Consider the following 109732-nt stretch of genomic DNA (forward strand, 5'->3'; position numbering starts at 1 on the left):
GGTGGTCGAGCCACCGGTGGACCACGTCGGCGTGGAACCACAGCCGGGCGTGCCCGAGGTGCGCGTCGTCCGAGACCGTCAGCCCACAGACGTACAGCAGGACCTCGTCGTCGCTGGCCGGCTCGAACGCCTCCCGTTCGCCCGTCAGGGTGTTGGTCACGGACAGACCCATATCAGGCGCGGCTACGCGGTCCTCCGTGTTAAACGGTCGAAGATCGAATCGAGTCGACGGCCGGGTCAGGTCGAACATCGAGTCGACGGGCGGCGACGCGAAGCGTCGGCGGGAGACCGGCCGCCGTCGAGGCCGCGTGCCGGCGGCCTCAGCCGTCCAGCGCGGCCTCGACGGCACGCAACGCGTCGGCGCCGGCGCGGCCGCCCACCACCACGGCCAGCCCGGTCGGCGTCACCCCGGCGGCGTCGACGGCGACGCCCGCGACGCGGAGTCGCCCGAGCACGCGTTCGAGCGCGCGCGGGTCGACGTCGCCGGCGGCGACGACCGCGGTCGCGTCGCCCGCGCCGGCGGCGTACGCGCTTGAGCCGACCGCGAGCACTGGCTCCGCGGTTTCGTCGTCGCCGGCGGCGTCGACGGGATCGACGGCGCCGACGCCGCGTTCCATCCGGACGCGTGCGCCGGCGTCGGCCGGGGCGTCGGCGTCCGAACCCGCGCGTTCGTCCAGTTCGTTCGCGAACCGACGCAGCGCCGTCGCCACCGCGTCGCGGTCGGCGTCGATGTCGAGCGTCGCCGCGGCGGCCGCGTAGTTCACGACGCCGGCGCGGAGGGCGTCGTACAGGAACGGTCGCTCGCGAACGGCGGCTCGGGTCTCCTCGGCGACGGTCATCGACGGAAGGGCGGCGCGGGCGGACATAATCGCGACGGTTCGGACGCCCGAGGATCGGGCGGTCCCCACTGAAGGACGTTTCAGTAACACGCCGGACAGAAACATCATTCAGATTACTGTTTAGTGGGGCCGGGCCGATCGATCACCCGCATGAGACGGCCCACCCACGGCGGACGCGGTGTCCCCGAGACGGACGTATCGGTCGGCCCGACGGCGGCGGCCGCGGCGCTCGCGCTCGCCACGTTCCTCGCGTACGCGTTTCCCCCGGTCGCGACGGCGGCGGTCGGCGCGGCGGTCGCGCTCGCGGGGCGGCGGCTCGTGCGCGCGATTCGGGCACGGGCGGCCGGCGATCGCCGCCGGCGACGGCTCTGTCTGCCCGGCACCCGCGCCTGCGTCGAGGTCTGATCCGGTCCCGCTCCGGTTCCCGCTGACGCCCCTCCCCCGCATTCGCTCCCGGTCCCCCTGACCCCCCTCCCGCGTTCGATCGCCGCGCTGCCTCCCCTGCCGAAGGCGTAAAGGTCGCTCCGGCCCTCGATTCGGCCATGAGTCAGGCGCTGGTCATCGTCGCCCACGGGTCGCACCTGAACCCCGGGTCGAGCGCGCCAACCTACGACCACGCGGACACCATCCGCGCGGCCGGCGCGTTCGACGAGGTTCGCACCGGCTTCTGGAAGGAGGAACCGAGCCTCCGCGAGGTGCTTCGCACCTGCGAGGCCGACGAGGTGTACGTCGTCCCGATGTTCATCTCGGAGGGATACTTCACCGAACAGGTGATCCCCCGCGAGCTCCGCCTGGACGGCTGGGACGTGGCCGACTGGGACTCCGACGGCCTCTCGGCGGACGTGGCGACCTATACCGCCGAGGACACCGGCCAGACGGTCCACTACTGTGGGCCGGTCGGCACCCACGAGTCGATGACGGACGTGCTCGTGCGCCGCGCCGAGAGCGTGACGAACGACCCCGACGTGGGCGAGGGGTTCGGCTTCGCCGTCGTCGGCCACGGCACCGAGCGCAACGAGAACTCCGCGAAGGCGATCGAGTACCACGCCGAGCGCGTCCGCGACACGGGGCGCTTCGAGGAGGTCCAGGCGCTGTACATGGACGAGGAGCCGGAGGTCGACGATGTGACCGACTACTTCGAAAGCGAGGACGTGGTCGTCGTCCCGCTGTTCGTCTCCGACGGCTTCCACACGCAGGAGGACATCCCCGAGGACATGGGCCTCACCGACGACTACCGCGACGGCTACGACGTGCCCGCCGCGGTCGACGGCCACCGGATCTGGTACGCCGGCGCCGTCGGCACGGAGTCGCTGATGGCCGACGTGGTGCTGGAGCGGGCGGCCGACGCCGGCGCCGACGTGCGCGCCGCCATCGAGTCGGTCCGCGAGACGACCCGCGTCGCCCCGGGGGCGGACGACTGAATGCTCGCGCGACAGTTCGACGCGCTGCTGGCAGCCGCCGACGCCGACGACGGGGTCGACTTCGACGACCTCCGCGTCGCCCGCGACGACGACGGCGGCTACACCTTCGCCACGCCCGAACACGAGGCGACGAACCTCTCGGAGTCGGAACTCCACGCGCACGCCGACGGAAGCCCGTACGTCACCGACTGGTACTTCTGGGAGCGCGAGGTGCAGCGCCACGACTCCCCCCGTCGAGCGTTCCTCCGACACGCCGAGGCCACGGACGACCACGACGCGGCCGCGCGCTACGATGCGCTCGCCGACGGGATGGTCACCGAATGGGGGCAACTCCGCATCGAGGCGACCCTCGCCGACGCGGGCGACGGGGTCGGCAGCGCCGACGGCTCCCGTCGCTACGACGTGCGCCACGTCGACGACGCCGACCGCGCGGTCGAGGAACTGGAGACATACGACGACCCCCTCGACGCCCGCGAGCTGGCGAAACACGACGACGACGGGATGTACCGCCCGTTGAAGACCGGGACGAACATGCCGACCGGCTGGGCGTTCCACGATCTGGACTGGCGTGACGCCGTCGAAACGGTCGAGACGCTGTACCCCGCGACGGTCGCGAACTGGTACCGCGAGCGGCAGGGGCGGCTCGACATCGACCACTGGACGGACACGACCGACCGACAGACGGGCATCTACGGGGTCGTCTCCGAGTTGCCCCGCGAGGCCGTCGAGTGGGTCGCCGAGGCCGCCTGCGACGACTCCCAGTGCGTGAAGCGCCGCGAGTGGCAGTACGACGAGGGCGACGAACTCGCGGCCGACGGCGGGACCGGCGCGTTCCCGTGCCGGGAGCCGTGCTCGCTGGTGATCGCCGCCGCGCGCAAGTGGACGAAGCTGGAGGAGGAGGAGCCGCGCGAGTACACCGTCCGCCTCACCCCCAGCGAGAAGGAACAGATCGAGGGGGTCATCGACGCCGTCGCCGACGGCCGCGTCGACGAGATCCGCGAGGCCGACGTGTACGAGGACGCCAACCGCTACCGGACGCGATACCTGCGCGCGAAGCTGTTCGACGACCGCGGCAACCTCGGCGGCGTCGCGACCGAGCCCGAGGAGGGACACGGCGACCACGAGGACTAACTCGGGCGACCCGACCACTCCCGCTTCTCGCGGACCGCCTACCCGAGCAGCAGGAACCCCGCGGCCAACACGGCGACGAACACCGCGACCACGCCGAGCGTGACCGCGAGCCCGTCGAGCGTCACGGCGACGATCCCCGCCCCGACGAGCGCCGCGGCCGCCAGCGCCGCGACCGCGAGCGTCCCGGGCTCCGGCGAGGGGACCCCCGCCTCGCCGTCGACCGCCGTGTCCGCGGCGTCGCGGGCGCGGTCGACCCACTCGTCGAGCCGCCGGCGAGCGGCCGCCGACGGTTCCGACCCGCCGTCGTTGTCCGGCTCCCCGGCCGGCGCTGACTCGGCGGCCGGCGGGTCGGCGTCGCTCGGCGCCGGCGCCTCCGAGGATTCCTCACTCGCGGGGTCGTCACCGGGTGCGGGTTCGTCGCCGGCGGCGGGGTCGTCGCCACTCGCGGTCGCCGACGGGGAGACCCGAACCGGCACGGTCGTCGCCTCGGCGCCGTGGCCGACGACGACCTCCAGGGTTCCCGTGACCGCCTCGTCCACGGGCGCGACCGTCACCCGAACCGTCCGGGTCGCCTCCTCGTCGACGTAGTGGTTGGGCGGCGCGACGGACGCGACCGCCGCCAGCGGCCCGTCGAAGCGCAGATGGACGTGGACCGGCTCCCCCTCGTTGCGTAGCGCGACGGCGAACTCCCCGTCGGCGGCGAACGACTCCGGCGCTGTCACCTCGTTGAGTCGATCGCGGTTCAGCGTCACCCCCAGGATTGCTGCCTCTGACGACACAGGTTCCCCTCCCGCGGAGACGGGAAAAAAGTTCGTCGCCGCGGCGGCGACGTGGCGGCGACGTGGCGGCGACGTGGCGGCGACGTGACAGCGACGACACGATCTCGACGACGGGTGGTTCGTGGCTGCGCGTCCGAGTCCTACTCGCGCATGTCCGGCGGCAGCAGGTTCGGGATCCCGTCCTCGATGGGGTACGTCTCGCCGCAGTCCGTGCAGGTGAGCGTGCCCGCGATGATCTCGCCCTCCTCGCCCTCCTCGCGCTCGGTCACCTCGAGCTCGAGGTCGTGCTTGTCGAGCGGACAGCAGACGATGTCCAACAGGGACTCCTTCATTGGCCGATTCGTGGCGCGGGGCGGTCAAAAGCGTGCGGGTTCCCCGCGAGGGGCGGCGCCGATCGCACGAGTGCGCGTCCCGGCGGACGACCGCGAGGCGGAGCTGTCGGCGGTCGAGGCGGCGAAGCCGGCGATCGTCGAGAGCGAGCCGCGCCGTGTGCGTCCGTGCGGTCGCCGGCGACGACGCTTACTCCCAGGGGTTCGTCCGCACGACCGTCTGCTCGCGGTCGGGACCGACGCCGACGGCGTAGACGGGCGTGTCGAGTTGCACTTCCAGGTACTCCAGGTATTCGCGGGCCGCCCCCGGGAGCGCCTCGTATCCCGCCTCGGCGACGGCGTCGGCGTCGAACTCCGCCCACGTGTCGAACTCCCTGAGGACCGGCTCGCACTCGGCCCAGCGCTCGGTCGTCGCCGGCAGCGAGGGTCGCTCCTCCCCGTCGAGCTCGTAGGCGTGGCCGACGTACAGCTCGTCCAGCCCGGCGAGCACGTCGAGGTGGTTGACGGCGAGCCCGGTGTAGCCGTTGACGCGGGCGGCGTGGCGCAGCATCGGCACGTCGAGCCAGCCGATGCGGCGCGGGCGGCCGGTGACGGTGCCGAACTCGCCGCCCTTCTCGCGGATGTCGGCGGCCAGCGTCTCCTCGCGCTCGTCGCCGTCCAGTTCGGTCGGCATCGGCCCCGCGCCGACGCGAGAGAGGTACGCCTTCACGACGCCGACGACCTCGCCGCGGCCGGTGACGGTCGGCCCCATCCCGGTGCCGGTGGCGGCGCCGCCGGCGGTCGGGTTCGAGGAGGTGACGTACGGGTAGCTCCCGTGGTCGATGTCGATGAGGGTGCCCTGCGCGCCCTCGAACATGACGTTGTCGCCGCCCTCGTGGCGCTCGTACAGGAAGTCCGAGCAGTTGACCGTCATTTCCTCCTCGCGGAGGCGGCGGCCGAAGTCGCTGTACTCCTCGTGGAGCGCGTCGATGTCGAGCTCCTCGCCCGCCTCGAGCCCGTACACGTCCTCGACGAGCGCGCGCTTGTGCGGGACGACGTACTCCAGGCGCTCGCGCAACACGTCGGGATCGAGCAGGTCGCCGACGCGGACACCGCGGCGACCCGCCTTGTCCTCGTAGGTGGGACCGATGCCGCGGCCGGTGGTGCCGACCTCGGCGCCGGAGTCCGAGTCGGCCTTCGCCTCCTCCTCGATGCCGTCGAGGCGCCGGTGGTACGGCATGATGACGTGCGCGCGCTCGGCGACGCGCACGTCGGGGTCGAGCCCGCGCTCGCGCAGCGTTTCGATCTCCTCGAACAGCGTCCGTGGGTTCACGACGCAGCCGTTGCCGAGCACGCCGACCTTGTCGCGGACGGCGCCGGAGGGCACCAACGAGAGGGCGTACTCCTCGCCGCCCTCGACGACCGTGTGGCCGGCGTTGTCGCCGCCCTGATACCGCACGACGACGTCGGCGTCCCCGCCCCACAGGTCGACGAGGGCGCCCTTGCCCTCGTCCCCGAGCTGGGATCCGACGATGGTGACAGTCATACCGACCGCTGGTTCCGCGCGGCACGGTAAACCGATTACGGTCCGTTCGCGGAGACGATCCACGGGGATGCGTATCGGTTGTCCCTGTCACGCGGTACTATTCGTGTCTGCGCATTACCGCGACGCGGCGTCGGCGTAACCGTTAACCACACCCACATCGGAGATGAAGCCGAGAACCGCCGGACATCGTGACGGCCGGGCGACCCGATCCCGGCCGGGAGGAGAACTTTTAAAGGGAGGACGGACGAGTTAACACGTGCCATGATAGACAGACTGGAGAAGGAGGTCGATATGCTGGAGCGACACCTCCAAGTCCTCCGTATGGTCATCGAGAACGAGCCGATCGGGATCGTGAAGATGTCCAACGAGACGGGGTACCCCCACCACAAGGTCCGCTACTCGCTGCGCGTCCTCGAGGAGGAGAACCTCATCGAGCCGTCCAGCCAGGGCGCGATCACGACCGAGCGGACCGCGGAGTTCGTCGAGGAACTCGACGGCAAGATCGACGAGATCGTCGACAAGATCGGCGGCATGCGGATCGAGGACGCGCCGGAGCTCGAGGGCTGACCGGACTTCGACGACGTTCTACTGATCCATCGCTGCGGCCGCGATAGCGCCGCGGCCGCTCTCCTTCCTACCGGGTCGAGAACACACGTAGAACGAGCGGACGGACAAACGGACGGAGGAACGACCCGTAGCGTCGGCAACGGCGTCGGACGGGCCGGCTACAGCTCGGGGACGTTCACGTGGAACTCGCCCTCGCGCGACTCGACCAGACAGAGGTGAAAGCCCTGCTTGCGCGAGAGCTTCACGAAGCTCTTGCGCTTGCCCCGCGAGAGCAGCCCGCCGCCGGTCGCGTCGGCTGCCGCCTCCAGCGCGCCGGGCTCGAAGAACGACGCGGTGACGTAGAAGCCGGCCGCGAGGTGGTCGTCGGCGTCCGCGACGGCGCCGGCGTCGCCGACGAGCCCGTCGAGCATCGACTCGGTCGTCGCGTCGCGCCCCTCCGTCACGTCGGCCACCAACAGCGGGTTGCCCATGCGGTCGCGGAGCACGACGTCGAAAGTGTGCTCGGTCGCGCCGCCGTCGGCGTCGTCGACCGCGACGGTTCCGTCGAGCTCCGCGCGGTCGATCTCGGGGATGGCGTCGAACAGGTCCCGCAGCGCCGACTCGTTGCCGGTGCTTTGGATCTCGTACAGCAGCTCGCGGACCGCCCACTCGACGAAGCCGTACTCGATGGTGTCGGTGAGGAACTCCCGGAACGGCCGTCCGTCGACGGCGGCGTCCGCCGCCTCGAAGTCGGTGTGCAGCTCCAGCCGGAGGTTGTCGTTCACGTCCGAGCGGCTCGCGCCGCCGGCGTGGGCCTTCTCCAGCGTCGCCCCGCCCTTCGAGTCGTAGCGGACGAACAGGTTCGTCCCGGCCAGCGCCCGGTCGGCCGGGACGGTCCGGGCGGGGGCGTCGCCGTCGTCCCCGTCGCCGACCGCCGCCCGCTCGCGGGCCGCCTCCACCTCCTCGCGGGCCTCGGCCAGCTCGGCCTCCAGCTCCTCGACGCGCTCGGAGAGTCGCTCGTTCTCCTCGCGGAGCCCGTCGAGTTCCTCCTCGGTCGACTCGAGCTGCTCGCGCGCCTCGCGGGCGCCCTCGATGGCGCGGTCGCGCTCGGCGCGCGCCGTCGCGAGCGCCTCCCGGGCGGCCGCGAGCTCCTCGCTCGCGTCGGCCGGTCCCTCGACTCGAGCTCCCGAGCCGTCGTCGCGGTCGGACGACCGCCGGCCGTCAGCGTCGCCGCCGGCGGCCTCGCGCCGACCGGCGTCTCCCGCCGCCGACTGGGTCTCCCCTGCCGACCGGTCCCGGCGGCGGCGACGCTCGGCGGCGGCAGCCGAGCCGTTCGTCCCCGCGTCCTCCGCCGCCGGCGTCGCCGTTCGCGACGGGTCGAGCGACGGGATCGACCGGGTCTCGCGCCACTGCTCCTCCGCCGAGAACGGGTCGCCCTCGCCGGCGGATCCGCTCCCCTCCGGCGTCCCACGCTCGGCCGCCTCGCGGTCGGCGCCGCCCGGGGGACGGTTCGCCGGCCGCGACGCCGCGGATCTGTCGGTTCCGGTCGACTTCCGTCGGGTCGCCGCGCCGTCTCCGCTGGACGGGTCGTCCGTCGACTCGGGCTCGTCCGGCGCCTCGGCGTCGGTCGTCTCGGGTGCGTCGGCCGTCGTGGTCGCGTCGGCCGCCGTCGACGCGTCGGGGGCGGGGTCGTCGTCCCCGGCCGTGGCGACGGTCGACGGCGACGCGTCGGCGTCGTCCGGCTTCCCGGGGTCGTCCGGCTTCCCGGGGTCGTCCGGTCCCCCGGCGTCGTTCGATCCGTCGGCGTCGCCCGATCCGCCGGCGCCGCCGAAGGTGATGCTCGTCGACGAGTCGGCCTCGGACCGGCCGTCCCCGTCGGCGGGCGAGCCGTCCCCGACCGCGGGCGAGTCGCCGCTCGCGGCGGCGTCCGGGTCCGCGGCGGCGGCCGTCGCCGAGGCTGCCGCCGAGTCCGGAGCCGGGTCCGAGCCCGTGCCGGAGTCCGGCTCGGGCTCCGGTTCGTGATCCGGGATGTCGACCACGTCGACGTCGACGTCGACGACCTCGTAGATGCCGACCTCGTCGTCGGCGGCCTCGAACGCCTCGTCGCCGGTGAGCACCTGCTTCTGCTCGCCGGTGCCGACGAACGCGCACGCGAGGCGACGACCGCCGTAGTAGACCGCGTAGTAGTCCCCCGAGAGGACGTTCTCCGACAGCTCGATGTAGCCGGTGAACTTCCCCGAGGAGAGCTTCGCGTCGGCGGCCGACAGGGCCGTGTCGTTCGTGTAGTAGCGCGCCTTCGTCTCGCCGCCGCGTTCCCGCATCGCATACAGCAGCGGCAGCGACGGGTCGGGCGCGACGTACGCGGTGCCGTCGGCGTCCGCGAACGAGTCCAGCGACCCGTCGAACACGCCGACCACGCGACCGTTCAACATGAACAGCCACGCGTGTCCCTCGGTGACCGCCCCGGTGAAGTCGCGGGACTGCAAGGTGCGGAGCCCGTCGATCCCCCCCGAGAGCGGCTCGGACTCCCATCCGGTCACCGTTTCGACTGTTTCGCCGTCCATCGCCGGTACATCGCTGCGTCCGACGCAAATACCTTCCGCCTGGTCGGACGGGTGTCGGACAGTGATTCCCGCCGATTGACAGCTTCGGACTCGCGAGCCGATCGCGGCCGTCAGCCCGCGATCGCGTACAGGAACAGGAACCCGAAGTACAGGACGACGAGCATCCCCAGCGACACGATCCGGAACCGACGGAGGTCGTCGGTCTCCTCGTCGCGGGCGACCTCGTAGGCGGTCCGCTCCTCGTCGTCGAGGTCGGCGTGGGCCTGCCCGAGGTGGAGGTCGCGGTGGCGCTCGCGGGCGAACGGCCGGCCGCACCGCGGACACGCGAACGCCGTCTCCCCCGGCGGCACCTCGTAGCGGTCGGCGGCCGGATCGCGCGCCTCCGGGGTGTCCGTCGCGTCGCCGGCGTCCTCCACGTCGGGGACGGCGGCTCCGTCGCCGGTGGTCGTCCCGTCGCCGCGGCGGGCCCCGTCCGTGCCGGCGTCGTCGCCGGCGGCGTGATCGCGGCTCATACGAACGGGGGCGCACCCCCGGGGCGCGAGACGATCCACAGGCTCGCCATGGTGTAGGCCACCATCGCGACGGTGACGCCGTACTGGCTCCGGATCGCCTGGAGTCGGTCGGGGAACAGGTCGTACGCCGTCGCGTGGGCCACCCAGACGGCCAGCAGGTGCCCGCCCAGCACCGCGGCGACGCCGACGGCGCCGACCCATCCCGGCACGATCAGCACCGGGAGCGCCTCCGGGGGCGACAGCGGCGACGTGAGCACCGCAGCGAGCGTCGGCGACAGCGACAGCGCCGTCGCGAGGTTGTGCGCGAGGTGGTAGCCGGCGGCGATCGCCAGCAGCGACGGCGCGAACCGCCGGGCGAGCTCGCCGGGCGCGAGGAACGTGTCGGCCGTCCGGCGGGCCGCGCGCGCCGACGCGAGATACAGCCCGAGGAACAGTCCGTACCCGATCAGCATGGCGAGCAGATACACGAGCAGCGCGGGGACGCCGGCCTCCACGAACGGCCGGGCGATGTCGGTCCACAGTCCGGTGCCGACGAAGCCGTCGTAGGTCGTGACGAAGACGATGGCGACGACGAAACCGACGTCGTCGTGGCCGTCGATCCACGCGGCGTCGGTGAGGCCCATCCCGGGGACGCGAAGCCGCGGGCCGTCGTCCGTGCGCGTGATCGGGGCGGCCCGACCGTAGGCGTCGAGCAGCCGCGACACCGGGTCGGCGGTGTCGAACCAGTCGTCGGCGCCGAAGACGACGCTCCCCGTGACGGAGACGGCGAGGTAGCCGAGCACGAGGCCGGTGAGCAGCCGCGGGTCGTCCGCCATCGGCGTCACGACCTCCAGGTACACGAGCGCGAGCAGGCCGGCGACCGCCGGCCACGATCCGAGCCGCTCGGGGTAGGGCCGATCGAGCGAGGGGAACACCCCGGCGATCGCCCGGAACGGGTCGACCGCCGGCCAGGCGTTGCCGAGGAGGTACGCCGAGAGGACGAACACGGCCCACCAGCCGACCCACACGACCAGGACGGCCGCGCTGTCGGCGGCCGTGCGGGGGCCGAACAGGCCGGCCGCGATCGTGACCGCGAGCGCGGCGAGCCCGACGGTCCTCGCGAGGACCCGGGCGACGCGACCGGCGTCGGGGAGCGCGCGCGTCCACCCGTCGATCCGGCGGATGTAGCTCCGGTCGGTGACCGCCGACGCGAGGAGGAAGGAGGCGCCGACGACGGCGCCGCCGGTGGCGAGAAACAGCCACGTCGGCACCGTCACCGTCTCGCGGGTCGCGGCGCGAACGCCGCCGGCGTGGGCGGCGACGCGCGACGCGCTCGCGAGCACCGCGAGCGCCGCGAGCGCGATCGGCGTCGCGCGTCGCGCGAGACGAGCGCTTCGTGAGTAGCGATCCATCACCGACGGTTGGGAGAGGGCGGCCGAGTAGCTTGCGAAACCGCGACGGGGGATGCGGGGAACCGTCCGCGACGGTCCCCGGCGGCGAACCGAACGCGACGCGGGCGCGCCACGATCAGCAGATCCCGTCGACGCGGTCGGCGTCGTCGACACGGTCGGCGTCGTCTGGGCCCTCCGTCCGTTCGGCGAGCACCTCGCGGAGCACCGTCCGGTGGCTCCGCAGCTCGCCGGAGCGCTCGGGCCCCACGAGCGCCAGGTCCGCGCCGTCGGCCAGGGCCGCACACAGCGAGTCGATCGCGGTACTGGCGTCGGGGTCCGACGCGAGGTGCTCGCGGTAGCGGTCGGCGAAGTCGACGCGGTCCCACGCCGCGTTGTGCGCGCCCGACTCACACAGCCCGTCGATACGGAACGACTCGGCGGCGTCCGCATGGTCGTCCAGGAGCGCCGGCGGCGGGGCCAGCGCCGGACGCGTCTCGTCGACGAGCGCGCGGAGGCGTCCCGGGGGCGACGCCGCGACGCCGATCAGGCGGGCCTCGGGCGGGAAGTCGCCGCCGTCGCGGTCGAGCTCGCCGACGTAGGTGTCGTACAGCGCCACGGGTGGGGGATGACCTCGGCCGGCAAAAAGCGCACCGCCGAGGCCGGGACCGACGACTCGGAGAGAGAAGGCGGGTCAGACGCGTTTCGACCGGGCCTCCCGCACGCTGGCCCCCTCGCGGACCATGTCTTCACAGGAAGGGCACACGCGGACGTCGTTCATCCCTTCCGGAGCGAACACTCGAACGTATCGTTCGGTGACGAACGAACTACAGTTCCTGCACTCCGGCATACGTCAGATAGTTATCGGCTACCGTAGTATGTGTATCGGCCGTCCACGCAAACTACCGCGAACCGAGCCGTCGGGCGCGGCGATGCCGCGCCGTCGTGCCGTCGGGCGCCGACGCAGGTGGGAGGATTTTTGTCTCCGCGTCGGCTACCGGCGCGCATGGCTACAGAAACGGACAACGCCCACGACGACGGGCATCACCTGCCCGCGGTCGAGGACTGGCCGCGCGGCTTCGGGGAGGCCTCCTGGTGGCCGTTCGTCACGGCGCTCGGGGGCGCCGGCATCTACGTCGGCGCGGCGCTGTACCTCATGGCGATCGGCGACCGGAACATCGTCGGTCCGATGGTCGGGCCCGGCGTGCTGGTCGGGAGCATCGGGCTGTTCCTGGTCGGTATCTACGGGTGGATGTACCACGCGTTCGTCACGCACTTCTGGGAGCGCGGCGCCGACGAACACAGCGCGAGCAAGCTCAGGTGGGGGATGATCGCGTTCCTCGGCTCGGAGATCGGCACCTTCAGCGCCGGCTTCACGTACTTCTTCTTCATCCGCTCGCAGGACGCGTGGGCGGAGATCGCGGGCGACCTCCCGCACCTGCTCGGGTCGCTGGTCATCATCAACACGACGATCCTGATCGTCTCGTCGGTGACGCTGCACTTCGCACACGGCGCCATCCGCCGGAATGACCGCGGGAAGTTCCTCGGGTGGCTCGCCGTCACGCTGCTGCTCGGGATCGTGTTCATCGGCGGCCAGGTGTACGAGTACTACGAGTTCATCGTCCACGAGGGCTTCACCCTCACCTCCGGGCTGTTCGGCTCGGCGTTCTACGGCCTCACCGGGCTCCACGGACTGCACGTCTCGATGGGGGCGGTGTTGCTCGCCATCGTGTTCGTCCGCGCCCTGCAGGGACAGTACTCCGCCGACCGCCACGTCTCCGTGACGACCGCCTCGATGTACTGGCACTTCGTCGACGCCGTCTGGATCTTCCTCGTCGTCGCGCTGTACGCCGGCGCCGAGGTCGGCGCGTAATCGACCGCGACCGCTACGCCGATCCCGATTCGCTCGGGTCGTCCTCGTCCTCCGCCGCGAGTCGGATCTCCTCGACCACGCGCCGCTCGCCGTCGACGTACTTGTAGCGGACGCCCGGCTCCTCGTCCTCGGTCGCCCTGTGCGAGCCGTCACAGAACGGGAAGCCGTCGCTGAGCCCGCAGCGACACACCGCGATGTCCCCCTTCTCCTCGTCGATGTCGTCCTCGTCTACTCGGATCGGACCGGTCGCATCGAGCGTGACTTCGCGCACGGCCGGGCTTCGAGTCCGAGGCCCATCACTTCACGGGGGCGGCGGCCGGCGGGACGGACGGGTACGCCCGCCGGGACACGGTCGACGTATCGACGCTTCCGTACCGGTTAACACGGTGCCGCCGCAGGGGGTGGTATGGGAAAGTGGCGACGGCGGACGGCGGCGTACCTCGGTGCGCTCGTCGTCGTCATCCTGGTGTACACGGTCGCGTACCACGAGGCGATGGCGACGTTCGAGGGGCGCGAGCAGACGTACGCTCACTCGCTGCAGGTCGTCGTCGAGACGTTCACCACCACCGGGTTCGGCTCGGACGCCCCGTGGGAGACGACCGAGATGAACCTCCTCGTGGTGGCGATGGACCTGACGGGCGTGCTCCTCATCTTCATGGCGCTGCCGGCGTTCGTGTTCCCGCTGTTCGAGGAGACGCTGTCGACGACGGCCCCCAGGACCGTCGACGACCGCTCCGACCACGTCGTCATCTGCGGACACACGCCCAGGGGGCGCGTGCTCCGCGACGAGCTCGTCGCCCGCGACGTGCCGTACCTGTTCGTCGTCGCCGACGAGGACGAGGCGACCGCCGTCTACGACGGCGGCGAGGAGCACGTGATCCACGGCAACCCCGAGGAGATCGACGCGCTGCGGCGCGCGAACGTCGGGGCGGCGCGGGCGCTCGTCGCCGACGCCGACGACGAGACGAACGCGAGCGTCGTCCTCTCGGCGCGCGAGTGCGTCGACGACGGCGACCTGCGCGTCGTGAGCCTCATCGAGGACGAGGAGGTCGCCGACTACCACCGCTACGCCGGCGCCGACAGCGTCGTCTCCCCGCGGCGCCTGCTCGGGGAGAGCCTCGGGTCGAAGGCGACCGCGAGCGTCGCCGACGAGCTCGGTGACGGCGTCGAGATCGGCGAGGACTTCCAGATCGCGGAGCTGCTGGTTCACCACGGCAGCCCGCTCGTCGGGGAGACGGTCGCCGAGTCGCGGATCGGCGAACGCACCGGCGCGAACGTGCTCGGCGCCTGGGACGACGGCGAGTTCGAGTCGCCGCCCCGACCCGCCCGCGTCATCGACGAGCACACCGTCCTGCTCGTCGTCGGCACCGAACCGGAGTTGGAGTCGCTCAAGGAGCTTACCCTCTCGGAGACCCGCACCCGGCGCCGCGGCTCGGTCGTCGTCGCCGGGTACGGGATGGTCGGCCACAGCGCCGCCGCGGAGATCCGACCGACCGACGAGGTGACCGTCGTCGACCTGGAGGACGCCCCCGGCGTCGACGTGGTGGGCGACGCGACCGACCGCGAGACGCTGGAGACCGCCGGCGTCGACGAGGCTCGGGCGGTCGTGATCGCGCTCGACTCCGACACGACGACCATCTTCGCGACGCTCGCGGTGAAGCAGGTCGCCCCGCAGGTGGAGGTGATCGCCCGCGCGAACGACGTCGAGTCGGTGCCGAAGCTCTACCGCGCGGGCGCCGAGTACGTCCTCTCGCTGTCGACGGTGTCGGGACGCCTGCTCGCCTCCCAGTTGCTCGACGAGGAGGTGCTCCGGCCCGAGACGCAGGTGGACCTCGTCCGGACCCGGGCGCCCCGGCTGGAGGGACGGACGCTCGCGGAGGCGGACGTGCGCGCCGAGACCGGCGTCACCGTCGTCGCCGTCGAGCGCGACGGCGACCTGCTCACCGACATCGGTCCGGACACGAAGCTTATCGCCGGCGACAGGCTCGTCGTCGCGGGGACCGACGACGCCGTCAACCGCTTCAACGAACGGTTCTGCTGAACGGTCACGCGTGGGACGGTCGAATCCGATCCTGCGTACCGACGCCCGTGGGCCGGATACCACCGGTCGCGAGCGTCCCGCCCGCCGGCACCGACGCCTTCCGCCTCCCGAACGCTTTCCCCGCGGACGCACCCACCTCCGCCGATGACCGAACTCGACCTCCCGGCGCTGGGCCTCGGAACCTCCGCGAACGACGACTTCGAGGAGTGTGCCGAGACGGTGAAAGCGGCGCTGGAACTCGGCTACCGCCACGTCGACACCGCGCAGATGTACGACAACGAGGCGGCGGTCGGCGAGGGGATCCGCCGCGCGGACGTGGCCCGCGAGGACGTGGTCGTCGCGACGAAGGTCCACCCCGACAACCTTGCGTACGACGACGCGAAGCGCACCGCCCGCGAGTCGCTGGAGCGGCTCGGCCTCGATTCGGTCGACCTGCTGTACGTCCACTGGCCCACCTCGGCGTACGACCCCGAGGGGACGCTGCGCGCGATGGACGAACTCCGCGAGGCGGGGCTGTGCGACCACGTCGGCCTCTCGAACTTCACGCCCGACCTGCTCGATGAGGCACGGGGGATCCTCGACTCGCCGGTCGTCGCCCACCAGGTCGAGTGCCACCCGCTGTTCCCGCAAGAGGAGTTGCGGGCGTACGCCGTCGAGCACGGTCACTCCCTCGTCGGCTACTCGCCGCTCGGGCGCGGCGAGGCGCTGGACGACCCGCTGCTGACCGAGATCGCCGAGAAGCACGAGACCAGCACCGCCGCGGTCTGTCTCGCGTGGGCGTTCGCCCAGGAGGCGCTCGTGCCCATCCCGAAGGCAACCGGCGACCACGTCCGCGCGAACTTCGATGCACAGGAGCTGGAACTGGACGAGGAGGACCTGGAGCGCATCGCCGAGTACGACGTTCGCGAACGCGTCATCGACCCCGACAGTGCGGCCTGGAACCGGTAGTCGCGCCCGCGGGGGTCAACGATCGGATTCGCCGTCGGAGGCCGGATCGACGGTGCCGCCGGCTGGCGAATCGACGGCGCCGGCGGCGCCGTCGCCGACGCGGTCGTCCCCGCCGGCCGCGGTCGGCGGCGCGGGCGTGGCCGCCGCCGAGGCGGGTCCGGTGACGGACACGTCGCGCTTGGGGTACGGGATCTCGATCCCGGCCTCGGCGAATTCGTCGTGGATCGCGCGGTTGAGCCGGTGGACCGCCTTCGCCCGCCGCGTCGGCGACGACACCCAGCACAGCAGTTCGTACTCCAGCGCCGAGTCGCCGAAGCGCCGGAGGCGACACCGCGGCTTGGGTGAGTCCAACACCAGCTTCTCGGCGACCGCGATGTCGACCAGCAGCCCCTCCAGCGCGTCGAGGTCGGTGCCGTAGGCGACGCCGACGGGCACCCGGACGCGGCGGCGACGCGACGGCGCCGACTGGTTGATCACCTTCGTCGCGTTGAGCACGGAGTTGGGGACCGTGACGAGCACCTCGTCGCGCGTCAGGAGGGTGGTCGAGCGCACGCCGACCTTCACGACGGTGCCGGTCTCGCCGGAGTCCAACTCGACGAAGTCGCCGACGCGGTAGGTGTCGTCGAAGTACAGCGCCACCCCGCCGAAGAAGTTGGCGACGGTGTCCTTGGCGGCGAAGCCTACGGCGATGCCGGCGATGCCCGCGCCCGCCAAAAGCGGCGTCACGTCGATCTCCCAGACGTACAGCACCGTGCCGACCGTGCCGACGGCGACGACGAGCGTCCACACGTTCGAGAGGACGGGCGCGAAGTCGTATCGGGCGCCCTGCTCCTGGAGGTAGTCGACGCCGCGGTTGACCGTCTCGTTGAGTCCCCACGCCCACAGGAGGACGACGATCGTGAGCGCGGGGTCGCCGAAGAACGCCTCCAGCGCCGCCGCCGAGACGGGGACCGCGGCGACGACGCCCTCGATCCGGGTGAGGACGAACACGCCCGCGAGCGCCAGCGAGGCGACCAGCGGGAGGCGAAGCTCCGCGAGCGCGATCTCGTCGAGGCCGGTCTCCGTCCGGGTGACGAGCCGACGGGCAGTCCGGATCACGACGAACTCGGCGACGAACGCGGCGCCCAGCGAGACGACGAGCACCGCCGCGGCCGCCTGCCACGGCGGGAGGGCGTCCAACGAGGCGAGGATATCCATGCGGCCCGAGGGCGACGCCCCGATATATAGCTTCGCTGCGGCCCGAACGTTTGTATCCGAGCGGGCGGGAGTGGGGTGCGTGTACAAACGCGGTCACCTCGGCGTGGCGATGCTGACGCTGGCGCCGATCACCTTCTGGCTGCTGGTCGGCGGCTACCCGGCGTTCGCCGTCCTCGTCGCCGGCACCGTCCTCTATCTCGCGATGCTGCCGGATATGGACCACCGGGTCCCGGGGATCTCCCACCGCGGGCCGACCCACTCGCTGCTGTTCGCGGGCGTCGTGGGCGCGGTCTTCGCGGGCGCCGCCTCGCTCGTCGAGCCGGTGTTCTCGATCGCGGTGCCCGCGGGACTGTCGATGGTCGCGTTCGGCTTCCTGCTGGGGTTCGGCTCGGTCGTCGCGCACCTGCTCGGGGACGTGATCACCCCCGCCGGCGTCAACTTCCTGTGGCCGTACCCGAAGGAGTGGTCGCTGTACCTGACGAACGCCGACTCGACGCTGTGGAACTGGGGGCTGTTCGCCCTCGGCGTGTGCGCCATGGCCGGCGCGGTCGCGCTGGCGGTGCGTGGCGTCCCCGTGTAGGCCCAACACTTTACCCCGGGTCGTCGAACCCTCCTCCATGAGCGAGGAGTCACCCCGACCCGAGCTGCTCGACGACGCCCAGCGACGCTTCCCGGTCCCCGACTACGACGAGGTGCCCGAAGACATCCGCGAGCGCCTCGACGAGGAGACCGAGCGCGCGGGCTTCACGCCGAACGTCATGTCGGCGCTGGCGTACAAACCGAGTCACTTCCGGGCGTTCATGGCGTTCCACGACGCCCTCGTCGACGACACGACCCTCGACCGCGAGGAGGTCGAGATGATCGTCGTCGCCGTCTCCGGGCGGAACAACTGCCTGTACTGCAACGTCGCCCACGGCGCGCTCGTGCGCATCTACGCGGAGGACCCGCACCTCGCGGACCAGCTCGTGTCCAACCACCGCACCGCCGACGTGAGCGACGAGCGCATGGCGATGCTGGAGGTGGCGGTGAAGCTGACCGAGGAGCCGGACGCCGTGACGACCGACGACCTGGACCTGCTGTACGAGGCCGGCTACACGCAGGAGGAGGTGTGGGACATCGGGATGGTCGCCGCCTTCTTCAACCTCTCCAACCGGATGGCGACGTTCGCCGACTGGCGGCCCAACGAGGAGTTCTACGGGATGGGGCGGTAGGGAGGCGGACGGCGAGCGGCGGGCGAACGCCCGTACCGACCGCGGCGGCGTTACGCGGTCGACTCGACCTCGTACTGGTCGGGGACGGCCGCGATCAGGTCCAGCGGGTCGGCGTCGCCCTCGACGACCGCCTCGTCGGCCTCGTGGTCCGCGGTCGCATCCTCGACGCCGTCGACGCCCGAAAGCGCCTCGATCACGTTCGCCTCGCAGCCGCCGCAGGTCATGCCGGTGATCCGCATCGTCGTCGTCATGGGCGGTCGTAGCGGACGGACCGTGATCCCTGTTTCGGTCGAGGAACGAGCGGGCCGGGTTCCGGAACGCGTGTCGGGTTTTGCTTTGGAATGGAAAGTTTTTGCCCCCTGATAGCGGCGGGTTGGAAGGCACAAACCGCATGAGTATGGCCCCCGTAGTACCACGTAATGAGTGAACGACGAACCGTCCGGATAGACGTCGGCGGTATGACCTGCGCCAACTGCGCCGCCACCATCGAGGACGCCGTGGCGGACCTCGACGGCGTCGGCGAGATCAGCGCCAACTACGCCACCGACGAGGCGACCGTGGAGTACGACCCCGAGCGGGTCTCGCTGGCCGAGGTGTTCGAGGCGGTCGAGTCGGCCGGCTACGACCCGATCGCCGAGACGGCGACGGTCGGGATCACCGGGATGACGTGCGCGAACTGCTCGGCCACCATCGAGGACGCCGTCGGCGACCTCCCGGGGGTCGTGCGCGTCGACGCGAACTACGCGACCGACGAGGCGACCGTGCGGTACGCGCCGTCGGCGACGACGCGCGAGGACGTCTACGACGCGATCGAGGCGGCGGGCTACGAGCCGATCCGCGAGGACGGGGCCGGGGGCGCGGACGGCACGGACGACGGCGACGGGCAGTCCGCGGCGGACGCAGCCCGGGACGCCGAACTCGCCCGCCAGCGTCGGCTGACGCTGTTCGGCGCGGCGCTGTCGGCGCCGCTGCTCGCGATGCTCGCGTTCGAGCTGTTCGCGCCCGGCACGCTCCCCGAGGAGATCCCCGGGACCGGGCTGCACATCGGCTGGGTCGCGTTCGCGCTGGCGACGCCCGTGCAGGTGCTGCTTGGCCGGGAGTTCTACGAGAACTCCTACACGGCGCTCGTGGTGAACCGGCGGGCCAACATGGACGTGCTCATCGCGCTGGGGTCGACGACGGCGTACGGCTACTCCGTGATCGCCCTGCTGGGCGTGCTCCCGCAGGCGGGGCTGTACTTCGACACGGCCGCGCTCATCCTCGTGTTCATCACGCTCGGCAACTATCTGGAGGCGCGCTCGAAGTCGCAGGCGGGCGAGGCGATCCGCTCGCTGCTGGAGCTGGAGGCCGACACCGCGACGCTCGTCGAGGACGACGGCACCGAGCGGGAGGTCCCGATCGACGAGGTCGCCGTCGGCGACCGGCTGAAGGTGCGCCCCGGCGAGCGCGTCCCGACCGACGGCGTCGTCCGCGAGGGCGAGTCCGCCGTCGACGAGTCGATGGTGACCGGCGAGTCCGTCCCCGTCGGCAAGGGGCCCGGCGACGAGGTGATCGGCTCGACGGTCAACGAGAACGGCGTGCTCGTGATCGAGGCGACGAAGGTCGGCGAGGAGACGGCGATCCAGCAGATCGTCGAGCGCGTGAAGGAGGCGCAGTCGCGCCAGCCCGACATCCAGCGCGTCGCCGACCGCATCTCGGCGTACTTCGTGCCCGCGGTGATCGTCAACGCCCTCCTGTGGGGGACCGTCTGGTTCTTCGCGCCCGAGACGCTGGCCGGCGTCGTCTCCGCGCTCCCGCTGTGGGGACTCGCGGCCGGCGGGCCCGCCGCCGTCGGCGTGACGGAGTTCGCGGTGCTGGTGTTCGCCTCCGCCGTCCTCATCGCCTGTCCCTGCGCGCTCGGGCTGGCGACGCCGGCGGCGACGATGGTGGGCACGAGCATCGGCGCCCAGCACGGCGTCCTCTTCGAGGGCGGCGACGTGCTCGAACGCGTCCGCGACACCGACGCCGTCGTCTTCGACAAGACGGGTACGCTCACGCGCGGCGAGATGACCCTCACCGACGCCGTCCCCGTCTCCCCGGCGGCGGACGGCGCGGTGTCCGCGGCGGAGGAGGAGGAGGCCGATCGGGGCGACGAAGCGGACGAGGGCGGCGACGCGACCGAGAGCCTGCTCGCGGCCGCGGCGACCGCGGAGAACGGCAGCGAGCACCCGATCGCCGAGGCCGTCGTCGCCGGCGCCCGCGAGCGCGGCGTCGAGCCGGGCGACCTCGACGTGCTCCAGAACGTCTCCGGGAAGGGGATCCGGGCGCGCACCGAGCACGGCACCGTCGTCGTCGGCAAGCCCGCGCTGCTCCGCGAGGAGGACGTCGACCCCGAGCCCGCGATGGAGACGATGCGGGAACTGGAATCGGCGGGGAAGACGGCGATGCTCGTCGCCGTCGACGGCGAGCTGCTCGGGGTGCTGGCGGTCGCCGACGAGGTGCGCGAGTCGGCCGTCGCCGCGGTGGAGGCGCTCCGCGAGCGCGGGATCGCCGTCCACATGATCACCGGCGACAACGAGCGCACCGCCCGCGCGGTCGCCGAGCGCGTCGGCATCGACCCCGAGCGCGTCCGCGCGGGGGTCCTGCCGGAGGACAAGGCCGACGCCGTCGAGTCGATCCAGGCGGACGGCTCGCGGGCGATGATGGTCGGCGACGGCGTCAACGACGCGCCCGCGCTCGCCTCGGCGTTCGTCGGCGTCGCCATCGGCTCGGGCACCGACGTTGCCATCGAGGCCGCCGACGTGACGCTGATGCGCTCGGATCCGGCGGACGTGGTGAAGGCGATCAACGTCTCGGAGGGGACGCTCGCGAAGGTCAAGCAGAACCTCTTCTGGGCGCTCGGCTACAACACCGCGATGATCCCGCTGGCCTCGCTGGGGCTGCTCCAACCGGTCCTCGCTGCCGCCGCGATGGCGTTCTCCAGCGTCTCGGTGCTCGCCAACAGCATGGCGTTCCGGTCGTACGACCCCGACGAGCGCTACCGGCTGCTGGGTCGGTTCCGCTGAGGCCGGTCGGGTCGGTCGTTCCCGCGCCGGCGCCCCCCGTCCCGCCGCGCTACAACACCCCGAGCAGGAAGCCGAGCCCCAGCGTGACGAGCACTATCGCCGACACCGTCGGGAAGTGCTCGGCGTACCGCTCCATGCGGTCCTCGAAGCGTTCGTACCCCGCGACCAGCGCGAGCGTCAGCGCCGTGATCACGACGACGACGGTGCCCGCGTACGCGAGCATCAGTTCGAGACAGTGGTCCGAGCCCGCGCAGATGGCGATGATCTCGAACTCCTCCTCGTGGGCGAACCCGAGCACGAACGCGGAGACGGCGATGCCGTACAGGCCGTCGTCGGCCGAGAGGTCGTGATCGTGGGCGTGGCCGTCGCCGTCGCCGTGGTCGGCGTCATGGGTCCGATCGCCGCCGGCTCCCCCGTCTCCGACGATCGGCAGGGCGGTACGGAGCCGGGCGAGAACGCCACCCCCGTTGTCGTCGCCGGCGGCGTGATCGTGACCGACGCCGCGCCCCGTCGACGCGAGGTCGACCGCCGCGTGGAGCCGACCCGGGCCGTCGTCGACGGCGGCGTGGTCGACCGCCGCGTGGCCGTCGTCCTCGCCGTGGTGACGGTGGTCGTGGTCGGCGGCGTGACCGTGATCGTCGGCGTGTGAGTGACCGTGTTCGGTCCCGTGCGAGTGGCCGTGCCCGCCGCCGCGGTACTCGCGGATCCCGAGCAGTATCAGGAGGACGCCGGCGACGACGCCGATGGGCGAGCCGATCGCGACGCCGGCGACGGTCATCGGCTCGGAGAGCCCGTCGAGCGGGACCTGCGTCTTCACGAGAAAGAACACGCCGACGACCGCGAGACTGGAGATCAGGTGGCCGATACCGATGATCAGGCCGGCGGCGAGGCCCGCGAGCCACGCGTTCGCGCGGTCGAACGCGTACGCGGCGGCGATAGGCCAGCCGTGACCCGGCTCGGCCCCGTGGAGCGCCCCGAGCGCGAGCGATCCCACGAGCAGGCCGGGAGCGACATCGTGAAGCACGACCGAGGGTCGGCGACGCCGACCGAAAACGCCTGTTATGACCCGATCGGGGCGGCCGTAATACCGAAACGCCGAACCGCCGGGGGCGACGAGGGACGGCCATGCGAACGAGCCTGAACGTCCCCGACGACGCCCTCGCGGAGTTCGACGCCGTCGCCGAGGCCGAGGGGTTCGACTCCCGGTCGCGGGCGCTCCGCGAGGCGATGGCCGAGTACGTCGAGCGCCACACGCGGCTTGAGGACGCCGCCGGCGAGGTCGCCGCCGTCGTCGCGTTCGACTACGTCCACGACGAGGTGATCCGCGACCTCCACGGCGTCCAGCACGACTACCAGGACGTGATCACGACCACCTCCCACGTCCATCAGGGCGAGTGGTGTCTGGAGACGGTGTTCTGCCGCGGCGACGCCGACCGCGTGCGCGAACTCGTCTACCGCCTCCGCGACTTCGACGCGGTCCGGCGGGTCCGGGTGCTCTCGCTGGTCGGCGGGGACCGGTAAGCCTCGGAACCGCCCGTCGGTCCGCCCGACTCAGCGCTCGCGGGTGTCGCGGCGGGCTGCCCGCTCGGCCGACTCGCGGTCGGCGACCGTCTCGGCGTCGCGCTCGCGTTCGCGCCTGACCAGCAGGTACAGCACGAACGGCGCCGCGAGCGCGAGCAGCAGGAACGCCGCGAAGGCGATTCCGACGCCGGCCATCTACCCGAGGAACACGTCCACGAGGTCGCTGCCGGCGGAGCCGGTGTCGCGGTACAGCTCCGAGTAGCCGCAGTTCGTGCAGGAGACCACCCGGAAGGAGTTCGTCTGGATGTCGAACATCTTGCTCAGGCCGCCGCCGGTGGTCGATATCGTTCCGACCTCGGCGTCGCCGTGGCCGCACTTGGGACAGCCGTCGTCGCTGTCGATGGAGGGCTCGGATGCCATGCGACGGCGTTCTCCGGGACGCAGAATAAGTCTTGGGCGGGCGGTTCTCGCCGGCGGGGACGGGCTGACCGGCCGTCACCCGTCCCGACGGCGTCGCCGCGTTACTCGCCGAACTTCTCCTTCTCGCGCTCGCGCAGCTCGATCCGGCGGGTCTTGCCCGAGGAGGTCTTGGGCAGCTCGTCGACGTACTCGACCCGGCGGGGGTACTTGTACGGCGCCGTCTCCTCCTTCATGTAGTCCTGCAGCTCGTCGGTCAGCTCGTCGCTCCCCTCGTAGCCGTCGGCGAGGACGACGTACGCCTTTACCACGTCGCCGCGCTCCTCGTGGGGGGAGCCGACCGCGGCCGCCTCCGCGACCGCCTCGTGGGAGACGAGCGCGTCCTCGACCTCGAACGGGCCGATGCGGTAGCCCGCCGAGAGGATGATGTCGTCGGCGCGGCCCTCGAAGAAGAAGTACCCGTCCTCGTCCTCGCGGGCCAGGTCGCCCGTGCGGTAGTACTCGCCCGAGAACGTCTTGTCGTCCAACTCGGGCTTCTCGTAGTACTGCTCGAAGATGCCCGAATTGCCCACGGGCACCGCGATCTCGCCGATCTCGCCGGGCTCGACTTCCTCCTCCTCCTGGGTGCCGATGATGGTGGTGCCGAGGCCGGGCGTCGGCTTGCCCATCGACCCCTCCTTCACGTCGATGCCGGGGTAGTTGGAGACGAGACACACCGTCTCGGTCTGCCCGTAGCCGTCGCGCGGGGTGATGCCGTAGGCGTCCTGCAGCGCCTCGATCGGCTCGCGGTTGAGCGGCTCGCCCGCCGACAGCGCCTCCGTCAGCGGCAGGTCGTACTGGCTCAGGTCGGTCTGCGTGAACATCCGGTACTGCGTCGGCACGGCACACAGGCGGGTGACGCCCTCGTCCTCCATCACCGAAAGGAACTCGTCGGCGTCGAACTCGCCCTCGTACAGCAGCTGGCTCGCGCCCGTGGTGATGCCGACGCCGACGGGCGACCAGAACCACTTCGCCCAGCCGGTGCCGGTCGTCGCCCACAGCAGCTCCTCGTCCAGGTCGAGGTCGTCGTCGACCACGCCCGGCGCCTCCGTCCCCTCGGCGGTGACGCCCCACCAGTAGGGGGCGTTCACGAGCTCGAACGCGCGCATCCAGCGGTGCTTGTGGAGGACGGGCTTGGGCTGGCCGGTGGTGCCGGAGGTGTAGTTGATGCTCATCGGGTCCTGTGCGCCCACGTCGGGGGCGTCGTGTTCCGTCTCCCGGCCCGCGAGCAGGTCGTCGAACGCGTGCCAGCCGTCGGGGCTCCCGTCCACCGCGATCAGGGTGTCGACGGGCGTCTCCTCGACGATCGGCTCGACCATGTCCACGAGCGACTCGTGGGCGACGACGGTCGTCGCCTCGCAGTCGTTCGCGCGGAACTGGAGGTCCTTCGGCTTGAGCATCTCCGAACAGGGGACGACCAGCGCGCCACGCTTGAGCACGCCCAGCTGGATCGCGAACACGTCCGGGTGCCGCGGGAGCAGGTGCATCACGCGGTCGCCCTCGCCGACGCCCAGCTCCTCGAGGGCGTTGGCGAAGCGGTTCATGTCGCCGTGGATGTCCGAGTACGTCCGCTCGGCCCTCGTTCCCTCGTCGTCGAGGAACGTGACGGCGACGCGGTCGCCGAACGCCTCCGCGTGGCCCTCGATCACCGACGGGAGGGTGTAGTCGTCGGGGATGTCCCACTCGAAGTCGTCGACGGCGGTGTCGTAGTCGACCGGCATACGCGGACCGTGGACAGTATAGGGAATAATCGTTTGGGTACCGTTGGCAGTCCCCGGCATCGGCGTCCCGTCGGCAGGAACGACGGGAGGCCATCGACGGATCGCGACCCGCCTCGCCACCCGGGTTTTTGTCGCCGCCCGACGACCCGACGAGCATGGAGTACACCACCCTCGGCGACACGGGGATGACCGTCTCGCGGATCTGTCTGGGCTGTATGAGCTTCGGCGACCCCGACTGGCGCGACTGGGTGCTCGACGAGGAGGCGGGAACCGAGCTCGTCGAGCGCGCGATCGAGCTGGGGGTGAACTTCTTCGACACCGCCAACATGTACTCCGACGGCGCCTCAGAGCGCGTGCTCGGCGACGCGCTCGCGGAGTACGACCGCGACGAGTTCGTCGTCGCGACGAAGGGCTACTTCCGAATGCGCGAGGACGACCCGAACTCCGGCGGCCTCTCCCGGAAGGCGATCCAACAGGAGCTGGACAACTCGCTGGACCGCCTCGGCATGGAGACGGTCGACCTGTACCAGACGCACCGATACGACGACGACACGCCGATCGAGGCGACGGTGCGGGCGCTCGACGAGGCCGTCCGCGACCGCAAGGCGCGCTACGTCGGCGCCTCCTCGATGTGGGCCCACCAGTTCGCCGACGCCCTCCACACGGCCGACCGGCTCGGGCTGGAGCGGTACGCCACCATGCAGAACCACTACAACCTGCTGTACCGCGAGGAGGAGCGCGAGATGCTCCCGCTGTGTGAGCGCGAGGGGATCGGCGTGATCCCGTGGTCGCCGCTGGCGCGCGGGTGGCTCGCCCGCCCGGTCGACGAGCTCGACGCGACGACTCGCGGCGAAAGCGAGGAACACGCACGGCGGCACCCATACCTGGAGGGCGGCGGCGAGGAGATCAACGCCCGCGTCGAGAAGCTGGCCGACGAGAAGGGCGTGAAGATGGCCCAGATCGCCCTCGCGTGGCTGTTCGAGCAGGACGCCGTCGACGCGCCCATCGTCGGGACGACGAGCGTCGAGCACCTGGAGGACGCCGTCGAGGCGCTCGACATCTCGCTGTCCGCCTCGGACATGGCGTACCTGGAGGAGCCGTACGAACCCGTCCGCGTCTCCGGCCACGAGTAGGACCCGGACGGAGAGACGGATTCGGAGGCGAAGACGGATCCGGGAGGGAAACCGATCACCGCGAACGGTCCGACGGGGGCCGACCGATATTTATTCACTTCGATATTCGATAAACATTCCGTTGGTTCATAATAGTTCACAAATACTTATTGTGTATTAATCCAGGGTCCATGGTATGCCACGACACGGACGGCGGACCTTCCTGAAGGTGAGCGGCGGCGTACTCGGCGGCCTCCTGGCGGGCTCGACGGTCACCGCGGCCGAGCGGACCGACCGGTACGTCGTGAAGACGAAGGGGAAGAAGACACCGACGGACCTGGAGGTCGTCCACGACCTCTCGGAGATCGGCTACGCGGTCGTCCGCGCCAGCGAGTCGGACGTGAAGCGGTCGAAGGCGGTGAAGTCGTTCGCGCCCGACGTGGAACTCGACGTGTCCGACCCGACGGTACGGACGCGGGCGTACGAGGGCGACGCCGAGGACGACGACCTGTACCCGTACCAGTGGGACAAGCAGGCGCTGGACGTGCCGACGGCCCACGAGACGACGAAGGGGGAGGGGACCCGCGTCGCGATCATCGACTCCGGCGTCGACGCGAGCCACCCGGACCTCGTCGTCAACGAGGAGCTGTCGCGCGATTTCACCGGCGACGGTCTCGGCGCGGGCGTCCCCGGCGGCGGCGACCACGGGACCCACGTCGCCGGGATCGCAGCCGCACAGACCGCCGGCACGACCGGCGTGGCGGGCACCGCGCCGGCGACGGACCTCGTCGACTACCGGGTGTTCTCCGAGTTCGGGGGCACCAACGGGTCGTTCGCGACCATCGTCGCTGCGGTCCTCCGGGCGGTCGAGGACGGCTGTGACGTGGCGAACCTCTCGCTGGGCGCGTATCCGATCCCGAGACAGGGGCTCGGGAGCTTCTACGGCGGCGTCCTCAACAAGGCGATGACGTACGCCAACAAGGAGGGAACGCTGCTGGTGGTCGCCGCCGGGAACGACTCGGCTGACCTCCAGCACGACAAGAACCTCATCAGCCTCCCGAACGAGGGTGCGCAGGCGCTGTCGGTCGCCGCGACCGGGCCGATCGGCTTCGCGGACGCCCTGGTCGCCGGGGAGGAGCTCGAATCGCCCCCCGAGAGCCCCGCGTTCTACACGAACTACGGGACCAACGCGGTCGATCTCGGCGCCCCCGGCGGCGACGCGGACACCTCGCTGACCGACCCGGTCGGCGGCGTCCCCGCGTACGCCTACGACCTGGTGTTCAACACGGTCACGACCGTGCTGACCGACGACGACGGCAACTACGCCGGCTCCGTTCCCGGGTACGGCTGGAAGGCCGGCACGTCGATGGCGGCGCCGAACGTCGCGGGCGCGGCCGCGCTCGTCAAGAGCGCGAACCCCGAATACGACGCCAACCAGGTCGAGAGCGCGCTCCGCCGGGCCGCCGCGGTCCCCGACGGCTACGACAAGACGTACTACGGGGCCGGCTTCTTGAACGTCGTCGACGCGCTGTGAGCGTCGAGAGGGCGGGAGCGACGGGGCGATCCGAGAACTGACCGGCGCCGATGTTTCTCCGTTGCCGGGGGCATGCTTCGTGGCGATCTGCATCCCATGGGCGACCGGCATACCGCGGGCGACCGGCATACCGCGGGCGACCGGCATCGAGTGGGAGATCCGCCGCACGGTCGACGGGTCAGCGGAACCGGTGCCACAGGCCGGAACGGGCCGGTTATGCGCCCTACAACTAACTGGTATCCACTGTGACACCATCGCCATGGCGCTCGTGGAGACGGCGACGTTCGAGTGCGGCGGCTGCGGCACCTGCGCACCGTCGACGCGGATCGACTACGACCGACTCGGGTATCCGATCTGCCCCGAGTGCGGTCGGGCCACCGGCCCGCTCGCCCGACACGTTCGGTCCCGGTCGCGTCGGCGTCGGCGTGTCACCCACTGAACCGGGCCACGCAGCCGACGCCGAACCGGATCCGTCGCGTCGGCGTGAGCGAACGCGCCGGACACGCCCCGCCCCGAGGGTCGGCCGCTGCGTTGACGATGCGGGGTCCCCAAGACGGACCTATGCCCTGGAGCGATGTCGAGACGCCCGAACGGTACGACGAGTGGGAGCGCGCGGACGGGTACGCGACGCTGCGCGTGCGCGAACACCCGGACGGCAGCTACGTCGTCCGGCTCGACCGGCTCGAACAGGCGCCGGACGGCCGCGGCTACCGGCGCGAACGTGTCGACGACCGCGAGCGCGCCGACGACCTCGTCGCCGAGTGGAAGGCGGCGTTCGACCTTCAGGAGGCGTGAGCGGCCCGGCCGGGGAGGCGGTCACTCCTCGTCGCTTTGGAACCGGCGCGTCGTCTCGACCAGCGGATGGCGCGCGTAGTCCATCACCTCGATGTCCGTGATCGACCGGAGCCCCTCCTTGCGGGCCGTCCGCTCCATGCCGAGCTCGACGTGGTCGGCGATCACGATGACGTACGCGTCCATCTCCTCGATCCCGAGGCGGTGGGCGGCCATCACGCGGTGGTGGCCGTCCGCGAGCACGAGCGTGCCGTCGTCCTCGAGTTCGCCGCTCGCGCTCGGGTTGTCGATGACGACCAGCGGCTCGGCGAGGCCGCGCTCCAGCTCGTAGCGCCGCCCCTCCAGCTCGTCGGCGTACACCCGCGCCTGCGTCGGGAGGAGCTCCGAAAGCGGGATCTCCCGACGCTCCTCGGTGGTGGAGACCCCGTGGATCTCCTCGAGCGTGCGCATCAGCTTCCCAACCTTCTCGGGGGTCGCGCGCTCGATCTGCGAGCGGATCACGTCGGTGTTTGAGATGATGCCGACGAGGTTGCCCGCGTCGTCGACGACCGGCAGCTTCTGGATGCCCGACCGGAGGATGACCCGGGCGGCGTCGTTGATGTCCATCTCCGGGTGCGCGACGATGATGTCGTCGCTCATCACGGTGAAGATCGGCGCGTCGCGGTCGGCCGAAAGCAGGTCGCGCGCGGAGATGAACCCCACCACGGTCCGCCCGTCGGTGACGGGGAAGCCGTTGTGGTTGCTGTCGAGGATCCGCTCGACGGCCTCGCCGACCGTGTCGTCGGGCGACACCGTCGCCACGTCCCGGGTCATGTACCCCTTGACCGCGGGGGTCGACAGCTCGCTCGTGGCGTCGCTCATCGGTACGTCGTGCGGTTCGACCGGGCGCGGGGTAAGCGTTCGCGTTCCTCCCGCCGCGTGCGTCCCCGGCGCGTCAGTCCTCGTCGGGGAACGAGAGGACGCGGTCGGTCGCGTGCCGTGGCGCTTTCGGCGCGTCCTCGAGCGTCTCGAAGAACCGCTCGGCGACCATGTCGCGGACGATCTCGGTCAGCGACTCCGTCGAGTCGTCGCTCACGTCCGCGAGGATCCCGAGCGGGAGCTGCGCGCCCGCCATGTCGGCGTGGCCGCCGGCCGACCCCATCTGATCGAGGGCGTCGCGCAGCGTCTCGCCCAGGTCCAGGTCCGCGCCGCGGGTCCGCCCCGACGCGTAGACGACGCCGTCGCGGTAGCCGTACACGAGGGTGGTGTTGACGCCCTCCATGTCCAGCAAGCGTTCGGCCGCCTGCGCGAGCGCGTCGCGGTCGGCGATCTCCCCGACGCAGGAGGCGACGACCGACCCGCGCCGCTCGCGCGCCTCGATGGCGCGCGCGAGCACGTCCAACACCTCGGGCGTGATGCTCGGCGACTCCACCCGGTCGAGGATCCCCGAGTCCGCGTGCGCCAGCAGCGACGCCGCGGCGTCGAAGTCCGCCTCGCTCACCTCGCGGGTGAAGTCCTTCGTGTCGATCCGAATGCCGTACAGCAGCGCGGTCGCCACCTGCGTGTCCGGCGTCACCCCGAACCGGTCGAGGTACTCGGCCATGAGCGTGGAGGTCGCGCCCACGTCGTCGCGCAGGTCGACGAACGCGGCGTCGATCGGCTCGCGCGGCGGGTGGTGGTCGACGACGACGACGGGCTCGATCCCCGTCGGCAACGAGTCGTTGACGCCCGGGCGCGAGTGGTCGACGAGCGCGAACCCGGCGAACTCCTCGCGGGGGTCCACCTCGGGATCGAGTTGCCGCATGTCGATCTCGAGGAGGTTGACGAGCGCGCGGTTCTCCTGATGGGAGATGTCGCCGTAGTAGCACGCCTCGGCGTCGACGCCGGCGAAGCGCGCGATCCGCACCAGCGCGACCGCCGAGGCGATGGCGTCGGGGTCGGGGTTGTCGTGGGCGACGACCGCGAGCGTCCCGTCGACGGAACGGAGCGTGCGAACCAGCCCGCGGAGCCGGTCGGCGGTCGTCCCCGTCGCCACGTCGAGCACGCGGTCGGCGACGACGCCGATCGGGTCGATGACGCGGTCGGCCAGCCCCCGCAACGCCTTGAGGTCCGCCTCCGTCGCGTCGTCGCCGGCGTACGCGACGACGATCGCGTCGGGGAACCGCTCGCGTGCGTGGTCGGCGGCGGTGAGATTGGCCGTCGCGGACGCGCCGGCGACGACCACGAGGTCGGCGTGGTCCGGATAGTTATCCGGGTCGCACGGGTCGGCCTCCAGCGCGGCGACGTGTTCGTCGCGCAACGCGGAGGCCCGCCCGCTGTCGTCGGTGATCACGTGGAGGTCGCCGGACCTGCCGGTCAACGAGTCGACGATATCGTTGCCGACGGTCCCGCAGCCGAGCACCAGCCGACGCATTACAGGGGACGGTCGGCCCGGACCGGCAAAACCCTGCCGTCCTCCGACTCCGCGACCCGTGGTCGTCCCCGTCGCCGGCCACAGTGAACCGTATTGTCGTCCTCGTCCCCGTCGCCGGCGGCGGCGACCGTCGGGACCGTCGACGGTGTGGCCGTCGCTCGACGGGACCCGAACTCGACCTATCGAAAAACCGATCCGACCTCGGCGGCCGGGCCGTTACGGGATAATCGTCGTCGCGACCGACTGGGCCGTCTCGATGACCGGCGCGAAGCCGGGCAGCAGCAGCAGTGTCGCGACGGCGGCGAACACGACCGCGGCGTACAGCGCCGTCGGCGTCGAGCCGAGCTCGAACTCGCCGACCGCGTCGTCGAGCCACAGCGCCTTCACGACGCGGCTGTAGTAGAACAGCGACAGCGCGCTGTTGACGGCCCCGACGGCCGCGAGCCACCAGAAGCCGGCGTCGATCGCGCCCATGAACAGGAAGTACTTCGAGAAGAACCCGCCGAACGGGGGCAGCCCCGCCAGCGAGAACATGAACACGGACATGGCGACCGACGCCATCGGCGCCCGGCTCGCCAGCCCCGCGTAGTCGTCGAATGTCCGGCCGATCTCCCAGTGTTCCGCGAGCGCGACGAACAGGAACGCGCCGGTGTTCATGAAGCCGTACACGAGCAGGTGCGCCATCGACGCGCCGATCACGTCGCCGCCGGCGCCGCCGGTGAAGGCGGCCAGGCCGATGAGCGCGTAGCCCGCGTGCCCGATCGAGGAGTACGCGAGCATGCGCTTGACCTCCTCCTGGGTCGCGGCGGCGAAGTTCCCGAGCGTCATCGTGACGACCGCGAGCACCTGGAACAGGAGCACCCAGTCGATGCCGGCGTCCAGCGGGAAGCCGACGACGAACACGCGGAACGCGAGCGCGAAACCGGCCGCCTTCGAGGCCGACGAGAGGAACGCCGAGACGGGCGCGGGCGCGCCCTCGTACGCCTCCGGCGCCCAGAAGTGGAACGGGACGGAGGCGGTCTTGAACGCGAACCCGCCGGCGACCATCAGGATGCCGACGGCCGCGACGCCGGTGAGCCCCTCGACGCCGCCCGCGAGCGCGTCGTACACGTCCGGCAGCAGGAGGCTCCCGGTCGCGGCGTACACCAGCGAGATGCCGAACGCGAACACCGACGACGACAGCGCGCCGATGAGGAAGTACTTCAGCCCCGCCTCGACGCTGCCGGCGTTCCGCTTGAGGAACGCCACCAGCGCGTAGGACGGCAGCGAGGCGAGTTCCAGCGCGATGAACGCCACGGCCAGGGAGTTGGCCGCCGCCATCAGCGCCATCCCGGTCGCCGCGAACAGCACCAGCGAGTAGAACTCCGCCCGGTACGGGTGGTCGCTGAGGTAGTCGTAGCTCGCGACCACGACGAGCGCGGTCACGGAGGCGAACACGGCCTGGAAGAACAGCGCCATGCCGTCGACGACGAGCGCGTCGCCGAACAGCGCGATGGCGCCGCCGGTGCCCGCCTGCCCGGTTCCGGCCGAGAGGAACCAGCCGGCGAACCCGAGCGACGCGAGCGACCCGACGGTCGCGATGCCGGCCAACAGCGCCGGCCGGGAGTCGTCGGGGTCGATACTGTCGACGGCGATCAGCACGAGGCCGGTCGCCGCGAGCGCCAGCGCCGGCGCGAGCGCGGTCCAGGAGGGGAGCTGGTCGGCCTGCAGGAGCACGGGATCCATCAGGCACCACCCCCGACGACCGCGACCACCGGCTCGATCGCGTCAGTGATCATCTCGAAGAAGATGTTCGGCGCGACGCCGAGCGCGATGGTGCAAAGCAGCAGCACCGCCAGCGGCGCCACGTCGTGGAAGTGCGCGCGGCGCACCTCGTAGTCCGTCTCCAGGGAGAACTCCCCGAACAGCGTGCGCTGCATCGCGAACAGGAGGTAGCCGGCCACGATGACGATGCCGAACATCGACGCCGCCGTGAACAGCGGCGCCGACGGGATCACCGTCGAGGCGAACGCCCCCTGGAAGATGAAGTACTCGGCCGCGAAGCCGGCCATGAGCGGCAGGCCCATGTAGCCGAACGCGCCGGCGACGAGGATGCCCACCGTCACGGGCATCCGGTCGGCCATCCCGGACATGTCGCCCACCATGCGCGTGTGGGTGACGTTGTAGATGACGCCGACCGCCATGAACATCAGCCCGGAGATGAGCCCGTGGGCGACCATCTGGAACGTCGCGCCGCCGATCCCGAGGCCCGTGTACGCGATGAGCCCGAGGATGACGTACCCCATCGACGAGACGGAGGAGTACGCGACGATGCGCTTGAGATCCTGCTGTGCCAGCGCGAGCATCGCGCCGTAGATGACCGAGACGACGGCGACCGCGGCGATGACCGTTGCGACGAGCGGCCGCGTCGCCACGTCCGGCAGCATGGTGAAGTTGAACCGAAGCAGGGCGTACGTCCCCATCTTCAGGAGGACGCCCGCCAGCATCACCGACACCGGCGTCGGCGCCTCGACGTGGGCGTCAGGCAGCCAGGTGTGGAACGGGACGACGGGCACCTTCACCGCGAAGCCCGCGAACATGGCCGCGAAGGCGGCCAGCTTCAGCGTCGCCGGATCGAGCCCGACGAAGCTACTCAACTCCCCGGCCTGCAACGACTGCGTGATCTCCGGCAGCCCGAAGGAGCCGACGGGGAGGTTGAACACCAGCGCCATGAACGCGATGAACATCGCGAGGCTGGCGATGTTCGTGTAGACGAAGAACTTGATCGCGGCGTACTTCCGGCGCGGGCCGCCCCACACGCCGATGAGGAAGTACATCGGGACCAGCACGGCCTCCCAGAAGACGAACCACAGGAAGAAGTCGAGCGCGGTGAACACGCCCAGCAGGTTCGCCTCCATGAACAGCATCAGGCCGTAGAACTGCGACTGGCGCGTGTCGATGGGCGTCCACGCCGACACGATCGCCAGCGAGGACAGCACCGTCGAGAGGACGACCAGCGGGAGGCTGATACCGTCGACGCCGACGAACCACTGGAGGTCGTAGCCGGCGACCGTCAGCCAGTCGAGCTGCGTTTCGTAGGCGATGCTCCCGGCCATGAGCGCGTTCCCGCCGGCGTCGAAGCCGGCCCACATGTACAGGCTCCCGACGACCGGCAGGAGGCTCAGCGCGAACGCGAGCTTCCCCGCGTACCTGTCGGGCGCCAGCATGACGACCAGCGCGGCGAGGAACGTGACTCCGATGAGTGCTTCGATTATCACAGTAACCACCCCCCGAGAACCCCGAAGACGACGAGCAGCGCCGTCAGCCCCAGCGTCACCAGCGCGGCGTAGTTACTCACGACGCCGGTCTGGATGCGCCGGATGCGCGAGCCGGAGAACAGGCTCACGCTGGAGACGGCGTTCACGGCGCCGTCGACGACGCCCTGGTCGAAGGTGTCCGCGGCGCGGGCGAGGGGGAGCACGACCCGGTTCGCGAGGTACACCTGATACTCGTCCTGGTAGTAGTTGTCGTACAGCAGGTCCTTCACGGAGCCGAGCTTGTCGGTGTGCTCGACGGGCTCGGGAACCGCGTACAGGCGGTAGGCGAGCCCCAGGCCCAGCAGCGCCAGCCCGAGCGACACCGCCGCGCCCAGCAGAACCGTCGTCACCTCGCTGCCCGCGAGATACACCGAGGAGTACGGGTCGATCTCGCCGTAGTGGTGGACCGTCAGGTCGGTAAAGCCGCCGTCGAGCCACGCATGTAGGAAGTCCACATGCGCGCCCGTGAGGGTGCGGACCGGCGCGAGGTTGACCGCGCCCGCGACCGTCGCGAGCACGCCGAGCACCGCGAGCGGCCCCTTCACGTTCCAGCGGACCGACTCGGGCGACTCCGCCTCCTCGGTGCGGGCGTCGCCGTGGAAGGTGAGGAACACCATCCGGAAGGTGTAGAACGCGGTGACGGGTACCGCCAGCAGGCCGAAGACGTAGCCGAGCAGCAGGAGCGGCTGCCCGGCCAGCCCGTGGACCAGCGAGTAGTAGAGGACCTCGTCCTTCGACCAGAAGCCGGCGAACGGGAAGATTCCCGCCAGCGCCAGCGACCCGGCGAGGAACGAGTAGTACGTCACGGGCATCTCGTCCTTGAGCCCGCCCATGTCCCACATGTTCTCGTTGTGGTGCATCGCGAGGATGACCGAGCCGGCGCCGAGGAACAGCAGCGCCTTGAAGAACGCGTGGGTGAGCAGGTGGAACGTCGCGGCCACGTAGCCGCCCGCGCCCAGCGCGAGCATCATGTAGCCGTACTGCGAGATAGTGGAGTACGCGAGCACCTGCTTCAGCTCGCGCTTCACGATGCCCATCGTCCCGGCGAACAGCGCCGTGAAGCCGCCGACGAGGGCGATGACGCCCAGCGCCGTCGGCGAGACGGCGTAGAAGCCGTACATCCGGGCGACGAGGTAGACGCCGGCGGCTACCATCGTCGCCGCGTGGATGAGCGCCGAGACCGGCGTCGGGCCCTCCATCGCGTCGGGGAGCCACGTGTGCAGCGGGAACTGCGCGGACTTGCCGATCACGCCGCCGAGCACGAGCAGGCCGACGACGGTGAACCACGCCTCGGTGCCGAGCCCGAGGAACGTGTTCGCCGCGAACTCGCCCGCGAGCGCCTGTTCGGCCAGCACCGGGAAGGCGTTCTCCCCGGCGAACTGCGCGGTGCCGAACGTCGCGAACACGGCGACGACGCCGATCAGGAAGAAGTAGTCGCCGAACCGGGTGACGAGGAACGCCTTCTTCGCGGCCGACGGTGGGCCGGGCTCGCGGAAGTGGAAGCCGATGAGGAGGTACGAACACAGCCCCACCAGCTCGAAGAACATGAACGCCATCAGGAGGTTGTCGGCCACGACGAACCCGAGCATGGACGCCGTGAACAGGCCGAGCCCGGCGTAGTAGCGCGGGAGGCCGGTCTGGCCGTCGTCGTTCATGTAGCCGAGCGAGAACACGTGCACCAGCAGGGCGATGAGCGTCACGATGACGAGCATCATCGACGACAGCGGGTCGATGAGCAGGCCGAACGTCAGCTCGATCCCCTCCGTGCCCGGCACCGCGCCGGCGGCCCACGTGTAGATCGTTTCGTCGTACACCTCGCCCCCCGCCACGGCGGCGGCCATCGCGACCGACAGCACCAGCGACCCCGCGGTCGCCGCGATGCCGGGGATGGCGCCGCCCTTCGGGAGCAGGTCACGCCCCGAGAGGGCCGTCCCGAGCGCGATCAGGAACGAGAGGAACGGGAGCAGTACGATGGCCGGCCCGAAGTCGAAGATTCCTGCCATATGTTACCACCTCATCGTCGTCGCTTCGGTCACGTCGATCTCCTTGAAGTTGCGGTACAGCACGAGGATGATCCCGATACCGATGGCGACCTCGGCGGCCGCCAGCGCCATCGTGAACAGGCCGAACGTCTGGCCCGTCACGTTCCCCCAGTAGTAGGAGAACGCGACGAGGTTGATGTTGGCCGCGTTGAGCATCAGCTCGACCGACATCAGGAACAACAGCGCGTTCCGGCGCGTCAACAGCCCGAACACGCCGATACAGAAGACGGCGGCCGCCAGGAGCAGGTAGTACTGCGGCGGCACCATCAGTCCTCACCCCCCCGGAGCTTGTCGCGGATCTCCCGTCCGCCGTCGGTGAGCACCCCCCCGATGCCGCCGTCCTCGTCGCGCTTCGCGAGGAACACCGCCCCGTCGATCGCGACGTCGAGCACGATCGCGATGAGGACGAACGCCACGACGAAGCCCTCGCCCGAGACGACCGTCCCGGAGATGGCTCCCGTGTCGACGTTGAACATCGCGTAGCCGATGCTCGCGGTGATCGAGGCACCCTCGGGGAACCCGGCGGGCTCCCCGAAGGAGGCCTGCAGGAACACGACCGCGAGGACGGCGAACAGCGCGACGGCCGCCAGGCCGGGAAGCAGGTGCCCCCCGAGCTTCAGCCGCGGTCGCGAGCCGGCGTCGCTCACGCGTCGCTCACCCCGAGTTGCTCCGGTTCAGCCTCCCTGCGCACCAGCATCACGGCGAACGTGATGAGGATCAGGACCCCGCCCACGTAGACGAGGATCTGCATGGCGGCCAGCAGCTCCGCCTGCAACATCACGTAGTGCACCGCGACGCTGAGCAGCGCGGCCCCGAGGAGGAGTGCGGAGTGCCACACGTCCTCGACGAGCACCACGCCCAAACTGCTCCCCACGGTGACGAGGGCGAACAGCGCGAACGCGATAGTCTCTACAACCATTACGGGACACTCCCGCCGGAGTCCGTTTGAAGGTTTCGAGAACGTTTGCGCGTGTGGGTGCGCGTGTGCGAGTTCCGTCGGGTCTCGGCCGGATCGCTTTTATATGCGATCACGGGCGGCACCGATCCCCGGATCCGTCCTGGGTGCCCTCGCCCGACGAGGAGTCCGCGCGCCCCGATCGGCTCTCGGATCGGTACACGCCGGACCGCCGAGGGGGCGGGATCCGGCCGCGCGCGCAACGTGGGAGTCGCGGCCGAGCGGAACGGGACGAGACGAACGCCCCGGTCACACCGGCAGCTACCGAGTCAGCGAACGAACGGGTGGAGAACCCGAGAACGTCGAACCGCGGCGGTCCGACGGTTACTGGTAGTCGATCTCGCCGTCGCCCTCGCCGATCCAGGCGCCCCGGTCGGGCTCGCGCGACGCGAGCGGGTCGATCCCCTTGTACCAGGGGACGTTCTTCAGCTGCTCCTTGTTGTAGACGAACTCGTCTTTCGTGTCGGCGGTGAACTCGAAGTTCTGCGTCAGCAGGATCGCGTCCACCGGACACACCTCCTCACACAGCCGGCAGTAGATGCACTGGCCGATGTGGAGGTTGTACTGTTCGCCGTTGCGCTGGTCGTCCTGCACGATCTGGATCGTGTCGTTCGGACAGACGTTCTCACACTGGCGGCACCAGATGCACCGCTCCTGGGAGAACTTGTGTACCCCGCGGAACCTGGGGCTCACTTCGGGCGCGACGTCCGGGTACTCGACCGTGAACGTCTTGCCGTCCAGCGCGTGCTTCATCGTCGTCGCCATTCCTTTGAGTAGTCCGATCATGGTTACGCGAGCACCCCCACGATGACCGCGGTGAGGACGAGGTTCGCAAACGCGAGCACGAGCATACCCTTCCAGCCGATCTCGATGAACTGGTCCACACGAAGGCGCGGGACCGCCGAGCGCAGCCACTGGGTGAACAGGAAGAACGCCCAGATCTTCGCGGTGAACCAGACGATCCCCAGCGCCGCCGGGCCGGGCCCGGCCGGGCCGCCGAGGAACAGCGTCGCCGCGATGGCGCCGCCCAGGAAGATGTGGATGAACTCGCCCAGGTAGATGAGCACGAAGTAGACGGAGGAGTACTCCGTCTGGTAGCCGGCGACGATCTCGGTTGGCGCCTCCGGGATGTCGAACGGGTTCCGGCCGACCTCCGCGACGTTCGCGACCACGAACAGCACGAACGCGAACGGATTCACGAACGCGAACCACTGCGGGATCGCGATCCCGGCGACGCTGACGAACGTCGCCTGCTGGGCCTCGACGATCGCGCTCATCTGGAGCGTCCCCGTGAACAGCACGACGGAGACGCCGGTGACGATGAGCGGGATCTCGTAGGCGATATTCGAGGCGACGGCGCGCAGGCCGCCGAGCAGGCTGTACTTGTTGTTCGACGCGTAGCCCATCATGATCAGCCCGACCGAGGCGATCGACGAGGCGGCGAAGGCGAACGCCAGCCCCGTCTCGGGGTCGGCCAACTGCAGGCCGCTGCCCATCGGGATGACTGCGAAGCCGAGCAGCGCCGAGAACGGGATGAGGATCGGACCGAGGTCCCACGCGGGACGGTCGGCCCCCTCCGGGACGATCAGCTCCTTCGAGAGGAGCCGGACCGCGTCGGCGACGATGACGAACAGGCCGAACGGGCCGATCCGGTTGACCGCGATGCGGTCGGTGAACGCCGCCGTGATCTTCCGTTTCGCCCACGGGCCCGCGAAGGCCGTGTTGATGAGCAGGAAGTTGGCGATGAGGAACGCGCCCAGCAGCGCGGCGACGATGTCGCCGGCGACGCCGAACGCGTCCAGTCCCAGCAGGTTCGCGATCGTGTCGGGGAGCATCCCCTGCTGAAGCGGGACCGCCCCGGTCATCTGTCCACCTCGCCGAGGACGATGTCCAGGCTACCGAGCGCGGCGACGAGGTCGGGCACGTACTCGCCCTCGGCCATCTCCGGCAGCGTCTGGAGGTTCGAGAAGCACGGCGACCGGATCTTGAAGCGGGCCGGCTTGTCCGTGCCGTCCGAGCGCATGTAGATGCCGAGCTCGCCCTTGGCGCCCTCGACCGCGCGGTAGATCTCGGTGTCGTCGTCCGGCTTCAGCGTCCGCGGGACGTTGGCCTGGATGGTCCGGTCCTCCTCGGGCCAGTCCTCCAGCAGGTCGATGCACTGCTCGATGATCTTCGCGGACTCCTCGACCTCGCGCAGGCGCACGAGGAGGCGACTGTAGTTGTCGCAGCCGTCCTCGGTCACCACGTCCCAGTCGAGCTCGTCGTAGTAGCCGTACGGGTCGTCGCGGCGGAGGTCGTAGTCGACGCCGGAGCCGCGGGCGACGGGGCCCGTGGCGCCGTAGCTCTTCGCGACCTCCGGCGGCAGCACGCCGGTGTCGATGGTCCGCATCTGGAGGATCTCGTTGCCCGAGATGAGGTCGTGGTACTCCTCCAGCGCCTCCGGGAGGTCCTCGAGGAAGTCGCGGGTCTTCTCGAAGAACTCCTCGCGGGGCTCGGGCAGGTCCCAGACGACCCCGCCGAGGCGGAAGTAGTTGAACATGAGCCGCTGGCCCGTCAGGTCCTCGAGGATGTTCTGGGCCTTCTCACGGTCCCGGATCGCGTACATGAAGATGGCGGTGAAGTCGCCGTACACGTCGAGCGCGAACGTGCCGACCGCGAGCATGTGCGCGGCGATGCGGCACAGCTCCGCGCCCATCGTCCGGATGACCTGCGCGTACTCCGGCACCTCGATGTCGGCCATGTCCTCGGCCGCGCGAGCGTACGCCCACTCGTTGAGCAGGCCCGCCGAGATGTAGTCCCAGCGGTCGGGGTACGGCATGATCTGGTGGCGGTAGGTGCCGTTCTGACAGATCTGCTCCTCGCAGCGGTGGAGGTAGCCGATGTCGCTTTCCACGTCGGCGACCTGCTCGCCGTCCAGCGTCGTCTTCAGGTGGAGGACGCCGTGGGTCGCGGGGTGATGGGGACCGATGTTGAGGAACATCGTGTCCGTGTCGTCCTCCCCGCGGTGGTCCTCCTGCAGCGGGTTCGCGTTCTCGCGCAGCGGGACGATCTGCGGGCGGTCCTGATCGTAGTCCTTCGAGAGCGGGTGCCCCTGCCAGGACTCCGGCAGGAGGATGCGGCGGAGGTCGGGGTGGTCGTCATAGTCGATGCCGACCAGGTCGTACGCCTCGCGCTCGTGCCAGTCGGCCGTCCGGAATACCGGCTCGGCCGACTCGCTAACCGGGTTCTCGCGGTCGGCGGGGACGACGACGCTGACCTCCTGGGTCGGGTCGTCGAACTTCTTCAGGTGGTAGATCGACTCGTAGCGGTCCTCGTACTCCTGGGCGGTGACACACGACAGGTGGTCGTAGCCCGCCTCCTCCTTGAGGGTGGAGAGCACGTCCTGGACCGCGTCCGGCCGGATCACGTAGCCGGGCGCGTTCAGGTGCTCCTCGCGGCCGATCACGTGATCGCCCAGCAGCTCGGCGAGCTCGTCGGGGGACTGTTCTGCGACCGGTGCCGGCACGTCCGGCTCGGGTTCTTCCAGGCTCATGGTTAGGGGGAGTCCGCCCAGTTATATCGCATGACGAGGTCCTCCTCGTCGATCTCCTGCGCGAGCTGGTCGACGATCTCGTCGCGGTCGAGGTCGCCGAACTGCTCCAGCTCGTAGGGCTTCACCGTCACCGGCGAGGACTCGCCGTTGGCGATGCGCTCCTGGAGCTTCGCGACGCCGTAGACCAGCGCCTCGGGGCGCGGCGGGCAGCCGGGGACGTGGATGTCGACCGGGATGACCTCCTCGGCGCCCTTGACCACGTTGTACCCCTCCTGGAACGGGCCGCCGGAGATGGTGCACGAGCCCATGCCGATGACGAACTTCGGCTCGGGCATCTGGTCGTACACGCGCTTCATCCGCGGCGCGAACTTCGAGACGATCGTCCCGGGGACGATGATCACGTCGGCCTGTCGCGGCGACGCGCGCGGCACACCCGCGCCGAAGCGGTCGAGGTCGTGTTTGACCGCGTAGGTGTGCATCATCTCGATGCTGCAGCAGGCGATGCCGAACTGCAGCATGAACATCGAGGAGCCCCGCACCCAGTTCATGAACTTGTCGAACTTGGTGAGGATGAACGGCGAGGAGCCGAACGCCTCGCGCAGCTTCGAGTTGAAGCGGTTGTCCTCGCCCGTCATCCGGGCGTCCCGGGTGTCGGTCAGTACCTGGCTGTCGTCCGTGACGAACGGTCTGTTGTCGCTACTCATGTCAGGAACGCTCCGTCTTCTGTCTCGCCGCACGCGGGCTGGAGGCCCACTTCACGGCGCCCTGTCGCCACGCCCACACGAGTCCGACGACGAGCACCCCGATGAAGATCAGCATCGGGAGCAGCACCGTCGTCAGCCCGACGCCCGCCTCCAGCGCGGGCTGGTAGATGACGGCCCACGGGAAGATCAGAACGGTCTCGATGTCGAACACGACGAACAGCAGCGCAACCATGTAGTACTGGATGTTGAACTGGATGCCCGTCGCCGACCCCGTCGGGATCTCACCGGACTCGTAGGTGGCGCTCTTGCCCTGTTCGGGCACGCTGGGGCGGAGGATCGCGGACACCGCCATCATCCCGAGCGGGATGCCCACGCCCATCACCGCCAACGCGCCGATCGCTATCCATGCATTCATACCGGGTTCTCCGTATCGTACGTCGGTTTGGAGGCCCCACAGATAAGTGCTTCACTTACGCGTGCACGCGTGTACCGCCCGGTTCGGGGCGACACGCGCTCCCTCGCGGCGAGGGGTGGGTCCTGTCCCCGCGGAGGCGACACGCGGCGCCCGGTCGAGAGTACTCGAGACTTCGAGACTACTGCTCTCGTCCGCGGGACTCCCGGAACCCCTCGACCCCGAGATCGTGGAGGTCCGCGGAGACGTCCGCGACGCCCGCCACGAGGTCCTCGTGATACTCGACGAGGCGCTCCTCGACCTCGTCGTGCTCGCGCCCCAACACCTGCGCCGCCGACAGCGCGGCGTTGAACGACTTGCCGGCGTCGACGGCGACGATGGGCGCGCCGGTCGGCATCCCGATCACCGAGTCGACGGACTTCTCCTGTACGGGCACGCCGACGACCGGGATCGGGTAGGCAATGCTCGCGGTCATGTTCGGCAGGTCGGCGGACTTCCCGCCCGCGCCGGCGACGATCACGTCGAGCCCGCGGTCCGCGGCGGTCTCGCCGTACGCGTACATGAGTTCCGGGGTGCGGTGGGCCGAGACGACGTACGCCTCGTAAGTGAACCGCGCCGCCGGCGGGTCGTGAAAGTCCGTCTGCTCGGCGAACCCCAGCTCGTCGAGGGCGTCGAACGCGCCCTGCATGGTGTCCAGATCCGAGTCCGATCCCATGATCACGCCCACGTCGGGCGTCGAGTCCGGGTCGGCGTCGCTGTTCGCCTCCGATTCGAGTCGGTCGATGAGGTCCTGAACGGTGGTCATGGGTGGGTGGTAGTCTGGGTGGGTGTGGGTGTTCGGTGAGGGTCGCGTGCGGCGGTTACTCGAAGGTCAGCCCGTCGCGCAGGTCGCGGGCGCGGGCGAGCAGGTCGTCGCGGGCGGCCGTGCCGTCTGCCGCGGCGTCGCCGTCGGCGTCGACGAGCGTGAGGTGGCCCATCTTGCGCAGCGGGCGCGCCTCGCGCTTGCCGTACCAGTGGAGGTTCGCGTTCGGCGCGGCGAGCACGTCGCCGACGCCCGACAGCGACGCCGGGCGCGGCTCGGGCACGTCGCCGAGGACGTTCGCCATCACGGTCGGCGCGCGCGCCTCCGCAGTGCCGAGCGGCCACCCGAGCGCCGCGCGGACGTGCTGTTCGAACTGCGAGGTGGTCGCGCCCTCGATGCTCCAGTGGCCGGAGTTGTGGGGGCGCGGGGCGACTTCGTTGACGAGGACCCCGCCGCCGCGGTCTCGCGGGTCGCTCCGCTCCCCGCTCGACGTCTCCGAGGCGCTACGCGCCTCGCTCACCTCGAACAACTCCATCGCGAAGACGCCGCGCCCGTCGAGCGTCTCCAGCGTGTCGAGGGCAACCTCGCGGGCACGCTCGGCGACCGCGTCCGAGCACCGGGCGGGCGCGACGGTCTCCCGGAGGATCTCCTCGCGATGGACGTTCTCGACGACGGGGAACGCGCGGCGCTCGTCGTCGCCGCGGACGGCGACCACGGAGAGTTCGCGCTCGAAGTCGATCAGCTCCTCGGCCATCGCGCCGCCCTCGCCGGCGCCGACGGCCGCCAGCTTCGCCTCGTAGTCGTCGCCGGGCTCGACGGGGAGGTTGCCGCGGCCGTCGTAGCCGCCGGTTCGGGCCTTCAGCATGCAGCCGCCGAAGCGGTCGACAGCGTCCGCGAGGTCATCGGCGTCGTCGACGGCGACGAACTCGGGGACAGGGATACCGGCGTCGGCGAACGCCCGTTTCTGGACGAGCTTGTCCTGGATCGTCCGCAACGCGTCAGGCGAGGGGTTGACGGGCACGTCGTACTCCTCGCCGATCTCCTCCAGCACGTCGGGGTCTGCGAGCTCGATCTCCAGGGTCAGCGCGTCGGCCCGGTCGGCCAGCTCGCGGACGGCGTCGGGATCGTCGAACGCGCCCTCGATCTGCTCGGCGACCCGGGAGGCGGGACAGTTCGGCGTCGGGTCGAGCACGACCACGTCGACGCCGAGCGGCGAGGCGGCCTCCGCGAGCATGCGGCCGAGTTGGCCCCCGCCGACGACGCCCAGCGTCGGTCCGGGACAGGTCGGTGTCACGGGCGCCGGTTCGGCAGGTCCGCGAATAAATCTTGCTTCACGACATGGTTTGTATGCACGAACGTGGATTGTGATTGCGGTCGTCACCGGACCGGTCGACGCCCTTCACGCCGACCGCTCGTCGGCGCGGGCGTCGGCGAGCGCCTCCTCGTCGATGAACACGACGATCCGTTCGCTCCACAGCCGGAAGGCGTACTCGCGGGAGTCGTAGCTGTCGAGGCGCGACTCCAACTCCGCCGCGTCGTCCGGCTTCGCGATGACGACCGGCGGCATCTCCTCGGCCGGCGGGAGCTCGTCGTACCGGGCCTCCGGCGGCGTCGAGGTCACGTTCGCGTCGTGGAGTTCGAGGTACCACGGCGTCGGAAGCCGTGAGTGCCAGCTCGGTCCGCCGGGCGGCATCCGGTCGACGCTCGACTCGTCGGAGACGTACAGCCGCGTGCCCCGGCTCGTGCTCGTCCCGACCCACAGCACGTCGGCCCCGTCGTCGTTGTCGCGGGCGACGGCGCCGGCGTCCTGGAGCGCCTCCTTGTAGGCGTTCTCGGGCTGGGCCCACTGGAGCACCTGTTTGTCCTCCTCGGAGGCGGAGTTCCAGTAGTCGGCGTTCGGGACGGCGACGCCGCCGACGGCCGCGAGGACGATCAGGCCCGCCAGCGCCGCGGTGACCGTATCCTCGCTCGCCAAGCCGCCCCGCAGCGAGTCGGCCAGTTCGCCGAGCCCGACGGCCGCCGGGATCGCCAGCGGGAGGACGATATGGACGGCGGCCCACGGCGCCTCGATGTCGGTCGCGACGGGGTAGCCGACCAGCGACGCGGCGCCCCAGTAGGTCGCGTACGCGACGATCGACCGGGTGCCCCGGGCCTCGCCGTAGCCGTCCGCGAGGAAGCCGACGATCGCCAGCACGACGAGCACGCCGGAGCCGTATCCGAGCGTCTCGACGATGTCCCAGAGGTACGGGACGTACGGATGTCCGGAGTGGTTGCCGGAGGCCCACGTGCCCCAGAACTTCTCGCCGGCGCCCCACGTCGCCTCGTGTAGTACCGACCCGAGCGTCGGCGCCGCGGCGTCTGCGCCCGCGGTTCCGGCCGAGACCGACGCGACGCCGAGCGCCTGCCACAGGTCCGGCCGCGGCGCGTAGAAGAACGCGACGACCCCGAGGAACGTCGCGGCGACGCCGACGGCGCCGACCGGGATCCATACCGCGAGGTGGCCCAGGAACCCGGCCTCTGGCGCCCAGTGGGCGTCCGGGTCGCGCTCGCGGACCCGGCGCTCGATCCACAGCCTGGTTCGCGATCCGGCGGTCCAGTCGTCGAGGAAGTGACCGAGCGCGACCGCCTCGCCGACCACGGCGTCGAGCGGCGAGCCCGTCCGCCGCGCGGTCCGCACCAGCCGGTGGTCGAGCAGGAGGAACCCGGCGCCGAGGAAGCACGCGAGGTACACGAGCGCGTTCTCCTTGGCGGAGAAGCCCAGCGCGAGCAGGGCGGCCGACCCGAACAGCGGGAGCGTCCGGCGCGTGTCGATCGCGTACACGACGAGCGCGAACGCGGCGACGGCGAAGCCGCCGACGAGCACGTCGCCGCGCATGAACCGGCCGTAGTAGACGAGCAGCGGGTCGACCGACAGCAACAGCGCGAGCGCGACGACCTCGCGGTCGCGGAGGCGGTGGCGCAACAGCAGCGCGACCAGCGGGAGCAGCCCGCCGACGAGCGCGACGGGGAGCCGCGCGGCGAAGTCCGACGCGCCGATGAGGTCGAAGAGGACGTTGTTGACCACCGGGAGGAACGGGCCGTGGATGATCGGGCGGTAGAAGAACTCGCCGGTGGCGTCGAACCGGAGGATCCAGTAGCCGACGCGGCCCTCGTCCCAGTGGAAGACCCGCTGCCCGAGTTGGACCGTCCGGAGCAGCAGCGAGCCGGCGACGATCAGCAGTACCGCGACGGTCGCCGGGTCGCCGACGCGGTCGCGGAGGGCGGCGAGCGGCGAGCCGTCACCGACCGGGAGAACGTCGTCGCCGTCGGGGGCGACATCGTCGTCGGCCTCGGGGGCGTCGTCGTCGCGGTCGCCGGTCCCGTCGGGGGCTGACTCGTCCCCGCCGGCGGGATCACTCATTGCGCAGCGGTCGCACGCCGCCGGTAACAACTCTTGTGGAATGGATCGTCGGATCGCCGCTCAGGCCCCCGCCGAACGCGACCCCGCGGACGGAACGGACACATCCGCCCGGAGCGGTACGCATTTCAGCGGGCCCGCCGTCGACCCGTTCAATGACCGAGACGACACTCGGCCTCGTGGTCGCGCGCTACTACGCGTCCATCGCCGAGGCCATGGAGGAGTCCGCCCGCGACGCGGTCGCCGAGCGCGGCGCCGCCGTCGCCGAGACCGTCGACGTCCCCGGCGCCTACGACGCGCCGCTGGCGGCCGACCGGCTCGCCCGCCGCGACGACATCGACGCCGTCGCCGTCGTCGGCACCATCGTCGCCGGCGACACCGACCACGACCAGGTGATCGGCCAGGCCGTCGCGACGAAGCTCGTCGACGTGAGCCTCGACCGCGACACGCCCGTCACCTTCGGGGTGTCGGGGCCGGGCCAGTCCGGGGCTGAAGCTCGCGAGCGCGCCGACAAGGGCGCCGAGGCCGCCAGCGCCGCCGTGGATCTCGCGGAGGGGCTCCCCGCCGCGGAGGTGGCCGCATGAGCGAGCGGGAGGCCGGCGACGAGTTCGCCTACGACTTCGCCGAGCGCGTCGGTCGGGTGGAGCCGTCGGCGACGCTGGCGATCTCCAACGCCGCGAACGAGCTGGAGGAGGCCGGCCACGACGTGGTCGACCTGTCGGTCGGCGCGCCCGACTTCCCCACGCCCGAGAACGTCGTCGAGGCCGGCAAGGACGCGATGGACGCCGGCCACACGGGCTACACCTCCTCGAACGGCGTCCCCGAGCTGAAGGAGGCCATCGCCGAGAAGCTCCGCGCGGACGACGTCGACGCCAACGCCGACGACGTGATCGTCACGCCCGGCGCGAAGCAGGCGCTGTACGAGACGGTCCAGACGCTCGTCGACGACGGGGACGAAGTGGTGCTGCTCGATCCCGCGTGGGTGTCCTACGAGGCGATGGTGAAGCTCGCCGGCGGCGACCTCGCTCGGGTCGATCTCGCGCCCCACGACTTCTCGCTGGCGGACGGGATCGACGATCTCGCGGCGACAGTGTCGGACGACACGGAACTCCTGATCGTCAACTCCCCGTCGAACCCGACCGGCGCCGTCTACTCCGATGAGGGCCTCGAAGGCGTGCGCGACCTCGCCGTCGAGCACGACTTCGCCGTGATCTCCGACGAGATCTACGACGAGATCGTCTACGGCGTCGAGCAGACCAGCCTCGCGAGCCTCGACGGGATGGCCGACCGCACGGTCACGATCAACGGCTTCTCGAAGGCGTACTCGATGACCGGGTGGCGCCTCGGCTACCTGCACGCGCAGGGCGACCTGATCTCGCAGGCGGGGAAGCTCCACAGCCACTCCGTCTCGTGTGCGACGAACTTCGTCCAGCGTGCTGGGATCGAGGCCCTGCGCAACACCGACGAGTCCGTCGAGGAGATGCGCGCGGCCTTCGAGTCCCGCCGCGACATGCTCGTCGAGTTGTTCGACGACCACGGTGTCGACGTGACGGTGCCCGACGGCGCGTTCTACATGATGCTGCCCGTCGACGAGGACGACTCCGCGTGGGCCGAGGAGGCGATCCAGGAGGCCCACGTCGCCACGGTTCCCGGCTCCGCCTTCGGCGCGCCCGGCTACGCCCGGATCAGCTACGCCGCCAGCGAGGACCGCCTGAAGGAGGGCATGCAGCGCCTCTTCGACGCGGGCCTGCTCGGCGACGACTGAGGAAGTGACCGGTCGACCGGCCGACGACGAGACGAGACAAGAAGACACCGACTCCCCGCCGCGGCTTCTCGCGGGAGTCCGGGTTCGATACTGCCCGTCCGACCGCCGAGCGACGACGCCCGTCCAGGCCAGGGGTGGGACTGAAAGGGGCCGCGGCTGTGCGTGACGGCGCGGACCGACAAGCACCGCAAGGCGAGCGAAGCGAGCCGAGGAGCGCAGCGGCCGCACCGAGCGCACAGCCGCGGGGGCTTTCGCGGTCACGGTCGACGTGTTCGCGACGCCGGCCGACTCGGAACCCGGATCGACGATGAGCGTGCCATATCCTACCAAGACTTTACCAACAGCCACGCCAACGTCCGATCATGGACGGGATCCACGACCTCGGCGGGATGGACTCCTACCGCGACCTCCCGCCGGACCAGCCCGACGACGCCAGCCCGTTTCACCACGAGTGGGAGGGTGTCGTCCAGTCGCTGTACATCACCGGCCTCGGCTCCGACACGTTCGAACTCGACCGCTTCCGGTACACGGTGGAGGGCGACGACCCCGAGCGCTACCTGACGGTCCCCTACTACGAGCGCTGGCTGGGCGCCATCGAGACGCTGTTCGTCGAGGCGGGCGTCGTCGACGCCGACGAACTCCGCGAGCGCGCGGAGGCGTTCGCGGCGGGCGAAGCCGAGGTGCCGGACGAGACCGACCCCGACCGCCTGCCCGCGCTGCTGGAGGGGACCCGCGAGAAGTACCTGAGCCGCCGCGGCGACGGCGACCCGGCGTTCGCCGTCGGCGACCGCGTCCACGTCCGCAAACGGCACCCCGCGGGACACACACGGTGTCCGCGCTACGTCCGCGGCGCCGAGGGCGAGGTCGTTGCCGACCGCGGCGCCCACGTCTATCCCGACGAGAACGCCCGCGAGGGGGGCGACGACGAGCGCTCCGAACAGCTCTACAACGTCCGGTTCGACGCCGAGGAGCTGTGGGGCGAGGGCTGCACCGACGCCGACGGGCTGCACATCGAGCTGTGGGAACCGTACCTGACCGAGGCCTGACCGGTCCGGTCCCGCCGGCCGCGGCCCGGTTCGAGGCGAACGCCTAAGCCCCTACACGCGTCACCACGTCACATGACCGACGACCGCGACGCGACCGATCCGGACCCGCCGTCCCACCCCGATCCCGAACTTCGAGACGGGATCGACCCACAGTCCAGGGCCCGCGCCCTCCAGTCGCTGCTGACGGAGCAGGGAATCTTGAGCACCGACGCCGTCGACGAGGTGATCGCGACATACGAGGGCGACGTGGGTCCGATGAACGGCGCCCGGGTCGTCGCCCGCGCGTGGACCGACCCCGAGTACCGCGAGTGGCTCTTGGAGGACGGCATCGAGGCAGTCGCCGACCTCGACATCTCCGTGAACGACGAGGTGATGGAGCTCCGAGTGATCGAGAACACCGCGGACACCCACAACGTCGTCGTCTGTACCCTCTGCTCGTGTTACCCGTGGGCCGTGCTGGGCCTGCCGCCGACGTGGTACAAGTCGCCGGCGTACCGCTCGCGCGTCGTGGACGAGCCCCGCGCGCTGTTGCGCGAGGAGTTCGACACGGACCTGGACGACTCCGTGGACGTGGAGGTGTGGGACTCCAACTCCGAGGTGCGCTACATGGTCCTCCCGCAGCGTCCCGAGGGAACCGAGGACATGGACGAGGCCGATCTCGCGGAGCTCGTCTCCCGCAACGCGATGATCGGCGTCGAACGCCTCGGCGACGGCGGCGCCATCGCCTCCGACGGGGGCGCACGGGCGGCCGACGCCGGCGGCGCGAACGCGGGGCCGGAGGCGGCGGGCACGGACGCGACCGCCGAGGTCGACACCGCGGGGAAACCGGTCCCGCGCGCCGACGCCGACGGCCCGACGTTCGCGGAGCCGTGGATGGCGCGGTCGTTCGCGCTCGCGGTCGCGCTCACCGACGAGGACGACCCCGGCCGCACGTGGGACGACTTCCAGTCGGAGTTGGTCGCCGAGTTGGACGCGACCCCCGGCGTCGAGGACGGGAGCGACGCCGACTACTACGGCGCGTGGCTCGCCGCCCTCGAACGGTTCCTGACCGACCGCGACGTCGTCGACGCCGACGCGTTCGCGGCCCGCGCGAGCGCCTTCGCCGGCGGCGAGCGCAACGCCCACGAGTTCGTCGAGGGCGACCCGCACGCCCACGCCGACCGGCTTCCCGATGGACACGCCGACGGCGCGCATCACCACCACGGGGACGGTGACGATCACGGCCATCAGCACGGGAACGAACACGGGCACTGAACCGCTCGTCGTCGCCGGGGAGACCTCCCCCGGATTTCGACCGTCCCGGACGGAGGTTTATATCCGAGAGGGACCCAGCACCGGCATCGAATGCGCGTCGCCGACCTCCCGCTGGCCCCCGAGTACGTCGAACACTTCGAGCGGGAGGGGATCGCGGAGCTGTACCCGCCGCAGGTCGCGGCCGTGGAGGCCGGCGTCTGTGACGGCGACAACGTCGTCGCGGCGGTGCCGACCGCCTCCGGCAAGACGTTCGTCGCCGAGTTGGCCCTGCTGACGGCCGACGGACCGGGGCTGTACGTCTGCCCGCTGCGCGCACTCGCCCGCGAGAAGTACGAGGAGTTCGACGCGCTCCCGGGCGTCGACGCGGGCATCTCGACGGGCGATTACGACTCGGCCGCCGGCGACCTGGCCGAAAACGACGTGATCGTCGCCACCAGTGAAAAGGTCGACTCTGCCATCCGCAACGGCGCCGAGTGGGTCGACGACCTCGCGTGCGTCGTCGTCGACGAGGTGCACCTGCTCGGCTCGCCCGGCCGCGGCCCGACGCTGGAGGTCACCCTGGCGACGCTCCGCAGGCGCGCGCCCGAGGTGCAGATCGTCGCGCTGTCGGCGACCGTCGACAACCCGGAGGACATCGCGGCGTGGCTCGACGCCGAGCTGGTGGAGTCGACGTGGCGACCGGTGGACCTCCGGGTGGGCGTCCACGCCGACGGGACCGTCGAGTTCGACGACGGCAGTTCCCTGTCGGTGCCTGTCGACGCCGGCGACCCCGCGAGCGACGCTGACACCGAGGCGACCGCCGAACTCGTCCGCGGGGCCGTCGCCGACGGCGGGCAGGCGCTGGCGTTCGTCGCCTCCCGGCGGGAGGCCGAACGCCTGGCCGAGCGGCTGAGCGAGGAGCGCCTTCCGGCGGTCGCCGACGGCGTCGACCGCGGCGGCGACGGGGACGGTGGCGATGAGGGCGACGACGCTGTCGATAATCGCGAGACGACGGCCGCCGCGGTCGCCGACGAGCTTCGCGAGGCCGACGGCACCGAGACGGGCGAACGGCTCGCGGAGACGGCCGAACGCGGGGTCGCGTTCCACCACGCCGGGCTCTCCTCGGACCACCGCGCGCTCGTCGAGCGGTCGTTCCGCGATCGGAAGCTGTCGGTCATCTGCGCGACGCCGACGCTCGCCGCCGGGGTGAACGTCCCCGCCCGGCGGGTGATCGTGCGCGACCAGCGGCGCTACACCGGCGAGGGGACCGAGTGGCTGCCCGTGCTGGAGGTCCACCAGATGTGCGGCCGGGCGGGCCGACCGCACCTCGACCCGTACGGCGAGGCGGTGCTCGTCGCCGAGGACGGGGGCGAACGCGAGGGGCTGTGGGAGCGGTACGTCACCGCCGACCCCGAACGGGTCGAGTCGAAACTCCGGGACCCCGCGGCGCTGCGCACGCACACGCTCTCGCTCGTCGCCACGGGGATCGCCGGCTCGCAGACGGAGGTGCTCGACGCCCTCGGCGGAACCTTCTACGCGTCGCGCACGTCGAACCCGAACCTCGGCGGGGTCGTCGGCGACGCGATCGCGAGCCTCATCGACGACGGCCTGCTGGCCCCGACGGCCGCGGACGGTGACGCCGGGATCGAGGCGACGCCGCTGGGCGAGCAGGTGTCCAGACAGTACGTCACCCCCGACACCGGCGTGCGGATCGTCGAGGGGCTGGAGACGGTCGAGAGGATGGACCCCGAAGCGGTGACGGAGCTGACGGCCTTCGAGATCGTCTGTGACACGCCCGACATGGTCGACACCTACCTCGGCAACGCCGAGCGCGCCGAGATCTACCAGTTCGCCCGCACGCGCTCGGCGGAGCTGACGACCGGAATGATGGAGGCCGAGGACTTCGAGGGGTGGCTGGAGTCGGTGAAGACCGCCCGCGTCCTGACCGAGTGGGTTGACGGCGCGAGCGTCGAGGAGCTGGTGGCGGCGTACCGCATCGGCCCCGGCGACCTTGAGTCGCGGATCGAGCGCGCCGAGTGGCTGCTGGGCGCGGCCGACGCCATCGCGGAGGTGGTCGGCGTCGACATGCCGGCGTTCGCGTCGGCGCGGAAGCGGCTCGTGTCGTCCGCGGAGAAGGAGGAAGCGGAAGAAGCGGAGGAGACCTAGTCGTCCTCGCGGACACGCGGGTCGAGCACCGCGTGGAGCACGTCCTGGGCCCACGACCCGGCGACCCCGACGAGCACGATGACGAACGTGGTGCCGAGCACCAGCGGGACGTCCCGCGCCCGGATGGCGCCGTAGCTCAGCGCGCCGAACCCGGGAATGCCGAACGCGTACTCGACGACGTAGACGGTGACGACGAGCGCGGCGAGGAGGTCGCCGTACAGCAGCGTGAGCAGCGGCACCGCGGCGGGACGGAGCAGATGCCTGGCCGTGTCGACCGGGCCCGCACCCGTGGCGATAACGTGCGCGACGTAGTCCTCGGTCCGGCGGGCGAGCGCGTTCGCCCGCGCGTGGCGGTGGGCGGCCGCGAGCGTCCCGGTGGCCGTCACGGCGGCCGGCAGGGCCATGCGGAGCCAGTACTTCGCCGGCCACGGTCCCGGTTCCCAGCCGGTGGCGTCCCAGCCGAACGCCGAGCCGACGAGGACGAGCAGCACCGCCGCGAGATAGAAGTTCGGGACGCCCGACAGCAGGTAGGTGGCCGTCGACGTGAGCCGGCCGACCGGTCGCCGGCCCGCGAGCGCGGACCCCACCCCGCTCGCGACGCCGAGGGCGGCCCCGACGAGGAAGCCCGGGACGAGGTACGCGAGCGTGTACGGCGTGGCCCGCGCGATGGCATCGGTGACGCTCCCGGGGACGCTGCGCGCCTCGCCCCAGTTCAGCGTCGAGATGTCGACGAACCAGCGGAGGTACCGCTGGTGGAGCGGCTCGTCGATGTTGTTCGCGGCGCGGTACGCTTCCACCTGCGATTCGATCTGGGCGGCGCGCTGGGACTCGTTCCCGGTCGCCTCCATCGCGGCCGCCTGGCGGACCGACGCGGTGTTCGGGTCGCCGGGGACCGCCACCAGCAGGAACGAGACCGAACAGACGAGATAGACCGTGAGCACGGCGAAGGCGGTCCGACGGAGGACCCGGCGACGGAGGGACACGGGCGCCGACTCGACGGCCGGCCCCAAAAGCGATGCTGAAACCGCCTGTTCAGTATCGGGTACCGTTATGTGGGGCGCAGGCAACGCACCGTCGATGCGAGACACTGAGGGCGTCCGCCGTCGCGACACCGCGCTCGCGATCCTCGCCGGCGCGATCATCGCGGCCGCGGCGGCGGTCGACCTCGGCGGCGGCGGCCTCCCGGGCGAGCAGTCGCCGACCGACTGGCTGTTCCTGCTCGCGTCGGTGGGCGTCGTCCGACTCGTCGTCCTGCCGTTCGCGCGCGCGACCCGGCCCGACGGGAGCGGTACCGCGCGGCGTTCGCCGAGCGAACCGGCGCCGGGGTCGCCGCCGCGTACCTCGCGGTGTTCGCCGCCGTGGGCGTCCTCGGTCCGGTCGTCGTCTCGGAGCCGCTCGGCGACGCGTCGCGCGCCTACCTCCCCCCGGTCGGGTTCACCGTCGACGCGTTCGTCGCCGCGGACTGTCTCGGGCCGGTCGTGGAGAACCGCTGCCACGGGACGCTCGCGCACCCGCTTGGCACCGACCCGTTCGGCCGCGACGTGCTCGTGTTGCTGGTCCGTGGCGCGCGCGTCAGCCTGGAGGTCGCCGTCGTCGCTGCCGCGCTCATCGTCCCGCTCGGAACCGCCGTCGGCGTCGCCGCGGGCTCCAGCCGCGGGTGGGTCGACGACGTGCTGATGCGGTACGTGGACGTGCAGGAGACCGTCCCGGCGTTCGTCGTCTACGTCCTGCTCGCGTACGTGTACGGCCGGCACCTGTGGCTGCTCGTGCTCGCGTTCGGGCTGTTGGGCTGGGGGAGCATCGCGCGGCTCGTGCGCAGCGAGACCATCCGCGTCACGGAGTCGTCGTTCGTCGAGGCGGGCCGGGTCGCCGGTGCCGGCCGCCCGGGACTGCTGCGGCGGTACGTGCTCCCGAACGTCGCCGACTCTGTCGTCGTCGCCGCGTTCGCCCGCGCGCCGGCGCTCATCCTCGTCGAGGCGGCGCTTGCGTACATGAAGCTCACCGACCTCGACCTGCTCTCGTGGGGGGCGATCGCCGCCCGGGGGGTCGACCAGTTCTTCCCGCTGACGTGGTGGATCTCCGCGGCCCCGGCGGTCGCGCTCGTCCTCACGACCGTCGCGGCGAGCGTCGCGGGCGACGCCGCGCGGGACGCGCTCGACCGTGGCTCCTCGACGCTCCGCGGGCCCGACTGAAGGTGACCCGACCGAAGGCGAGCACGTCGCCACGGACGCCCGGCGTAACTGGTTGCTCGCGACCTGACTCAGGCGTCCGCGTCGGTCCCGTCGCCGACACTCCCGCCGTCGACGCTCTCGCTGTCGATGGTCCCGCGGTCGATCTCCCCGCCGTCGGCACCGCCGGCACGCTCGTACTCGCCGTCGCGCCGGCGCTCGCCGACCCGCCGCAGCACGGCCGGCGTCCGGCACACCCCCGGCTCGCCGGTCGCCTGCGGGACGACGCAGTTGTTGCAGTCCTCGCAGGCGACCGCGACGCCGTCCGCCGCCGCGTCCTCGCGGAGCAGCCGCGCCGGCAACTCGGGCTCCGCGTAGAACGGGCGGGCCATACCGACCGCGTCGCAGGCATCGCCGAGCAGGGCGTCGATCGTCTCCCGGCCTCTGATCCCGCCCTCACAGAGGACCGGCACGTCGACACGCTCGCGGACCCGGCGGCAGAGGTCGGCGTTCCACGCCGGTTCCCGCGAATAGACCAGCGACTCGGCCCAGTTGGCGGCGGCGACGAGTACCGCCCGCGGGCGCGACCCGAACGCGTCGACGTACCCCGCTCGGAAGCGCTCGTCGCGCCACGAGCGACCGGGGAACGCGCCCCGGATCACGCTCATATCCCAGAACACCGAGCCGTTGACGGGCACGAGCGCGTCGTAGCCGGCGTCGGCGAGCCGATCGCACAGGCGGACGCAGTCGTCGGCCGACAGCGTCCGGGCGATCCCCGGCGGCGCTCCGGTCTCGGCGGGCACCTTCGTCATGACGGGCACGTCGCCGGCGCGGTCGCGGATCTCCGCGATCACCGTCTCGAAGAAGCGCGCGGGATCGCCGAACTCGTCGTCGCGACGGTTGTAAAAGGGCGAGGCGAACTGGTGGATGATGCCCATGTTCGCGCCCGCGAGGTGGATCAGGTCGTAGCCGGCGTCGACGGCGGCCGCGGCCGAGCGACCGAAGTCCGCGGCCAGTTCGTGGCATTCGTCGGTCGTGAGAACGCGCGCGTCGTAGTGGAGGAAGCCGAGGCGGTCGAGCAGGCGGAGGGGGCGTGGCGGGCGGGAGACGGCGAGCTGTTCGAGGTCCGGGTTGCGCTCGCGGAAGCCGTGGTGCCACGTCTCCATCGAGCGCAGGCCGCCGTGTTCGAGCTGGATCGCGATCCGGCCGCCGTGATCGTGGATCGCGTCGGTGAGGCGTTCGAGGTCGGCGACGAAGTCCGGGTCGTGGACGCGGGTCATCCCCGGCGCGGCACAGCCGCCCGCCGCGCGGACGATGGTGGCGCCCTGGCAGACGAGCCCGGCCCCTGCCTCTGCGGCCGGTTCCAGGTCGTCGATCAGCGCCTCGACCGCGTCCGGCCCGTTGCCCGCGTGTTCGAGCAGCGGCGCGCGGTAGAGCCGGTTCGGGAGCGTAACGCCCCCGACATCGAGCGGTTCGGTGAGCGCCGGCACGGACGAATGCTGGCGCTCCTGGAGCATGAACGCTCGGTCGAACCGCCAGGAACGGGAACGTTCACGCGATCGGTCGTCGCGGCGACACCGTCGGACGACGACGCCACAGCGACGCCACCGCGCGGGCGACGGCGTCAGCCGTCGGCGCCGACCGCCTCGCGCACCGTCTCGACTTCCTCGTCCGAGTACGCGACGAACCGCACGTCCCGGAGCGACTCGGGGTCGAACGCGCGGATCTCCTCGGCGATGAGGCGGGCCCCCTCCCGGAGGTCGAACCCCGCGACGCCGCAGCCGAGCGCCGGGATCACCAGCGACTCGCAGCCGCGCTCGTCGGCGGCCGCGAGGGCGTTGCGGGTGGCGTCGCGGACGCTCTCGGCGGTCGCCTTCCCGTCGCCGTAATGTGGCATCGCGGCCGCGTGGATCACGTAGTCGGCGTCGAGCGCGAACGCATCGGTGACGGCGACGGCGCCCAGGTCGACCGGTCCCTTCGCCATCGCGGCCCGGTTCAGCTCCTCGCCCCCCGTGCGGCGGAGCGCGCCGGCGACCCCGCTGCCCATCCGGAGGCTCGTGCCGGCGGCGTTCACCAGCGCGTCGGCGGACTGGTCGGCGATGTCGCCCTGAATCACCTCGAAGTCCATGTGCGTCCGATCCGCGTCGAACGGCAAAGAACTGTCCGACGGCGACGCCCCGACTACTCCCCGTTCCCGCGACCGTGCGGGTCGTCCGCGTCGGGGTCGTCGACGGCGGGGTCGTGACGGGCGTACCACGCGGTCAGCTCCTCCAGCCGGTGGATCGCGCGGTCGGGCGTGCCGATGTCGTGGTGCTCGTCCTCGTAGAGGACCAGGCGCGCGTCGACGCCCTGCTTCCTCGCGGCGACGTACAGCTGTTCGCTCTGGCTCGGGGGACACCGCCAGTCCTCCTGCCCGGCGGTGACCAGGAGGGGGGTCTCGACGTTGCCGATGTCCGTGATCGACGACGACGCGTCGATGCCCTCCGGGTTCTCCCACGGGAGGCCGTACTCGTTCTCCATCCAGACGTGCGAGTCGTCGGTGCCGTACGCCGAGCGCAGGTCGTAGATACCGTGTTCGGGCGCGGCGGCGGTGAAGAGGTCCGGCTCCTGCGTGACCAGGAACCCCTGCGCGATGCCCCCGTAGGAGAAGCCGTAGCCGAACACGCGGTCCTCGTCGACCCAGCCGCGCTCAACTACGTCGGCGACGCCGTTGGCGATGTCGGTCACCTCGTGGGTGCCCCACTGGCCGCGCAGCGCCTCGGCGAACTCCCGGCCGTAGGAGGAGCCGCCGCGGTAGTTCGGCCGGAGGACGACGTAGCCGCGGCTCGTCAGGGCGGCGTGGTCGAAGCTGAAGACGGGTTCGTCGTAGCTGATCGGGCCGCCGTGGATGGCGACGACGAGCGGGTGGTCGCCGTCCGAGAGGTCCACCTCGGGGTCGTGATACACGATCCCCGAGATGGCCTCGCCGTCGCTGTCCCACTCGATCCGCCTCGACTCGGGCATCGCGTACTCGTCGACGAGGTCGGCGTTGACCTCGGAGAGCCGCGTCAGCGACTCGGCTTCGTCCTCCTCGTCGGCGTCGAGGTCGGTCGAATCGAGGGCGTACACGTCCTGTCCGTCGCTCGGGTGCGAGAAGACGAGGCCGGCGCGCTCGCCGTCCGCCGAGAGGTCGAAGCCGGCCATCGCGCGGCCGTCGCCCTGCGCCTCGAAGACGCGCTCGGCGGCGCGGCCGCCGTCGGCGTCGCCGCCGGCGCCGGCCGCTGCGTCACCGGCGACGGGATCGGCGTCGACGCGCATCAGCCGCGTTCGGGCCTCGTCACCGAACAGGCAGTAGAGCGTCCCCTCGTCGGCCCAGACCGGCGCGCCGCCCCGGGCGACCGTCCGGTCCAGATCCGCCGTCAGCGACGCGTACTCGCCGTCCTCGTACAGGTACACCTGCGTCGGGATGCACCAGTTCACGGGGTCGCCGCCGAGGAACGCGAGACGGTCGCCGTCGGGCGACCAGACGGGCGCGTTCGCCGAGAGGTCCGAATCGGTCAGCTTCCGGAGCCCGGTGCCGTCGGGCGCGATCGTGAACACGTCGCGAACGAGCGTGTCGTCGGGTTCGTCCTCGCGACAGGAGGTGAACGCGATGCGGTCGGTCGCGCCCCAGTCGGGCTGGAGGCCCGACAGTTCCTGGTAGGCGCCGCCGCCGTGGGCGTCGTCGAGACGCTCGGCCTCGCCCGTCTCGGCGTCGACGACGTGGAGGTAGGTTCGGACGGTGTCGGTGTAGCCGACGCCGTCGAGCTTGTGCTGGAGGCGCTCGGTCTCGATCGGCTCGCCCTCCTCGCGGCCGTCGAGGTAGGCCTTCTCGGCGTCCGTCGGGTCGCGTGCGGCGACGACGAGTCGCTCCCCGTCGGGCCCCCAGTCGAACTCCTCGGCGCCCTCCTCGAAGTCGGTGATCTGGCTCGCGTCGCCGCCGAGCGCGAGGTCGAACGACCACACCTGCTGGGTCGGCTCCTCGTCGTCGTTGCCGCCGGCGGCCGAGGCGTCCTCACCGTTCTCGTCGTCGCCATTCTCGCCATCGTCCCCGTCCCCGTCGCCCCCGTCGTCGCGGCCGACCCGGCGCTCGGCGTCCTCGTCGCGGGCGGCGAGGAAGGCCAGCCGGTCGCCGTCGGGCGACCACGCGGGGGCGGAGGCGCCCGACACGCGGGTGAGGCGGTGGGGCGCGCGGCTCCCGTCGGCGGGCGCGACGAACAGCGATCCGACCGGCTCGTCGGCCTCGGCGTCGTACTCGATTGTCGTGAAGGCGACCCGGTCGCCCGTCGGCGAGACCGCGACCTCGCCGACCTGCGTCAGGTCGTAGAAGGCGGAAAGCGGGAGCTCCGTCATGCCCCGTCGTGACGTTGGGCGTCGGAAATAGCTTCGTCAACCGGTCGTCGCGGCCGCATCCCTCCCCGGAAACCGAGGCGTTGAAACGCCGGAGCGACCCACTACCGGCAATGACCGACGGGGACGACCGCTCCGAACGCCGCGGCGACCACGACGCCGCGGAGTTGCGGGACACGGCGGACGGCCGGGACGCGTCGGGCGCCTGGGACTGCGCCGGCGTGCCGACGCCGGAGGCGCTCGCCGAGACGGCGGAGGCGGCGGTGCGCGCGGCCGGCGACTACCTCGCCGAGCGCTTCCGCGACGGCGGCACCGTCGGCGAGTACCACACGGACGACGTGAAGGCCGAGGCCGACGAGGCCGCCGAGGAGCTGGTCTTCGAGCGGATCCGCGAGGACTTCCCGACGCACTCGCTTCACGGCGAGGAGTCCGGCCGCTCGGGCGACGGCCGGGTCGAGTGGGTCGTCGACCCGCTCGACGGGACGAACAACTACGCCATCGACTACCCGTCGATCGCGAGCGCCGTCGCGGCAAGAGCGGACGACGAGACGCTCGTCGCTGCGATCTACGAGCCGCTGGTCGACGACTGCTACGTCGCCGTCCGCGGCGCGGGCGCGACCGTGAACGGGGAGGAGGTGACGGCGACGCCGCGTGACCGGCCGCTGGACCGATCGACCGTCTCGCTCGTCGTCGGGCTGCCGGCCCTCCGCGACGGGGATCTGCGCGCGGAGGCCGAGACCGTTCGACGGTCGCTGTCCGGGCAGTGCAAGCGGGTGCTGGAGACGTGGTCGCCGTGCGTCGACTGGGGACTGCTCGCGCGCGGGAGCATCGCCGGGATCGTCTGCGCGTATCCCGACCCGTTCGAACAGGAGGCGGGCGAGCTGCTCGCGAGCGAGGCGGGCGTCGTCTCGGCGTCGGTCGACGGCTACTACGTCGGCGCCGGCGACGAGGAGACGCTCGCGGCGCTGGTCGAGGCGCTGCCGGCGTCAGTCCGGGAATCGGTCCGCGAGTGAGAACGACCCCGCGATCGGGTGGCTCCTCCGGTCGACGGCGTCAGTCGCCGAACCGGCCGCGCGCGCTCCGGTACCCGAGCGCGACCCCGACGACCGGCACCGCGAGCACGAGCAGGTACGGCAGCGCGTACGCCGCGAGCACGACCGCGCCGCGCGCGAGGACGATCACGCCGTTGACGGACTCCAGGAACGCCTCGGTCAGCGGCGTCTCGTGCCACGCGGTTCGCTCCGGCGGCTCGTAGTCCGGCCGCGGCTCGTGGAGTTCGACGGTGATCGTCGAGTAGGCGACGCGCCGTTCGAGGCTCTGGAGTCGCGCCTGGGTGCGCTCGATCTCCGTTTGCACGTCCGAGAGCTCGCGCTGGACCGCGAGCACGTCCTCGGTGTCGTTCGCCCGGTCGTACAGCTCGCGGAGGCGGTCGCGCTCCGCACGGAGACTCTCCAAGCGCGCCTCCAGGTCGACGATCTGTTCGGTCACGTCCCGCGTGGATTGCTCGACCGATCGGACCTCGCCGGTCCCGTTGATCGCCTCCATCGCGGCCGAGTAGTTGTCCGAGGGGACGCGGAGCACGAGCTGCCCGGTCGTCCACGTCTCGTTGCCCTCGCCGCGGACCTGCGTCCGCGAGCTCCCGACGTAGCCGCCGCGCTCGCGGGCCATCGCCGTCAGGTCCGCGCGGGCGGCGTCGTAGTCGTCCACCCGGAGCTGCACGGTCGCCTCGTAGATCAGTTGGCGCTCGGATACCTGCGCGTTCACGTTCGCGCCGGCGCCGTCGCCGCCGGCGGCATCGTCACCCTCCGGTCCCGGCGTCGCCTCGGGAGCGCCGGTCGCCTCCGCCTGCATCTCCGCGCCCGTCGCCCCGTCGCCGCCGGCGTCGGCGCCGCCGCCCGCGCCCGAACAGCCGGCGAGGACGACGAGGAGGACACAACAGACCGTCGCGAGTGAGCCACGTCGCATGCGACACCCTACCGCGGCGGGACCCATACCCGTTCGGTACGCTCAAAGGGCCGTTTGACCCTTCCGTACGCGGGCCTTACGGACGGGATGCAGCGACGCCCGCTGTCGATGCGGTGGTCGGCGCCCTGTTCGCCACTGGCGCGTCGGCCCGGTGACGGTGCAGGCACGGCTGGATCCTGCACAGCCCCCGATCGGACTCCCGACCGAAGACAGACGCGTCGCCGTCGGTGAACTCACTCCGGCAGGTCGTGGAGGAACGTCTGGAACTCCACCGTGCGGCCGTCCGGATCGGCGGCGAAGAACTGGTAGATGTCGTAGCGCTCGTTCACGTGCGGCTCCTCTCGGGCGGCGTCGCCGACGCGGTCGTGCATCCGGTCGACGCCGTCGCGGTCCGGATAGACGAACGTGAGGATGCTCTCGGTCTCCGTCGCGGCGTCCGCGTCGCCGCCTCCCGCGTCCCCGGCGTCAGCGCCGCCGTCACTCGCGTCGTCCCCGTCGCCGCCGGCGTCGCAGAACCCGAACCGGAAGTCGCCGCGTTCGAGGATCGTACAGCCCGGCTGTTCGAGCCACACCGCACAGCCGACCGTCTCGCGGTACCAGTCGACGACGCGCTCGCGGCTCGTGGTGCGGAAGAAGACGATGCCGTCGGGGGAACTCATGGCCGCCCCGACGGCCGGCGGCGACGAATAGCCTTCGCCGTCTACTCGCGGGCGTCCTCGATCACCGCGCGGAACCGCTCGGCGCGCTCGGTGATGGCGTCGAAGTCGCCGGCGTCGACGAGGTCGCGGTCGACGAGCGCGGAGCCGGCGCCGACGCAGACGGCGCCCGCCTCGATATACTCGCCGGCGTTGTCGGGGGAGACGCCGCCGGTGGGCATGATCTCCAGCTGGCCGAGCGGCCCCTTCAGCGCGGCGACGTGGTCGGGGCCGACGGTCTTGGCGGGGAACACCTTCACCATCTCGGCGCCGGCCTCGGACGCCTCGACGGCCTCCGTCGGCGTCATCACGCCCGGCGCGCACAGCACGCCGTAGCGGTTGCACGTCTCCACGACGCCCTCGTCGAAGGAGGGGGAGACGACGAACTCCGCGCCGGCGGCGACGGCCGCGCGGGCGGTCTCGCTGTCGAGGACGGTGCCCGCGCCGACGAGCGCGTCGTCGCCCAGTTCCGCCGAGAGCGTGGCGATCATGTCGGTCGCGCCGGCGGTGTCGGCGGTGACCTCCAGGGCGGTGACGCCGCCGGCGACGAGCGCCTCGGCGGTGTCGACGACGGTTTCCGGCTCCGCGCCGCGCAGCACCGCGACGACCCCCGACTCCCGCATCGTTGCGAACGCGTCCGTGGAACTCATACGCGAGTGAACTTCGCGGCGGAGAATAAAGCCGGGGGTTGCGGGACCGATCCCCGAACGAGGTGACCGTCCGCCGCGAGGGCGAGGTCGGCGAGCGTGCCGTCGAGGTCGAACTGGCCGAGCGCCCGGGAACCGAGAGAAGCGTGCCTGTCGGGTAGTCGGACGCGACCCATCGCCCTCGCCGAGTCGGTCGACCGGCCGTCGCCGGGTCGGATGCAGGTCCTGTCCTCACGACAATTCCTTTATCCCTCGGGGAACTCGTCGGAGCGTGGGTCGAGACGAGCACCCGTCGCGCCGCACGTTCGAGCTGTTGTCCGACGAGATCAGGTTGCGTATCATCACGGCCCTCGGCGACGCCAGCGGCGAGGACGGGTACGCGTCGCTCGCGTTCACCGACCTGCGGGAGCGGACGGGCGTCGAGGACAGCGGGAAGTTCACCTACCACCTCAAGCAGTTGCTCGGCGAGTTCGTCGAGGAGACCAAAACCGGGTACAGCCTGACGCTCGCGGGGATCCGGGCGTATCAGGCCGTCATCGCCCATCAATCGGAGGGAAGCGTCACGGTCGAGCCGTTCGACGTCCCGGGTGAGTGCCGGACCTGCGGCGGCGACCGCAGGGCGTGGTACGAGGAGGGCCGGGGGCACGTCGGCTGTGCGGACTGCGGCGAGATCCAGTTCCGCTACCCGGTCGACGCGCGACACGTCGACCCCGCGGATCCGGAGTCGCTGCTCGACGCGATGCACGAGCGGGCCCTCCGCGACTACGGCTCCATGCTCCGTGGCATCTGCCCGTACTGCGGCGGGACCGCCGTATCCGACCTCCGGTTCGAGGCCGACCACTGGGAGGGGACCGGGATGATCGACGACGACGCGCTCGTCCACGTCGTCTGCGAGGCGTGTTCGTGGTTCGTCTACGCGAACCTCGCGGCCGCGCTGCGCATCGAGGAGCCGGTGCAGGCGTTCTTCGCGGCCCGCGGGGTCGACATCTGGTCGGAGTACCTGTGGACCGACCGGATCGACTGGGCCGTCGACTCGGTCGACGCCGACCCGATCCGAGTCCGCGGCCACTTCGCGTACGACGGCGACCACCTCTCTATCGTGGTCGACGGCGACGCGCGGATCGTCGAGGCGCGGACGGTGGAGTCGGCCGAATCATGACCGACGGACCCGGCGCCTCCCTGTAACCGGCTCCTCTGCCCGCCACGAACACGACTACTCCCCGCGCGGCACCGCGACCGCGCCGACGGCGAACGCGACGAGGGCCAGCGCGGCGAGGATCGCGAGGTTCGCCGTCGCCCCCAGTCCCGACAGTCCGGCGCCGTCGGGCACCGCGAACGTCACCGCGCGGACGCCCCGAGAGAAGTACGTGAGCGGCGAGAAGTTCACGACCGGGAGGAACCACTCCGGAAGCAACTCGGGGGAGACGAACGTGTCCGAGAGGAACAGTAGCGGCAACGCCACGGAGTTCGAGGCGGCGATGACGCCGTCCTGCGTGTCCGACACCCGCCCGAGCATCGCGCCGACGCCGCAGAACAGCACGACCCCGACGACGACGAACGGGACGAGCAGAAGCAGGTTCGCCGACACCGAGATCGCCGCGCCGGTCACGAGGACGACCAGCCCGAACACGAGCAGCGAGGCGGCGCCGATGACGCCGACGTTGACGAGCGTGTGCGCCAGCAGCCACTCGGCGCGCGTCAACGGCGTCGTCGCCAGCTTCTCGAAGCGGTGACCGTCGCGGTGGCGGGCGATCTCCGAGCCGACCCGCGACAGCGGCGTGAACAGCACCACGGTCGCGAGATACCCCGGGAGGTAGTACGCGTCCGGCCGGGAGAACAGCCCGCCCCCGCCCGGCTGGGTGCGCACGAGGACGCCGAAGATGAGCACGAGCAACAGCGGGAAGAAGAACGTGAAGAACACCGCCGTCCGGCGGCGGAGGAACGACCGCGTCGCCGCCAGCGTCTCCGCGCGGACGCGCCCGACGCGGCTCATCGGTCCGCCTCCGCGGTCGCTGCCGGGTCGGCGTCGCCGGCGGCGCCGCCCGCTGCCTCCTCTCCCGCGGCGGCCGCGTCGTCGGCGCCCGTCCCCTCGACCGCGCTGGCTCCGGGCGTGGCCGCCCCCTCGAACTCCTCGCCCGTGAGCCGCAGGTACACGTCCTCCAGCGTCGGTTCGGTCCACGTGAGCGACTCGTAGCCGACGCCGGCGTCGCCGAGCGCGGCCACCGCGTCCGCCAGGTCGGCGGGCGACACGTCGCCGAGGACGAGCTCGTCGGCGCCGACCTCGACCGTGAAGCCGGCCTCCCGAAGCGGGTCCGCGCCCGCCTCGACCACGGGGCCGGCGACGACGAGGCGCGCGGGCCCGCCGTGGTCGGCCACCAGCTCCGCGGGCGTGCCGACGGCGACGAGCTCCCCGTCGCGCAACAGCCCGACGCGATCCGCGAGTCGCTCGACCTCCTCCATGGAGTGGCTCGTCAGGAACACGGTGACGCCGCCGTCGGCGAGCGACTCGATGAGCCCCCACAGCGCGCGCCGCCCGGCCGGGTCGATGCCGGTCGTCGGCTCGTCGAGGAACAGCACGTCCGGGTCGTTCACCAGCGCCGTGGCGACGCACGCGCGGCGTTTCTGTCCCCCCGAGAGGTTCTCGTACCAGGTGTCGGCGTCGGCGTCGTCGGCCAGCCCCACGTCCGCGAGTACGTCGTCGACGGGGCGGGACTCGTCGTACAGGCCGGCGTAGTAGGCGACGAGCTCGCGGGCGGTGAGTCGCTCGGGCGGGCCGAACTCCTGCGGGAGCAGGCCGACGCGCGAGCGGTCGGAGTCGCCGGCGGGGTCGCCGAACAGTTCGAGCGTTCCCTCGGCGCTCGCGGTGCCCGTGAGCGCGCGCACGAGCGTCGTCTTCCCCGCGCCGTTCGGGCCGATGAGCCCGAACACCTCGCCCTCGTGGACGTCGAGCGAGACGCCGTCGAGCGCGACCGTCCCGTCGTAGGACTTGCGGGCGTCGACGGCGCGGACGACCGTCGCGTCGTTCATGTCTCCCGGTCCGGGCGTCGCGGAAGTAAGGGTGCCGAAGGCCGCCTCCGGGACGTCGGGCCCGTGGGTCGGGGGTTACCACTCGACGGTGCGCGTCGCGAACACCGAGACGCCGACGGCCCAGCGCGCGACCGCGGCGGCGACGACGACCGCAGCGGCGCTCGCCGGGTCGACCCCGAGCGCGACGAGCCACTCGTGGCACACCCGGAGCACCTCGACCGGCGAGAGGGTCGCCCCGAGCGCGAGGAACCCGCCGGGTTCGCCCGCGAGCGCGTCGCGGACGGCGTCCCTCGGCGTCGACGCCGACGCCCACGGCTCGATCGGTCCCCCCGCCATACCCGTTCGGTTGTCGATGCTCCGGATATAATTCCGTCGCCGAACGTATCGACCTCAATACCGGGGCCGATCGCCGCCGCCGAGCCGACGACCGGCCGCCGGACGCCCCGATCGTCGTCCCGTCGGTGGCGTGTCATCGAGTAGCACTGCGGGCACACGTTCTTGGGCGCGCTTGCCGAGCGAGTCGGTATGACCGACGAGCCCTCCCCGCCGCCGGACCCGCACACACAGCGCGCGACGGTACGCGACGGATACGACGCGATGGCGGCGACGTATCGCGACGAGCGCGGCGACGACGGCGACGGCACCGAGGCCCCGGAGCGTCCGCTCGTCGACTCGTTCCTCGCCGACCTCTCGGCGGGCGACCGGCTCCTCGACGCCGGGTGCGGGCAGGGGACGCCGGTGTTGAACCGTCTTCCCGCCGGCGTGGAGGGCGTCGGCGTTGACCTCTCTGCGTCGATGCTCGATCTCGCCCGCGAGCGGACCGACGCCGCCCTCGTCCGTGGGGATCTCACGCGGCTCCCGGTCGCGTCGAACGTCGCGGACGCGGCGACGGCGCTTCACTCCGTGATCCACGTGCCGGTGTCCGAGCACCCGGCCGTGTTCGGGGAGTTCGCCCGGGTGCTCCGGCCCGGCGGCCGGCTCTACCTCACGGCGGCGACCGACGAGGACGGGTGGGCGGGCGCGAACGAGGACTGGCTCGGCTCGGGGGAGACGATGGCCTGGTCGTTCCCGGGGCTCGACGAGACGCACGCGCAGCTCCGGGAGGCCGGGTTCCGTGTGACCGACGAGCGCGTCCTCGGCGACACCGTCGCGGACGACGACGGCGGGTCGTGGACGCACCTGTTCGCGCGGCTCCGTGCCGACTGAGCGGGACGACTCCCCGTTTCCCGACTTAGGCGGTCGCGCCGACGCGACTCCCCACCGACTCCACGATGGCGTCCACGTCGAACTCGTCGGATTCCTTATCGAACACCACCTCGCCGTCGGCGCGTACCTCGAAGATCCCGCCGTCGCCGGTGACCAGCGACACCGCCTCGACGTCCAGCCCGAACTCCTCGAGGATCGCCGCCTGAACGCTCTGTGCACGCTCCAGCATCCCGCACGGTACGCAGTACTCGATCTCGACTCGTGTCATACTCCCCTCGTAGGGACGCCCGCGAGGTAAGTCCGACGGCAGCGACGCCGACGGTGACGGCGCCCATCGGCGGCGCCCGCGACCGTCACGCAGCCTCGACGACACCCCAGGAGATCCGGTCCCACAGCCGCTCGTAGGCGTAGTATGTCGCCGTCTTCACGACGTTCGCCACGATGCCGATGTTCACCGCGTCGCTCACGTCGCCGACGACCGCCCACGCGACGACCACCGTGATCGTGACCATCACCGCCCGGTAGCACAGCGTCTTGACGATCGCCCGCCGCCTGTGCTGGAGCGGCGACCGCGGGAGCGAGAGACGCGCCATGTGCGGACCACGGACCGCCGGGGTATAACCACTAGTGCTTGCATCCCGACGGGAAGTAACCAGAGTAAGTTATTTCACGGGTGATCGGTCCCTACCGGAGCAGGTCGAACCCCGGCCGCCACCACAGCAGCGCGACCGTGACGACGAACACGAACGTCGAGGGACCGTAGCCGATCCCCCCGACGGCCGCGACGACGAACCCCCCGCCGCCGACGACCGCGGTGGCCGCGCCGACGAGGATCGGCAGCGAGCAGGAGACACACGAGAACAGCCCGAGCACGCCCGCCACCCCCGCGCTCGCGGCGTCGACGACGGTGCCGTACAGGAGATACACCAGCGCGGCGTAGCCGAGCACCTTCGCGGGCATCATCACCGCGGCGGCGACGCCGGCGTTGACGACGAGCGCCGGCCCCCACCCCGGCGGGAGCAACGCCAGTTCAACGCCCGGCGTCGTTCGCGGGGGCGCGACGCCGAGGACGCCGCCGAAGACGGCCAACAACAACGCGTAGCCGCCGGCGACGGCGAGCGCGCGGCGGCGGCTCCGGGCGTCGCCCGGAGGCGGGCGGTAGCGCGCGAACACGACGAGCGCGAGGTTCACCCAGATCAGGCCGTACAGCGTGAACAGCGGCGAGGAGAGGGACGCGTTCGTGAGCGCGAAGTACGCGACGACGGCCGCGAGCTCCGCGTTGAGGACCAGCGCCGCGATCAACAGGTCGCGGCGGGTGACCGACGGGAGGACGCCGGCGAGCGAGGACGTATTCGTGCTCATGGATGAGAGTTCAGCGTGAAGTCCGCGCGGTCACACCGCGAGCGCGTCGACGACGACGGCGAGCAGGACGACGCCGAGATAGGCGTTCGACGCGTGGAACGCGCGGAACGCCGCGGACTCGTCGCGCTCGTAGTGGAGCCGGACGATCGCCCACAGGAACACGGCGCCGACGACGACGCCGGCGAGCGCGTACAGCCAGTCGAGGCGACCGAGGCTGACCATCCCTGCCGCGACCGCCAACGTCGCGCCGAAGTACCAGACGATGTGGCGCCGGGTCGCGGTCTCGCCGCGCACGACCGGCATCATCGGGAAGCCGCCGCGCTCGTAGTCGTCCTTGTACGCGAGCGCGAGGTTGTAGAAGTGCGCCGGCGTCCACAGGAAGATCAGCGTCGCGAGCGCGAGCCCGCCGACGCCGATCTCGCCGGTCACGGCGGCCCAGCCGATGAGCGCGGGGAGCGCGCCGGCGGCGCCGCCGATGACGGTGTTCTGGACCGTGTTCGGCTTCAATACGAGCGTGTACACGACCGAGTAGAACACGATCGCGACGAACCCGAGGACGGCCGCGAGGGCGTTCACCCACGCGAACAGGCCGACCGAGACGACGGTGAGCAGCAGCCCGAAGGCGACGGCGTTGCGCACCGAGACGAGATCGACCGCCAGCGGCCGGTCGCTCGTGCGCTGCATCCGGCGGTCGATGTCGCGTTCGAACACGTGGTTGAACGTGCCGGAGGCGCCGATCGAGAGCGCCCCGCCGACGAGCGTCGCCGCGACGACCGGCACCGAAAGGCCCGGTCCGCCCGCCAGCGCCATCGCGGCGCTGGCGACCAGACACAGCAGCCACATCAGCCGCGGCTTCATGAGCCGGAAGTACGCCGCCGCCGTGAGACGGGCGCGCCGGACCGGGTCGTCCCGCCACGACGGGATCTCGGGGCGCGGCCCGGGGTCGAGGGGCTCGTCCGCGAGGGCCGGGCCGTCGGAGCCGATCGCGGGCTCGTCGTCCGGGTCGCCCGTGCGGTCCTCCAACTCCCACGCGAGCGCGGCGAGCAGCCCGAAGAACACGGCCAGCCCCCCCACGAGGTGGATCGCCGACAGCGTCACCGGAACTCCCGCGACGACCGCGAGCGTCTCGCGGCCGCCGGTGGCGACGTACGCCCCCAGCAGCGACTGGACGGGGTACAGGAGGAACGATGCCGCGACCGCCCCCGCGACGCGACGGCTCGGGCGGGCCCACCAGGCGGCGACGCCGGTGGCGAGCACGAGCACGCCGACGACGGCCGCGACCGCGCGGTGGCCGAGCGCGACCCAGCCGGCCTCCGCCGTCGGCAGCGCGAACCCGTCACCGCAGGCCGGCCACGCCGTACAGGCCGTGGCGGCGTCGGTGACGGCCGTGGTTGCACCTACCACGAGCAGCAGGTACACCCCCATCGCGCCGGCCGCGAGCAGCGGCGGGAACCGCTTCGATATCACTATCCGCCCTTGCGACCCGCCGCATATCAACCCCGCGCTTTCCGGGCTCGATCTCCCCGGAATCGCCGCGGCGAGCGCGCGCTCACCGGGGGAAGATGTTCGGGTCGAGTCGCGGAACACGGTCCCGCCATCCGGTGTTTCGAGCGACAACAGTAGGTATTTACGTGGCCTGCGCCAACCGCGGTTGTAATGACGCGTACGCGACTGGGGAGCCTGCTGGTCGGGCTCGCCGGGTTGATGCTGTTCGCGACGCCGGTCGCGGCACAGGCATCGACGACGGCGGAGCTGATCAACGGGCTGAACGAGGACCTGTTGTACGTCGCGATCCCGATCACGTTGCTCGTCGAGGTCATTCTCATCTACACCGTCCTGAAGTTCAAGGACAACGACGAGCCGGCGCCGACCCGCGAGAACCGGCGCCTCGAGATCACGTGGACGGTCGCGACGGCGATCATCCTCCTGTTCGTCGGCGTCGCCTCCTACGGCGTGCTGGCGAACCCCGACGTGACCTACACGGGCGGCCCCGAGGAGATCGACGCCGCAGACGGCGACGTCCACGTCGAGGCCGTCGCCTACCAGTGGAACTGGCGGATGAACTACCAGACGTCGAACATCAGCGAGTTGACCGCGAGCGACATCGACACGTCGGTGGTGCCGCAAGCCGAGGGGGTCGAGGGACCGGTGATAGTGGTCCCCGAGGGGCAGGACCTGTTCTTCACCACGGCCTCTGAGGACGTGATCCACGGCTTCAGCGTGCCCGCGCTCGGACTCAAGCAGGACGCCGTGCCCGGACAGGAGATCACGATCAAGACCGTCGCCAAGGAGACCGGGACCTACCAGGGGTACTGCACCGAGTTCTGCGGCGTCGCCCACTCCAACATGTACTTCACCGTCATCGTCGTCGACCAGGGCACCTACGACGAGTTCGTCGACAACCAGACCGGGTCGGACGACCCCGAGAGCGCCTCGCTGAGCGCGCCGGCACCGACCGGCCTCGGCGCGTAATCGACACGCCTCCCGAAACGACCCTTCGCCCGGTTTCGTTGTTCGCTTCGCCGTTTCCTTCCTTCCTTCCGTCCGTCCGTCCTTCCGGCACCCCATCCGTTGACGCCCGCCGCGGGTTCGACGCCGCCGGTCGCGCCGCCGGTCGCGCCGCCCCCGCGTTCAAGTCGCCGGTGACCGTACGGTCGGGCATGCGCGACGAGGCGGAGATCAGAGAGCAGTACGAGTATCTCGCCGAGCAGTTGGACTCCGAGGAGATGCGCCACGAGGGCGTCAGGGAGCTGTTCACCCACTACAAACGCGCGCTCGGGTGGGTGCTCGAGGAGGAGCACATGTGAGGGATCGATCCGCCCGGTAGTTTTATCGCCGTACCGGCGGTATTGATCGGTGACGCTTCGTCTGGAGGGCCGAAGCGTCAGCGGGGACCGATCCGGGCGGCGCGCCGCGGGTGTTTCCGCGGCGCGCCCCCGTTCGTTCTCGGAGCCCGCGGGACAACGCCGCGAGCCGTCGCCGTATCCGTCGGCCGATGACCGGGACCGGCCTCACTCGACGGAGAACCCCGAGTCGGCGGCGTCCCCGTCGGCGCCCTCGTCCCACTCGATCTCGAACTCGACGCTCAGCTCGTCCGGCCCCGACCCGGTCTCCCGTTCGGCTTTCACCTCGAACGTCGCGGTCGCGGGCACCACCATCGTGACCGACTCGCCGCCGCCGGCCAGCGTAAGCTCCCCGTCGGCGTCGAGCTTCCCGGCGACCTCGCGGAGGTGGGCGGCGATCTCGCTGCGGTCCTGACGAGTCTCGGATTTGAACAGCACTTCTTCGGGCATGTCACGGTACTCGTCGGGAGCGGTGAAAAACCAGTCGACCGGGGGGTTCGCGTGGAGTGGACGCTCCGCGACGACGCGATCCAGCGACGGCGGCCGAGCGGTGGCGAGGCGGTGTGGATTCGCCCGGATCTCCGGGGGTGGTCCCGGACACCATCCCGTCTTCGATCGCTGATAGAAGCAATGACGTATCCGTTCATCTACACTACCGCGGGGTCGCCCGAATGTGGAAGCGTCCCGCCTCACGAGCGGACACGACGGTTCCGGTCGTCGGCACGTTTATTTCGGTCCGACAATAACAGTTTCCCGGACATTACCGATGTACGACCTGACCGGGTTCCAGCGTGACCTGTTGTACGTGATCGCTGGGCAAGAGGAGCCGCACGGGCTGGCGATCAAAGCGGAGCTCGAGGACTACTACGAGAAGGAGATCCACCACGGGCGCCTGTACCCGAACCTCGACACGCTCGTCGAGAAGGGACTCGTCGAGAAGGGCCAACGCGACCAACGAACCAACTTCTACACGCTCACGCGACGCGGGCGCCGGGAGATCGAGGCCCGCCGCGAGTGGGAGGGGCGCTACGTCGACCTCGAGTGAGGGCCGGCCCGGTCGCTCCTCGTCGAGCTCCCCGGTCGGGGTTCCCTTCGTCGAGTCTCCTGCCGGATTCTCCTCGCACGCTCTCTCCTCCCCGGCCGAAGCCGAGTCACTCCTCGTCGGACCCCTCCGCCGGCGGCTGTCGGTCCCGAGACGGAGCCTCCTCGGTTCCCCCGCCGTCCTCGACGGCGGCCGGGTCCGACTTCGTGGGAACGACTGACGGCCCCTCTGCGGTGAGGTGTGTGGGATCGACCGCGTACGGCCGGAGCGGCTCCCCGGCGAGCAGCTCCGGGAGGACGATCCGGACGAAGTGCACGACCAACACGAGGAGGATCGGCATGAGGAAGATCCCGTACCACCCGAACAGCAGCGGCCCGAGCGTGTACGCGAGCATCACCGCCCCGACGTGCAGCGAGCGCCCGGAGACGTACGGCCGCAACACGAGGTCGGGGATCGTGTCGACGACGACCAGCGACGCGAGCGCGAACACGCCCACGAACGCCAGCCCTCCGGTGACGTCGTTCGCCACCGCTCGAACCGCCATGAACGCCGTGACCGGAACGTACACGAGCTTCATCCCGACGATCGGGATCAGGCTCGCGACGCCCGCGATCAGTCCGACCAGCGCGGCCGCCGGGATGGCGCCGCCCTCGGGAGCGAACACGTTGAGCACCGAGTAGACGATCACGCCGATCGTGCCGGTGACGATCGCGTTGAGGATGTTCCCGAAGAAGATCGACTTCAGGTCGCGGTCGACCGCGAGCCCGTAGGCGTCGACGATCCCCGCCTGATCGGTGAATCGGACGAGATACCGGCCGAGCCGTCCGCCGTCGCGAAGCAGATAGAACGCGATCGCGAGCATGACGAACAGGTGGACCGCGCCGGTCCCGACGAACGCGACGGTGTCGGCCGCCTGCGCCAGCGAGTTCAGCGCTCCGCCGATCGTCTCGAGCGTGACGTACTGCTGCCAGTCGATCGCCGCGACCTGCGACGGGTCGGTCAGCATGTCGAGGGTGTCCTGCGTGAACGGGAGCTGTTCGAGGTAGCCGTTCCCGGCGATGTCGAGCTCCCGGATCTGGTTGGCGACGATCAGCAGCGCATAGCCCGCGAGCAGCAGTGCCGGCAGCACCATCGCGAAGATGGCGACCGCGGCGGCGACGCTCGGCTGCGGGATCCGCTTGCGGATCCGGTTGTAGACGGGGCGCGTCGCGTAGTAGATGAACACCCCGAACACGAACGTCCCGACGAACGAGTACACCACGAACGTGAGCGCCGCTCCCAGCACCGCGCCGATGCCCCACCACGCCGTCCGCGACCAGTCGACATCGGAGAGCGCCATACCCTGTCCCCTCCGTCCGCCGACAAAAGCGTGTCGCGGGAGCGCACGTCTCGGGAGCGGCGGGCGCTCGCGGCCGGTCCGCCCGAAGAAGTATATACCGCTATAGAGTAATATTGAGGCCATGATCGCGACGGGTGCGGAGGGCGTCGTCGGGGACCCGCTGTCGCTGCCGGTCGTCCGGCTGGCGCTGGCGGCGGCGCTGGGACTGTTCCTGGGGCTGGAGCGCGAGTGGTCCGAGAAGTCCGCGGGGATCCGGACGTTCTCGCTGACGAGCCTCGTCGCCGCGGTGTTCACGCACCTGGCGATCGAGACCGCCGTCGGCGGCGCGCTGCTGGCGGTCGGCGGGATCCTCGTCATCGTGCAGGGGGTGTTGCTGGCGGTCAGCGGGCTTCGGACCGGCGCCGACGGGTCGCTGTCGCTCACGACGTCGGTCTCGTTGCTGGCGGCGTACGGCGTCGGGGCACTCGTCGCCGTCGGCGCCGTCGTGGAGGGCGTAACGGTCGCGGTGGTGTCGGCCGCGCTGCTGGTGTTGAAGCGGGAGCTGCACTCGTTCGCGGGCGACCTCTCGCGTACGGAGCTGCGCTCGATGACCGAGTTCGCCGTCCTCGCGTTCGTCGTCTACCCGGTGTTGCCGGCGGGCGAGCGGGTCGTGCTCGGCGTCCCGCTGGAGCCGCGGGTCGCGTGGCTCATGGTCGTCACCGTCGCGGGCATCGGGATGGTGAACTACGCGCTGGTGCGCACCTACGGCGGCCGCGGCATCGCCGTAACCGGGTTTCTGGGCGGGCTCGCCTCCTCGACGGCCGTCGTCGGGACGATGCTCGATCACGCGACCGACCGGGCGGAGTCGGTGTCGTACGCCGTCGCCGGTGTGCTGTTGGCGGACGCGGCGATGGCGCTGCGCAACCTCGCGATCGCCGTCGCGTTCACTGTCGGCGGCGACGCGCCCGTCCTGCTGGGCGTCGCGGCACCGCTGGGCGCGCTCGCGCTCGGGGCCGTCGCGGTGGCGGCGGCGACGGCCGACTGGCGTACCCGGGTCGACCTCGCCATCGAGTCGCCGTTCTCGCTCCGCAACGCGCTGGCGTTCGGCGCGGCGTTCCTCGTCATCCTCGCCGCCAGCAGCCTCGCGCAGGCCCGCTTCGGCACCGCCGGGCTGTACGCGTCGGCGGCCGTCTCGGGGCTGGTCTCCTCGGCCGGGGCGACCACCTCGGCGGTGCTGTTGTACCGCGGGGGGACCGTCGGCGCCGAGGCCGCGAGCGTCGCCGTCCTGCTCGCGACCGTCTCCAGCGTCGCGGTGAAGGCGGCGCTGGCGTTCGCCGGGCCGCGGGCGTTCGTGCGCCGCGTGGCCGCCTACAGCCTCGTGATCGTCGCCGGGGCCGCGGTCGTCGCGCTCGCGGCGACGATGGCGTGAACGACTCGCTGCCGCGCGTGCGACCGGCGACAGCGCGTGCCGCCCACGACCGCCCGGCATTGGATTTGCCACAAGATCTCCGTCCAGATCCGGACCAGTATCAAGTGAACCACTGTTTTATCATCTACCGTCCGCATCCACCGGCATGGACCGAGACACGGCCGAGGTGAGCGTCACCGAGATGCCTGGCGCTCGCGCCCGCGAGTGGGCCGCCTACCACCGGGACGTCGCCGCGACGACGACGTACGTGTACGACTTCGTGTGGGACATCACCGCCGAGGCCGAGGGCCCGTTATGCACAGACGTGGACGGCAACGTCCTGCTGGATTTTACCTCCCACGTCGCCGCCGCGCCCCTCGGCTACAACAACCCGAAGATCACGGACCGGATGGCAGAGTTCGACATGGTCGACCCGACGAAGATCGCCGGACAGGACTTCTACGTCTCCGACGGCGCCGACCCCGGCGAGTCGGCGCTCCCCGGCCCCGCGGACCTGATGCACGAGCTCGTCGACCGCACGGACCACTACGGGCTCGACACCGTCTTCCTCTCGAACTCCGGCGCCGAGGCCGTCGAGAACGCGATCAAGATCTGCTACGACGCCTCCGGCGGCGGAAAGTACGGCGTCACCTTCGACGGCGCGTTCCACGGCCGGACGCTCGGTGCGCTCTCGCTCAACCGCTCGAAATCGGTGTACCGCCGGGACTTCCCCGAGGTTTCCGGGATCCACGACGTGCCCTTCTGTGACGACCGCGCGTGTTCGCCCGAGACGTGTTCGTGTGGCTTCTTCGTCGACGAGGGGGACACGTCGCTGCTGCGGGAGAAACTCGACCCGAAGACGGGGCACGTCGACCCCGAGGAGACTTCCTACATCATCATGGAGCCGATCCAGGGCGAGGGCGGCTACCGCTTCCCCTCCGAGCCGTTCATGGCGGAGGTCGCCGACCTCGCCGCCGAACACGACATCCCCCTCGTCGCCGACGAGATCCAGTCGGGGATGGGCCGCACCGGCGAGTTCTGGGGGGCGGACCACTACCCGATCGAGCCGGACGTGATCACCGGCGCGAAGGGGATGCGCGTCGGCGCCACGATCGCGAACGAGGACACCTTCCCCGAGGAGCGCGCGCGGCTCTCGTCGACGTGGGGCGCCGGCGACATCGTCGCCTCGGCACAGGGCGTGTTCACGCTGCGGGCCATCGACGAGTACGACCTGCTCGACAACGCGGTCGTCCGCGGCGAGCAGTTCAAGGAGATCGTCCGCGACGCCGACCTCGACGGCGTGACCGACGTGCGCGGGAAGGGCCTGATGCTCGCCGTCGAGTTCGAGTCCCCGGACCTGCGCGACGACGTGCAGGAGGCGGCGCTGCGCCGGGGCCTGCTCACGCTCGCGTGCGGCTCGACGGTGATCCGGATCCTGCCGCCGCTGGACGTGACCGAACGGGAGATCGAGATGGGTGCGGACCTCCTGATCGATGCCGCCGGCGACGTGAACTGAGACGGTCGAACCGTCCCGGCGCCCGCGCCGCCGCGTCTTTCTCGTCCGCCGCCGTTGCGTCCTCGCCCGCTCGCCGCCGTTCCGTCCGTCCCCTCCCGCCGTCGCTACTGCTGGTAGCGCCGCTCGTCGCTGCGTTCGGGGTAGCCGCCCGCGCCGCCGCCGGCGCCCCCGGCCATCTCGTCGTACGTCATCCCCGAGAGGTACTCGTCGTAGGTCACGTCGAACGCCTGCCGGAGGTGGAAGTCGAGGTCGCCGGTGTCGAGCGTCCGCCGGAACAGCGCGTGGATCCCCCGCCGGACGAGTTCGTCGCGGTCGGTGCCGAGCGCCGCCGCGAGCAGCGACAGCTCGTGTTTCGTCTCGCGGTCCAGTTCGACCCCGATCTCGTCGTCGAGGTCGCCGTACTCCGCGGTGATCGCGTCGTCGAGGTCGTCGAGGCTCATGGTGGGTGGGTGTCGCGGCCGGCGGAAACCCGTTACGCTCCGGTTCGGTTCGCCCGGGTCGACCCGTCCGATTCGATCCGTCCGATCCGGGCCGACCGTCGGATCACTCCGCGAGCGCGGCGCCGCAGTACTCGCACCCCGACCCGTCCGCGACGGCACGGGCGCCGCACTCGGGACAGTTCACCGTCGGGGGCGCCGGACCGTCCGCGTCGCCGTCGGCACCGTCGGTGTCGCCGTTGGCTCCGTCGGCGCCGTCCTCGCGTTCGTCGGCGGTGTAGGCGACCCCCATCCCGACCGCCGCGACGGCGGCGCCTGTCGCCAACCACACCAACGGCCCGGCAGCGAGGTAGAACGCGAGGACGCCCGGGAGGACGGCGACGGCCATTCCGGCCAGCAGCGAGGCGAGGACCAGGTCATGTCGCATCGGCGGATGCACGCACGGATCGCCACAAAGGCGTTTCGGGGACCGACCGCGACCCCCTCCGCCGACCGACGCCCGGGACCGTCAGCGCTTTTCGCCCGGCGGTCCCCCGTTTCGGTAATGAGCGCACACCTCCCCGACGACCGCGACCCGGTGCGGGAGGCGCTGATCGCGTGGTACGAGAACGACCACCGCGACTTCCCGTGGCGACGCACCGACGACCCCTACCGGATCCTCGTCTCGGAGGTGATGAGCCAGCAGACGCAACTCTCGCGGGTCGAGGAGGCGTATGCCGACTTCCTCGACCGGTGGCCCGCGGCCGAGGACCTCGCGGCCGCCGAGCGCGGCGAGGTGGTCTCCTTCTGGTCGAACCACTCGCTGGGCTACAACAACCGCGCCAAGTACCTCCACGAGGCGGCCACGCAGGTCCGGGACGAGTACGACGGGGAGTTCCCGACCGAGCCCGACGAGCTCCGGGAGCTGATGGGCGTCGGGCCCTACACCGCCAACGCGGTCGCGTCGTTCGCGTTCGACAACGGCGACGCGGTGGTCGACACGAACGTGAAGCGGGTGCTCCACCGCGCGTTCGGCGTCCCCGACGACGACGCGGAGTTCGAGGGGGCCGCGTCCGCGCTGATGCCCGAGGGGGAATCGCGCGTCTGGAACAACGCGATCATGGAGCTGGGCGGCGTCGCCTGCGGACAGTCCCCGCGTTGTGACGAGGCGGGCTGCCCGTGGCGACGGTGGTGCCGCGCCTACGAGACGGGCGATTTCACCGCGCCGGACGTGCCCGAGCAGCCGAGCTTCGAGGGGAGCCGTCGGCAGTTCCGCGGGAAGATCGTACGCGCGCTCGGGAACCACGACGAGTTGACGCTCGGCGAACTCGGCCCGCGCATCCGGGTCGACTACAGCCCCGACGGCGACGGCGAGGGGAGCGAGGACTGGCTCCGTGGGCTCGTCGGCGACCTGGCCGAGGACGGGCTCGTCGAGGTCACCGACGACGAGGACGGGACGACCGTCCAACTGCGGCGATAGCGTCCGTTCGGGGTCGGCGACCTCGCGGGCGCCCGGAACGTGCCACCGCGTGACCCGGGGCCCGTCGACCGTAATTCGTTTATTCGAGGTGCCCCGCCGGGGTTGTATGCCCACCTGCCAGAACTGCCAATCGTTCGTGACCGAACGGTACGTGAAAGTGTTCGAACCCGAGGGCGTCACCCAGCCGCGCGCGTGCCCCCACTGCGAGGACATGGTGCGCCGCGGGAAGACCGTCCGCGCGAAGAAGAACTGACCGTTCGGGGAAGAGGCTCACGCTGCGGCCGCTTCTCTCGTCGTCGTTCTCCTCCGGCCGGTCGTTCCGTGTCCTTACGCGAGGAGCTCCCGTTCGTTCGGGTCGTACTCCACCACGCCGTGATCGTCCAGCAGCGGTAGGTGAACGTGGTGCAGCGAGATCACGGCGCGCTCGCGCGTCTCGTCGTCGGCCGGGTCGGCGTCCTCGCGGGCGACGACCGCCGCCGCGAGCGCCTCGAGGGGGATCGGCGCGGGTCGCGCGGACGCGATCGCCAGCACGTGTCGCCGCCGCTCGGACGCCAACACCCGGTGCCGGTCGTCCTCCGGAAGCGACGCCGTCGACGGGTACCGTCCGATCGGCTCCTCGAGACTCTCCGACTGGTCACTCGGGCCGCGGAGCACGTCGTCTGCGGGCATAGTCCGAGGGAGGGTCCCCCGGAGCGTAAGCGCCCGGGCAACACACGTCGGTCGTGGGCGAGCAGTTACCGGCCCGATAGTGTCCGTTTCGTACTCACGAGACGACGAGTACCCACGATTGGCTACCAGTTCACCGACCAGCGTGTTCCGCCGGCGGAACCTTGAGAGCCCTTCGGATCGAGGGATGTGCGATATGGGACCGCAGCCGCTCTCGGAGGTCCAGCGCGAGACGTTGGCGTCGTTCCCGGGACGGGGGCACCCGTTGACGGCGAGCGAGGTCGCGAACCGAACCGGCGTCGGGCGACGGGCGGCGTACGACCGGCTCCGCCGCCTCGCCGAGGCCGGTCACCTCGAGACGAAGAAGGTCGGATCCGGCGGCCGCGTCTGGTGGCGCCCTCCGGCGTCCGAGCGTGGCGCCTCGGACGCCGACAGGGCGGCCGAGCGGTCGGGGGATCTCGAGGGTGTCGAGGCCGACCACGGGGAAACGCGCCACCAGTACCGGACGCTCGTCGAGCAGTTCCCGAACGGCGTGCTCGCGCTCGTCGACCGCGACATGCGCTACACGACCTTCGGCGGGACGCTCGAGGGCGAGACGGACGTGGCGGCCGACGCCCTCGTCGGCGAGCCGCTCCGGGAGGCGCTGCCGGACGAGGTCGCCGACGCGGTGATCCCGGGGTACGAGCGGGCGCTCGACGGCGAGGCGTCCGAATACGAGGCCGCGATCGACGACCACGTGTACCGCTTTCACTTCTACCCCGTCCGCGACGACGACGGCGAGGTGTTCGAGGCGCTGGGGATGTCCCAGGCGGTGACCGAGCGCGTCGAGTACCAGCGGGAACTCGAGAAGCGCGTCCGCCAGCAGGAAGCCGTCGCCACCCTCGGCCGGCGCGCGCTCGAAGCCGACGACCTCGACGACCTGTTCGCGACGGCCGCGCGCGTCGTCGCGGAGACCCTCGGCAACGACTACTGCGAGGTGCTGGATCTGGACGCCGACTCCGGGGAACTGCGCCTGCGACAGGGGGTCGGCTGGGACGACGGCGTCGTGGGGTCGGCGACGGTGTCGGCCCTCGAGGACGGCTCCCGGGCGGCGTACACGCTGTGCACCTCGGAGCCGGTCGTCGTGGAGGACCTCCGCGAGGAGCGCCGCTTCGACCCCCCCGAGCTGCTCACGTCCCACGGCGTTCGCAGCGGGATCTCCACGGTGATCGGGCCGCCGGAGTCGCCGTGGGGGATCCTCGGGACTCACGACACCGAGCCGGCGACCCGCTCGGACCACGACGCCGCGTTCGTGCGGGCGGTCGCGAACGTGCTCGCGTCGGCGATCGACCGGACGCGCCACGAGCGGGAGCTCGACCGGCAACACGATCAACTCGTCGCGCTCGACAGCGTCAGCCGGGTCGTCCGCGACATCACCGAGGCGGCGATCGACCGATCGACGCGCGCGGAGATCGAGGCCGCCGTCTGTGAACGCCTCGCCGCCTCCGAGTCGTATCTGTTCGCGTGGATCGGCGACGCCGACGCCGCGAGCCGTGAGATAACTACCCGAGCGGAGGCCGGCGTCGAGAGGTATCTGGACGGAACCACGGTCTCGATCGACCCCGACGACGAGCACGGGCGGGGGCCGACCGGTCGGGCGTATCGCACGCGGACGATCCAGACGACCGACCACGCCGCCGCCGACCCGCGCCAGGAGCCGTGGGCGGACCAGGTCGAGGCATACGGCTACCGCTCGTCGGCGGCGATCCCGATCGTTCACGGCGGAACCGTCTACGGGGTGTTGAACGTGTACACCGAGCGTCGCGAGGCGTTCCTCGGGCGCGAACGGGAGGTGATCGGGAAGCTGGGCGAGGTGGTCGGCCACGCGATCGCGGCCGTCGAGCGCAAACGGGCGCTGTTGGGCGACGAGGTCGTCGAGCTGTCGTTCCTCGTCGAGGACGCGTTCGCCCCGGCCGGGGTCGACCCCGCACCCGACCCGATCCGGTTCGACGACGCGGTCCCGCTGGGGGACGACGAGTTCGTCGTCTTCGGCCGGACGACGGCCGCGGGCGTCGAAACGCTGGAGTCGCTCGTCGATTCGCATTCGCTGTATCAGGACCTCCGTGTCCGCTCCGCCGACGACGGCCGGCGGTTCGAACTCTCCGTCGCCGACCTGCCGGTACTGTCGGCGATCGCGTCCCAGGGCGGGTCGATCGAGGACGCCGTCGTCGAGGACGGGGACTACCGGCTGACGGTCCGGCTCGCGCCGAGTACGGACGCGCGTCGGGTGATCGACGCCATGCGCGAGACGTACCCCGATGTCCGGTTGGTGAAGCGTCGGCAGGTGACCCGGGCGGGGACCGACAGGTCGACCACCGCGGTCGCGGCGATCGACTCCCTCAGTGACCGTCAGCGGGCGGCGCTGTCGGCGGCATACCACGCCGGCTACTTCGAGTGGCCCCGCGACGCGACCGCAGAGGAGGTGGCTTCCTCGCTCGACATCGCGCGGTCGACGCTTCACCGACATCTCCGGACGTGCCAGCGCACGGTGTTCGCGGCGGCGTTCGAGGGCGGGTGAGCGGCACGCCGCCGCGCGGACGGTCGAACGCTGGCGATCCGGCCGACCCCCCGAAGACGCCGAGAGCGCGGCGGCCTCCGTTACGGCTCGATCACGAGCTTCCCGAGGAAGCTGTCCTCTAGCACGGCGCGCTGGGCCTCCGCGGCGCCCTCCAGGTCGTAGCTGTGGGCGACCCGAATCGCGATGTCATCGCCCCACAGCGACGCCACGTCCGCGAGCGCGTCCGCGAGGCTCGGCGTGTTGAACATCGACATGAGCTGCAGGGTCAGGTCCTTGCCGCGGGCCGCCGACGACTGGGGGAACCCGATCTCGGGATCGTTCTCGCCGATGCCGACGACGCGACAACCCTGGGCGGCGACCTCGGCGTCGAAGCCGAGGTACTGGTCGAGCCGGTGGTCTAAGATCACGTCGACCCCGTCGCCGTCGGCGGCGTCGACGACCGCCTCCGCGAGGTCGTCGCGGGTGTAGTCGAGCACCGCGTCGGCGCCGAGCGCCGTCACGTCGTCGTGGTACCCCTCGGCGGCGGTGGCGATCACGTGCGCGCCGGTGGCGGCGGCGACCTGCACCGCCGCGTGGCCGACGCCGCCGGAGCCGCCGTGGATCAGGACCGTCTCGGCCGGACGCAGGGTCGCGTGTTGGACGAGCGCGCGCCAGGCCGTGACGGCGGCGACGCCCGCCCCGCCGGCGGCGACGAGGTCGGCGCCGTCGGGCAGCACCGCGATGCGATCGTCCGGGACGGCGACGAACTCGGCGTAGCCGCCGGGCATCGCCCCCGACAGCCCGGTCGCGAACACCTCGTCGCCCTCCTCGATCCCCTCGACGGCGTCGCCGACTTCCACGGCCGTTCCGGCGGCGTCGACGCCGGGGATCGCTGGCAGGCCGTACGGCTCGTAGGATCCCTCGCGGAAATACGTGTCAACGGGGTTGACGCCGGCGGCGGCGACCTCGACGAGCACCTCGTCGGGGGCCGGATCCGGCCGGTCGACCTCGTCCACCTGGAGCACCGATTCGTCGCCGTGTTCGTGGTATCGGACCGCGCGCATGGCGGTACGTCCCGCCGGGGCGACTTAACTCCGGGCGGCGGCGGAACCGTGCGCCGCCCGGCCACGGAGACGACCCGGCCGCCGGCGACCGGTGGAGTGAAACGATCCGCCGCGGTAGCGGTCGGGTATGTCCCTCCGGCACGCCGGCGCGACGCTGTTCGGGGCCGGGCTGCTCGTCTGCACGGTGCTGCTCGTGACGATCGGCCCCATCGCCGCCGCGACCGAGGCGTTCTGTCCGGGTCCGCGACGGCTCGCCGAGTTCGCCGTGACCGGGGTCCGAGCGTGGCCCCCGACGCTGACGTACACCGACGGCTGCAACGAGATCCTCCTGCGCCCGTCGGTGCTGTGGTCGGCCGTCGCCGCCGCCGGCGGGCTCCTCCTGGCCGGCGTCGGGCAGGCGCTCGTGCAGCGGGCGTGATCGGTCGAGTATGGCCGCGCCCGCCGACGGTGTAACCGGGCGAGTCGCCCCCGCCCTCGCGACGCGAGTGCGACCGGAATCGGCGGGATTTAACCCCCCGAGTGGCTGCTATCCACACGCATGAGACTTCACGAGTATCAGGCGAAGCAGGTCTTCGCCGACGCCGGGATCCCGACCCCGGACTCGCGGCTCGCGTCCACCGTCGAGGAGGTCATGGACGCGGTCGACGAGATCGGCTACCCGGCGGCCATCAAGGCGCAGGTCCACGTCGGCGGACGTGGGAAGGCTGGGGGAATCGAGATCGCCACGAGCGAGGCGGAGGCCCGCGAGGCGGCCGAGTCCATCCTCGGGATGGACCTCAAGGGCTACACCGTCGACACGGTCCTCGTCGAGGCCGGCGTCGACTTCGAGAACGAGCTGTACGTGGGCATCACGATGGACCGCGGCGAGGGCGAGCCCGTCGCGATGGTCTCCACCGAGGGCGGCGTCGACATCGAGTCGGTCGCCGAGGAGACGCCCGAGAAGATCGCCCGCGAGCACATCGACCCCGCCTTCGGCCTGCACGCCTACCAGGCCCGCAAGGTCGTCTTCGAGGCCGGCATCCCGCGCGACGTGGCGATGGACGTGGCCTCCATCCTCTCGACGCTGTACGACCTGTACGAGTCGAAGGACGCCTCCGAGGTCGAGATCAACCCCGTGATGATCACCTCGGACCGGGAGGTCGTCGCCGCCGACGCCGTCATGAACATCGACGAGGACGCGCTGTTCCGCCAGCCCGACCTCGCGGAGATGGAGGACGAGGCCGCCGGCGACGAGCTGGAGGCGAAGGCCAACGAGTACGGCTTCGACTACGTCCGCCTGTCGGGCAACGTCGGCATCATCGGCAACGGCGCCGGGCTCGTGATGACGACGCTCGACCTCGTGGACTACTACGGCGGCGCGCCCGCCAACTTCCTCGACATCGGCGGCGGCGCCAAGGCCGAGCGCGTCACGCAGGCGCTCGATATGGTGTTCTCCGACGAGAACGTCGACTCGGTCGTGTTCAACATCTTCGGCGGGATCACCCGCGGCGACGAGGTCGCCAAGGGGATCAACGAGGCGCTCGACGGGTTCGACGAGATCCCCAAGCCGGTCGTCGTCCGCCTCGCCGGGACGAACGCCGAGGAGGGAATGGAGATCCTCAACGAGGACCTCGTACAGGTCGAGGGGACCCTAGAGGAAGCGGTGCAGCGTGCGGTGAAGAACGCACAGGAGGTCCAAGCATGAGTATCTTCGTCGACGACGACACTCGCGTCGTGGTGCAGGGCATCACGGGCGGGGAAGGTAAGTTCCACACCGAACAGATGCTGGAGTACGGCACGAACGTCGTCGCGGGCGCGGTGCCCGGCAAGGGCGGCCAGGAGGTCGCCGGCGTCCCCGTCTACGACACCGTCGACGAGGCCGTCGACGCCGAGGACGCCGACGCCTCCGTCGTGTTCGTCCCGCCGGCGTTCGCCGGCGACGCCGTCTTCGAGGCGCTCGACACCGACCTCGACCTCGTCGTCGCCATCACGGAGGGCATCCCGACCCAGGACATGGCGAAGGTGAACAAGCGCCTCTCGGAGGTCGACACGCGCCTGCTCGGCCCCAACTGCCCCGGGATCATCACCCCCGGCGAGGCGAAGCTGGGCATCCTCCCGGGCAACATCTTCGAGTCCGGCGACGTGGGCCTCGTCTCGCGCTCGGGCACCCTGACCTACCAGGTCGTCTCGAACCTGACCGAGCGCGGCATCGGTCAGACGACCGCCATCGGCATCGGCGGCGACCCGATCATCGGGACCTCCTTCGTCGACGCCCTCGAGGCCTTCGAGGCCGACCAGGACACGAAGGCGGTCGTGATGTGCGGCGAGATCGGCGGCGAGGACGAGGAGCAGGCCGCCCGCTACATCGCCCAGAACATGGACACGCCCGTCGCCGGCTTCATCGCCGGCCGCACCGCCCCGCCGGGCAAGCGCATGGGCCACGCCGGCGCCATCGTCTCCGGCTCGGGCACCGGCACCGCCGAGTCGAAGATCGGCGCGCTCAACGACGCGGGCGTCCCCGTCGGCGACACGCCCAACGAGGTCGCCGACCACATCGAGGACTTCCTGTAACGCCGCCGCCGTCGACCCGTTTTTATTCGCCCGCGTCGCCGAGACCGAGCGCCGCCGCGAGCCCCGAGCGCGGCACCGTCTCGACGTCCAAGCTGCCGCTTCGCCCGTCGCCGCCGTCCGTTCCGCCGTAGCCGACGCCGGTGGCGACGAGGACGACGTGCTCGCCCGCGTCGACCGCGCCGCGCTCGCGGAGCCGCCGGAGTCCCGCCAGCGGCGTCGCCGACGCGGGCTCGACACGGATCCCGGCGGCGACCAGGTCGCGTCGGGCCGCGTGGATCGCGTCGTCGTCGACGGCGAGCGCCGCGCCGTCGGTGGCGCGGGCGGCCGCCAGCGCCCGCGTCCCGCTCGGCGGATCCGGGTTGGCGATGGAGTACGCGACCGTCTCGCCGACCTCCTCGCCCTCGAGACGGGTCACCGCGTCGTCGCCGCGCTCGAACGCCGCCGCGACCGGCGCGCACGCGGCCGCCTGCACGAAGTACAGCCGCGGCGGGTCGTCGACCAGGCCCGCCGCGGTCGCCTCGCGGACCGCCTTCCAGGCGGCGCTGGCGTGGCCGCCGCTGCTGATCGGCATGACGACGGCGTCGGGCACGTCGGGGGCGGCCTCGGTGGTCCCGCGCTCGCCCCCGCCGACGCCACCGCCGGCCTCGCCGGTTGCGAACGCCCGCAGGACCTCCAGGACGGTCGTCTTCTGGCCGGCGACGCGCAGCGGGGAGTCGGAGTTGACGAACTCGATCCCCGACTCGGGACCCAGATCGAGCGCGTCGTAGTAGAGCCGGCCGTAGTCGCCGTCGACGCGGACGATCCGCGGGTCGTACGCGGCGATCCGTCGGAGCCGCGCCGCGGAGATGTCCGCGGGGACGAGCACGACGCACTCGAGGTCCGTGCTCGCGCCGTGGGCCGCCATCGAGACGGCCATGTTCCCGTGGGAGACCGTCCCGACGGCGTCGGGGGCGCCATCGCCGGCGAACGTGGCGCCGCCTTCCCCGTCCGCGACCGCGGCGGCGACGCCGACGGCGCTGCCGCGGTCCTTGAACGAGCCGGTCGGGTTCGTTCCCTCGATCTTCACGTGGACGCGGGCGCCGCCCGCGTCGAGCCCCGACGCGCGAACCAGCGGCGTCGCGCCGGCGGCCGCCGCGAGCCCGCCCGGGGGCGGCTCGACCGGGAGGAGGTCGCCGAACGCCCACACGCCGTCGCGGTCGGGCCACGCGACCCCGTCGGGGTCGGTGTCGAACCACAGCGGCTCGCCGCAGTCGTCGCACCGTTGGCCCGACTCGGCGGTCCGACCACAGGCGTCGCAGGTGAGCACGTCCGAACGCGGGCGGGCGGGCGGGAAAAGCCCGACGCCCCCGGACCCGACGACGACCGGCCGGCTCGGGGGGCGGCGATCGACCGACGATCGCGCCCGCGCTCGTACCGAATATCGTCACCGATCCCCACGCCGTATGCCAACTTTTCGCGTTCGGGAGCGACGGACTCTTTCGTGTGAGCCGTGAATCGCGAGGCAGCTCCGGCGTCACCGACGCCGAGAGTCCTCCCTACAGATGAACGCACGATCCACGATCCCCGCGCTCGTACTGCTCTCCGTGCTGGTCGGCGCCGTCGCCCTCGCGGGCGGCCTCGCCGCCGGCACCGCGACCGCACAGACGGCCAACGTCACCGCCGACGTGAGTGTCGACGACCAGACCGGCGCCGAGTCGGTGACCGTCGCCGAGGCGACGCTGCCCGAGGGCGGCTACGTCGTCGTCTACAACGCCTCCGGCGGCATCGTCGGCGTCTCCGAGTACCTGGACAACGGCACCCACGAGGACGTGACTCTCGAAGTCTCGCCCGAGTTCTCGCGCAGCCAGGTCGCCGTCGCCGAGGTCCGCGCCGACGACGGCGACGAGTCGTTCAACGCCTCCGCCGACACGCCGTACACGAACGACAACGGCCAGCCGATCGGCGACACCGCGTACGTGACCGTCGAGCAGACCGAGACGGCCACCGCGACGCCGACGGCGACCGCCACCGCGACGGCGACCGAGTCGGGCGAGCCCGCGACGACCGCCGCGACCGACGAGCCCACCGAGACGAGCGGTCCCGGCTTCGGGATCGCCGCGGCCCTGGTCGCGCTGGTCGGCGCCGCGCTGCTCGCGCGCCGGTAACGTCCGCGACCCCGTCGCCGGACCGACGCATCGACACCGAACGCGAACTCCCTTTGTGTACCCGGATCCGAGCGATCCGCGAGCCGCCCGGCCGCGGAACGCGGGATTGAACCCTCGTCGCCGGCTACCGACGGGTATGACCGACGAGACTCCCGACGGATCCGGGGCGGCGACGGACGCCGAGCCCGCGGCCGACGCCGGAGACGGCGGCGACGGCGGCGACGGCGGCGACGGCGGCGGCGACGCGGACGACGAGTGGCTCGCGCGCCTCCGCGAGATGCGCGACGAGAAGGACGAGTTCCTCGCGAGCGACCCCCAGTCCCCCCTCGATCCGTCGCTGCGCGACGACTTCGACGGCCTCGACTACTTCGAGCCCGACCCCGCCTACCGCGTGACGGCGTCCCTGGAGGTGCACGACGACCCCGACGCGGTCGAGCTGACGGTTCGCAACGGCACCGCCGAGCGGTTCCACCGCGTCGCGACGCTGTCGTTCACGCTCCCGAGCGCCGGCGGCGGCGAGGTCGAGGAGACGCTCACGGCGCTGCGTGCGGACGGCTCGGCGGCGTTGTTCCTCCCGTTCCGCGACAAGACGACCGGCCAGCAGACGTACGACGGCGGCCGGTACATGGACCTCCACCCCGACGGCGACCTCGACGGGATCGACGAGGTGACGCTGGATTTCAACCTCGCGTACACGCCCTTCTGCGCGTTCGCGGACGCGTTCGCCTGCCCGCTGCCGCCGACCGACAACTGGCTCGAGGTCGCGGTGCCCGCCGGCGAACGCGACCCGACGCTGGAGTGAGACGGCGCGCGCAGTCGGTACCCGACGCTGGAGTGAGACGGCGCGCGCAGTCGCGACCGGCCGAAAAGTAACCCTTAGTACGGGCGAGATCCCATTGCCGCCCATGCAACGAACGGTCGTCCTCGGCGCGGTTCTCATGCTCGTCGGCACCGTGCTGTTCTTCCCGAGCCTGGGCCCGCAGTCCGGGTCGCTCGCGAGTTGGGCGCTGGTCCCGGCGGCGGCACTGCTCACCTACGGAACCTACCTGATCGGCACGAGCGGCGGCGGCCGCGCCGTCTGATCGGGCCCCGACTCACTCCTCCTCGCCCGCAGCGTACCGCTCCAGCGCAGCCGCAGCGCCGGCGGCGACGTAGCCCGCGTCGACGCCGACGATCTGGTAGTCGTAGCCCAACTCCGCCCAGTGGTCGATCTCCGCGGGCGAGGTCGCGAGCGTGCCGACCGGCACCGAACTCTCCGCGAGCACCCGCTCGACGGCCCCGAGGAACCGCTCGGAGTCGTACTCGCCGAAGACGCCCAGGTCCGCCGAGAGGTCGGCCGGGCCGACGAGCAGCGCGTCCAGCCCGTCGACGGCGGCGATGTCGCCGGCGTTCGCGACCGCCGTTTCGGTCTCGATCTGGGCGATCGTCGCGACGCGGTCGTTCGCCCGCCCGTAGTAGTCGTCGAGGTCGCGACCGTACGCCGACGCGCGCGTTCCCGCGACGCCGCGGCGTCCCTCGGGCGGGTAGCGCGCGGCCGCGACGAACTCCGCGGCCTCCTCGCGGGTGTTCACCCGCGGCGACATCACGCCGGCGGCGCCGGTGTCGAGGACGCGCTTGATCCGGACGTGGTCGTTCCACGCGACCCGGACCACGGCCGCCGTGTCGCCGGCGGCGTTCGCGTCCCCCGTGTCGCCGGCGGCGGCCGCCCCGGCGTCGGCGTCGCGGTTGCCGCGGGCGTCGGTGCCGCCCGGACCGTCGCGGGCGTTCGCTGCGTCGACTGCGCGGACGGCCGCCTCCACGGATTCGATCCCCGTGGGCGCGTGTTCGGTGTCGATCACGACGAAGTCGGCGTCGGTGAGCGCGAGCTGTTCGGCGATCTGGGGCGACGGCGTCGACAGCCAGTGGCCGGCGGGACGCTCGCGAAGGGTCGCGCGCAGGCCCGCGAGGCCGGAGTCGTCGGTCATGCGAACCGCTCCTCGCCGACGGGACATCAATCCGGCAGAACCCGCACTCCGCTGCCGCTATGCCGACGCCGACCGAACGATACCGGCCAGGAGTGCGCCGCCGGCGACGGCGACGACGACGACGGCGACCGCGATAACCTCGGCGGGCGACTGGTCGATCCACCGCTGGAGCCACCACGCCGCGTAGTGGATCTGCGTGTACACGAAGAAGCGGTACGGGAAGTGGACCCACGCGATCAGCGTCACGGCGGAGATTCCCAGGTAGTCGACGGCGTCGCGCTCCCGTACCCACATGGGGGCGACTCGCCGTCGGGGTCACAAAAGCGTTCGTCCCCGGCTCTCGGGGGTGAGAACGCCGCGCGCGTCGACCGTTCGGCCCCGCACCGTCGGGACGGCTACTCGTCGCCCTGAGCCGCCTCGACGCGGGCTGCGTACTTCTCCAGTTCGCCCGCGAGCTCGCGCGCCTCGGCCGCCGAGAGGGTGACGCCCTCGGCGTGGGCCGGGAGCTCCGTCAGTCCGGTGTTGTCGAGTTCGAGTTCGAGCGTGACGTGGTCGGGGTCCTCGCGGGGCGCCGTCACGTTCAGCACGGCGACGGCCTCCTCCTCGAAGTCGTGGCCGCGGGCGAAGCCGTCGAGCAGGTCGAAGGTGGTGTAAGCGTTGACGCGGATGAGCCGGTCGGGCATGGGCGCCCCTCAGTCGTCCGACGGGATAGGGCTGCCGTCGGCGCGCGCCGGCGCGGGCGAGGCGTCCATGTCGTCCTCGTCGGCGTACGGGTACCACGTCATCTTCGTGTTGTGCATGTACGGGTCCTCGTAGGCGGTCTCCTCGGGCTCGACGAGTTCGGCGAGCGTCTCCTCGTCTGTGCGCTCGACGAAGTCGCGGAAGCTCTCGTCGCCCTCGCGGCGCTCCTCGAAGTTGGCGAGGAGGTTCGCGATCGCGCCGGGAACCTCGTCGGCGGGCACGCGCTGTTCGACCCACTCGGCGAACCGCGGGTCCTCGCCGAGGCCGCCGCCGAGACCGATGTCGAGCGCCTCGACGGGCTCGCCGTCCTTGCGGGTCTTCATCCCGCGCAGGCTGATGTCGGCGATCTGCGGCTGCGCGCAGGAGGCGGTGCAGCCCGACAGGTGGATGTGGAAGTCCTCGACGCCGTCTGGCACCTCGACGTTCTCCTTGAGCCAGCGGGCGTACCGCACCTGCCGGTTCTTCGTCTCGACGATGGACAGCGAGCAGAACTCCGTCCCCGTGCAGGCGATGGAGCCGCGCATGAAGGGGTGCGGGTCCGGCTCGTAGGTGTCGAGCAGGTCCTCCGCGAGCAACCCGTCGAGGTCCTCCTCGGGCACGTCGGTGACGATGACGTTCTGGCGCTGGGTCACGCGGACCTCGCCGGAGCCGTACTCGTCGGCGACGCGGGCGAGCTCTCGGGTGTCGTCGGCGCCCATCCGGCCGACCAGGACGTTCAGGCCGACGTAGTAGTTACCGTCGTTCTGCTCGTGGACGCCGACGTGGTCGTGGTGGCCGGCGTCGTTGCGCCCGGAGTTGTACGTGTACTCGTCGCGCAGGTCCTCGCCGGCGGTCTGCAGCTCGAAGTCGACGAACTCCTCCTGAAGCGTCTCGCGGATCTTCTCGGTGCCCCACTCGTCGGTGAGGAACTTCATCCGGGCGTTGTAGCGGTCCTCACGGTCGCCGTACTCGCGGAACAGCGCCGAGATGCCGCCCGCGACCGCGTCGGCGTCCTCCGGCGGGACGAACACGTCGATGCTCCGGGCGAGCCGCGGCTCGTTCCGGGAGAGGCCGCCGCCGACGCGGACGTTGAACCCCTTGACGCCGTCCTTCTCGGCCGGCTCGAACGCGAGGTCGTTGATGTCGCCCTGGCCGCAGCCCTCCGTACAGCCGGTGACGCTCACCTTCCACTTGCGCGGGAGGTTCGAGTGCTCGTCGTTGCCCTTGAACGTCTCGTTGAGGTCCATCGCGACCGGCAGCGCGTCGACGAACTCGTTGGAGTCCTTGCCGGCGACGGGGCAGCCGACGATGTTGCGCCAGGAGTCGCCACACGCCTGCTGTGTGGACAGCCCGTTCGCCTCCAGCTTCTCGAAGATCTCGGGCACGTCCTCCAGTCGGATCCAGTGGAGCTGGATCGACTGGCGGGTCGTCCAGTCGACGTACGCGTCGCCGAACTCGGGGTTCTCGGCGGGGCCGCGGGCGTACTCGTCGGCGATATCGGCGACGACCTCGACTTGCCCCGGCTTCAGCACGCCGTTGGGCGTCCCGATCCGCATCATGAAGTAGCTCTCTTGGCCGTTCCGCTGGTGGTACAGCCCCCACCACTTGAAGCGCTCGAACCAGGCGTCGTGTTCGTCCTCCGGGATCGACTCCCACCCCTCCTCGGCGAACTCCATCAGGTGCTCCCTGATCTCGTTGCCGTACACCTCCGATTTCCAGTTTTCGACGTCCGTGGGCATTCGTGGGCGAACACAGTCGCCCGACGACCCTAAAGCGCGCCTCCGCGTCAATCCTCCCCGACGCTGCCGGGAACCGGCAACGCTTGCGAGCCCGCCGGCGCGCCGAGGGCACCGTCCGGGAACCGGACCGCCTCGCCCGCGACGGAACGGAACTCGCCGTCGACGATCCGCCCGACAGGGAGCCCCCGGACGGTCGCCGCCTGCCCACACCGAATGCACTGCCCGTACACGTCGGCCGTCACGGTGCGGCCGTCGACGCCCACGTCGGTGAAGCCCTCGACGACGTAGTCGGCGCACTCGCAGGCGCACACCGGGTCGTCGCCGCCGGCGACGCGCCACAGTTCGCTGACGCTGACCCGGCGTTCGTCGTTCACGGACACCCACGCGCCGTCGCTCGAGCACGCGGAGGGCGACGCTCATACCGTATCGAGGCGGTGGACGGACATACCCCCGTCGCCGGACGCAACGGCCGACGGTTCCGGTGACGCCGACGGCGACGAGGATCGCCAGCCTTCGCCCGGATCGCCGCGATCTTCTCGTCCCGGATAGCGGCAACAACATCCTCGACCGGGGAGCGTCGGTCACGCTTGACCGTGCGACGTGGCTTATGGTAGTGGGGTATCTGTAGTGTAGTGATGGCAGAACAGACGACCGACGACCGATACGGCGACGAAGAAGTCGACACCTCCCATCTCGACGATCTCGAGGACGGGTGCGGCTGCGCGGAGGTGTGGGAGCACCTCTCCGAGGACGAGGACGAGGACGCCGACGAGGCCGAGTAACGCGACCACGATCTTCTGTTGTCCGCGCCGTGGAGCGGCGAGCCGACGGCTCGTGGCACCGATCACACGACCCCGTAGACGAGCGTCGCCGTCGAACTCCGCGACACTGGGTCCGCCGGTCGGATCTCGGGAAACGAGTCCGCCGGCAGCGACCGCTCGACGGTCGAGGCATCCGCGAGAAGCATGCCGGGGGTGGGCTCCGAACCCACGATCTCCGCATGGCCCAGGTACGAGGCTCGGCGGGCCCCGTTGGGGCGGAGGCTTCCAAGGCGTTCCGCACCGAATCTCGAAACCCTATGAGTGCGGCGCTATGTCCAGCTAAGCCACCCCGGCTCACGTGGTCGTCGGGCGGTCGCACTCTTGAAGCTTCCCATCGCGAACCGGTGCGACACGCCGAACCACACGGCGGCGCCGCCCCGCGGATGCGACACCTCCGGCCGACGGCGTTCCGCCGCGCGACCGGCGTACCCGCCGGGTTTAAGCCACGGGGCGGGCGAAACGCTGGTATGAGTCTGCCGGAACTGGTCCGGGGAGAGCTGGGCGATGAGGACCCCGTCGCCCGCGTCCACCTCGGCGGGGACGACGAACTGTTCGTCACCCCGACCCGCACGCTGATCTACCGCGCGGAAGGGCTGCTCTCCGACGAGTCCACCGATGAGTTCCCCCACGACGCCGAGCGCGTCGCCGTCTCCGAGTCGCGTCGGAAGGCGAAGTTCACCCTCGAGTACGGGCTCGACGGCGAGCGCACGTTCTCGGTGCCGCGCGGCTCCCTCGACGAGGTCCTCCACCCCGTGCTCGCGGGCGTCCTCTCGGCGTCCGGGATCACCGACCCGGGCGAGACCGTCGAGCGCACCTTCCGCTTCTCGGAGCTCACGCTCGTCGTCACCTCCGCACGGCTTGTCAAGCACATCGGCGCGGCCGTCTGGGACGACGACTACGAGGAGTTCCACTACGACGACGTGACCGACCTCACCTTCGAGGAGGGGAGCGTCGCCACCACCCTGGTGCTCACCGTCGACGGGCGCCAGGAGCGGTTCAAGGCGCCCAGCGACAGCGCCCGGGCGATCAAAGAGCGCCTCACGAACGCGCTGTTGGCCCACTACGACGTGGACTCGCTGGAGGAGTTCCGCGCCCTCGCGGCGGCTGCCGACGGCGAGGACGACGCCGACGAGTCGGTCGACCGGACCGACTTCGGCGGCGGTCCCGACCCGCTGTCGGCAGAGCCCGCGGAGGTCGACACCGACGCCGGCACCCGCGAGGAGCCGCTCGCCGACGAGGAGGCCGCCGAGCCGCGCGCGGACGCCGCGGCCGGGGCGAGCGAGCAGTCGGGGACGGCCGGCACCGCGGGGACCGCGGCCGCGACGGGGATGCACAGGGACGCCGACGCGGTCGACGCGGCCGATCAGGAGACCGTCGACGCCGACGCCGCCGGAGCCGAGGCGGCCGAGCGCGACGGCTTCGGCGACTCCGGGTTCGAGCCTGCCGAACCAACCGACGACGTGGCCGAGGAGGTGGCCGCCCTCAGGGAACTCGTCGAGCGCCAGGGCGAGCAGATCGAACGCCAGACGGAACTGGTCGAACAGTTGATCGAGGAGCTGCGCCGCGGTCGCTGACCGCCGTCGTCCCGGACCTTCACTCCTCGCGCCCGGTCACCTTCCGGATACACGAGGAGCCGAACGGCCCGAGTTCCCCCGCGTCGAGCCGGACGAAGTGGCCGGTCGTGATCCCCGCCCCGCAGCGGCGACACGAGAAGTCGCCCTCCCGGCGGATCACCTGCGAGTCGAACCGGACGAACCCGGAGCCGTGGACCCGAACCACCGCGTCCTCGCGGTCGATGACTCCGCGGCGTTCCGCCTCATCGAGCACCTCACGGGTGACCGCGGGGCTCGTCGTTACGGTCTCCAGCCGGTCGATCAGTTCGGGGAGCGGGAGCTCGTCGTCCTCGAGGTGCTCCAGCAGCTCCACGCCGAGTGCGACCGTCTCCTCGCGAGTTCGGGCGGGCGTGTCGTCGTCCGAGGGCACGTCGGCCGCGGTTCGCCGCGGGCGCTGTTAAGCGTCTCGGGTGTCCCGGTGTCGAAGCGTCGCCCGGGGGCGCCGTCGGGACCTCGTCGGCGGCCGTGAGCCGCGACCGCGGGTCTTATTCGCGTGACGGCCCCAGTAGGGCCGTGAATCGTCGCGCGCTCGTCGGCGGCCTCGTCGCCGGCGCGGTGGTGGTCGCCGCCGTCCTCTCGTCCCCGAACGCCGTGTTCGACCGGATCGCGTGGGTCACCGCCGAGCCGTGGCGGCTCGTCGCAGTGCTGGCCGCGCTCGCGGTCGTTCGCCCGTTGCTCGCGTGGCCGGTGACGCTGTTGGCGGTCGTCGCCGGCTACGGCCTGGGCCTGTCGGCGATCCCGCTGTCGCTCGCCGCGATGGTGACGACCTCGGTCCCGCCGTACCTGTTCGCCAGACGCGGGCGCGACGCGGGCGACGCCCTCGCCGGCGGCGACAGGGTCTCGACGGCCGTCAACGGCCTCCTCGATCGCGCCGTCGGCGCCGGCGAGCGCGCCGTCTCCGTCGCCGGGGGCACCCGGTCGGTCGCCGCCTCCCGGCTCCTCCCGTTCCCCTCCGACGCCGTGTCCGTCGCCGCCGGGCTCGCCGGCGTCCGCGCCGGGCCGTTCGTTCTCGGGAGCGCCGTGGGGGAGCTCCCGTGGGCGATCGCCGGCACCGTCGCGGGCGCCTCCGCCGGGCGTGTCGCCGAGGTCGGACTCGACGGGGTGATCGACCCGTGGTTGATCGGGACGGCGGCGCTGGGCGGGCTCCTCCTGCTCGCGGGGCCGGCCTACCGGCACTACCGCTCGGCGTCGATCTGATCTGCGCTTGCGCTAGTCCGCCGGCTCGCGAGCCAGCAGTATCGCGTCCGTCCCGTCGTCGTAGAAGCCCGGGCGCCGTGCGGTGGGGCGAAACCCGAGAGACTCGTACAGGCGCCTCGCGCCGTCGTTGTCGGCGGCGACGAGGAGCGTGACGCTGCCGTCGGCGCGGGCGATGAGTTCCCGGAGGAGCCGGGTCGCTCGCCCCTCCCGCCTGTGGGCGGGATGGACGGCGAGCTCGGCGACGTGAACGCCGTCGCCGGCGACCGGGAGCAGGTACCCGACGACGGCGCCGTCGGCCGTCTCCTCGACGAGCGCGTCGCCGGTTCGCAGGGCGTGCGAGCGCAGCGTCGGGCTCGGCTCGCGGAGCAGTCGCTGCAGCGTTCGAATCGCCGGCTCGTCGGGCGGCCGCCCGGATCGAACCGTCACAGCGGCGAGAGCGGCGAGCACGCCGGGAACGGCGGCGCCTGGAGGACGATCGTCGCGACCGACGCGAGGGCGTCCACGACCGACGCGAGCGCCGCCGGCGACGGCGCCGCGGCGGCGCCGGTGGCGACCGAGAGGGCGACGGCCGCGAGCGCGCCCGACAGCGTCGCGAGCGTGTTCACCCCCTGGTTCCCGATCCGGTCGCCCTCGACGGTCGCGCCGAGCAGGCTGTCGACGGTCATGCCGACGAACCCGGCGCCGGTGACGGCGGCGGCCACGGGGACCGCGACCGTCGCGCTCGCGGCCGCCGGGACCGCGAGGCCGCCCGGCGTCGCGGACCCGCCCAGCGGCATCGCCAGCGCCGCGAGCGCGGCGACCAGCCCGGCCCCGGCGATCCCCGCGACCTCGCCCTGCCAGGTGACCGCCCCGTCGGTGCCGGGGTCGACCGGCCGCAGCGTCGTCACCAGCCGCGGCGCGTCGAACAGCCCGCCGAACTCCGAGGAGAGCGTGTCGGCCATCGCCGCCGCGACCGAGCCGGCGAACGCGAACGCGATCAGCGTCGGCACGGCGGTGTCCGGGAGGACCGCCCTGGCGGCCGCGAACGCCAGCACCGCACACAGCGCGACCCCGGCGTTGCCGAGGACGTTGCCGGCGCCGCGGGCGCCGTCGTTGCCCTCGGCGACGCCGCGGCTGTCCTTCTCCTCGAAGCGGAACTTCGCGGCGAGCCCGCCGATGGCGAAAAACGAGATGAGCACGAGGAACCAACCGAGCCCGCCGAGCACGACCGTCGCGAAGCTCAGCAATACGCCCGTCAACATCCCCGAGACGGACGCGGTCTCGAGCACGTACGAGACGACGCCGAGCCCGACGGTCAGCGCGAGCCCGACGGCCACGAGCGCCGGCGTGACGACGACCCCGCCGGCGGCGACGAGCGCCGACAGCAGCCACAGGAGGAACCCGACCGACACGACCACGATCGGGTCGTCCCGAGGGAACAGCACCGAGCGGAGGAGCGCGGCGACCAGCGCGGCCGTCGCCGCGAGGAAGACGTACGTCGGGAGCGCCCCGACGGCGAAGGACCCGGCGGCGACCGCGACGGCGGCTTGGCCGACCGTCGCGGCCGCGAACGCCGTGACGGTGAACGCGGTCGTCGTGGCGAACTCGTCGCTCGTGGACTCGCGGACGAACTCGCGGCCGAGGACGCCGTACGCCAGCGAGAGGACGCTCGCGGCGTACACGGTGACCGGCATCGGCGACTGCGGGAGCGCCGTCAACACGCCGAGGGCGGTCGCCGCGAGCGCGAACCCGGCGAGCCCGTTGAGGCGGCGGTCCTCGTAGTCGCCCGGCCGGGCGAACAGCTCGAAGAACCGACCCTCCTCGACGACGAACGCAGCGAGGACGGCGACGGCGGCGAAGGGCGCGGCGGCGGCCGGCCCCAGCGCCGGCGCGGCCAACACCGCGGAGGCGACGACGGCGAATCCCCCCGCACGCCGGAGTCGGTGTCTCACGCCGGGAGCTATCCCCGACGCACACTTAACGGTCCCGGGACGGCCGCTTCCCCCTGGAACGAAGGGCGAACGGTAACGCTTTCGGGCGCCCGGTCGAACGCTCGGGTCAGCAGTGGGACTCTACGACGCGTACCTCGGCGTACGCCACCGGCGCAACCCGGGCGACCCGCCCGCCCACGTCGCGCTCGTCATCACCGAGCGCGACCTGCTCGAACAGGGCGCCTACGACACGCTGGAGTCGTTCCTCGGCTGGGCGTTCGAGTACGGCGCCGAGCGCGTCACCGTCTCCGTCTCCGTGCTCGACGAGGCGGTCGTCGACACCCTCGCTCGCGAGCTGGCGGACGTTACCGCCCCCCGTTCGATCGCGGTTCGCACGCCCGACGACACCGCCCGCGCGGACGCGCCGATCCGGGTGAACATCGGCCTCGGCGGCAAGCGGGAGTTCGCCGCCGCCGTCCGCGACATCGCCGAGGCCGTCGAGGCCGGCGAGCTCGCCCCTGACGAGATCGCCGAGGCCGACATCGAGGACCGCCTGATCTTCCCCGAGGAGCCGGATCTGGTGATCAAGACGGGCGCCGAACGGCTCTCCGATTTCCTCATCTGGCAGTCCGTCTACTCGGAGCTGTACTTCACCGACGTGAACTGGCGGGACTTCCGGAAACGGGACTACCTGCGGGCGGTGCTGGACTACCAGAACCGCCAGCGGCGGTTCGGGAAATAACGGGAATTCTCCTATCAGTCCGCCGTCTCGCGGGTCCCCGCGCCGTCGACCTCCAGCGCCTCGGTCAACTCCTCGTCGGTCGCCTCGCCGGGCAGCCGCTCGCGCAGCCGCCCCGCGACCGTCCGCGCCTCGTCCAGCTCGACGGCCGCGAGCGACCGAACGAGCGCGGCCGCCCGCTTCGCGCGGGTGCGGCGCCACGACTCCTCGCGGGCCTCATACGTTCGAATGGAGCGCAGGAAGTCGACCTTCGAGAACTCCGGCCAGTACGGCGAGCAGAAGTACGCCGCCGCCTCGTTGCCGTTGGCGTGCCACGGGAGGAAGTTCGAGGTGCGCTCGTCGCCGCCCGTCCTGATGATGAGGTCCACGTCGCGGACGGGCCGGCGGTACAGCCGCGACTCCACCTCGGCGACGCCCACGTCGTCGGCCGCCAGATCGCCGTCGGCCACGTCGCGGGCGACCGCGCGAACCGCCCCGAGCAGTTCGTTGCGGCCGCCGTACGCCAGCGCGATGTTGAGCGTGAACTCGTCGTAGCCGGCGGTCCGGCCCTCGGCGTACTCGACCGCGTCGCGAACGCGGGAGGGCAGCCGTTCCACGTCCCCGAGCGCGCGGATGCACACGCCCTGCTCGTGGACGCGGTCGGCGTCGGCGAACTCGCGGAGCTTGTCCTCCAGCAGGTCGAACAGCGTCTCCCGCTGTTCGGCCGGTCGGTCGAAGTTCTCCGTCGAGAAGGCGTACAGCGTGAGCTCCTCGATTCCGAGGTCCGCACACCAGTCGAGCACCCGCTCGGTCGTGTCGGCCCCGGCGTGGTAGCCGTCGTGCGCGTCGTCGCCGCGGCTGCGGGCGTACCGGCGGTTCCCGTCCTGGATGATGGCGACGTGGTCGGGCCCCTCGCCGATCTCCCGGCGCAGCACGCGCTCGTAGGTACTGTCGAACAGGGTCGCGAGACGCGAGCGCAGGGTCACTACCGATAGTGTGTCGGCCAGGGAATATGTGTCTTGTGAGAGCCCGGACGACACGCGAATGACGCGCGGACGGTACGCGACCGACGCACAGCGTCAGTCGGCGCCCCCGGCGTCGTCGCCGGCGACCGATTCCAGCACCTCCACCTCGCCGGTGAGCTGCCGGTGGACGTACGGCATGTCGATGCCCTCCTCGTCGAAGCGCTCCTTCACCGCCTGCACGTACTCCGAGCGGACGCGCACGAAGTCGCTGCGGTCGGGCTCGTCGATCCAGAAGCGGCTCTGCAGCCCGACCGCCGAGTCGCCCAGTTCGGTGACCCGCACCGACGGCGCCGGGTCGTCGAGGATCCCGTCGATCCCCTCGGCCTCCTCGAGGATGCAGTCGGTCGCGTGGTCGATGTCGTCGCCGTAGCCGATGCCGAAGACGAACTTCTGGCGGAGCGTGTCGTAGGCGACGGGGTTGGTGATCGCGTTGTTCGCGAGCTCGCCGTTCGGAACGGTGACGCGCTCGTTGTCGAAGGTGCGGACGCGCGAGACGCGCAGGTCGATGTCCTCGACGCGCCCGGCGTTGTCGTTCCACTCGATCCAGTCGCCCACCTCGAAGGGCTTGTCCTTGATGATGAACACGCCGGCGACGAAGTTGCCGACGAGGTCCTGCGCGGCGAAGCCGACCGCGAGCGCGAGCGCGCCCCCGAGCGTCGCCGCCGCGGTCAGGAACCGGGGGAAGCCGGCGCTCATGAAGCCGATCGACAGCGCGAGGACGACGACGATCACACCCATGAGGCTGTCGACGAGGCTCAACACCGTCCGGTCGAACCCCCGCCGGTCCAACACCCGACGAACGAGCGGGATCAGCACGAACCGACCGACGAGGTACGTCACGACGAAGCCGACGAGGAACCCGATCACGTTCGTCAGGTAGCCGGAGAACGTGTCGACCAGGCCATCGAGGGTCGTCTGCAACACGACGGAATGCATCAGTCGGGCCAGCGTTGGGCGGTATCTGGTAAGAACCTGCCGGCCACCCGAATACGACGCTCGACGCCTGCGGGCGGTCGGTCGCGCACCGACGCCGGCGGCCAATTCCTCGCTCGCCTACGCCGACAGCGGCCCCTCGCGACGGGCGACCGCGCGGAAGCGCTCGCCGTGGACGCCCCCGTCGGCGAGGGCCTCCGGGATCCGCTCGTGAAGCCACGACCCCGGCGCGGGCTCGCCGTCGAAGCCGTCGCGGCGATGCTCGGCGGGGAGGTAGCGCTCGTGGGTCGGGAGCCGCTCGTACAGCGGGACGCCGCCCGCCTCCGCGACCGCGCGGAGTTCCTCCAGCGCGGGCCACGCGTAGTCGGGATTGACGTAGTCGTCCGTCACCGGCGAGACGCCGCCCAGGTCGTCGACGCCGCAGTCGAGCAGGTCGCCGACGGGTGCGAGGTTCGGCGGCGACTGCACCGACACCGCCGCGGGCAACGCGGCGCGGGCCATCGCGGTCACCCGCCGCATCGTGTCGGTCGAGGGCGCGTCGTAGTCGGAGCGCTCGTTGGGCACGACGGGCTGAATTATCACCTCCTGCACGTGGCCGTACCGCTCGTGGAGGTCGCGGATCGCCAGCAGCGACTCCGCCCGGTCGCGCCAGTCCTCGCCGATACCGACGAGGATCCCCGTCGTGAACGGCACCCGGGCCTCCCCCGCTGCGCGGATCGTGTTGAGCCGCTGGCCCGGCGTCTTTCGCCGGCCGCCGGCGTGGGCGGCCACGTCCGCGGTCGTCTCCAGCATCACGCCCATCGAGGCGTTCACCTCGCGCAGGCGACGGAACTCCGATTCCGTCAGGTCGCCGGGGTTCGAGTGCGGGAGCAGCCCCTCCTCCAGGGCGATCTCGCAGGCGCGCTCGTGGTAACCGACGATCGAGTCGTAGCCCCACTCGGCCAACTGGTCGTGGATCGCGGTGTAGCGCGCGTCCGGCTTGTCGCCGAAGGTGAACAGCGCCTCCGTGCAGCCGGCGTCGGCGCCGACGCGACACCGCTCTCGTACCTCCTCGGCCGACAGGAGGCTCGCCTCGCCGGGCACGTCGTAGTAGGTGCAGTACGTGCAGGTGTAGCGGCAGGCGGTCGTCAGCGGGACGAACACGTTCCGGGCGAACGTCAACTCGGAGGCGGCGGAGACGTCCGCGGGGCCGACGGACAGCAGGCGCTCGACGTCCTCGTCGGCGACCGTCACGTCGAGGTCGTACTCCGCGGCGCCCGGGAACACGCCGTGAGGTCGCCGACCGAGGGGCAAAAGCGAGTCGGTCGCGGGGAAGGCGTCGGGGATCAGGCGAGGAAAATGGAGGGAGGGGGCGAACCGCCGCGGCGACGACCCGAACCGGGCGTGGCGACGGCGACGCGTCCGAGCCACGGCGGTGGCGCGCGGCGGTCGCGCTCCGTCGCGACCGCGAGCGCGCGAGGGACGAGTACCGCAGCGACCGCAGGGAGCGAGGAACGCAGTCGGCTGGGGAGGAAGTGGCTGTCACGTGACGGTGCCTGTACCCGATCGGCCGGCTCGAACCGAACCTCCCCGTCGACTCGAACCGAACCTCCCCGTCGACTCGAACCGAACCTCCCCGTCGACTCGAACCGAACCTCCCCGTCGACTCGAACCGAACCTCCCCGTCGACTCGAACCGAACCTCCCCGTCGACTCGAACCGAACCTCCCCGTCGACTCGAACCGAACCTCCCCGTCGACTCGAACCGAACCTCCACGCCGACTCGAACCGTAACTCGGCGCCGACTCGTACCAGAACTCCACGCGGTCGCCGACAGTCACGACTCGACTCGATCCACGACACGGATCCGCCACCACAACCGATACCCGGCGCGCGGCCGAGTGAAAGAGCGATGACCGACATCGACACCACCGACGTCGAGGGCCCCCACGGCGGACAGCCCGTCCGCCACGCCGGCGCCGACCTCGCCGACGCGAACGCGGCGGTCGTGATGGTCCACGGCCGCGGCGCGACCGCCCGCAGCATCCTCGGGATGGCCGGGGAGTTCGGCACCGACTCGGTCGCCTACCTCGCGCCCGCGGCCGCCCGCAACACCTGGTACCCCCACTCGTTCATGGAGGAGACGACGAGGAACCAGCCGTACCTCGACTCCGCGCTCGCGTTCGTCGGGCGCGTCGTCGACGCCGCCGCCGACGCCGTCGGCCGCGAGAAGGTGCTCCTGCTTGGTTTCTCGCAGGGCGCCTGCCTCTCCTCGGAGTGGCTCGCGCGCAACGCCGACCGCTTCGGCGGCCTCGTCGCCTTCTCCGGCGGACTCATCGGCCCGGAGGGCACCCCCCGCGAGTACGACGGCGACCTCGACGGCACGCCCGCGTTCCTCGGCTGCTCGGACGTGGACCCGCACATCCCGCTGGAGCGCGTGAAGGAGACCACCGAGGTGCTGGAAGGGTTGGGCGCCGACGTGGACGAGCGCATCTACGAGGGCATGGGCCACGGCGTCAACGAGGACGAGCTGAACGCCGCGAAGGGGATGGTGACGAGCCTCGAACTCGCCGGCGAGTAGGCGAACGCGGGCGTCGTCTCCCGCTTCGTCGGGGTCCTCGATCGGGGTCGGCTGGCGCCTCGGATCGTGCGGGAGTTGATTCCACGGCGACGGATACGGACGAACGATTCAACATTCCGTTCCGCGCTCGCCGGCCGGCTTTCCCTGGAGGAACGGGGGGAGATCGCATAGATGAGAGTGAACGAGTTCGAGGAGCGGTTCGACCTCTTTCCATCGAGGACCGTTCCGTATCGTCCGCTCGGCTTCGTTCCACTCGATGTACCCGACCGTTTCCAGTTTGGGGAGATGGACATGATACAGTTCGATACTCCGCTTCGCTGTCTCGTCCGGATCGAGACGGGAGTAGTTGATCGAGTTTCCTTCCCCGGAGGTCACTTCCTCGTAGAGTTCGAAGAGCAACCGACGGCGATATGAATGAGCCAGTACACGTAGCGCACGGTCCGTTTCTTCTGCACAAGGCCTGTGCCCCAGCATATTCAGAGTGTTAGTAGAGAATCATAATATTCTTTGGTGTATTTTTCAGCTATCGGCGGGTGAACGGCAGAGGTCTCCCAACTACGTCCATCGGTCACCGATCAGGATAGCTATCGAGGAGAGGATCGCAGCGACCACCGCAACGATCCCGAAGAGATAGTATGGATTTGCGAAGTCGGGACCGGTGAGGAAGAGAACCAGTACGAACGACGAACCGAGCAAAACGATCTGCGCCGCCCGGATGCTGGGGTCGTACTGACTGAGGACGTAGGTCCGGAGATCACTCAGCATACCAAGGTATTGCGCCCATCATTTCATAGTCCTTTGGGGTTCGCGAAATCAACAGGAACAGACGTTCTACTCGGGGGCATTCTGGAAGGAGACCGGGCACGATAGATACAGCAGACAAGCCCCCCGCGAGCGAGCGCGGCGAGCGAGCGGGCCGACGACCGAGCGGAAGGCGGCTCCGCCGCCTGAAGTCGTTCGAAAGGCGCGAAGCGCCTTTCGTGATGCTGCCGGAACGCTCCGCGTTCCGGCCGCCGACCAGACGCCGCCGGCGTCTGGTAATGACGAGAGACGGCTTCGCCGTCTCTCGAACCACGAGGAGGAGTGCGTTTGCTCCGGCGTTTGCCGAGGACCGGCGAAGCCGGAGCGCAGCGCAAAAGTGGGTGACAGTAGCCATCTACCCCTTCCATCGCCTCACGTCCGTCGAACCGAGACAGTCGAGGCTCCCGCCCCGTCTACACCTCCCGCACGACCGTCACCCGGCCGTCCCCCGTTGCCAGCCGGAACCCCGCCTCGACCAGCCAGTCACGTGCGGCGCCGTCGCCCGCGAGCAACACTTCCGCCAGGTCCTCGCGCTCGTCGATGTCGGTCGCGAGCCGCCGCGAGTCGACCTCGCGAACGCTCGCGCCGAGATCGCGAGCCGCCCGGAGGTGATCGAGGACCGAGGCGCCGTGGTAGTCGACCCGGAACTCCGGATGGCGGACGAGCAGCGCGTTCGTCCCGCCGCCGCGACCCGGCGCGATGACAACGTCGGCGGAGCCGCGGAGTCTCGCGAGCGCCCGCGGCGTCGCCAGCGCGAGATCCGCCATCACGATCGCCAGCGGCGACTCCGGGCCGGGGTCGTGCGCGTCGAGGGCGGCGTTGACCGCCTCGGTGAGCGGGCGGTCGTCGACCGTCTCGGGCACGTCGCGGCCCGTCGGCTCGGTCGTGAGCACGCGCGGCGCGAAGCCCGCCACCTCCAGCGCCGCGAGCACGTCGGTCACCATCGCGTCGGCGAAGTCGCGTCGCTCCGCGGGCGAGAGCGTGTCCGACAGCCGCGTCTTCGGGCGGTCGGGCGAGAACGGAACGAGCGCGTCGACGTGGTCGGTCACGAAAAGCGGTCGCCGGCCGGGTCAGCCGAGCTTGTCGTAGCCGTCCCCGCGATTGCGCAGGAACAGCACGACGCCGCCGGCGACGACGCCGAGCACGACCAGTCCGACGACGCCGTACATGATCAGCTGGGTGCGCTGTTGGCTGCTCTCGGCCTGGTTGGCCTCGCTTTCGGCGCGCTCGGCCAGCGAGGCGGCGTTGTCGAAGTTACCCGCCTCGTAGGCGTCGACCGCGCTGTCGAACGACTCCTCGGCGGTCTCGGGGTTGCCCGCGGCGTCGATCGCCTCGCGTGCGGAGTCCATCGCCTCACGGGCCTCCCGGCTGTCGGCGGTGTAGTGGGTCGCCGACCGGTTCGTCAGCTCGTTCGAGGTGCCGCCCTCCCGGGTCTGGTCCAGCGCGAGCAGCGTGAACGACTGCTGCGGGTCGTAGCTGTACGCCTCGACGGCCGGCACGGTCCCCGTCACGCGGACGCGGACCTCGGAGGTCCCCTCGTCGATGTCGACGGTCGCGCCCGAGAAGTTCTGCCCGTCGTACGACTCCTGGCGCACCTGGTTGCCCGCCTGGTTCAGGAACGTCACCGTCCAGGTCACGTTCCGGAGCTCGGTCTGGCCGGCGAGCTGCCACGTCTCGTAGGTGTCGTACAGCTCGGTCAGCGTCACCGTCGCCGTCACCTGCGAGTCCACCTCGCCGCTGTCGGGCACGTCGGTCTCCTGGACGGACACCGCCGCCGCCGGAGCGACCGCCGCGATCAGGAGGGCGAGAACCGCGAGGACCGCAGTGAGCTCAGAACAGCGATTCAAGCTCGTCCTCGTCATCGCTGATGAGGCTGTCGAGGTTGTCCTGACTCTCCTGTTGGATGTCGTCGATGTTGTCCTGGGCCTCGATGGCGACCTGCTGGAGCTCCTTGATCCGCGGGACGTTCGTGACGCCCGACAGCAGGATCACACTCGCGACGAAGCCGGAGCCGCTGACGGGGTAGTCGCCGCCGCGGACCTCCATCGAGCCGGTCTGCTCCTCGAGCCACTTGCGGCCGCGCTCGATCCCCTTGCGGTTGAGGTGCTCGGGCGGACCGGCCATGACCAGCAGCGCGCGCTCGGTGCCCTCGATCTCACACGGGAGCGTGAGACGACCCAGCGCCGCCTTGCGCACGAGCGAGGTGATCCGGTTGGTCGTGTGGGCCGTGTCCAGGTCCTCGTCGCCCGCGTCGCCGGTGAGCCGCGAGAGCAGCCCGCCGCCGCCGGCGGTCTCCTCGACCTCCTCGCTGGCGTAGCCGACCGTCGAGACGCCGCCCCCGGACAGCGTGTTGATGATCTCGCTGGAGTCGACGACGGATTCGGCGACCTCCTGGCCCTGGTCGATCTCGCCGGCGCCGAACAGGATGCCGAACCGCTTGACGATCTCCTCGTTGATCTCGTCGTAGCCGCCGGAGACCGACTCCCCGGTCTTGCGCCACGCGTCGTTGTCGAACACCATGAGGTTGTCCACCTCACGGACGAACGTCTGGAACGAGCGCGCGGCGTTGAGCGTGTAGATACCTCCCTCGTCCGAGCCCGGCAGGACGCCGAGTCCGTAGACGGGTTCGGTGTAGATGCGCTTCAGGTGCTTCGCGAGCACCGGCGCGCCGCCGGAGCCGGTCCCCCCGCCGAGCCCGGCGATGACGAGGAACGCGTCGACCTCGTGAACCGGGATCGAGTCGATGGCCCCCTGCACCTCGTCGATGTCCTCCTCGGCGACCTCCGCGCCGAGCTCGTTGTCCGCGCCGACGCCGTGTCCCTTGACACGGGACTGCCCGATGAGCACCCGCTGATCCTGCGGGATCTCCTCGAGCCCCATGAGGTCCGCCTTGGCCGTGTTGACCGCGACCGCCGCACGCACGATGTCGCTGCCCGTGCGCTGGTCGTATTGGACGAACTTGTCGACGATCTTCCCCCCCGCCTGACCGAATCCGATGAGTGCCAGTTTCATACGTCTCCCCTCCTCATTACGCCAGATTCAGAGAGAGAACGGTGATAAACCTTCTGATGGGGCTATCAGTGACGAGACCCCGAGCGCGTCGCGAACTGCGGAAAATCGCAAGCAAGCGCCGGTGTTGAGTTCATGTAAATCCGTTTATATTGTAGCGAACCGGACGAGTGTATGACACATTTATCCCTTGCGGTCGGCCGGTTCAACGTGGAGACCCTTTCGGCCGAACGACGGTCCCCGCGGCGTTCGGGCGCGCCACGCGCCCGTTCACGCGGTGACGGTCGAGTCGGCCGCGTCCGTCGTCTCCGTCGCCAGCCCGAGGTACTCCTCGAACGACTTCAGGTCCGCCTCCGCGACGCCGAAGGCGCCCACGTCGTTGTCCGAGACGACGTTGTCGATCCGCAACGACCGGTACTGATCTCGGCCCATCGGGAAGCCGACCGACCCGAGCACGGTGAGCCCGACCTTCGCCAGCCCCATCGGGAGCGGGACGACCGTGATCGACCGTCCCTCCGACTCGAACACTAGCTCGGAGATCTCCCGGAGCGTGAGCACGTCGGGACCGCCGAACTCGTACGTTCGGTCGGCGTGCTCGGCGTCGACGACGGCGTCGGCGAGCATCGGCACCAGATCGCCGACCCAGATCGGCTGGAAGCGGTTCCGGCCGCCGCCCGGGAGCGGGTACAGCGGAACGCCCGGCGCGAAGATCTCCTTCAGCCGCTTCGTGAAGTAGACGAACTCGTCCCCGTCGCCGAAGACGACCGACGGACGGACGATCACGTGTTCGAGTTCCGACTCGCGAACCGTCTCGTCGGCGCGCCCCTTCGCGCGGAGGAAGTGCGTCGGGGCGTCCGGATCCGCGCCCAGTCCGGACATCTGGACGAAGCGGTCGACGTCCGCCTCCGCCGCCGCGTCGAGGAGGTGCTCGGTCCCTCGTCGGTGAACGCGGTCGTGCATCTCGTCGCCGCCGTCGGGCTTGAACAGCGGCGACAGCGACACGAGGTTCACCACCGCGTCGGCACCCGCGATCGGACCGTCGAGGGAGTCGCGGTCGGTCACGTCGGCCGCCTTCGTGATGACGCCGTCGGGCAGGCCCGCGCCGGTCGGGTCGCGGGCGAGCGCGACCACGTCGTGGCCGCGCTGGTCGAGTTCCGTACACAGGTTCGTCCCGATGAAGCCGGTGCCGCCGGCGACGACTACGCGCATGCAGCGATCCACGGGCGGAATCACCCTAAAGGTGCGGACGCCGGCGGGGTGGTCCGGGACCGATCGTGTCGTCGTCGGTGCCGCCGGAAACGCGTCCACCCAGCGCCCCGAAACGCGACGCGACCCGGGCAGGGAGCGGCGCCTCCGAAACGGTTTTCCACCGGCCTGCCGCACCCTCAGTATGCCGACTGAACAAACCGGATACGACCCGTCGCTGGGTCGCAAGTTCATTTTCGTTACGGGCGGGGTGATGTCCGGCCTGGGGAAGGGGATCACCGCCGCCTCGACGGGGCGGCTTCTGGCCAACGCGGGCTTCGACGTGACCGCGGTCAAGATCGACCCGTACCTGAACGTCGACGCGGGGACGATGAACCCGTACCAGCACGGCGAGGTGTACGTGCTGAAGGACGGCGGCGAGGTCGACCTGGACCTGGGGAACTACGAGCGCTTCCTCGGCGTCGACATGACCTCCGACCACAACGTCACGACGGGCAAGACGTACCAGCACGTCATCGAGAAGGAGCGCGCCGGCGACTACCTGGGGAAGACGGTACAGGTCATCCCGCACGTCACCGACGACATCAAGCGGCGCATCCGCGAGGCCGCCGAGGGGAGCGACGTGTGTCTCGTCGAGATCGGCGGCACCGTCGGCGACATCGAGGGGATGCCCTACCTCGAGGCGCTCCGACAGTTCGCCCACGAGGAGGACGACGAGGACATCCTCTTCACCCACGTCACGCTCGTCCCGTACTCGAAGAACGGCGAGCAGAAGACCAAGCCCACCCAGCACTCGGTGAAGGAACTGCGCTCGATCGGCCTCCAGCCCGACATCCTCGTCGGCCGCTGTGACGACGAACTCGATCCCGAGACCAAGGAGAAGATCGCCCTGTTCTGTGACGTGCCCACCGAGGCCGTCTTCTCGAACCCTGACGTGGAGGACGTGTACCACGTCCCGCTCACCGTCGAGGAGGAGGGCCTCGACGAGTACGTGATGGACCGCCTCGGCCTCGCCGAGGAGGCGCTCGCGCCCGCCGAGCGCGAGAACACCTGGCGCGAACTCGTCACGCGCGAGCGCACCGGCGAAGTCGACATCGCGCTCGTCGGCAAGTACGACCTGGAGGACGCGTACATGAGCGTCCACGAGGCGCTCAAACACGCCGGCTTGGAGCACGGCGTCGACGTGAACGTCGTCTGGGTCGACGCCGACGAGGCCGACAGCGCCCATCGGGAGCGCCTGGAGTCGGCCGACGGCGTCGTCGTCCCCGGCGGCTTCGGCTCGCGCGGCACCGAGGGGAAGGTGGAGGCCGTGCGCTACGCCCGCGAGCACGACGTGCCCTTCCTGGGCCTGTGTCTCGGCTTCCAGATGGCCGTCGTCGAGCACGCGCGCAACGTCCTCGGCTGGGACGACGCCGACTCCGCGGAGTTCGAGCCGGAGACCCCGTATCCCGTCATCGATCTCCTGCCCGACCAGCACGACGAGGAGGACATGGGCGGGACGATGCGGCTGGGCGCCCACGAGACGGACATCGAGCCGGGCACGCTCGCCGAGCGCGTCTACGGCGACACCGCCTGCACGGAGCGCCACCGCCACCGCTACGAGGTGAACCCGAACTACATCGACGAGCTGGAGACGGAGGGGCTCGTCTTCTCCGGGAGCGCCGGCCCCCGGATGGAGATCCTCGAGCGCGACGACCACCCGTACTTCGTCGGCACGCAGTTCCACCCCGAGTTCCGCTCGCGCCCCGACCGCGCGTCGCCGCCGTTCGTCGGCCTGCTCGATGCGGTGCTCGACGGGACGGACCCGCGCGGGTCGGACGGCGGCGAGGACGAGTCGACGGACGACCGCGACGCCGTCGCCGACGAGGAGGTGACCGCCTGATGGTGAACGTCGAGGAGTTCATCGACGAGGCGACCGACGAGATCAGCGAGGCCGTCGGCGACGCGAACGCGATCATCGCCCTCTCGGGCGGCGTCGACTCGTCGGTCGCGGCCGCGCTCGCCTACCGCGCCATCGGCGAGCAGCTCACCCCGGTGTACGTCGACACCGGACTGATGCGCAAGGGCGAGACCGACCAGATCCGCGAGACGTTCTCCTTCATGGAGTCGCTGGAGGTCGTGGAGGCGCAGGACCGCTTCCTCGACGCCCTCGCGGGCGTCACCGACCCCGAGGAGAAGCGCCACGTCATCGGCGAGCAGTTCATCCGCGAGTTCGAGCGCGAGGCGACGGAGACGGACGCCCAGTACCTCGTCCAGGGGACCATCTACCCCGACCGCATCGAGAGCGAGGGCAACATCAAGTCCCACCACAACGTCGGGGGCCTGCCCGACGTGGTCGACTTCGAGGGCATCGTCGAGCCCGTCCGCGACCTCTACAAGGACGAGGTTCGCGAGGTCGCCCGCGCGCTCGACCTGGAGGCCGTCATCTCCGAGCGCATGCCGTTCCCCGGTCCGGGGCTCGCCGTCCGGATCATCGGCGAGATCACCGAGGAGAAGCTGGAGGTGGCTCGCGACGCGTGCCACATCGTCGAGGAGGAGGTCGCGGAGCACGACCCGTGGCAGGCGTTCGCCGCCGTCATCGGGAAGGCCACGGGCGTGAAGGGCGACAACCGGGTTCACGGCTGGGTCGTGTCGGTGCGCTCGGTCGAGAGCCGGGACGGCATGACCGCGCGGGCGCAGAACCTCCCGTGGGAGACGCTCCAGCGGATCCAGTCGCGGATCACCGGCGAGAACGACGACGTCGCGCGCGTCGTGTACGACGTGACCCACAAGCCGCCGGCGACCATCGAGTACGAGTAACTCGGTTCGGCCGTCCACCGTTTCTGGTCTTGCCGGCGGCGACTACCACGGATCGGAGACACGAAGCTTATCCCCGCCACCCGACTCACATC

114 protein-coding genes, 1 tRNA gene and 1 pseudogene (1 of these 116 cut by a window edge) are annotated in these 109732 nt (G+C 71.1%); 44 read left to right on the forward strand and 72 right to left on the reverse strand.

Translation table 11 applies throughout. From position 1 onward, the window contains the following. Both cysS and K6T50_RS05925 read right to left on the reverse strand, forming a co-directional pair. Positions 1 to 172, reverse strand: the start of a protein-coding gene (cysS, locus tag K6T50_RS05920) for a cysteine--tRNA ligase (RefSeq protein ID WP_222608473.1). Its footprint begins 1340 nt before the window's first position; 172 of the gene's 1512 nt are visible here — the first part of the coding sequence; it begins with the start codon at positions 170 to 172; the stop codon falls past the left edge of the window. Between the two features lie 148 nt (positions 173 to 320). After that, positions 321 to 839, reverse strand: coding sequence for a DUF7523 family protein (locus K6T50_RS05925; RefSeq protein ID WP_222608474.1), 519 nt, complete (start codon positions 837 to 839; stop codon positions 321 to 323). Positions 840 to 989: 150 nt separating this feature from the next. Here K6T50_RS05925 and K6T50_RS05930 point away from each other — a divergent pair, with 150 nt between their 5' ends. From K6T50_RS05930 to K6T50_RS05940, 3 genes are all read left to right on the forward strand, one after another. Further along, on the forward strand, positions 990 to 1244 hold the full coding sequence (locus K6T50_RS05930) for a hypothetical protein (protein ID WP_222608475.1): 255 nt from the start codon (positions 990 to 992) through the stop codon (positions 1242 to 1244). A gap of 137 nt (positions 1245 to 1381) precedes the next feature. After that, positions 1382 to 2260 carry a CbiX/SirB N-terminal domain-containing protein gene (locus K6T50_RS05935; RefSeq protein ID WP_222608476.1) on the forward strand — a complete coding sequence of 293 codons (879 nt, stop codon included), beginning with the start codon at positions 1382 to 1384 and terminating at the stop codon, positions 2258 to 2260. Then, positions 2261 to 3391, forward strand: a complete 1131-nt coding sequence (locus K6T50_RS05940; RefSeq protein WP_222608477.1) for a DR2241 family protein — start codon at positions 2261 to 2263, stop codon at positions 3389 to 3391. It begins immediately after the preceding gene. A 38-nt stretch (positions 3392 to 3429) separates the two neighbouring features. Here the strand turns inward: K6T50_RS05940 and K6T50_RS05945 are convergent, their stop codons facing one another. The 3 genes from K6T50_RS05945 to K6T50_RS05955 form a co-directional block, all read right to left on the reverse strand. Then, the gene (locus tag K6T50_RS05945; protein ID WP_222608478.1) at positions 3430 to 4170 is read right to left on the reverse strand and encodes a DUF7524 family protein; all 741 of its coding nucleotides are present in this window, start codon (positions 4168 to 4170) and stop codon (positions 3430 to 3432) included. Positions 4171 to 4310: 140 nt separating this feature from the next. Next, a complete protein-coding gene (locus K6T50_RS05950; protein ID WP_222608479.1) occupies positions 4311 to 4502 on the reverse strand; it encodes a methytransferase partner Trm112 in 192 nt (63 codons plus the stop codon). Between the two features lie 187 nt (positions 4503 to 4689). Continuing rightward, positions 4690 to 6024 (reverse strand): adenylosuccinate synthase, encoded by a 1335-nt coding sequence (locus K6T50_RS05955; protein ID WP_222608480.1) that lies wholly within the window; start codon positions 6022 to 6024, stop codon positions 4690 to 4692. Between the two features lie 261 nt (positions 6025 to 6285). Between K6T50_RS05955 and K6T50_RS05960 the strand changes: the two genes are divergently transcribed. Continuing rightward, entirely contained in the window at positions 6286 to 6591 is a 306-nt protein-coding gene (locus K6T50_RS05960) for a hypothetical protein (RefSeq protein ID WP_222608481.1), read from the forward strand. Positions 6592 to 6749: 158 nt separating this feature from the next. Here K6T50_RS05960 and K6T50_RS05965 read toward each other — a convergent pair whose 3' ends face one another. The 5 genes from K6T50_RS05965 to K6T50_RS19260 form a co-directional block, all read right to left on the reverse strand. Continuing rightward, complete coding sequence (locus K6T50_RS05965; RefSeq protein ID WP_222608482.1) at positions 6750 to 9134, reverse strand: DUF7527 domain-containing protein; 2385 nt, start codon at positions 9132 to 9134, stop codon at positions 6750 to 6752. A 110-nt stretch (positions 9135 to 9244) separates the two neighbouring features. Beyond that, on the reverse strand, positions 9245 to 9646 hold the full coding sequence (locus K6T50_RS18890; protein ID WP_225935380.1) for a DUF7410 domain-containing protein: 402 nt from the start codon (positions 9644 to 9646) through the stop codon (positions 9245 to 9247). Beyond that, positions 9643 to 11037, reverse strand: a complete 1395-nt coding sequence (locus K6T50_RS05975) for a hypothetical protein (protein ID WP_222608483.1) — start codon at positions 11035 to 11037, stop codon at positions 9643 to 9645. Before K6T50_RS05975 ends, K6T50_RS18890 begins: the two co-directional genes overlap by 4 nt. 115 nt (positions 11038 to 11152) lie before the next feature. Further along, entirely contained in the window at positions 11153 to 11632 is a 480-nt protein-coding gene (locus K6T50_RS05980; protein WP_222608484.1) for a DUF488 family protein, N3 subclade, read from the reverse strand. A gap of 75 nt (positions 11633 to 11707) precedes the next feature. Then, positions 11708 to 11863, reverse strand: a complete 156-nt coding sequence (locus tag K6T50_RS19260) for a DUF7563 family protein (RefSeq protein ID WP_425601398.1) — start codon at positions 11861 to 11863, stop codon at positions 11708 to 11710. 156 nt (positions 11864 to 12019) lie between these two features. Here K6T50_RS19260 and K6T50_RS05985 point away from each other — a divergent pair, with 156 nt between their 5' ends. Further along, the gene (locus K6T50_RS05985) at positions 12020 to 12886 is read left to right on the forward strand and encodes a cytochrome c oxidase subunit 3 (RefSeq protein WP_222608485.1); all 867 of its coding nucleotides are present in this window, start codon (positions 12020 to 12022) and stop codon (positions 12884 to 12886) included. Between the two features lie 13 nt (positions 12887 to 12899). On the opposite strand, the gene K6T50_RS05990 is transcribed toward K6T50_RS05985, so the two are convergent. Beyond that, positions 12900 to 13157, reverse strand: a complete 258-nt coding sequence (locus K6T50_RS05990; RefSeq protein WP_222608486.1) for a CDGSH iron-sulfur domain-containing protein — start codon at positions 13155 to 13157, stop codon at positions 12900 to 12902. Positions 13158 to 13292: 135 nt separating this feature from the next. On the opposite strand from K6T50_RS05990, the gene K6T50_RS05995 reads away from it, so the two are divergent. Further along, positions 13293 to 14927, forward strand: a complete 1635-nt coding sequence (locus tag K6T50_RS05995; RefSeq protein ID WP_222608487.1) for a potassium channel family protein — start codon at positions 13293 to 13295, stop codon at positions 14925 to 14927. 144 nt (positions 14928 to 15071) lie between these two features. Next, positions 15072 to 15875, forward strand: coding sequence for an aldo/keto reductase (locus K6T50_RS06000; protein ID WP_222608488.1), 804 nt, complete (start codon positions 15072 to 15074; stop codon positions 15873 to 15875). A gap of 15 nt (positions 15876 to 15890) precedes the next feature. On the opposite strand, the gene K6T50_RS06005 is transcribed toward K6T50_RS06000, so the two are convergent. After that, positions 15891 to 17072: a mechanosensitive ion channel family protein gene (locus K6T50_RS06005; protein WP_222608489.1), complete on the reverse strand. Its 1182-nt coding sequence runs from the start codon at positions 17070 to 17072 to the stop codon at positions 15891 to 15893. Positions 17073 to 17151: 79 nt separating this feature from the next. Here K6T50_RS06005 and K6T50_RS06010 point away from each other — a divergent pair, with 79 nt between their 5' ends. Continuing rightward, positions 17152 to 17652, forward strand: a complete 501-nt coding sequence (locus K6T50_RS06010) for a metal-dependent hydrolase (RefSeq protein WP_222608490.1) — start codon at positions 17152 to 17154, stop codon at positions 17650 to 17652. Between the two features lie 37 nt (positions 17653 to 17689). Continuing rightward, positions 17690 to 18283: a peroxidase-related enzyme gene (locus K6T50_RS06015; protein ID WP_345778655.1), complete on the forward strand. Its 594-nt coding sequence runs from the start codon at positions 17690 to 17692 to the stop codon at positions 18281 to 18283. Positions 18284 to 18333: 50 nt separating this feature from the next. Here K6T50_RS06015 and K6T50_RS06020 read toward each other — a convergent pair whose 3' ends face one another. Beyond that, positions 18334 to 18534 carry a heavy-metal-associated domain-containing protein gene (locus K6T50_RS06020; RefSeq protein ID WP_222608491.1) on the reverse strand — a complete coding sequence of 67 codons (201 nt, stop codon included), beginning with the start codon at positions 18532 to 18534 and terminating at the stop codon, positions 18334 to 18336. A 168-nt stretch (positions 18535 to 18702) separates the two neighbouring features. Here K6T50_RS06020 and K6T50_RS06025 point away from each other — a divergent pair, with 168 nt between their 5' ends. Continuing rightward, positions 18703 to 21327, forward strand: a complete 2625-nt coding sequence (locus K6T50_RS06025) for a heavy metal translocating P-type ATPase (RefSeq protein ID WP_222608492.1) — start codon at positions 18703 to 18705, stop codon at positions 21325 to 21327. Positions 21328 to 21376: 49 nt separating this feature from the next. Here the strand turns inward: K6T50_RS06025 and K6T50_RS06030 are convergent, their stop codons facing one another. After that, on the reverse strand, positions 21377 to 22351 hold the full coding sequence (locus K6T50_RS06030; RefSeq protein WP_222608493.1) for a hypothetical protein: 975 nt from the start codon (positions 22349 to 22351) through the stop codon (positions 21377 to 21379). A 101-nt stretch (positions 22352 to 22452) separates the two neighbouring features. Here K6T50_RS06030 and K6T50_RS06035 point away from each other — a divergent pair, with 101 nt between their 5' ends. Then, positions 22453 to 22848, forward strand: coding sequence for a CopG family ribbon-helix-helix protein (locus K6T50_RS06035; protein WP_222608494.1), 396 nt, complete (start codon positions 22453 to 22455; stop codon positions 22846 to 22848). Positions 22849 to 22878: 30 nt separating this feature from the next. On the opposite strand, the gene K6T50_RS06040 is transcribed toward K6T50_RS06035, so the two are convergent. The 3 genes from K6T50_RS06040 to K6T50_RS06050 form a co-directional block, all read right to left on the reverse strand. Next, entirely contained in the window at positions 22879 to 23043 is a 165-nt protein-coding gene (locus K6T50_RS06040) for a DUF8143 family protein (RefSeq protein WP_222608495.1), read from the reverse strand. Next, on the reverse strand, positions 23044 to 23268 hold the full coding sequence (locus tag K6T50_RS06045) for a zinc ribbon domain-containing protein (RefSeq protein WP_222608496.1): 225 nt from the start codon (positions 23266 to 23268) through the stop codon (positions 23044 to 23046). Positions 23269 to 23369: 101 nt separating this feature from the next. Continuing rightward, positions 23370 to 25025: an acetate--CoA ligase gene (locus K6T50_RS06050; protein ID WP_222608497.1), complete on the reverse strand. Its 1656-nt coding sequence runs from the start codon at positions 25023 to 25025 to the stop codon at positions 23370 to 23372. 155 nt (positions 25026 to 25180) lie between these two features. Between K6T50_RS06050 and K6T50_RS06055 the strand changes: the two genes are divergently transcribed. The 3 genes from K6T50_RS06055 (at position 25181) to K6T50_RS06065 (ending at position 28466) form a co-directional block, all read left to right on the forward strand. Continuing rightward, positions 25181 to 26158: an aldo/keto reductase gene (locus tag K6T50_RS06055; protein WP_222608498.1), complete on the forward strand. Its 978-nt coding sequence runs from the start codon at positions 25181 to 25183 to the stop codon at positions 26156 to 26158. 175 nt (positions 26159 to 26333) lie between these two features. Continuing rightward, positions 26334 to 27671, forward strand: a complete 1338-nt coding sequence (locus K6T50_RS06060; RefSeq protein WP_222608499.1) for a S8 family serine peptidase — start codon at positions 26334 to 26336, stop codon at positions 27669 to 27671. Between the two features lie 561 nt (positions 27672 to 28232). Then, a complete protein-coding gene (locus K6T50_RS06065) occupies positions 28233 to 28466 on the forward strand; it encodes a DUF7543 family protein (RefSeq protein WP_222608500.1) in 234 nt (77 codons plus the stop codon). A 21-nt stretch (positions 28467 to 28487) separates the two neighbouring features. Here the strand turns inward: K6T50_RS06065 and K6T50_RS06070 are convergent, their stop codons facing one another. The 16 genes from K6T50_RS06070 to K6T50_RS06145 form a co-directional block, all read right to left on the reverse strand. After that, a complete protein-coding gene (locus K6T50_RS06070) occupies positions 28488 to 29324 on the reverse strand; it encodes a CBS domain-containing protein (RefSeq protein WP_225935381.1) in 837 nt (278 codons plus the stop codon). Positions 29325 to 29397: 73 nt separating this feature from the next. Continuing rightward, entirely contained in the window at positions 29398 to 30855 is a 1458-nt protein-coding gene (locus K6T50_RS06075; RefSeq protein WP_222608501.1) for a DHH family phosphoesterase, read from the reverse strand. Positions 30856 to 31071: 216 nt separating this feature from the next. Beyond that, positions 31072 to 32580, reverse strand: a complete 1509-nt coding sequence (locus K6T50_RS06080) for an NADH-quinone oxidoreductase subunit N (RefSeq protein ID WP_222608502.1) — start codon at positions 32578 to 32580, stop codon at positions 31072 to 31074. Next, entirely contained in the window at positions 32580 to 34112 is a 1533-nt protein-coding gene (locus tag K6T50_RS06085; protein WP_222608503.1) for a complex I subunit 4 family protein, read from the reverse strand. The genes K6T50_RS06080 and K6T50_RS06085 overlap by 1 nt, the downstream gene beginning before the upstream one ends. Next, positions 34109 to 36154 carry an NADH-quinone oxidoreductase subunit L gene (gene nuoL / locus K6T50_RS06090; protein ID WP_222608504.1) on the reverse strand — a complete coding sequence of 682 codons (2046 nt, stop codon included), beginning with the start codon at positions 36152 to 36154 and terminating at the stop codon, positions 34109 to 34111. The genes K6T50_RS06085 and nuoL overlap by 4 nt, the downstream gene beginning before the upstream one ends. Before the next feature lie 3 nt (positions 36155 to 36157). Then, a complete protein-coding gene (gene nuoK, locus K6T50_RS06095) occupies positions 36158 to 36460 on the reverse strand; it encodes an NADH-quinone oxidoreductase subunit NuoK (protein ID WP_222608505.1) in 303 nt (100 codons plus the stop codon). Beyond that, positions 36460 to 36840, reverse strand: a complete 381-nt coding sequence (locus tag K6T50_RS06100; RefSeq protein ID WP_222608506.1) for a proton-conducting membrane transporter — start codon at positions 36838 to 36840, stop codon at positions 36460 to 36462. Before K6T50_RS06100 ends, nuoK begins: the two co-directional genes overlap by 1 nt. Then, the gene (locus tag K6T50_RS06105; RefSeq protein ID WP_222608507.1) at positions 36837 to 37112 is read right to left on the reverse strand and encodes an NADH-quinone oxidoreductase subunit J; all 276 of its coding nucleotides are present in this window, start codon (positions 37110 to 37112) and stop codon (positions 36837 to 36839) included. The genes K6T50_RS06100 and K6T50_RS06105 overlap by 4 nt, the downstream gene beginning before the upstream one ends. Before the next feature lie 360 nt (positions 37113 to 37472). Next, a complete protein-coding gene (locus K6T50_RS06110) occupies positions 37473 to 37934 on the reverse strand; it encodes a NuoI/complex I 23 kDa subunit family protein (RefSeq protein ID WP_222608508.1) in 462 nt (153 codons plus the stop codon). A 2-nt stretch (positions 37935 to 37936) separates the two neighbouring features. After that, on the reverse strand, positions 37937 to 39013 hold the full coding sequence (locus K6T50_RS06115; RefSeq protein WP_222608509.1) for a complex I subunit 1/NuoH family protein: 1077 nt from the start codon (positions 39011 to 39013) through the stop codon (positions 37937 to 37939). Then, a complete protein-coding gene (locus K6T50_RS06120; protein ID WP_222608510.1) occupies positions 39010 to 40680 on the reverse strand; it encodes an NADH-quinone oxidoreductase subunit D in 1671 nt (556 codons plus the stop codon). Before K6T50_RS06120 ends, K6T50_RS06115 begins: the two co-directional genes overlap by 4 nt. 2 nt (positions 40681 to 40682) lie before the next feature. Then, a complete protein-coding gene (locus tag K6T50_RS06125; protein ID WP_222608511.1) occupies positions 40683 to 41384 on the reverse strand; it encodes an NADH-quinone oxidoreductase subunit B in 702 nt (233 codons plus the stop codon). A 1-nt stretch (position 41385) separates the two neighbouring features. After that, complete coding sequence (locus tag K6T50_RS06130) at positions 41386 to 41799, reverse strand: NADH-quinone oxidoreductase subunit A (RefSeq protein ID WP_222608512.1); 414 nt, start codon at positions 41797 to 41799, stop codon at positions 41386 to 41388. 178 nt (positions 41800 to 41977) lie between these two features. After that, complete coding sequence (gene purE / locus K6T50_RS06135) at positions 41978 to 42601, reverse strand: 5-(carboxyamino)imidazole ribonucleotide mutase (RefSeq protein ID WP_222608513.1); 624 nt, start codon at positions 42599 to 42601, stop codon at positions 41978 to 41980. A gap of 55 nt (positions 42602 to 42656) precedes the next feature. Next, positions 42657 to 43892 carry a 5-(carboxyamino)imidazole ribonucleotide synthase gene (locus K6T50_RS06140; RefSeq protein WP_222608514.1) on the reverse strand — a complete coding sequence of 412 codons (1236 nt, stop codon included), beginning with the start codon at positions 43890 to 43892 and terminating at the stop codon, positions 42657 to 42659. A 105-nt stretch (positions 43893 to 43997) separates the two neighbouring features. Further along, complete coding sequence (locus K6T50_RS06145; RefSeq protein ID WP_222608515.1) at positions 43998 to 45998, reverse strand: flippase activity-associated protein Agl23; 2001 nt, start codon at positions 45996 to 45998, stop codon at positions 43998 to 44000. A gap of 152 nt (positions 45999 to 46150) precedes the next feature. Between K6T50_RS06145 and ribH the strand changes: the two genes are divergently transcribed. The 5 genes from ribH (at position 46151) to K6T50_RS06170 (ending at position 52205) form a co-directional block, all read left to right on the forward strand. After that, positions 46151 to 46579, forward strand: a complete 429-nt coding sequence (ribH, locus tag K6T50_RS06150; RefSeq protein ID WP_222608516.1) for a 6,7-dimethyl-8-ribityllumazine synthase — start codon at positions 46151 to 46153, stop codon at positions 46577 to 46579. Next, positions 46576 to 47760 (forward strand): pyridoxal phosphate-dependent aminotransferase, encoded by a 1185-nt coding sequence (locus K6T50_RS06155; RefSeq protein ID WP_222608517.1) that lies wholly within the window; start codon positions 46576 to 46578, stop codon positions 47758 to 47760. The genes ribH and K6T50_RS06155 overlap by 4 nt, the downstream gene beginning before the upstream one ends. Before the next feature lie 362 nt (positions 47761 to 48122). Continuing rightward, positions 48123 to 48806: a nitrile hydratase subunit beta gene (nthB, locus tag K6T50_RS06160; RefSeq protein ID WP_222608518.1), complete on the forward strand. Its 684-nt coding sequence runs from the start codon at positions 48123 to 48125 to the stop codon at positions 48804 to 48806. 72 nt (positions 48807 to 48878) lie between these two features. Continuing rightward, positions 48879 to 50060 (forward strand): nitrile hydratase subunit alpha, encoded by a 1182-nt coding sequence (nthA, locus tag K6T50_RS06165; protein ID WP_222608519.1) that lies wholly within the window; start codon positions 48879 to 48881, stop codon positions 50058 to 50060. Between the two features lie 90 nt (positions 50061 to 50150). Continuing rightward, the gene (locus K6T50_RS06170; protein ID WP_222608520.1) at positions 50151 to 52205 is read left to right on the forward strand and encodes a DEAD/DEAH box helicase; all 2055 of its coding nucleotides are present in this window, start codon (positions 50151 to 50153) and stop codon (positions 52203 to 52205) included. Here K6T50_RS06170 and K6T50_RS06175 read toward each other — a convergent pair. Next, positions 52202 to 53188, reverse strand: coding sequence for an ABC transporter permease (locus K6T50_RS06175; protein WP_222608521.1), 987 nt, complete (start codon positions 53186 to 53188; stop codon positions 52202 to 52204). The two genes, K6T50_RS06170 and K6T50_RS06175, sit on opposite strands and share 4 nt — an antisense overlap. Before the next feature lie 375 nt (positions 53189 to 53563). Between K6T50_RS06175 and K6T50_RS06180 the strand changes: the two genes are divergently transcribed. After that, positions 53564 to 54397 carry an ABC transporter permease gene (locus K6T50_RS06180; protein WP_222608522.1) on the forward strand — a complete coding sequence of 278 codons (834 nt, stop codon included), beginning with the start codon at positions 53564 to 53566 and terminating at the stop codon, positions 54395 to 54397. Positions 54398 to 54465: 68 nt separating this feature from the next. On the opposite strand, the gene K6T50_RS06185 is transcribed toward K6T50_RS06180, so the two are convergent. The 3 genes from K6T50_RS06185 to K6T50_RS06195 all read right to left on the reverse strand — a co-directional run bounded on the left by K6T50_RS06185 (position 54466) and on the right by K6T50_RS06195 (position 58744). Continuing rightward, positions 54466 to 55890, reverse strand: coding sequence for an oxidoreductase (locus K6T50_RS06185; protein WP_222608523.1), 1425 nt, complete (start codon positions 55888 to 55890; stop codon positions 54466 to 54468). A 107-nt stretch (positions 55891 to 55997) separates the two neighbouring features. Further along, the gene (locus K6T50_RS06190; RefSeq protein WP_222608524.1) at positions 55998 to 56501 is read right to left on the reverse strand and encodes a macro domain-containing protein; all 504 of its coding nucleotides are present in this window, start codon (positions 56499 to 56501) and stop codon (positions 55998 to 56000) included. 53 nt (positions 56502 to 56554) lie between these two features. After that, positions 56555 to 58744, reverse strand: a complete 2190-nt coding sequence (locus tag K6T50_RS06195) for a S9 family peptidase (protein ID WP_222608525.1) — start codon at positions 58742 to 58744, stop codon at positions 56555 to 56557. 110 nt (positions 58745 to 58854) lie between these two features. Here K6T50_RS06195 and K6T50_RS06200 point away from each other — a divergent pair, with 110 nt between their 5' ends. After that, positions 58855 to 59754, forward strand: a complete 900-nt coding sequence (locus K6T50_RS06200; protein WP_222608526.1) for an inositol monophosphatase family protein — start codon at positions 58855 to 58857, stop codon at positions 59752 to 59754. Positions 59755 to 59794: 40 nt separating this feature from the next. Here K6T50_RS06200 and K6T50_RS06205 read toward each other — a convergent pair whose 3' ends face one another. The 3 genes from K6T50_RS06205 to K6T50_RS06215 form a co-directional block, all read right to left on the reverse strand. After that, positions 59795 to 60706, reverse strand: coding sequence for a DUF4349 domain-containing protein (locus K6T50_RS06205; protein ID WP_222608527.1), 912 nt, complete (start codon positions 60704 to 60706; stop codon positions 59795 to 59797). Positions 60707 to 60939: 233 nt separating this feature from the next. Further along, positions 60940 to 61365, reverse strand: a complete 426-nt coding sequence (locus tag K6T50_RS06210) for a VOC family protein (RefSeq protein WP_222608528.1) — start codon at positions 61363 to 61365, stop codon at positions 60940 to 60942. Between the two features lie 41 nt (positions 61366 to 61406). Then, entirely contained in the window at positions 61407 to 62051 is a 645-nt protein-coding gene (locus K6T50_RS06215) for a bifunctional 4-hydroxy-2-oxoglutarate aldolase/2-dehydro-3-deoxy-phosphogluconate aldolase (protein WP_222608529.1), read from the reverse strand. 268 nt (positions 62052 to 62319) lie between these two features. Here K6T50_RS06215 and K6T50_RS06220 point away from each other — a divergent pair, with 268 nt between their 5' ends. Beyond that, entirely contained in the window at positions 62320 to 63207 is an 888-nt protein-coding gene (locus K6T50_RS06220) for a winged helix-turn-helix domain-containing protein (protein WP_222608530.1), read from the forward strand. Positions 63208 to 63261: 54 nt separating this feature from the next. Here the strand turns inward: K6T50_RS06220 and K6T50_RS06225 are convergent, their stop codons facing one another. The 3 genes from K6T50_RS06225 to K6T50_RS06235 all read right to left on the reverse strand — a co-directional run bounded on the left by K6T50_RS06225 (position 63262) and on the right by K6T50_RS06235 (position 65411). Then, the gene (locus tag K6T50_RS06225; RefSeq protein WP_222608531.1) at positions 63262 to 64041 is read right to left on the reverse strand and encodes an ABC transporter permease; all 780 of its coding nucleotides are present in this window, start codon (positions 64039 to 64041) and stop codon (positions 63262 to 63264) included. Next, positions 64038 to 65075 (reverse strand): ABC transporter ATP-binding protein, encoded by a 1038-nt coding sequence (locus K6T50_RS06230; protein ID WP_222608532.1) that lies wholly within the window; start codon positions 65073 to 65075, stop codon positions 64038 to 64040. Before K6T50_RS06230 ends, K6T50_RS06225 begins: the two co-directional genes overlap by 4 nt. Positions 65076 to 65150: 75 nt before the next feature. Next, complete coding sequence (locus K6T50_RS06235) at positions 65151 to 65411, reverse strand: hypothetical protein (RefSeq protein ID WP_222608533.1); 261 nt, start codon at positions 65409 to 65411, stop codon at positions 65151 to 65153. A gap of 189 nt (positions 65412 to 65600) precedes the next feature. Between K6T50_RS06235 and K6T50_RS06240 the strand changes: the two genes are divergently transcribed. Then, positions 65601 to 66281: a class I SAM-dependent methyltransferase gene (locus K6T50_RS06240; protein WP_222608534.1), complete on the forward strand. Its 681-nt coding sequence runs from the start codon at positions 65601 to 65603 to the stop codon at positions 66279 to 66281. Positions 66282 to 66306: 25 nt separating this feature from the next. On the opposite strand, the gene K6T50_RS06245 is transcribed toward K6T50_RS06240, so the two are convergent. From K6T50_RS06245 to cyoE, 4 genes are all read right to left on the reverse strand, one after another. Further along, a complete protein-coding gene (locus K6T50_RS06245) occupies positions 66307 to 66549 on the reverse strand; it encodes a SelT/SelW/SelH family protein (RefSeq protein WP_222608535.1) in 243 nt (80 codons plus the stop codon). 85 nt (positions 66550 to 66634) lie between these two features. Next, positions 66635 to 66874 (reverse strand): DUF2061 domain-containing protein, encoded by a 240-nt coding sequence (locus K6T50_RS06250; protein WP_222608536.1) that lies wholly within the window; start codon positions 66872 to 66874, stop codon positions 66635 to 66637. Positions 66875 to 66965: 91 nt separating this feature from the next. Beyond that, positions 66966 to 67643: a DUF4407 domain-containing protein gene (locus K6T50_RS06255; RefSeq protein WP_222608537.1), complete on the reverse strand. Its 678-nt coding sequence runs from the start codon at positions 67641 to 67643 to the stop codon at positions 66966 to 66968. 30 nt (positions 67644 to 67673) lie between these two features. Then, positions 67674 to 69068, reverse strand: coding sequence for a heme o synthase (cyoE, locus tag K6T50_RS06260; protein WP_222608842.1), 1395 nt, complete (start codon positions 69066 to 69068; stop codon positions 67674 to 67676). 231 nt (positions 69069 to 69299) lie between these two features. Between cyoE and coxB the strand changes: the two genes are divergently transcribed. Further along, the gene (gene coxB / locus K6T50_RS06265) at positions 69300 to 70115 is read left to right on the forward strand and encodes a cytochrome c oxidase subunit II (RefSeq protein WP_222608538.1); all 816 of its coding nucleotides are present in this window, start codon (positions 69300 to 69302) and stop codon (positions 70113 to 70115) included. A gap of 188 nt (positions 70116 to 70303) precedes the next feature. Further along, complete coding sequence (locus K6T50_RS06270) at positions 70304 to 70450, forward strand: hypothetical protein (RefSeq protein WP_222608539.1); 147 nt, start codon at positions 70304 to 70306, stop codon at positions 70448 to 70450. A 204-nt stretch (positions 70451 to 70654) separates the two neighbouring features. Here the strand turns inward: K6T50_RS06270 and K6T50_RS06275 are convergent, their stop codons facing one another. Next, the gene (locus K6T50_RS06275) at positions 70655 to 70936 is read right to left on the reverse strand and encodes an amphi-Trp domain-containing protein (protein WP_222608540.1); all 282 of its coding nucleotides are present in this window, start codon (positions 70934 to 70936) and stop codon (positions 70655 to 70657) included. 316 nt (positions 70937 to 71252) lie between these two features. On the opposite strand from K6T50_RS06275, the gene K6T50_RS06280 reads away from it, so the two are divergent. Continuing rightward, positions 71253 to 71531, forward strand: a complete 279-nt coding sequence (locus K6T50_RS06280; protein ID WP_222608541.1) for a PadR family transcriptional regulator — start codon at positions 71253 to 71255, stop codon at positions 71529 to 71531. 106 nt (positions 71532 to 71637) lie between these two features. Here K6T50_RS06280 and K6T50_RS06285 read toward each other — a convergent pair whose 3' ends face one another. Continuing rightward, entirely contained in the window at positions 71638 to 72867 is a 1230-nt protein-coding gene (locus K6T50_RS06285) for an AI-2E family transporter (protein WP_222608542.1), read from the reverse strand. A gap of 121 nt (positions 72868 to 72988) precedes the next feature. On the opposite strand from K6T50_RS06285, the gene K6T50_RS06290 reads away from it, so the two are divergent. After that, positions 72989 to 74275 carry an MgtC/SapB family protein gene (locus K6T50_RS06290; protein ID WP_222608543.1) on the forward strand — a complete coding sequence of 429 codons (1287 nt, stop codon included), beginning with the start codon at positions 72989 to 72991 and terminating at the stop codon, positions 74273 to 74275. A gap of 145 nt (positions 74276 to 74420) precedes the next feature. Further along, on the forward strand, positions 74421 to 75770 hold the full coding sequence (locus K6T50_RS06295; protein ID WP_222608544.1) for an aminotransferase class III-fold pyridoxal phosphate-dependent enzyme: 1350 nt from the start codon (positions 74421 to 74423) through the stop codon (positions 75768 to 75770). Positions 75771 to 75874: 104 nt separating this feature from the next. On the opposite strand, the gene K6T50_RS06300 is transcribed toward K6T50_RS06295, so the two are convergent. Together K6T50_RS06300 and K6T50_RS06305 are read right to left on the reverse strand one after the other, a co-directional pair. After that, complete coding sequence (locus tag K6T50_RS06300) at positions 75875 to 76210, reverse strand: ribbon-helix-helix protein (RefSeq protein ID WP_222608545.1); 336 nt, start codon at positions 76208 to 76210, stop codon at positions 75875 to 75877. Positions 76211 to 76313: 103 nt separating this feature from the next. Next, a complete protein-coding gene (locus tag K6T50_RS06305) occupies positions 76314 to 76634 on the reverse strand; it encodes a hypothetical protein (protein WP_222608546.1) in 321 nt (106 codons plus the stop codon). 117 nt (positions 76635 to 76751) lie between these two features. On the opposite strand from K6T50_RS06305, the gene K6T50_RS06310 reads away from it, so the two are divergent. Together K6T50_RS06310 and K6T50_RS06315 are read left to right on the forward strand one after the other, a co-directional pair. Further along, the gene (locus K6T50_RS06310) at positions 76752 to 77666 is read left to right on the forward strand and encodes an HhH-GPD family protein (RefSeq protein WP_222608547.1); all 915 of its coding nucleotides are present in this window, start codon (positions 76752 to 76754) and stop codon (positions 77664 to 77666) included. Positions 77667 to 77772: 106 nt separating this feature from the next. Then, positions 77773 to 77919, forward strand: coding sequence for a DUF7563 family protein (locus K6T50_RS06315; protein WP_222608548.1), 147 nt, complete (start codon positions 77773 to 77775; stop codon positions 77917 to 77919). A 74-nt stretch (positions 77920 to 77993) separates the two neighbouring features. Here the strand turns inward: K6T50_RS06315 and K6T50_RS06320 are convergent, their stop codons facing one another. After that, on the reverse strand, positions 77994 to 78335 hold the full coding sequence (locus K6T50_RS06320) for a DUF7344 domain-containing protein (RefSeq protein ID WP_222608549.1): 342 nt from the start codon (positions 78333 to 78335) through the stop codon (positions 77994 to 77996). Positions 78336 to 78528: 193 nt separating this feature from the next. On the opposite strand from K6T50_RS06320, the gene K6T50_RS06325 reads away from it, so the two are divergent. Next, positions 78529 to 80889, forward strand: coding sequence for a bacterio-opsin activator domain-containing protein (locus K6T50_RS06325; protein WP_222608550.1), 2361 nt, complete (start codon positions 78529 to 78531; stop codon positions 80887 to 80889). 80 nt (positions 80890 to 80969) lie between these two features. Here K6T50_RS06325 and K6T50_RS06330 read toward each other — a convergent pair whose 3' ends face one another. Continuing rightward, the gene (locus tag K6T50_RS06330; RefSeq protein ID WP_222608551.1) at positions 80970 to 81932 is read right to left on the reverse strand and encodes an NADPH:quinone reductase; all 963 of its coding nucleotides are present in this window, start codon (positions 81930 to 81932) and stop codon (positions 80970 to 80972) included. 127 nt (positions 81933 to 82059) lie between these two features. On the opposite strand from K6T50_RS06330, the gene K6T50_RS06335 reads away from it, so the two are divergent. The 3 genes from K6T50_RS06335 (at position 82060) to sucD (ending at position 84482) form a co-directional block, all read left to right on the forward strand. Continuing rightward, the gene (locus tag K6T50_RS06335; protein WP_222608552.1) at positions 82060 to 82350 is read left to right on the forward strand and encodes a hypothetical protein; all 291 of its coding nucleotides are present in this window, start codon (positions 82060 to 82062) and stop codon (positions 82348 to 82350) included. Between the two features lie 120 nt (positions 82351 to 82470). Next, a complete protein-coding gene (gene sucC / locus K6T50_RS06340; RefSeq protein ID WP_222608553.1) occupies positions 82471 to 83616 on the forward strand; it encodes an ADP-forming succinate--CoA ligase subunit beta in 1146 nt (381 codons plus the stop codon). Next, positions 83613 to 84482, forward strand: a complete 870-nt coding sequence (gene sucD, locus K6T50_RS06345) for a succinate--CoA ligase subunit alpha (RefSeq protein ID WP_222608554.1) — start codon at positions 83613 to 83615, stop codon at positions 84480 to 84482. Before sucC ends, sucD begins: the two co-directional genes overlap by 4 nt. A 22-nt stretch (positions 84483 to 84504) precedes the next feature. Here the strand turns inward: sucD and K6T50_RS06350 are convergent, their stop codons facing one another. Then, positions 84505 to 85788 (reverse strand): threonine synthase, encoded by a 1284-nt coding sequence (locus K6T50_RS06350; RefSeq protein ID WP_222608555.1) that lies wholly within the window; start codon positions 85786 to 85788, stop codon positions 84505 to 84507. Positions 85789 to 86023: 235 nt separating this feature from the next. Here K6T50_RS06350 and K6T50_RS06355 point away from each other — a divergent pair, with 235 nt between their 5' ends. The 3 genes from K6T50_RS06355 to K6T50_RS06365 all read left to right on the forward strand — a co-directional run bounded on the left by K6T50_RS06355 (position 86024) and on the right by K6T50_RS06365 (position 87708). Further along, the gene (locus K6T50_RS06355) at positions 86024 to 86626 is read left to right on the forward strand and encodes a DUF7282 domain-containing protein (protein ID WP_222608556.1); all 603 of its coding nucleotides are present in this window, start codon (positions 86024 to 86026) and stop codon (positions 86624 to 86626) included. A 277-nt stretch (positions 86627 to 86903) separates the two neighbouring features. Next, positions 86904 to 87428, forward strand: a complete 525-nt coding sequence (locus K6T50_RS06360; RefSeq protein ID WP_225935405.1) for a DUF1684 domain-containing protein — start codon at positions 86904 to 86906, stop codon at positions 87426 to 87428. Positions 87429 to 87531: 103 nt separating this feature from the next. Continuing rightward, entirely contained in the window at positions 87532 to 87708 is a 177-nt protein-coding gene (locus K6T50_RS06365; RefSeq protein WP_222608956.1) for a DUF8178 family membrane protein, read from the forward strand. 12 nt (positions 87709 to 87720) lie between these two features. On the opposite strand, the gene K6T50_RS06370 is transcribed toward K6T50_RS06365, so the two are convergent. The 5 genes and pseudogenes from K6T50_RS06370 to K6T50_RS06390 all read right to left on the reverse strand — a co-directional run bounded on the left by K6T50_RS06370 (position 87721) and on the right by K6T50_RS06390 (position 91469). Next, entirely contained in the window at positions 87721 to 88590 is an 870-nt protein-coding gene (locus K6T50_RS06370; RefSeq protein ID WP_222608558.1) for an HpcH/HpaI aldolase family protein, read from the reverse strand. Between the two features lie 57 nt (positions 88591 to 88647). Further along, the gene (locus K6T50_RS06375; protein ID WP_222608559.1) at positions 88648 to 88884 is read right to left on the reverse strand and encodes a hypothetical protein; all 237 of its coding nucleotides are present in this window, start codon (positions 88882 to 88884) and stop codon (positions 88648 to 88650) included. Between the two features lie 101 nt (positions 88885 to 88985). After that, positions 88986 to 89273, reverse strand: coding sequence for a DUF6360 family protein (locus K6T50_RS06380; RefSeq protein ID WP_222608560.1), 288 nt, complete (start codon positions 89271 to 89273; stop codon positions 88986 to 88988). 9 nt (positions 89274 to 89282) lie between these two features. Next, positions 89283 to 91049 carry a nitrite/sulfite reductase gene (locus K6T50_RS06385; RefSeq protein ID WP_222608561.1) on the reverse strand — a complete coding sequence of 589 codons (1767 nt, stop codon included), beginning with the start codon at positions 91047 to 91049 and terminating at the stop codon, positions 89283 to 89285. Positions 91050 to 91096: 47 nt separating this feature from the next. Next, positions 91097 to 91469 (reverse strand): annotated as a pseudogene (locus K6T50_RS06390) (DUF8134 family protein). A 215-nt stretch (positions 91470 to 91684) separates the two neighbouring features. Here K6T50_RS06390 and K6T50_RS06395 point away from each other — a divergent pair. After that, positions 91685 to 91831, forward strand: coding sequence for a hypothetical protein (locus tag K6T50_RS06395; protein ID WP_222608562.1), 147 nt, complete (start codon positions 91685 to 91687; stop codon positions 91829 to 91831). 184 nt (positions 91832 to 92015) lie between these two features. Here K6T50_RS06395 and K6T50_RS06400 read toward each other — a convergent pair. Beyond that, positions 92016 to 92164, reverse strand: a tRNA-Met gene (locus tag K6T50_RS06400). Between the two features lie 173 nt (positions 92165 to 92337). Between K6T50_RS06400 and K6T50_RS06405 the strand changes: the two genes are divergently transcribed. Next, positions 92338 to 93444 (forward strand): DUF7115 domain-containing protein, encoded by a 1107-nt coding sequence (locus K6T50_RS06405; RefSeq protein WP_222608563.1) that lies wholly within the window; start codon positions 92338 to 92340, stop codon positions 93442 to 93444. 19 nt (positions 93445 to 93463) lie between these two features. Here K6T50_RS06405 and K6T50_RS06410 read toward each other — a convergent pair whose 3' ends face one another. Further along, the gene (locus tag K6T50_RS06410; protein WP_222608564.1) at positions 93464 to 93853 is read right to left on the reverse strand and encodes a DUF5830 family protein; all 390 of its coding nucleotides are present in this window, start codon (positions 93851 to 93853) and stop codon (positions 93464 to 93466) included. 143 nt (positions 93854 to 93996) lie between these two features. Between K6T50_RS06410 and K6T50_RS06415 the strand changes: the two genes are divergently transcribed. Beyond that, on the forward strand, positions 93997 to 94680 hold the full coding sequence (locus K6T50_RS06415) for a TVP38/TMEM64 family protein (RefSeq protein WP_222608565.1): 684 nt from the start codon (positions 93997 to 93999) through the stop codon (positions 94678 to 94680). Between the two features lie 12 nt (positions 94681 to 94692). Here K6T50_RS06415 and K6T50_RS06420 read toward each other — a convergent pair whose 3' ends face one another. Further along, positions 94693 to 95106 (reverse strand): GNAT family N-acetyltransferase, encoded by a 414-nt coding sequence (locus K6T50_RS06420; RefSeq protein ID WP_225935382.1) that lies wholly within the window; start codon positions 95104 to 95106, stop codon positions 94693 to 94695. Continuing rightward, a complete protein-coding gene (locus K6T50_RS06425) occupies positions 95103 to 96611 on the reverse strand; it encodes a DUF92 domain-containing protein (RefSeq protein WP_222608567.1) in 1509 nt (502 codons plus the stop codon). Before K6T50_RS06425 ends, K6T50_RS06420 begins: the two co-directional genes overlap by 4 nt. 112 nt (positions 96612 to 96723) lie before the next feature. Here K6T50_RS06425 and K6T50_RS06430 point away from each other — a divergent pair, with 112 nt between their 5' ends. Continuing rightward, a complete protein-coding gene (locus tag K6T50_RS06430) occupies positions 96724 to 97332 on the forward strand; it encodes an undecaprenyl diphosphate synthase family protein (RefSeq protein WP_222608568.1) in 609 nt (202 codons plus the stop codon). Between the two features lie 14 nt (positions 97333 to 97346). On the opposite strand, the gene uppS is transcribed toward K6T50_RS06430, so the two are convergent. The 3 genes from uppS to cofG form a co-directional block, all read right to left on the reverse strand. Continuing rightward, positions 97347 to 98288 (reverse strand): polyprenyl diphosphate synthase, encoded by a 942-nt coding sequence (gene uppS, locus K6T50_RS06435; protein ID WP_222608843.1) that lies wholly within the window; start codon positions 98286 to 98288, stop codon positions 97347 to 97349. A 99-nt stretch (positions 98289 to 98387) separates the two neighbouring features. After that, positions 98388 to 99269: a mechanosensitive ion channel family protein gene (locus K6T50_RS06440; protein WP_222608569.1), complete on the reverse strand. Its 882-nt coding sequence runs from the start codon at positions 99267 to 99269 to the stop codon at positions 98388 to 98390. Positions 99270 to 99386: 117 nt separating this feature from the next. After that, positions 99387 to 100532, reverse strand: coding sequence for a 7,8-didemethyl-8-hydroxy-5-deazariboflavin synthase subunit CofG (cofG, locus tag K6T50_RS06445; RefSeq protein ID WP_222608570.1), 1146 nt, complete (start codon positions 100530 to 100532; stop codon positions 99387 to 99389). Between the two features lie 624 nt (positions 100533 to 101156). On the opposite strand from cofG, the gene K6T50_RS06450 reads away from it, so the two are divergent. Further along, positions 101157 to 101825: an alpha/beta hydrolase gene (locus K6T50_RS06450; RefSeq protein WP_222608571.1), complete on the forward strand. Its 669-nt coding sequence runs from the start codon at positions 101157 to 101159 to the stop codon at positions 101823 to 101825. A 108-nt stretch (positions 101826 to 101933) separates the two neighbouring features. Here the strand turns inward: K6T50_RS06450 and K6T50_RS19265 are convergent, their stop codons facing one another. The 6 genes from K6T50_RS19265 to K6T50_RS06480 all read right to left on the reverse strand — a co-directional run bounded on the left by K6T50_RS19265 (position 101934) and on the right by K6T50_RS06480 (position 106844). Beyond that, a complete protein-coding gene (locus K6T50_RS19265; RefSeq protein ID WP_425601399.1) occupies positions 101934 to 102299 on the reverse strand; it encodes a DUF7344 domain-containing protein in 366 nt (121 codons plus the stop codon). Positions 102300 to 102380: 81 nt separating this feature from the next. Continuing rightward, on the reverse strand, positions 102381 to 102590 hold the full coding sequence (locus K6T50_RS06460; protein ID WP_222608573.1) for a hypothetical protein: 210 nt from the start codon (positions 102588 to 102590) through the stop codon (positions 102381 to 102383). Between the two features lie 449 nt (positions 102591 to 103039). Then, a complete protein-coding gene (cofC, locus tag K6T50_RS06465) occupies positions 103040 to 103675 on the reverse strand; it encodes a 2-phospho-L-lactate guanylyltransferase (RefSeq protein WP_222608574.1) in 636 nt (211 codons plus the stop codon). A gap of 21 nt (positions 103676 to 103696) precedes the next feature. Further along, positions 103697 to 104488: a hypothetical protein gene (locus K6T50_RS06470; protein WP_222608575.1), complete on the reverse strand. Its 792-nt coding sequence runs from the start codon at positions 104486 to 104488 to the stop codon at positions 103697 to 103699. Beyond that, a complete protein-coding gene (locus tag K6T50_RS06475) occupies positions 104457 to 105638 on the reverse strand; it encodes a tubulin/FtsZ family protein (RefSeq protein WP_222608576.1) in 1182 nt (393 codons plus the stop codon). Before K6T50_RS06475 ends, K6T50_RS06470 begins: the two co-directional genes overlap by 32 nt. Positions 105639 to 105905: 267 nt before the next feature. After that, positions 105906 to 106844: a complex I NDUFA9 subunit family protein gene (locus K6T50_RS06480; protein WP_222608577.1), complete on the reverse strand. Its 939-nt coding sequence runs from the start codon at positions 106842 to 106844 to the stop codon at positions 105906 to 105908. A gap of 181 nt (positions 106845 to 107025) precedes the next feature. On the opposite strand from K6T50_RS06480, the gene pyrG reads away from it, so the two are divergent. After that, entirely contained in the window at positions 107026 to 108723 is a 1698-nt protein-coding gene (gene pyrG, locus K6T50_RS06485) for a glutamine hydrolyzing CTP synthase (protein ID WP_222608578.1), read from the forward strand. Further along, positions 108723 to 109640, forward strand: coding sequence for a glutamine-hydrolyzing GMP synthase (gene guaA / locus K6T50_RS06490; RefSeq protein WP_222608579.1), 918 nt, complete (start codon positions 108723 to 108725; stop codon positions 109638 to 109640). Before pyrG ends, guaA begins: the two co-directional genes overlap by 1 nt. Positions 109641 to 109732: the final 92 nt, after the last annotated feature.

It is taken from the genome of Halobaculum magnesiiphilum, assembly GCF_019823105.1.
GTDB classification, from domain to species: domain Archaea; phylum Halobacteriota; class Halobacteria; order Halobacteriales; family Haloferacaceae; genus Halobaculum; species Halobaculum magnesiiphilum.

Excerpts from the sequence above, each read along its gene's own strand:
- K6T50_RS06060 (WP_222608499.1), top strand. The coding sequence starts at position 26,334 with ATGCCACGACACGGACGGCGGACCTTCCTGAAGGTGAGCGGCGGCGTA.
- K6T50_RS06240 (WP_222608534.1), top strand. The coding sequence starts at position 65,601 with ATGACCGACGAGCCCTCCCCGCCGCCGGACCCGCACACACAGCGCGCG.
- K6T50_RS06250 (WP_222608536.1), bottom strand. The coding sequence starts at position 66,874 with ATGGCGCGTCTCTCGCTCCCGCGGTCGCCGCTCCAGCACAGGCGGCGG.
- K6T50_RS19260 (WP_425601398.1), bottom strand. The coding sequence starts at position 11,863 with ATGCCGGAGTGCAGGAACTGTAGTTCGTTCGTCACCGAACGATACGTT.
- K6T50_RS06155 (WP_222608517.1), top strand. The coding sequence starts at position 46,576 with ATGAGCGAGCGGGAGGCCGGCGACGAGTTCGCCTACGACTTCGCCGAG.
- cyoE (WP_222608842.1), bottom strand. The coding sequence starts at position 69,068 with ATGGGGGTGTACCTGCTGCTCGTGGTAGGTGCAACCACGGCCGTCACC.
- K6T50_RS06040 (WP_222608495.1), bottom strand. The coding sequence starts at position 23,043 with ATGGCCGGCGTCGGAATCGCCTTCGCGGCGTTCCTGCTGCTCGCGCTC.
- K6T50_RS06270 (WP_222608539.1), top strand. The coding sequence starts at position 70,304 with ATGCGCGACGAGGCGGAGATCAGAGAGCAGTACGAGTATCTCGCCGAG.
- K6T50_RS05995 (WP_222608487.1), top strand. The coding sequence starts at position 13,293 with ATGGGAAAGTGGCGACGGCGGACGGCGGCGTACCTCGGTGCGCTCGTC.
- K6T50_RS06210 (WP_222608528.1), bottom strand. The coding sequence starts at position 61,365 with ATGAGTTCCCCCGACGGCATCGTCTTCTTCCGCACCACGAGCCGCGAG.
- K6T50_RS05935 (WP_222608476.1), top strand. The coding sequence starts at position 1,382 with ATGAGTCAGGCGCTGGTCATCGTCGCCCACGGGTCGCACCTGAACCCC.
- K6T50_RS06395 (WP_222608562.1), top strand. The coding sequence starts at position 91,685 with ATGGCAGAACAGACGACCGACGACCGATACGGCGACGAAGAAGTCGAC.
- K6T50_RS06170 (WP_222608520.1), top strand. The coding sequence starts at position 50,151 with ATGCGCGTCGCCGACCTCCCGCTGGCCCCCGAGTACGTCGAACACTTC.
- K6T50_RS06330 (WP_222608551.1), bottom strand. The coding sequence starts at position 81,932 with ATGCGCGCGGTCCGATACCACGAACACGGCGACGAATCGGTGCTCCAG.
- K6T50_RS06235 (WP_222608533.1), bottom strand. The coding sequence starts at position 65,411 with ATGGCGGGGGGACCGATCGAGCCGTGGGCGTCGGCGTCGACGCCGAGG.
- K6T50_RS06025 (WP_222608492.1), top strand. The coding sequence starts at position 18,703 with ATGAGTGAACGACGAACCGTCCGGATAGACGTCGGCGGTATGACCTGC.
- coxB (WP_222608538.1), top strand. The coding sequence starts at position 69,300 with ATGACGCGTACGCGACTGGGGAGCCTGCTGGTCGGGCTCGCCGGGTTG.
- K6T50_RS06475 (WP_222608576.1), bottom strand. The coding sequence starts at position 105,638 with ATGAAACTGGCACTCATCGGATTCGGTCAGGCGGGGGGGAAGATCGTC.
- K6T50_RS06185 (WP_222608523.1), bottom strand. The coding sequence starts at position 55,890 with ATGCTCCAGGAGCGCCAGCATTCGTCCGTGCCGGCGCTCACCGAACCG.
- sucD (WP_222608554.1), top strand. The coding sequence starts at position 83,613 with ATGAGTATCTTCGTCGACGACGACACTCGCGTCGTGGTGCAGGGCATC.
- purE (WP_222608513.1), bottom strand. The coding sequence starts at position 42,601 with ATGACCACCGTTCAGGACCTCATCGACCGACTCGAATCGGAGGCGAAC.
- K6T50_RS05955 (WP_222608480.1), bottom strand. The coding sequence starts at position 6,024 with ATGACTGTCACCATCGTCGGATCCCAGCTCGGGGACGAGGGCAAGGGC.
- K6T50_RS06215 (WP_222608529.1), bottom strand. The coding sequence starts at position 62,051 with ATGAGTTCCACGGACGCGTTCGCAACGATGCGGGAGTCGGGGGTCGTC.
- K6T50_RS06380 (WP_222608560.1), bottom strand. The coding sequence starts at position 89,273 with ATGCCCGACCGGCTCATCCGCGTCAACGCTTACACCACCTTCGACCTG.
- K6T50_RS06125 (WP_222608511.1), bottom strand. The coding sequence starts at position 41,384 with ATGAGTAGCGACAACAGACCGTTCGTCACGGACGACAGCCAGGTACTG.
- K6T50_RS05965 (WP_222608482.1), bottom strand. The coding sequence starts at position 9,134 with ATGGACGGCGAAACAGTCGAAACGGTGACCGGATGGGAGTCCGAGCCG.
- K6T50_RS06205 (WP_222608527.1), bottom strand. The coding sequence starts at position 60,706 with ATGCGACGTGGCTCACTCGCGACGGTCTGTTGTGTCCTCCTCGTCGTC.
- K6T50_RS06015 (WP_345778655.1), top strand. The coding sequence starts at position 17,690 with ATGAGCGAGGAGTCACCCCGACCCGAGCTGCTCGACGACGCCCAGCGA.
- K6T50_RS05960 (WP_222608481.1), top strand. The coding sequence starts at position 6,286 with ATGATAGACAGACTGGAGAAGGAGGTCGATATGCTGGAGCGACACCTC.
- K6T50_RS06110 (WP_222608508.1), bottom strand. The coding sequence starts at position 37,934 with ATGATCGGACTACTCAAAGGAATGGCGACGACGATGAAGCACGCGCTG.
- K6T50_RS06080 (WP_222608502.1), bottom strand. The coding sequence starts at position 32,580 with ATGGATCCCGTGCTCCTGCAGGCCGACCAGCTCCCCTCCTGGACCGCG.
- K6T50_RS05930 (WP_222608475.1), top strand. The coding sequence starts at position 990 with ATGAGACGGCCCACCCACGGCGGACGCGGTGTCCCCGAGACGGACGTA.
- K6T50_RS06230 (WP_222608532.1), bottom strand. The coding sequence starts at position 65,075 with ATGAACGACGCGACGGTCGTCCGCGCCGTCGACGCCCGCAAGTCCTAC.
- K6T50_RS05975 (WP_222608483.1), bottom strand. The coding sequence starts at position 11,037 with ATGGATCGCTACTCACGAAGCGCTCGTCTCGCGCGACGCGCGACGCCG.
- K6T50_RS06195 (WP_222608525.1), bottom strand. The coding sequence starts at position 58,744 with ATGACGGAGCTCCCGCTTTCCGCCTTCTACGACCTGACGCAGGTCGGC.
- K6T50_RS06320 (WP_222608549.1), bottom strand. The coding sequence starts at position 78,335 with ATGCCCGCAGACGACGTGCTCCGCGGCCCGAGTGACCAGTCGGAGAGT.
- K6T50_RS05950 (WP_222608479.1), bottom strand. The coding sequence starts at position 4,502 with ATGAAGGAGTCCCTGTTGGACATCGTCTGCTGTCCGCTCGACAAGCAC.
- K6T50_RS06035 (WP_222608494.1), top strand. The coding sequence starts at position 22,453 with ATGCGAACGAGCCTGAACGTCCCCGACGACGCCCTCGCGGAGTTCGAC.
- K6T50_RS06225 (WP_222608531.1), bottom strand. The coding sequence starts at position 64,041 with ATGAGCCGCGTCGGGCGCGTCCGCGCGGAGACGCTGGCGGCGACGCGG.
- K6T50_RS06450 (WP_222608571.1), top strand. The coding sequence starts at position 101,157 with ATGACCGACATCGACACCACCGACGTCGAGGGCCCCCACGGCGGACAG.
- K6T50_RS06480 (WP_222608577.1), bottom strand. The coding sequence starts at position 106,844 with ATGCGCGTAGTCGTCGCCGGCGGCACCGGCTTCATCGGGACGAACCTG.
- K6T50_RS06130 (WP_222608512.1), bottom strand. The coding sequence starts at position 41,799 with ATGAATGCATGGATAGCGATCGGCGCGTTGGCGGTGATGGGCGTGGGC.
- K6T50_RS06115 (WP_222608509.1), bottom strand. The coding sequence starts at position 39,013 with ATGACCGGGGCGGTCCCGCTTCAGCAGGGGATGCTCCCCGACACGATC.
- K6T50_RS06000 (WP_222608488.1), top strand. The coding sequence starts at position 15,072 with ATGACCGAACTCGACCTCCCGGCGCTGGGCCTCGGAACCTCCGCGAAC.
- K6T50_RS06055 (WP_222608498.1), top strand. The coding sequence starts at position 25,181 with ATGGAGTACACCACCCTCGGCGACACGGGGATGACCGTCTCGCGGATC.
- K6T50_RS06335 (WP_222608552.1), top strand. The coding sequence starts at position 82,060 with ATGTCCCTCCGGCACGCCGGCGCGACGCTGTTCGGGGCCGGGCTGCTC.
- K6T50_RS06355 (WP_222608556.1), top strand. The coding sequence starts at position 86,024 with ATGAACGCACGATCCACGATCCCCGCGCTCGTACTGCTCTCCGTGCTG.
- K6T50_RS06145 (WP_222608515.1), bottom strand. The coding sequence starts at position 45,998 with ATGAGTGATCCCGCCGGCGGGGACGAGTCAGCCCCCGACGGGACCGGC.
- K6T50_RS06365 (WP_222608956.1), top strand. The coding sequence starts at position 87,532 with ATGCAACGAACGGTCGTCCTCGGCGCGGTTCTCATGCTCGTCGGCACC.
- K6T50_RS06460 (WP_222608573.1), bottom strand. The coding sequence starts at position 102,590 with ATGCTGAGTGATCTCCGGACCTACGTCCTCAGTCAGTACGACCCCAGC.
- K6T50_RS06285 (WP_222608542.1), bottom strand. The coding sequence starts at position 72,867 with ATGGCGCTCTCCGATGTCGACTGGTCGCGGACGGCGTGGTGGGGCATC.
- K6T50_RS06105 (WP_222608507.1), bottom strand. The coding sequence starts at position 37,112 with ATGGTTGTAGAGACTATCGCGTTCGCGCTGTTCGCCCTCGTCACCGTG.
- K6T50_RS06375 (WP_222608559.1), bottom strand. The coding sequence starts at position 88,884 with ATGTGGGTACGGGAGCGCGACGCCGTCGACTACCTGGGAATCTCCGCC.
- guaA (WP_222608579.1), top strand. The coding sequence starts at position 108,723 with ATGGTGAACGTCGAGGAGTTCATCGACGAGGCGACCGACGAGATCAGC.
- K6T50_RS06065 (WP_222608500.1), top strand. The coding sequence starts at position 28,233 with ATGCCCTGGAGCGATGTCGAGACGCCCGAACGGTACGACGAGTGGGAG.
- K6T50_RS06290 (WP_222608543.1), top strand. The coding sequence starts at position 72,989 with ATGATCGCGACGGGTGCGGAGGGCGTCGTCGGGGACCCGCTGTCGCTG.
- K6T50_RS06315 (WP_222608548.1), top strand. The coding sequence starts at position 77,773 with ATGCCCACCTGCCAGAACTGCCAATCGTTCGTGACCGAACGGTACGTG.
- K6T50_RS06440 (WP_222608569.1), bottom strand. The coding sequence starts at position 99,269 with ATGCATTCCGTCGTGTTGCAGACGACCCTCGATGGCCTGGTCGACACG.
- K6T50_RS06310 (WP_222608547.1), top strand. The coding sequence starts at position 76,752 with ATGAGCGCACACCTCCCCGACGACCGCGACCCGGTGCGGGAGGCGCTG.
- nthA (WP_222608519.1), top strand. The coding sequence starts at position 48,879 with ATGACCGACGACCGCGACGCGACCGATCCGGACCCGCCGTCCCACCCC.
- K6T50_RS06280 (WP_222608541.1), top strand. The coding sequence starts at position 71,253 with ATGTACGACCTGACCGGGTTCCAGCGTGACCTGTTGTACGTGATCGCT.
- K6T50_RS06005 (WP_222608489.1), bottom strand. The coding sequence starts at position 17,072 with ATGGATATCCTCGCCTCGTTGGACGCCCTCCCGCCGTGGCAGGCGGCC.
- K6T50_RS05925 (WP_222608474.1), bottom strand. The coding sequence starts at position 839 with ATGACCGTCGCCGAGGAGACCCGAGCCGCCGTTCGCGAGCGACCGTTC.
- K6T50_RS06255 (WP_222608537.1), bottom strand. The coding sequence starts at position 67,643 with ATGAGCACGAATACGTCCTCGCTCGCCGGCGTCCTCCCGTCGGTCACC.
- nuoK (WP_222608505.1), bottom strand. The coding sequence starts at position 36,460 with ATGGTGCCGCCGCAGTACTACCTGCTCCTGGCGGCCGCCGTCTTCTGT.
- K6T50_RS05985 (WP_222608485.1), top strand. The coding sequence starts at position 12,020 with ATGGCTACAGAAACGGACAACGCCCACGACGACGGGCATCACCTGCCC.
- K6T50_RS06295 (WP_222608544.1), top strand. The coding sequence starts at position 74,421 with ATGGACCGAGACACGGCCGAGGTGAGCGTCACCGAGATGCCTGGCGCT.
- nthB (WP_222608518.1), top strand. The coding sequence starts at position 48,123 with ATGGACGGGATCCACGACCTCGGCGGGATGGACTCCTACCGCGACCTC.
- K6T50_RS06300 (WP_222608545.1), bottom strand. The coding sequence starts at position 76,210 with ATGAGCCTCGACGACCTCGACGACGCGATCACCGCGGAGTACGGCGAC.
- K6T50_RS06190 (WP_222608524.1), bottom strand. The coding sequence starts at position 56,501 with ATGGACTTCGAGGTGATTCAGGGCGACATCGCCGACCAGTCCGCCGAC.
- pyrG (WP_222608578.1), top strand. The coding sequence starts at position 107,026 with ATGCCGACTGAACAAACCGGATACGACCCGTCGCTGGGTCGCAAGTTC.
- sucC (WP_222608553.1), top strand. The coding sequence starts at position 82,471 with ATGAGACTTCACGAGTATCAGGCGAAGCAGGTCTTCGCCGACGCCGGG.
- K6T50_RS06120 (WP_222608510.1), bottom strand. The coding sequence starts at position 40,680 with ATGAGCCTGGAAGAACCCGAGCCGGACGTGCCGGCACCGGTCGCAGAA.
- K6T50_RS06405 (WP_222608563.1), top strand. The coding sequence starts at position 92,338 with ATGAGTCTGCCGGAACTGGTCCGGGGAGAGCTGGGCGATGAGGACCCC.
- K6T50_RS06020 (WP_222608491.1), bottom strand. The coding sequence starts at position 18,534 with ATGACGACGACGATGCGGATCACCGGCATGACCTGCGGCGGCTGCGAG.
- K6T50_RS06305 (WP_222608546.1), bottom strand. The coding sequence starts at position 76,634 with ATGCGACATGACCTGGTCCTCGCCTCGCTGCTGGCCGGAATGGCCGTC.
- K6T50_RS06075 (WP_222608501.1), bottom strand. The coding sequence starts at position 30,855 with ATGCGTCGGCTGGTGCTCGGCTGCGGGACCGTCGGCAACGATATCGTC.
- K6T50_RS06385 (WP_222608561.1), bottom strand. The coding sequence starts at position 91,049 with ATGCCCACGGACGTCGAAAACTGGAAATCGGAGGTGTACGGCAACGAG.
- ribH (WP_222608516.1), top strand. The coding sequence starts at position 46,151 with ATGACCGAGACGACACTCGGCCTCGTGGTCGCGCGCTACTACGCGTCC.
- K6T50_RS05940 (WP_222608477.1), top strand. The coding sequence starts at position 2,261 with ATGCTCGCGCGACAGTTCGACGCGCTGCTGGCAGCCGCCGACGCCGAC.
- K6T50_RS06245 (WP_222608535.1), bottom strand. The coding sequence starts at position 66,549 with ATGACACGAGTCGAGATCGAGTACTGCGTACCGTGCGGGATGCTGGAG.
- K6T50_RS06325 (WP_222608550.1), top strand. The coding sequence starts at position 78,529 with ATGGGACCGCAGCCGCTCTCGGAGGTCCAGCGCGAGACGTTGGCGTCG.
- nuoL (WP_222608504.1), bottom strand. The coding sequence starts at position 36,154 with ATGGCAGGAATCTTCGACTTCGGGCCGGCCATCGTACTGCTCCCGTTC.
- K6T50_RS06470 (WP_222608575.1), bottom strand. The coding sequence starts at position 104,488 with ATGACGAGGACGAGCTTGAATCGCTGTTCTGAGCTCACTGCGGTCCTC.
- K6T50_RS06070 (WP_225935381.1), bottom strand. The coding sequence starts at position 29,324 with ATGAGCGACGCCACGAGCGAGCTGTCGACCCCCGCGGTCAAGGGGTAC.
- K6T50_RS06050 (WP_222608497.1), bottom strand. The coding sequence starts at position 25,025 with ATGCCGGTCGACTACGACACCGCCGTCGACGACTTCGAGTGGGACATC.
- K6T50_RS06370 (WP_222608558.1), bottom strand. The coding sequence starts at position 88,590 with ATGACCGACGACTCCGGCCTCGCGGGCCTGCGCGCGACCCTTCGCGAG.
- K6T50_RS06275 (WP_222608540.1), bottom strand. The coding sequence starts at position 70,936 with ATGCCCGAAGAAGTGCTGTTCAAATCCGAGACTCGTCAGGACCGCAGC.
- K6T50_RS06360 (WP_225935405.1), top strand. The coding sequence starts at position 86,904 with ATGCGCGACGAGAAGGACGAGTTCCTCGCGAGCGACCCCCAGTCCCCC.
- K6T50_RS06200 (WP_222608526.1), top strand. The coding sequence starts at position 58,855 with ATGACCGACGGGGACGACCGCTCCGAACGCCGCGGCGACCACGACGCC.
- K6T50_RS06045 (WP_222608496.1), bottom strand. The coding sequence starts at position 23,268 with ATGGCATCCGAGCCCTCCATCGACAGCGACGACGGCTGTCCCAAGTGC.
- K6T50_RS18890 (WP_225935380.1), bottom strand. The coding sequence starts at position 9,646 with ATGAGCCGCGATCACGCCGCCGGCGACGACGCCGGCACGGACGGGGCC.
- K6T50_RS19265 (WP_425601399.1), bottom strand. The coding sequence starts at position 102,299 with ATGCTGGGGCACAGGCCTTGTGCAGAAGAAACGGACCGTGCGCTACGT.